This window comes from Gemmatimonadota bacterium (assembly GCA_040388535.1).
Lineage (GTDB): Bacteria > Gemmatimonadota > Gemmatimonadetes > Gemmatimonadales > GWC2-71-9 > Palsa-1233.
Genome location: JAZKBR010000001.1, coordinates 21,764 through 137,106 on the forward strand (window position 1 = coordinate 21,764; position 115,343 = coordinate 137,106).

100 protein-coding genes and 3 tRNA genes (1 of these 103 cut by a window edge) are annotated in these 115,343 nt (G+C 66.4%); 57 read left to right on the forward strand and 46 right to left on the reverse strand.

Annotated features, from left to right (window positions below; all coding sequences use genetic code 11):
- Positions 1 to 266: 266 nt before the first annotated feature.
- The 5 genes from V4558_00095 to thrS all read right to left on the reverse strand — a co-directional run bounded on the left by V4558_00095 (position 267) and on the right by thrS (position 6,753).
- Positions 267 to 1,334 carry a Glu/Leu/Phe/Val dehydrogenase gene (locus V4558_00095; GenBank protein ID MES2303875.1) on the reverse strand — a complete coding sequence of 356 codons (1,068 nt, stop codon included), beginning with the start codon at positions 1,332 to 1,334 and terminating at the stop codon, positions 267 to 269.
- On the reverse strand, positions 1,334 to 2,185 hold the full coding sequence (locus V4558_00100) for a 3-hydroxybutyryl-CoA dehydrogenase (protein MES2303876.1): 852 nt from the start codon (positions 2,183 to 2,185) through the stop codon (positions 1,334 to 1,336). The genes V4558_00095 and V4558_00100 overlap by 1 nt, the downstream gene beginning before the upstream one ends.
- A gap of 88 nt (positions 2,186 to 2,273) precedes the next feature.
- Positions 2,274 to 3,461, reverse strand: a complete 1,188-nt coding sequence (locus tag V4558_00105; protein ID MES2303877.1) for an acetyl-CoA C-acetyltransferase — start codon at positions 3,459 to 3,461, stop codon at positions 2,274 to 2,276.
- A 65-nt stretch (positions 3,462 to 3,526) separates the two neighbouring features.
- Positions 3,527 to 4,819 (reverse strand): APC family permease, encoded by a 1,293-nt coding sequence (locus V4558_00110; protein MES2303878.1) that lies wholly within the window; start codon positions 4,817 to 4,819, stop codon positions 3,527 to 3,529.
- Complete coding sequence (gene thrS / locus V4558_00115; GenBank protein ID MES2303879.1) at positions 4,816 to 6,753, reverse strand: threonine--tRNA ligase; 1,938 nt, start codon at positions 6,751 to 6,753, stop codon at positions 4,816 to 4,818. The genes V4558_00110 and thrS overlap by 4 nt, the downstream gene beginning before the upstream one ends.
- A gap of 84 nt (positions 6,754 to 6,837) precedes the next feature.
- Between thrS and V4558_00120 the strand changes: the two genes are divergently transcribed.
- From V4558_00120 to V4558_00155, 8 genes are all read left to right on the forward strand, one after another.
- Entirely contained in the window at positions 6,838 to 7,278 is a 441-nt protein-coding gene (locus tag V4558_00120; GenBank protein MES2303880.1) for a hypothetical protein, read from the forward strand.
- Positions 7,275 to 9,944: a valine--tRNA ligase gene (locus V4558_00125; GenBank protein ID MES2303881.1), complete on the forward strand. Its 2,670-nt coding sequence runs from the start codon at positions 7,275 to 7,277 to the stop codon at positions 9,942 to 9,944. Before V4558_00120 ends, V4558_00125 begins: the two co-directional genes overlap by 4 nt.
- Positions 9,932 to 11,272, forward strand: coding sequence for an Ig-like domain-containing protein (locus V4558_00130; protein MES2303882.1), 1,341 nt, complete (start codon positions 9,932 to 9,934; stop codon positions 11,270 to 11,272). Before V4558_00125 ends, V4558_00130 begins: the two co-directional genes overlap by 13 nt.
- On the forward strand, positions 11,269 to 11,820 hold the full coding sequence (locus V4558_00135) for an HAD family hydrolase (GenBank protein ID MES2303883.1): 552 nt from the start codon (positions 11,269 to 11,271) through the stop codon (positions 11,818 to 11,820). Before V4558_00130 ends, V4558_00135 begins: the two co-directional genes overlap by 4 nt.
- A 3-nt stretch (positions 11,821 to 11,823) precedes the next feature.
- Positions 11,824 to 12,474, forward strand: coding sequence for a hypothetical protein (locus tag V4558_00140; GenBank protein ID MES2303884.1), 651 nt, complete (start codon positions 11,824 to 11,826; stop codon positions 12,472 to 12,474).
- Entirely contained in the window at positions 12,471 to 13,130 is a 660-nt protein-coding gene (locus tag V4558_00145; protein ID MES2303885.1) for a hypothetical protein, read from the forward strand. The genes V4558_00140 and V4558_00145 overlap by 4 nt, the downstream gene beginning before the upstream one ends.
- 92 nt (positions 13,131 to 13,222) lie before the next feature.
- Positions 13,223 to 13,924 carry a sensor histidine kinase gene (locus tag V4558_00150; protein ID MES2303886.1) on the forward strand — a complete coding sequence of 234 codons (702 nt, stop codon included), beginning with the start codon at positions 13,223 to 13,225 and terminating at the stop codon, positions 13,922 to 13,924.
- Entirely contained in the window at positions 13,924 to 14,559 is a 636-nt protein-coding gene (locus V4558_00155) for a response regulator transcription factor (protein ID MES2303887.1), read from the forward strand. The genes V4558_00150 and V4558_00155 overlap by 1 nt, the downstream gene beginning before the upstream one ends.
- Positions 14,560 to 14,572: 13 nt before the next feature.
- Here V4558_00155 and V4558_00160 read toward each other — a convergent pair whose 3' ends face one another.
- Complete coding sequence (locus V4558_00160; GenBank protein ID MES2303888.1) at positions 14,573 to 15,376, reverse strand: hypothetical protein; 804 nt, start codon at positions 15,374 to 15,376, stop codon at positions 14,573 to 14,575.
- Positions 15,377 to 15,425: 49 nt separating this feature from the next.
- Here V4558_00160 and V4558_00165 point away from each other — a divergent pair, with 49 nt between their 5' ends.
- From V4558_00165 to V4558_00180, 4 genes are read left to right on the forward strand one after another with little or no spacing between them, the layout of a single operon-like run.
- A complete protein-coding gene (locus V4558_00165; protein ID MES2303889.1) occupies positions 15,426 to 16,022 on the forward strand; it encodes a phosphoribosylglycinamide formyltransferase in 597 nt (198 codons plus the stop codon).
- A gap of 30 nt (positions 16,023 to 16,052) precedes the next feature.
- A complete protein-coding gene (gene purH / locus V4558_00170; GenBank protein MES2303890.1) occupies positions 16,053 to 17,582 on the forward strand; it encodes a bifunctional phosphoribosylaminoimidazolecarboxamide formyltransferase/IMP cyclohydrolase in 1,530 nt (509 codons plus the stop codon).
- Positions 17,583 to 17,611: 29 nt separating this feature from the next.
- Positions 17,612 to 19,765 (forward strand): DUF2723 domain-containing protein, encoded by a 2,154-nt coding sequence (locus tag V4558_00175; protein ID MES2303891.1) that lies wholly within the window; start codon positions 17,612 to 17,614, stop codon positions 19,763 to 19,765.
- An 11-nt stretch (positions 19,766 to 19,776) separates the two neighbouring features.
- Positions 19,777 to 20,817 carry a hypothetical protein gene (locus tag V4558_00180; protein MES2303892.1) on the forward strand — a complete coding sequence of 347 codons (1,041 nt, stop codon included), beginning with the start codon at positions 19,777 to 19,779 and terminating at the stop codon, positions 20,815 to 20,817.
- On the opposite strand, the gene V4558_00185 is transcribed toward V4558_00180, so the two are convergent.
- Genes V4558_00185 through V4558_00205 form a run of 5 tightly spaced genes read right to left on the reverse strand, consistent with a single transcriptional unit; the run spans position 20,814 to position 25,570 of the window.
- On the reverse strand, positions 20,814 to 21,653 hold the full coding sequence (locus tag V4558_00185; protein MES2303893.1) for a 2,3,4,5-tetrahydropyridine-2,6-dicarboxylate N-succinyltransferase: 840 nt from the start codon (positions 21,651 to 21,653) through the stop codon (positions 20,814 to 20,816). The two genes, V4558_00180 and V4558_00185, sit on opposite strands and share 4 nt — an antisense overlap.
- Complete coding sequence (dapA, locus tag V4558_00190) at positions 21,646 to 22,530, reverse strand: 4-hydroxy-tetrahydrodipicolinate synthase (protein MES2303894.1); 885 nt, start codon at positions 22,528 to 22,530, stop codon at positions 21,646 to 21,648. The genes V4558_00185 and dapA overlap by 8 nt, the downstream gene beginning before the upstream one ends.
- 3 nt (positions 22,531 to 22,533) lie before the next feature.
- Complete coding sequence (locus tag V4558_00195; protein ID MES2303895.1) at positions 22,534 to 23,226, reverse strand: dihydrodipicolinate reductase C-terminal domain-containing protein; 693 nt, start codon at positions 23,224 to 23,226, stop codon at positions 22,534 to 22,536.
- A complete protein-coding gene (gene lysC, locus V4558_00200; protein ID MES2303896.1) occupies positions 23,223 to 24,560 on the reverse strand; it encodes a lysine-sensitive aspartokinase 3 in 1,338 nt (445 codons plus the stop codon). Before lysC ends, V4558_00195 begins: the two co-directional genes overlap by 4 nt.
- 5 nt (positions 24,561 to 24,565) lie before the next feature.
- Entirely contained in the window at positions 24,566 to 25,570 is a 1,005-nt protein-coding gene (locus V4558_00205) for a M20/M25/M40 family metallo-hydrolase (protein MES2303897.1), read from the reverse strand.
- Between the two features lie 254 nt (positions 25,571 to 25,824).
- Between V4558_00205 and V4558_00210 the strand changes: the two genes are divergently transcribed.
- The 5 genes from V4558_00210 (at position 25,825) to gltX (ending at position 29,174) form a co-directional block, all read left to right on the forward strand.
- Positions 25,825 to 25,911 (forward strand) — tRNA-Ser (locus V4558_00210).
- Positions 25,887 to 26,657, forward strand: a complete 771-nt coding sequence (locus V4558_00215) for a DUF4412 domain-containing protein (protein MES2303898.1) — start codon at positions 25,887 to 25,889, stop codon at positions 26,655 to 26,657. The genes V4558_00210 and V4558_00215 overlap by 25 nt, the downstream gene beginning before the upstream one ends.
- Positions 26,654 to 27,547, forward strand: coding sequence for a helical backbone metal receptor (locus V4558_00220; protein MES2303899.1), 894 nt, complete (start codon positions 26,654 to 26,656; stop codon positions 27,545 to 27,547). Before V4558_00215 ends, V4558_00220 begins: the two co-directional genes overlap by 4 nt.
- A 41-nt stretch (positions 27,548 to 27,588) precedes the next feature.
- Positions 27,589 to 27,679, forward strand: a tRNA-Ser gene (locus V4558_00225).
- Between the two features lie 85 nt (positions 27,680 to 27,764).
- On the forward strand, positions 27,765 to 29,174 hold the full coding sequence (gltX, locus tag V4558_00230; protein MES2303900.1) for a glutamate--tRNA ligase: 1,410 nt from the start codon (positions 27,765 to 27,767) through the stop codon (positions 29,172 to 29,174).
- On the opposite strand, the gene V4558_00235 is transcribed toward gltX, so the two are convergent.
- From V4558_00235 to trxA, 12 genes are all read right to left on the reverse strand, one after another.
- Positions 29,158 to 30,894, reverse strand: a complete 1,737-nt coding sequence (locus V4558_00235; GenBank protein MES2303901.1) for a M28 family peptidase — start codon at positions 30,892 to 30,894, stop codon at positions 29,158 to 29,160. The genes gltX and V4558_00235 overlap by 17 nt on opposite strands.
- 20 nt (positions 30,895 to 30,914) lie before the next feature.
- Positions 30,915 to 31,358 (reverse strand): hypothetical protein, encoded by a 444-nt coding sequence (locus V4558_00240; protein MES2303902.1) that lies wholly within the window; start codon positions 31,356 to 31,358, stop codon positions 30,915 to 30,917.
- A complete protein-coding gene (locus tag V4558_00245) occupies positions 31,355 to 32,239 on the reverse strand; it encodes a hypothetical protein (protein ID MES2303903.1) in 885 nt (294 codons plus the stop codon). The genes V4558_00240 and V4558_00245 overlap by 4 nt, the downstream gene beginning before the upstream one ends.
- Positions 32,223 to 33,419, reverse strand: a complete 1,197-nt coding sequence (locus tag V4558_00250) for an aminotransferase class I/II-fold pyridoxal phosphate-dependent enzyme (GenBank protein ID MES2303904.1) — start codon at positions 33,417 to 33,419, stop codon at positions 32,223 to 32,225. Before V4558_00250 ends, V4558_00245 begins: the two co-directional genes overlap by 17 nt.
- Positions 33,416 to 34,042: a fumarylacetoacetate hydrolase family protein gene (locus tag V4558_00255; GenBank protein ID MES2303905.1), complete on the reverse strand. Its 627-nt coding sequence runs from the start codon at positions 34,040 to 34,042 to the stop codon at positions 33,416 to 33,418. The genes V4558_00250 and V4558_00255 overlap by 4 nt, the downstream gene beginning before the upstream one ends.
- Entirely contained in the window at positions 34,039 to 36,432 is a 2,394-nt protein-coding gene (locus V4558_00260) for a helicase C-terminal domain-containing protein (GenBank protein MES2303906.1), read from the reverse strand. Before V4558_00260 ends, V4558_00255 begins: the two co-directional genes overlap by 4 nt.
- 110 nt (positions 36,433 to 36,542) lie before the next feature.
- Positions 36,543 to 37,832 carry an asparagine synthetase B gene (locus tag V4558_00265; GenBank protein ID MES2303907.1) on the reverse strand — a complete coding sequence of 430 codons (1,290 nt, stop codon included), beginning with the start codon at positions 37,830 to 37,832 and terminating at the stop codon, positions 36,543 to 36,545.
- Positions 37,832 to 39,583 carry a hypothetical protein gene (locus V4558_00270; GenBank protein MES2303908.1) on the reverse strand — a complete coding sequence of 584 codons (1,752 nt, stop codon included), beginning with the start codon at positions 39,581 to 39,583 and terminating at the stop codon, positions 37,832 to 37,834. The genes V4558_00265 and V4558_00270 overlap by 1 nt, the downstream gene beginning before the upstream one ends.
- Positions 39,580 to 42,831 carry a hypothetical protein gene (locus tag V4558_00275; GenBank protein ID MES2303909.1) on the reverse strand — a complete coding sequence of 1,084 codons (3,252 nt, stop codon included), beginning with the start codon at positions 42,829 to 42,831 and terminating at the stop codon, positions 39,580 to 39,582. Before V4558_00275 ends, V4558_00270 begins: the two co-directional genes overlap by 4 nt.
- Positions 42,828 to 43,505 (reverse strand): DUF4159 domain-containing protein, encoded by a 678-nt coding sequence (locus tag V4558_00280; GenBank protein MES2303910.1) that lies wholly within the window; start codon positions 43,503 to 43,505, stop codon positions 42,828 to 42,830. Before V4558_00280 ends, V4558_00275 begins: the two co-directional genes overlap by 4 nt.
- Complete coding sequence (rsmI, locus tag V4558_00285) at positions 43,502 to 44,344, reverse strand: 16S rRNA (cytidine(1402)-2'-O)-methyltransferase (protein ID MES2303911.1); 843 nt, start codon at positions 44,342 to 44,344, stop codon at positions 43,502 to 43,504. Before rsmI ends, V4558_00280 begins: the two co-directional genes overlap by 4 nt.
- A gap of 61 nt (positions 44,345 to 44,405) precedes the next feature.
- Entirely contained in the window at positions 44,406 to 44,738 is a 333-nt protein-coding gene (gene trxA / locus V4558_00290) for a thioredoxin (protein MES2303912.1), read from the reverse strand.
- Between the two features lie 41 nt (positions 44,739 to 44,779).
- On the opposite strand from trxA, the gene mce reads away from it, so the two are divergent.
- A complete protein-coding gene (gene mce, locus V4558_00295) occupies positions 44,780 to 45,169 on the forward strand; it encodes a methylmalonyl-CoA epimerase (GenBank protein MES2303913.1) in 390 nt (129 codons plus the stop codon).
- A 9-nt stretch (positions 45,170 to 45,178) separates the two neighbouring features.
- Here the strand turns inward: mce and V4558_00300 are convergent, their stop codons facing one another.
- Positions 45,179 to 45,637 (reverse strand): hypothetical protein, encoded by a 459-nt coding sequence (locus V4558_00300; protein MES2303914.1) that lies wholly within the window; start codon positions 45,635 to 45,637, stop codon positions 45,179 to 45,181.
- Positions 45,638 to 45,690: 53 nt separating this feature from the next.
- On the opposite strand from V4558_00300, the gene V4558_00305 reads away from it, so the two are divergent.
- The 27 genes from V4558_00305 to V4558_00435 all read left to right on the forward strand — a co-directional run bounded on the left by V4558_00305 (position 45,691) and on the right by V4558_00435 (position 80,061).
- Positions 45,691 to 46,416 carry a pyridoxine 5'-phosphate synthase gene (locus tag V4558_00305; protein ID MES2303915.1) on the forward strand — a complete coding sequence of 242 codons (726 nt, stop codon included), beginning with the start codon at positions 45,691 to 45,693 and terminating at the stop codon, positions 46,414 to 46,416.
- Positions 46,413 to 48,290 (forward strand): hypothetical protein, encoded by a 1,878-nt coding sequence (locus tag V4558_00310; protein ID MES2303916.1) that lies wholly within the window; start codon positions 46,413 to 46,415, stop codon positions 48,288 to 48,290. The genes V4558_00305 and V4558_00310 overlap by 4 nt, the downstream gene beginning before the upstream one ends.
- Positions 48,277 to 49,296 (forward strand): lysylphosphatidylglycerol synthase transmembrane domain-containing protein, encoded by a 1,020-nt coding sequence (locus V4558_00315; GenBank protein ID MES2303917.1) that lies wholly within the window; start codon positions 48,277 to 48,279, stop codon positions 49,294 to 49,296. Before V4558_00310 ends, V4558_00315 begins: the two co-directional genes overlap by 14 nt.
- On the forward strand, positions 49,293 to 50,150 hold the full coding sequence (gene ispE, locus V4558_00320; GenBank protein ID MES2303918.1) for a 4-(cytidine 5'-diphospho)-2-C-methyl-D-erythritol kinase: 858 nt from the start codon (positions 49,293 to 49,295) through the stop codon (positions 50,148 to 50,150). Before V4558_00315 ends, ispE begins: the two co-directional genes overlap by 4 nt.
- Before the next feature lie 66 nt (positions 50,151 to 50,216).
- Positions 50,217 to 50,287: transfer RNA gene (locus V4558_00325), tRNA-Gln, on the forward strand.
- Positions 50,288 to 50,483: 196 nt separating this feature from the next.
- A complete protein-coding gene (locus tag V4558_00330; GenBank protein ID MES2303919.1) occupies positions 50,484 to 51,437 on the forward strand; it encodes a ribose-phosphate pyrophosphokinase in 954 nt (317 codons plus the stop codon).
- A gap of 16 nt (positions 51,438 to 51,453) precedes the next feature.
- Positions 51,454 to 52,104, forward strand: a complete 651-nt coding sequence (locus V4558_00335) for a 50S ribosomal protein L25 (GenBank protein ID MES2303920.1) — start codon at positions 51,454 to 51,456, stop codon at positions 52,102 to 52,104.
- Positions 52,105 to 52,677 carry an aminoacyl-tRNA hydrolase gene (pth, locus tag V4558_00340; GenBank protein ID MES2303921.1) on the forward strand — a complete coding sequence of 191 codons (573 nt, stop codon included), beginning with the start codon at positions 52,105 to 52,107 and terminating at the stop codon, positions 52,675 to 52,677. It abuts the gene before it with no gap.
- Positions 52,678 to 52,693: 16 nt separating this feature from the next.
- The gene (locus V4558_00345; protein MES2303922.1) at positions 52,694 to 54,757 is read left to right on the forward strand and encodes a sodium-translocating pyrophosphatase; all 2,064 of its coding nucleotides are present in this window, start codon (positions 52,694 to 52,696) and stop codon (positions 54,755 to 54,757) included.
- Between the two features lie 3 nt (positions 54,758 to 54,760).
- Complete coding sequence (gene ychF, locus V4558_00350) at positions 54,761 to 55,858, forward strand: redox-regulated ATPase YchF (protein ID MES2303923.1); 1,098 nt, start codon at positions 54,761 to 54,763, stop codon at positions 55,856 to 55,858.
- A 41-nt stretch (positions 55,859 to 55,899) separates the two neighbouring features.
- A complete protein-coding gene (locus V4558_00355) occupies positions 55,900 to 57,042 on the forward strand; it encodes a hypothetical protein (GenBank protein MES2303924.1) in 1,143 nt (380 codons plus the stop codon).
- Positions 57,039 to 57,788, forward strand: a complete 750-nt coding sequence (locus V4558_00360) for a phosphatase PAP2 family protein (GenBank protein MES2303925.1) — start codon at positions 57,039 to 57,041, stop codon at positions 57,786 to 57,788. Before V4558_00355 ends, V4558_00360 begins: the two co-directional genes overlap by 4 nt.
- A 198-nt stretch (positions 57,789 to 57,986) precedes the next feature.
- On the forward strand, positions 57,987 to 60,329 hold the full coding sequence (locus tag V4558_00365; protein MES2303926.1) for a hypothetical protein: 2,343 nt from the start codon (positions 57,987 to 57,989) through the stop codon (positions 60,327 to 60,329).
- Between the two features lie 211 nt (positions 60,330 to 60,540).
- Complete coding sequence (locus V4558_00370) at positions 60,541 to 62,874, forward strand: hypothetical protein (GenBank protein MES2303927.1); 2,334 nt, start codon at positions 60,541 to 60,543, stop codon at positions 62,872 to 62,874.
- A 22-nt stretch (positions 62,875 to 62,896) separates the two neighbouring features.
- Positions 62,897 to 65,329: a hypothetical protein gene (locus V4558_00375; GenBank protein ID MES2303928.1), complete on the forward strand. Its 2,433-nt coding sequence runs from the start codon at positions 62,897 to 62,899 to the stop codon at positions 65,327 to 65,329.
- Positions 65,326 to 65,727: a hypothetical protein gene (locus tag V4558_00380; protein ID MES2303929.1), complete on the forward strand. Its 402-nt coding sequence runs from the start codon at positions 65,326 to 65,328 to the stop codon at positions 65,725 to 65,727. The genes V4558_00375 and V4558_00380 overlap by 4 nt, the downstream gene beginning before the upstream one ends.
- A gap of 183 nt (positions 65,728 to 65,910) precedes the next feature.
- A complete protein-coding gene (rpsF, locus tag V4558_00385; protein MES2303930.1) occupies positions 65,911 to 66,249 on the forward strand; it encodes a 30S ribosomal protein S6 in 339 nt (112 codons plus the stop codon).
- Entirely contained in the window at positions 66,249 to 66,470 is a 222-nt protein-coding gene (rpsR, locus tag V4558_00390; GenBank protein ID MES2303931.1) for a 30S ribosomal protein S18, read from the forward strand. Before rpsF ends, rpsR begins: the two co-directional genes overlap by 1 nt.
- Positions 66,471 to 66,523: 53 nt before the next feature.
- Positions 66,524 to 67,429, forward strand: coding sequence for a DUF2232 domain-containing protein (locus V4558_00395; GenBank protein ID MES2303932.1), 906 nt, complete (start codon positions 66,524 to 66,526; stop codon positions 67,427 to 67,429).
- Positions 67,426 to 67,875: a 50S ribosomal protein L9 gene (gene rplI / locus V4558_00400; protein MES2303933.1), complete on the forward strand. Its 450-nt coding sequence runs from the start codon at positions 67,426 to 67,428 to the stop codon at positions 67,873 to 67,875. Before V4558_00395 ends, rplI begins: the two co-directional genes overlap by 4 nt.
- Before the next feature lie 6 nt (positions 67,876 to 67,881).
- Positions 67,882 to 69,708 carry a DegV family protein gene (locus tag V4558_00405; GenBank protein ID MES2303934.1) on the forward strand — a complete coding sequence of 609 codons (1,827 nt, stop codon included), beginning with the start codon at positions 67,882 to 67,884 and terminating at the stop codon, positions 69,706 to 69,708.
- Between the two features lie 10 nt (positions 69,709 to 69,718).
- Positions 69,719 to 70,063: a ribosome silencing factor gene (rsfS, locus tag V4558_00410; protein MES2303935.1), complete on the forward strand. Its 345-nt coding sequence runs from the start codon at positions 69,719 to 69,721 to the stop codon at positions 70,061 to 70,063.
- Between the two features lie 26 nt (positions 70,064 to 70,089).
- Positions 70,090 to 73,299: a DPP IV N-terminal domain-containing protein gene (locus tag V4558_00415; protein ID MES2303936.1), complete on the forward strand. Its 3,210-nt coding sequence runs from the start codon at positions 70,090 to 70,092 to the stop codon at positions 73,297 to 73,299.
- 80 nt (positions 73,300 to 73,379) lie between these two features.
- Positions 73,380 to 74,759 (forward strand): SPOR domain-containing protein, encoded by a 1,380-nt coding sequence (locus V4558_00420; GenBank protein ID MES2303937.1) that lies wholly within the window; start codon positions 73,380 to 73,382, stop codon positions 74,757 to 74,759.
- A 109-nt stretch (positions 74,760 to 74,868) separates the two neighbouring features.
- Positions 74,869 to 78,345 carry a chromosome segregation protein SMC gene (gene smc, locus V4558_00425; protein ID MES2303938.1) on the forward strand — a complete coding sequence of 1,159 codons (3,477 nt, stop codon included), beginning with the start codon at positions 74,869 to 74,871 and terminating at the stop codon, positions 78,343 to 78,345.
- Positions 78,346 to 78,367: 22 nt separating this feature from the next.
- The gene (gene aroF / locus V4558_00430) at positions 78,368 to 79,408 is read left to right on the forward strand and encodes a 3-deoxy-7-phosphoheptulonate synthase (GenBank protein ID MES2303939.1); all 1,041 of its coding nucleotides are present in this window, start codon (positions 78,368 to 78,370) and stop codon (positions 79,406 to 79,408) included.
- Entirely contained in the window at positions 79,405 to 80,061 is a 657-nt protein-coding gene (locus V4558_00435; protein ID MES2303940.1) for an outer membrane lipoprotein carrier protein LolA, read from the forward strand. The genes aroF and V4558_00435 overlap by 4 nt, the downstream gene beginning before the upstream one ends.
- An 83-nt stretch (positions 80,062 to 80,144) precedes the next feature.
- On the opposite strand, the gene V4558_00440 is transcribed toward V4558_00435, so the two are convergent.
- Genes V4558_00440 through rpmE form a run of 7 tightly spaced genes read right to left on the reverse strand, consistent with a single transcriptional unit; the run spans position 80,145 to position 85,747 of the window.
- Positions 80,145 to 81,008 (reverse strand): Rossmann-like and DUF2520 domain-containing protein, encoded by an 864-nt coding sequence (locus V4558_00440; GenBank protein MES2303941.1) that lies wholly within the window; start codon positions 81,006 to 81,008, stop codon positions 80,145 to 80,147.
- A complete protein-coding gene (locus tag V4558_00445; GenBank protein MES2303942.1) occupies positions 81,005 to 82,591 on the reverse strand; it encodes a S41 family peptidase in 1,587 nt (528 codons plus the stop codon). The genes V4558_00440 and V4558_00445 overlap by 4 nt, the downstream gene beginning before the upstream one ends.
- A gap of 45 nt (positions 82,592 to 82,636) precedes the next feature.
- The gene (gene tmk / locus V4558_00450) at positions 82,637 to 83,275 is read right to left on the reverse strand and encodes a dTMP kinase (protein MES2303943.1); all 639 of its coding nucleotides are present in this window, start codon (positions 83,273 to 83,275) and stop codon (positions 82,637 to 82,639) included.
- A complete protein-coding gene (locus tag V4558_00455) occupies positions 83,275 to 83,625 on the reverse strand; it encodes a YlbF family regulator (protein MES2303944.1) in 351 nt (116 codons plus the stop codon). Before V4558_00455 ends, tmk begins: the two co-directional genes overlap by 1 nt.
- Before the next feature lie 6 nt (positions 83,626 to 83,631).
- Positions 83,632 to 84,477 carry a peptide chain release factor N(5)-glutamine methyltransferase gene (gene prmC / locus V4558_00460; protein MES2303945.1) on the reverse strand — a complete coding sequence of 282 codons (846 nt, stop codon included), beginning with the start codon at positions 84,475 to 84,477 and terminating at the stop codon, positions 83,632 to 83,634.
- Positions 84,470 to 85,528, reverse strand: a complete 1,059-nt coding sequence (prfA, locus tag V4558_00465; GenBank protein MES2303946.1) for a peptide chain release factor 1 — start codon at positions 85,526 to 85,528, stop codon at positions 84,470 to 84,472. Before prfA ends, prmC begins: the two co-directional genes overlap by 8 nt.
- A gap of 3 nt (positions 85,529 to 85,531) precedes the next feature.
- Positions 85,532 to 85,747, reverse strand: coding sequence for a 50S ribosomal protein L31 (gene rpmE, locus V4558_00470; protein MES2303947.1), 216 nt, complete (start codon positions 85,745 to 85,747; stop codon positions 85,532 to 85,534).
- Positions 85,748 to 85,892: 145 nt separating this feature from the next.
- Between rpmE and V4558_00475 the strand changes: the two genes are divergently transcribed.
- Positions 85,893 to 86,555, forward strand: a complete 663-nt coding sequence (locus V4558_00475) for a hypothetical protein (protein ID MES2303948.1) — start codon at positions 85,893 to 85,895, stop codon at positions 86,553 to 86,555.
- On the opposite strand, the gene V4558_00480 is transcribed toward V4558_00475, so the two are convergent.
- Genes V4558_00480 through V4558_00495 form a run of 4 tightly spaced genes read right to left on the reverse strand, consistent with a single transcriptional unit; the run spans position 86,515 to position 90,541 of the window.
- On the reverse strand, positions 86,515 to 87,762 hold the full coding sequence (locus tag V4558_00480) for a DUF4105 domain-containing protein (GenBank protein MES2303949.1): 1,248 nt from the start codon (positions 87,760 to 87,762) through the stop codon (positions 86,515 to 86,517). The two genes, V4558_00475 and V4558_00480, sit on opposite strands and share 41 nt — an antisense overlap.
- The gene (locus tag V4558_00485) at positions 87,762 to 88,772 is read right to left on the reverse strand and encodes a Gfo/Idh/MocA family oxidoreductase (protein MES2303950.1); all 1,011 of its coding nucleotides are present in this window, start codon (positions 88,770 to 88,772) and stop codon (positions 87,762 to 87,764) included. The genes V4558_00480 and V4558_00485 overlap by 1 nt, the downstream gene beginning before the upstream one ends.
- A gap of 27 nt (positions 88,773 to 88,799) precedes the next feature.
- Entirely contained in the window at positions 88,800 to 90,041 is a 1,242-nt protein-coding gene (locus V4558_00490; protein MES2303951.1) for a SpoIID/LytB domain-containing protein, read from the reverse strand.
- On the reverse strand, positions 90,038 to 90,541 hold the full coding sequence (locus V4558_00495; GenBank protein ID MES2303952.1) for a YajQ family cyclic di-GMP-binding protein: 504 nt from the start codon (positions 90,539 to 90,541) through the stop codon (positions 90,038 to 90,040). The genes V4558_00490 and V4558_00495 overlap by 4 nt, the downstream gene beginning before the upstream one ends.
- A 213-nt stretch (positions 90,542 to 90,754) precedes the next feature.
- Between V4558_00495 and V4558_00500 the strand changes: the two genes are divergently transcribed.
- Positions 90,755 to 91,591 carry a hypothetical protein gene (locus V4558_00500; GenBank protein ID MES2303953.1) on the forward strand — a complete coding sequence of 279 codons (837 nt, stop codon included), beginning with the start codon at positions 90,755 to 90,757 and terminating at the stop codon, positions 91,589 to 91,591.
- On the opposite strand, the gene V4558_00505 is transcribed toward V4558_00500, so the two are convergent.
- The 5 genes from V4558_00505 to V4558_00525 all read right to left on the reverse strand — a co-directional run bounded on the left by V4558_00505 (position 91,521) and on the right by V4558_00525 (position 96,600).
- The gene (locus tag V4558_00505) at positions 91,521 to 92,390 is read right to left on the reverse strand and encodes an RNA polymerase sigma factor RpoD/SigA (protein MES2303954.1); all 870 of its coding nucleotides are present in this window, start codon (positions 92,388 to 92,390) and stop codon (positions 91,521 to 91,523) included. The genes V4558_00500 and V4558_00505 overlap by 71 nt on opposite strands.
- Positions 92,391 to 92,623: 233 nt before the next feature.
- Entirely contained in the window at positions 92,624 to 94,114 is a 1,491-nt protein-coding gene (locus V4558_00510) for an aldehyde dehydrogenase family protein (GenBank protein ID MES2303955.1), read from the reverse strand.
- Between the two features lie 7 nt (positions 94,115 to 94,121).
- A complete protein-coding gene (locus V4558_00515) occupies positions 94,122 to 94,586 on the reverse strand; it encodes a hypothetical protein (GenBank protein MES2303956.1) in 465 nt (154 codons plus the stop codon).
- Positions 94,583 to 95,971: a sigma-54 dependent transcriptional regulator gene (locus tag V4558_00520; protein ID MES2303957.1), complete on the reverse strand. Its 1,389-nt coding sequence runs from the start codon at positions 95,969 to 95,971 to the stop codon at positions 94,583 to 94,585. Before V4558_00520 ends, V4558_00515 begins: the two co-directional genes overlap by 4 nt.
- Complete coding sequence (locus V4558_00525) at positions 95,968 to 96,600, reverse strand: hypothetical protein (GenBank protein ID MES2303958.1); 633 nt, start codon at positions 96,598 to 96,600, stop codon at positions 95,968 to 95,970. The genes V4558_00520 and V4558_00525 overlap by 4 nt, the downstream gene beginning before the upstream one ends.
- Before the next feature lie 62 nt (positions 96,601 to 96,662).
- Here V4558_00525 and arfB point away from each other — a divergent pair, with 62 nt between their 5' ends.
- Complete coding sequence (gene arfB, locus V4558_00530) at positions 96,663 to 97,097, forward strand: alternative ribosome rescue aminoacyl-tRNA hydrolase ArfB (protein MES2303959.1); 435 nt, start codon at positions 96,663 to 96,665, stop codon at positions 97,095 to 97,097.
- Here arfB and V4558_00535 read toward each other — a convergent pair.
- Complete coding sequence (locus V4558_00535; protein MES2303960.1) at positions 97,094 to 99,841, reverse strand: hypothetical protein; 2,748 nt, start codon at positions 99,839 to 99,841, stop codon at positions 97,094 to 97,096. The genes arfB and V4558_00535 overlap by 4 nt on opposite strands.
- Positions 99,842 to 99,974: 133 nt before the next feature.
- On the opposite strand from V4558_00535, the gene V4558_00540 reads away from it, so the two are divergent.
- From V4558_00540 to V4558_00550, 3 genes are all read left to right on the forward strand, one after another.
- Complete coding sequence (locus V4558_00540; protein ID MES2303961.1) at positions 99,975 to 101,912, forward strand: hypothetical protein; 1,938 nt, start codon at positions 99,975 to 99,977, stop codon at positions 101,910 to 101,912.
- 117 nt (positions 101,913 to 102,029) lie between these two features.
- A complete protein-coding gene (locus V4558_00545; protein MES2303962.1) occupies positions 102,030 to 103,142 on the forward strand; it encodes an alanine racemase in 1,113 nt (370 codons plus the stop codon).
- A gap of 7 nt (positions 103,143 to 103,149) precedes the next feature.
- A complete protein-coding gene (locus V4558_00550; protein ID MES2303963.1) occupies positions 103,150 to 103,569 on the forward strand; it encodes a hypothetical protein in 420 nt (139 codons plus the stop codon).
- On the opposite strand, the gene V4558_00555 is transcribed toward V4558_00550, so the two are convergent.
- From V4558_00555 to V4558_00575, 5 genes are all read right to left on the reverse strand, one after another.
- On the reverse strand, positions 103,566 to 104,690 hold the full coding sequence (locus tag V4558_00555) for a 6-bladed beta-propeller (protein ID MES2303964.1): 1,125 nt from the start codon (positions 104,688 to 104,690) through the stop codon (positions 103,566 to 103,568). The two genes, V4558_00550 and V4558_00555, sit on opposite strands and share 4 nt — an antisense overlap.
- Positions 104,691 to 104,780: 90 nt before the next feature.
- Positions 104,781 to 105,686 (reverse strand): hypothetical protein, encoded by a 906-nt coding sequence (locus V4558_00560; GenBank protein MES2303965.1) that lies wholly within the window; start codon positions 105,684 to 105,686, stop codon positions 104,781 to 104,783.
- A complete protein-coding gene (locus tag V4558_00565; GenBank protein MES2303966.1) occupies positions 105,683 to 106,456 on the reverse strand; it encodes a hypothetical protein in 774 nt (257 codons plus the stop codon). The genes V4558_00560 and V4558_00565 overlap by 4 nt, the downstream gene beginning before the upstream one ends.
- A gap of 128 nt (positions 106,457 to 106,584) precedes the next feature.
- Complete coding sequence (locus tag V4558_00570; GenBank protein MES2303967.1) at positions 106,585 to 108,798, reverse strand: TonB-dependent receptor; 2,214 nt, start codon at positions 108,796 to 108,798, stop codon at positions 106,585 to 106,587.
- 145 nt (positions 108,799 to 108,943) lie between these two features.
- A complete protein-coding gene (locus V4558_00575) occupies positions 108,944 to 109,366 on the reverse strand; it encodes a hypothetical protein (protein ID MES2303968.1) in 423 nt (140 codons plus the stop codon).
- Between the two features lie 106 nt (positions 109,367 to 109,472).
- On the opposite strand from V4558_00575, the gene V4558_00580 reads away from it, so the two are divergent.
- The 6 genes from V4558_00580 to V4558_00605 form a co-directional block, all read left to right on the forward strand.
- On the forward strand, positions 109,473 to 110,519 hold the full coding sequence (locus tag V4558_00580) for an NHL repeat-containing protein (protein MES2303969.1): 1,047 nt from the start codon (positions 109,473 to 109,475) through the stop codon (positions 110,517 to 110,519).
- Complete coding sequence (locus tag V4558_00585) at positions 110,519 to 111,817, forward strand: dicarboxylate/amino acid:cation symporter (GenBank protein MES2303970.1); 1,299 nt, start codon at positions 110,519 to 110,521, stop codon at positions 111,815 to 111,817. Before V4558_00580 ends, V4558_00585 begins: the two co-directional genes overlap by 1 nt.
- A complete protein-coding gene (locus V4558_00590; protein ID MES2303971.1) occupies positions 111,814 to 112,365 on the forward strand; it encodes a GNAT family N-acetyltransferase in 552 nt (183 codons plus the stop codon). The genes V4558_00585 and V4558_00590 overlap by 4 nt, the downstream gene beginning before the upstream one ends.
- Before the next feature lie 98 nt (positions 112,366 to 112,463).
- Positions 112,464 to 112,946, forward strand: a complete 483-nt coding sequence (locus V4558_00595) for a DinB family protein (protein MES2303972.1) — start codon at positions 112,464 to 112,466, stop codon at positions 112,944 to 112,946.
- Positions 112,947 to 113,137: 191 nt separating this feature from the next.
- Positions 113,138 to 113,500, forward strand: coding sequence for a PadR family transcriptional regulator (locus V4558_00600; protein MES2303973.1), 363 nt, complete (start codon positions 113,138 to 113,140; stop codon positions 113,498 to 113,500).
- A gap of 92 nt (positions 113,501 to 113,592) precedes the next feature.
- Positions 113,593 to 115,343 carry the 5' portion of an ABC transporter permease gene (locus tag V4558_00605; GenBank protein ID MES2303974.1) on the forward strand. 901 nt of this gene lie beyond the right edge of the window, so only the first 1,751 of its 2,652 coding nucleotides appear in the window; its start codon is at positions 113,593 to 113,595; its stop codon lies off the right edge, out of view.

Sequence of the window (115,343 nt, forward strand, 5' to 3'; positions counted from 1 at the left end):
CTCCGTTCCAGTACGAAGTATCGCCCCCTCGCTACGCTCAGGGTGACAATCCAGCAGCTCTCTTCGGTTGTGTCGCCCTGAACGAAGTGAGGGGGCAAGGCTCCGTCTCACCACGAAGTATCGCCCCCTCGCTGCGCTCAGGGTGACAATCCAGCAGCTCTCTTCAGTTGTGTCGCCCTGAACGAAGTGAGGGGGCAAGGCTCCGTTCCAGTACGAAGTATCGCCCCCTCGCTACGCTCAGGGTGACAATCCAGCGGCTCGCTAGTCTACCTGTCTCCCGCCACCCACATCTGCTTCAGCGCCGCCACCGACTTGATCCGCTCCTCGGCGAGGCGATCGGCAGCCTCGTAGGTCGGCACCTTCTCGCGATCGGCGATGGCGAAGACGCGGAGCATCGTGTCGTAGATCTCCTGCGCCTTCCGCTTCGCCCGCTCCATCGTCCAGCCCTGGAGTTCGCCGTAGACGTTGATGACGCCGCCGCCGTTGATGACGTAGTCGGGGGCGTAGAGCATCCCCTTCTTCTCGAGTTCAACGCCGTGACGCTCTTCGCCGAGCTGGTTGTTCGCGCCACCAGCGATGATCTCGACCTTGAGCCGCGGCAGCGTGTCATCGTTGATGATGCCGCCCAAGGCACAGGGCGCGAAGATGTCGGCCTTCTGGTCGTAGATCGCCTCGGGGGCCACCGCGGTCGCGCCGAGTTCGTCGACGACGCGCTGGACCTTTTCCTGATCGATATCGGTGACGATCAGCTTGGCGCCTTCCTGCTTGAGGTGCGTCATCAGGTAATAGGCGACCTTGCCGCACCCCTGCACCGCGATCGTCTTGCCGGCGAGGGAGTCCTTCCCCCAGCGCGCCTTGGCCGACGCCTTCATCCCCATGTACACGCCGTACGACGTAACCGGCGACGGATCGCCCGAGAGATTCAGCAGGCCGGCCACGTGCTTCGTCTCGCGCTTGATGAACTCCATGTCGGTCGGCGAGGTGCCGACGTCTTCCGCAGTGATGTAGCGGCCGCCCAGCGTCTCGACGAAGCGTCCATGCGCCCGGAAAATCGACTCGCGATCGCCGCGCTTCGGATCGGCGATGATCACGGCCTTGCCGCCACCGAGATTGAGCCCGGCCACGGCCGACTTGTAGGTCATCCCGCGCGACAGCCGCAGGGCGTCCTTGATCGCCGCTTCATTGTTGGCATACTGCCAGACACGGGTGCCGCCGAGGGCAGGGCCCAGGGTGGTGTCGTGGATGGCAATGATGCCGAAGTAGCCGCACGAGGGTTCGTGGGAGAACACCAGCTGCTCGTGTCCCCACTTCTTCATTTCGTCGAAGACGTCCATCAGGCCTTCCCGTAGTCGTAGAAGCCGCGGCCGCTCTTGCGACCGAGATATCCTGCCGCCACCATCTTCTTCAGCAGCGGACAGGGACGATACTTGTCATCGCCCAACCCAGCGTGCAGCACATTCAGGATCGCCAGACAGACATCGAGGCCGATGAAGTCGGCCAGTTGCAGCGGGCCCATCGGGTGCGCCATCCCCAGCTTCATCACCGTGTCGATTGCTTCCGGAGTGGCAACTCCTTCCATCACGCAGAAGATCGCCTCGTTAATCATCGGCATCAGGACGCGATTGCTGACAAAGCCGGGGTAGTCGTTGACTTCCACTGGCGTCTTGCCGAGGGCCGCCGACAACTCCACCACCGTCTTCGTGGTCGCATCGCTCGTCGCGTGACCCCGGATCACTTCCACCAGCTGCATCACCGGCACCGGATTCATGAAATGCATCCCGATGACCTGCGCGGGGCGCTTGGTCTTCGCGGCGATTTCGGTGATCGAGATGGAGGAGGTGTTGCTGGCGAGGATGGTGTCGGGACCGCAGATGCCGTCGAGTTTCGCGAAGAGGTCGAACTTGATGGCGGGATTCTCGCTCGCCGCCTCGACCACCAGCGCCGCATCCTTCGCGGCGTTGAGGTCGCTGCTGGTGCGAATCCTCCCTACCACCTCCGCGACCGCCTCCGGTGCGAGCGTGCCCTTCTTGACCTGCCGCTCGAGGTTGGCCGTGACCGTGGCGACGGCCTTCGCCAGCGCCGGCTCGCTCACATCAATCAGCGCCACCTCGTGGCCGTGCTGCGCGAAGACGTGGGCGATGCCGTTGCCCATGGTGCCAGATCCGATGACTGCGACTTTTTGCATGAGATCTCAGGTTTACGAAGTTCAGTGTTGGGATGATGGATGATGGATAATGGATCTCTTCATCAATGATCCATCATCCATCATCCTTTCAGATGCTCTCAACGCTAAGCGCAACCGCATTCCCGCCACCAAGACACAACGTCGCCAGACCCGTCTTCGCTCCGCGATCCTTCATGGCATAGAGCAGCGTCGCGAGGACCCGTGCGCCCGAGGCGCCGATGGGGTGGCCCAGCGCGATCGCGCCGCCATTCACGTTGACCCGGTTCTCGTCCCAGCCGAGGCCGCGGCCGTCGGCGATGGCCTGCACCGCGAACGCCTCGTTGGCTTCGATCAGGTCGTAGTCATTGATCGTGGTGCCGTTCTTCTTCATCAGGTTCTGCACCGCGAGGATCGGCGCGAAGAAGAGATCCTTCGGCTCGCCGCCACTGGTCGCGTAGCCGGTGATCCGGCCGAGCGGCGCGATGTTGTGATGCTTTGCGAACGCGAGCGAGGCGACCACCAGCGCGGCGCCGCCATCGTTGAGCCCCGGCGCGTTGCCGGCGGTGACCGTGCCGTCCTTGCGGAAGACCGGCTTCAGCTTGGCGAGGGTCTCGAGCGTCGTGTCGGCGCGGGGCGACTCATCGGCGCTCACCGTGATCGGCCCCTTCCGGTCGGCAATCTCGACCGACACCATCTCGTGGGCGAATTTCCCCGCCGCCTGCGCCGCGACGGCGCGCTGATGCGACCGGAACGCGAAGGCATCCTGATCGGCACGACTCACACCTGCCTTCTCGGCGGTGTACTCGGCGTACTCACCCATGTGATTGTTGCCGAACGAGTCCCAGAGGCCGTCGTGGATCATCCCGTCGACCATGGTCTGGTTGCCGGCCTTGATGCCGTTGCGATAGCCGTAGACGTAGTGCACGGCGTTCGACATCGACTCCATGCCACCAGCCACAACGCAGGCCGCATCGCCCGCCTTGATCGCCTGGGCCGCGAGCATCACTGCCTTGAGGCCAGAGCCGCAGACCTTGTTGATCGTGAGCGCGGGGATCGTCCCCGGAAGGCCGGCGTGGATCATCGCCTGGCGCGCCGGCGCCTGACCGGCACCGCCCTGTACCACGTGACCCATGATCACGTCATCAATCAGTGTGGGGTCGATCCCGGTGCGGCGGACCGCTTCGGCAATGGCGATGGATCCGAGACGAGTGGCTGGCAGAGAAGAAAGAGCGCCGAGGTACTTGCCGATGGGCGTCCGGCAGGCGCTGAGGATGACTGGCGTGTTCTGGTCGGACACTTGGCCGTTCCTGGGTAGTTAAACCGCGAGAAAGATAGACGCGTCCACCCGCTGACGGGATCGGTTCAACTACCGAGCCGCTGCCTGCGGATGAAGTAGGGGATGGCGCAGGCCGCAGCAACTGCCCCAATGGCAAGGAGTTCGCCACTGGTGAGCGAGATCAGCAGGGCGACGATTGCCACCCCGGCTAGTACGGGAATCACCGGCCCGCCGGGCAGCACGAACGGCTCCTCCTCGGCCCGGATCCCCTTCCGCCGGAGCGGGATCACGCCCAGTGCGCAGACCAGGTAAATCATCAGCGTGCCCGACGCCGAGACGAGGGCGAGCACCGAGAAGGTCCCCGAAAGCGCCAGGGCGAGCGAAAGGAGGGCGTAGCAGATGATCGCGTTTGCGGGCGTCCGGCGGACGGGGTCGATCCTGCCCATCGCGGCGGGGAGCAGACCGTCTTCGCCCAGGGCTACCATGACTCGCGGCTGCGAGAGGATGTCAGCGAAGATGAAGGCGCCGGTCGCCAGGGCGATCGCTGCCAGCACCAGCGTTCCGCCGATACCGCCAATCATCGCGGTGGCGGTATCGGCAAGCGGCGAGCCCGTCGACGTAGCGAGCGCCGGACCGAGCACACCCTGCGCGACGAACTGCAAGCCGAGATAGAGCAGGGTCACACCGCCGATGCCGAAGAAGATCCCGCGCGGAATCGTGCGGGAGGGGCGAACCACCTCGCCCGCGACATTGAGCGCTCCCTCGATTCCGACGAAGGCGAAGATGAGCAGCACCGATGTCCGCCCCACGGCAACGATGCCCGGCACGGACGTCCAATGCAGATTCTCGCCCTTCACGTGAAAGAGGCCGAGTGCCACGAGGGCCACGAGCGGCAGCAGCTTGATCGCCGTGCTGATCTGGACGGCCGCAACCCCGTTGCGGACACCGCGCACATTGAGCGCCGTCGCGGCGAAGTAGACCAGCAGCAGCAATCCGATCCGCGGCACGGTGCCGGCGAAGAACGGGAAGAGCTGCGCCATCGTATCGGCGAAGAGGGCGCCTACTGCCGCGTCGGCAAACGCCCCGTTCGCAGTGAAGAGGAGCATGCCCACGAACGCTCCGGCGAAGCGGCCGAAGGCAGCGTCGGCGATGGCGTAGAGGCCACCGGTGTGCGGCACCCTGCTCCCAGCCTCGGCGAGCGAGAGCCCCACGAGTGCCATCACCAGCGCGCAGACGAGGTACGCGAGGACCGCGGCGGCGCCAAGCTCCTTCGCAGCAAGAGCCGGCAATCCGAAGATGCCGGCTCCCACCGTCACGCTTACCAGCATCAGGGCGAGAGCCCGAACGCCGATGAGACGTTCGAGCTTCGGGCCGCTCACGGAACCAACGACCGGCTCCGTACCTGTTCGGCCAGGCGCGCCGCAAAGTCGTCGAGCGAGACGACCTCCTGCTTGTTCCCTGCCCCGCGCACCCGCACGGCGAGACTCGCGCTGTCGGCTTCGCGCTGTCCGATCACGGCCATATAGGGCACCTTGGCGAGCTCCCCTTCACGAATGCGGTAGTTGAGTGTCTCGTGGCGATCATCAAGGTGCGCCCTGATTCCCATATCGCGCAAGCGTGCCGTGGCCGCCTCGGCCGCTGCCTGCTGCGTGTCGCTGATGGGGATGATGCGCACCTGCTCCGGCGCGAGCCAGAGCGGGAAGGCGCCGGCGAAGTGCTCGATCAGGATCGCAATGAACCGCTCGAACGAGCCATTCACCGCGCGATGGATGATCACCGGCCGATGCTCGGAGTTGTCGTCGCCGACGTAATTGAGATCGAAGCGCTCTGGCGCGGCGTAGTCGAGCTGAATGGTGCCGAGCTGCCACTTCCGGCCGATGGCATCTTCAACATCGAAGTCGATCTTCGGGCCGTAGAAGGCGCCGTCGCCCGGCTTCATCTCGTACGCCATCCCGGTGGCCTCGAGCGCGTGCCGCAGGGCACGCTCGGCCTCGTCCCACATCTGGTCGCTGCCGATCCGCTGCTCCGGACGGGTCGCGAACTTCAGCGTCGCCTTGAGCCCGAACGTCTCATAGTACTTCATGATGAACTGCACCAGGCGGTGTACCTCGGCCTGGATGTGCCGTTCCATCAGGAAGATATGGCAGTCATCCTGCTGGAACTGGCGCACCCGCGTCAGCCCCGAGAGTGCACCGGAGACCTCGTTTCGGTGCAACACGTCGTAGGTCGTGTAGCGCAGCGGCAGGTCGCGATACGAGTGCTTCTTCGCCTGGTAGAGCAGGTAGTGCGACGGGCAGTTCATCGGCTTGAGCGAGAAATCGTGCTCGCCAGTCTCGTTGTCGAGGACCAGGAACATGTTCTCCTTGTACTTCCCCCAATGCCCCGACATCTCCCAGAGCGCCTTGTTGAAGAGGAGTGGCGTGCGCACTTCCTGGTAGCCATCGCGCTGCAGCTCGCGCATGAACTTGATCAGCTCGTTCATCAGTGCGCTGCCGCGATCGGTCCAGAAGGCCGCACCCGGCGCGAACGGATGGAACATGAAGAGGTCCATCTGCTTGCCGAGCACTCGATGGTCGCGCTTCTTCGCCTCGTCGAGTCGGGTGAGGTGCTGCGCCAGCTCGTCCTTCTTGAAGAAGGCGGTGCCATAGATCCGCTGCAGCATCTGGCGGTTGGAGTCGCCCCGCCAATAGGCGCCGGCACCCGTGAGCAGCTTGAAGTGCTTGAGCTTCGCCGTGCTCGGGATGTGCGGGCCGCGGCAGAGGTCGACAAATGGCCCGTCGGTGTAGACGGTGATGGTCTCGTCGGGACCGAGTTCGGAGATACGCTCGAGCTTGAGGGGATCGTCGGCGAAGCGCTTGTTCGCTTCGTCGCGCGACACCACTTCGCGGGTAAAGGGATAGTCGGCCTCGACCACCGCGCTCATCCGCTGCTCGATTGCCTCGAGGTCTTCGGGCGTGAACGGCCGCGGCACGGCGAAGTCGTAATAGAAGCCCTCCTCGATGGAAGGGCCGAAGCCGATCCCGGCCTCGGGAAAGAGCTCCCGGACCGCCGTCGCGAGGATGTGGGCCGCCGAGTGCCGCAGCACCGGCAGCGACTCGGCATCGCGCTCGGTGAGGATCGCCACCGTGGCACCGTCAACGAGCGGACGACCCAGATCCTGGATCTCGCCGTTGACCCGGATCGCCACGGACGCGCGGGCGAGGCCGGCGCCGATCTGGGCGGCGAGTTCCATCCCGGTAGTCCCGGTCGCCAGCTCGCGAACGGATCCATCAGGAAGGGTGACTCGAATCTGGCCGTCCGTGGTGGTCGCCATGGCTCTGTCCTGCCTCGCAATCGGGGTCTGAAGAGGTCTGCCGCAGGCATAGGCCGGGCCGACCGAGTCTTGTAGTTTATCACCATGCCACGTCTTGCTCTACGACATCGTCGCCCAGCACCCTCCACCCCGGCCACGCTCGGGGCCGTCACCCTCGGGCTGGCGGCCGGCGCGGCGGTGGGATTCCTCCTCAGCGAGTTCTTCGCCGGCACCGCCAAGCGCCTGCTCCAGGAGGTGGCCTCACCGGCGCCCGAACAGGGGTCGGTTGCCGAACTGGTGCACGACGCGCTCGCGGCCCTCGAGAATGACCTGCAGCTCCGCGAATGCCATCTCGACGTGGTGCCGGTCCGCCGCTTCGCGATCGAAATCCACGGCTGGGTCCCCGACCGCCCCTCGCGGCTCCGCGCCCAGCGTCTCGTCGCGGCCGCCGTGGCGCCGGCCGACGTGATCAACTGCGTCCTGGTGCGGGGCGAGGACGATCTCGCTTTCGACCTGATCGACGATAGCGACGCGTTGCACGCATGACCGAGCCGCTCGCCCCCCAGTACGATCCGTCGGAGATCGAGGCGCCGCTCTATGCCTGGTGGCAAGAGCGGGGCTTCTATCACGTCGATGCCCACGGCACCGGCGAACCGTACGTGATCCAGATCCCGCCGCCGAACGTGACTGCAGTGCTGCACGCCGGTCACGGACTCAACAACACGATTCAGGACGTACTGATTCGCTTCGAGCGGATGCGTGGTCGTCGCGCGCTCTGGGTGCCTGGCACCGACCACGCCGGCATTGCGACGCAAAACGTGGTGGAGAAGATCCTCGCGAAGGAAGGTCTCACGCGCTTCGATGTGGGCCGCGAAGAGTTCGTGAAGCGAGTCTGGTCCTTCGTGCATGAGACGGGTGGTCAGATCCTCGACCAGCTGAAGGCGCTCGGCGCGAGCTGCGACTGGTCGCGGACCTACTTCACACTCGACGAAGATCTCTCGCGGGCAGTGCGCGAAGTCTTCGTGCGCTTGCACGAGCAGGGGCTGATCTATCGCGGCAAGTACATCATCAACTGGTGTCCGCGATGCCTGACCGCGCTCTCGAACGAAGAAGCCGAGAAAGAAGAGACCGACGGCCGGATCTGGCACCTCCGCTATCCGCTCGCCGATGGCAGCGGCTCGCTGGTGGTCGCCACGACGCGCCCCGAGACAATGCTCGGCGACTCCGCTGTGGCGGTACACCCCGACGATCCGCGCTACGCCCTGCTGATCGGCAAGCACATCCGGCTGCCGCTGGTCGACCGGATGATTCCGATTGTGGGCGATGACGCCGTCGACCCCGCGTTCGGCTCCGGTGCCGTGAAGATCACGCCGGCGCACGACCAGACTGACTTCGAAATCGGCAAGCGGCACGATCTCGAGCAAATCAACGTGATGACGCCTGATGCGCACATCAACGAGAATGCGCCGGAGCGTTTCCGCGGCCTCGAGCGGTATGCCGCGCGCAAGGCCGTCGTCGCGGAGTTCGAGGCGGCCGGCCTGCTGGTGAAGGTCGAGCAGCATCGCCACGCCGTGGGCCATTGCTATCGCTGTGGCACCGTGGTGGAACCGCGTCTCTCCGATCAGTGGTTCGTCAAGATGCAGCCGCTGGCCGAGCCGGCGCTTGCGGCATTTCGCGATGGCCGCATCAGCTTCATCCCGGAGCGGCAGGGCGACAACTACGCCAACTGGATGGAGAACATCCGCGACTGGTGCATCTCGCGCCAGCTCTGGTGGGGGCACCGCATTCCGGTGTGGTACTGCGAGTCGCCTGAGTGCAGCACCACGATCGTCTCACGGGAAACGCCGACGCGCTGCACCGCGTGCGGCGGCAGCGTGCGCCAGGACGAAGATGTGCTCGACACCTGGTTCTCCTCGTGGCTGGTGCCGTTGTCATCGCTCGGCTGGCCTGACCACACCGACGACCTCGCGGCGTTCTACCCCGGCACCACGCTCGTCACCGCCCCGGAGATCCTCTTCTTCTGGGTCGCGCGGATGATCATGGCCGGGCTCGAGTTCAAGGGCGAGGTGCCGTTCAAGACGGTCTACCTCCACGGCACCGTACGCGACACCCAGCATCGCAAGATGTCGAAGTCGCTTGGCAACGGCATCGACCCGCTCGAGGTGATCGATCGCTTCGGCGCGGACGCCCTGCGCTACACGATGGTGAGCGGGATGGCGGTGGGTACCGACCTGATCCTCGATCCGGCCGATCTTGAGTCTTCGTTCGCCCCCGGGCGCAACTTTGCGAACAAGCTCTGGAACATCGGGCGCTTTCTGCTGGGGCATCTGGAAGCGGGTGCTGCGCCGATCAGCAGCGTACCGGAAAGTGAACTCACGCTCGCGGATCGCTGGATTCTTGCGCGCGCCCATGAAACCATCGGGACTGCGACGCAGCACTACGAGCGCTTCCGACTCAACGATGCGGCGGCCGCGGTTTATCACTTCCTCTGGAGTGATCTCGCCGACTGGTATCTCGAGCAGGTCAAGCCACGGCTCTACGGCACGCAGCCCGGTGGCGAGACGGCGCGGGCGGTGGCGGCGCATGTCTTCAACCTCGCGTTGCGGCTGCTGCATCCGGTGATGCCGTTCGTGACCGAGACCCTCTGGAAGCGGCTGCCAGGTTCTGCCGACAACGCTTCGATCAGTGTCGCGAAGTGGCCGGTGTTGAACGATGGCCGCGAAGATGCTGCCGCCCTCGTGGACTTCGGTGCACTGCAGGCGCTGATCACGGCAGTGCGCGTGTTGCGTGCCGACTACGCCGTGTCACCTGGTGCCACGGTGAAGGTGACGGTGGTTGATCCGAGCGAAGCGGTGCAACGCGCCATCGCTGCCGACAGTGACACGATTCGCCGGCTCGCCAAGGTGGAGCAGCTTACCGTAGGCCCGGCCCCTTCCGAGGCAGGCGGAACCCGGGTGCTCGATGACCGGACCACGATCGTGGTGCCACTGGGCGACCTCGTCGACCTCGACAAGGAGTGCGCCCGTCTGGGCAGCGAGGCCGCGAAGATGGAGCAACTGGTGCAGGCGCAGGAGAGCAAGCTTTCGAACGAGAATTTCGTGAGCCGCGCACCGGCCAACATCATCGAGAAGGAGCGGGAGAAGCTCGAGTCGTGGCGGGCACAAGCCGTCACCCTGCGAGAAAAGCGCCGGGCGCTCGGATGTGCCGACTGAGGTTTCGCGCTGCCGCCCTGCTTCTCCTCGCCGGCTGCGCGCGGATGGGCAATCCTCCCGGCGGCCCGCCTGACTTCCGGGCGCCGGTACTGCTCGCGACCTATCCGGAATCGACGGTGGTCCTCCCCGACTTCAAGGGCTGGGTCGATTTCAAGTTCGACGAGACCGTGAGCGAGGGCTCCCAGCCCAACTTCGGCCTCGGCAACGGCGACCTCGAACGACTGGTGTTGCTCTCGCCATCGAAGCCTGGCGAAGTGCCACGCGTCGAGTGGCACCGCAGCCGGATCAGCGTGCGCCCGCGCAACGGCTGGCGCCCCAACACCGTCTACCGGATCGAACTGGCACCTGGCATTCGCGACCTCACTACCAACAGCCGCACCAACGAGGTCAAGCTCTCGCACGTGATCACCTTCGCCACCGGCGGTGAGTTGCCGAAGCGCGCGATCGAAGGGCGGGCTGTGGATTGGGCAGCCCGTCGCTTCATCCCGCACGCGTTGGTCGAGGCGATGCTCCTCCCCGATTCGCTGGTGTATCGCTCCGTCGCCGACTCGAATGGCCGCTTCCGACTGGGCCCGCTCCCCGATGGCGAGATGCTGGTCTCGGTGACGGCCGACCAGAATCGCAATATGGTGCGCGAAGGAAAGGAAGCGTGGGACACGGTGCGGATCGCGGCCGGTGCGTCGCGAGTCGGCGAAGTGTGGGCCTTCCTCCGCGATACGGTGCCTCCCAAGGTCACTGGTGCGGCGAGCCGGACCGATTCCGTGAACATCACCCTCACGTTCCAGCAGCCGATCGATCCGCTGCTGGCAATCCCGGCCGACAGCATCCGCGTCCTGCTCCTTCCCGATACCACCAACAAGCTCACCGACTCGGTGTCGCTCGGACCGATCTCGGCGCTGCCCCGTGCGGCTCACGACTCGGCGTACCGTGCGTTGGACGCCGCAGCCCGCGCCATGGCTGCGGCGGCGGCCGCGAAACCGGACAGTAGCAAGCCTGACACCGCCAGGGTGCCGGTCGCCCTCGCGAACCCGGCCGCGATCGACGGCGGAAAGGCCGCCGCCGATACGACGACCAAGGACGAACCACTCCAGAATCGCCCGCCGCTCGGAAGTGAGCTGGTAATTCGCACGCGTGGTCCGACCCGGCCCGGCAGCACCTACCTCATCGAGATCCGCGGCGTGCGCTCGGCCAACGGTCAGGTCGGCACCGTCACGGCGCGACTTGCCGTGCCGAAGCCTGCGCCGCCACCGAAGGCGAAGAGCGCCGCCGATTCCGCGAAGTCTCGTGTCGATTCTGCTGCAACCAAACCGGCGCCGGTGCGCCCGTGAGCACACCGGCAGTCTTTCTCGATCGCGACGGCACCCTGATCGAGGATCCGGGGTATCTCAGTGATCCTGCCGGAGTGCAACTCCTTCACGGAGCTGGAGCAGCGCTCCGCGAACTTCGCGATGCGGGGTACGCGCTGGTGGTCATCACCAACCAGTCGGGGATCGGACGCGGCCTCTACGCCGCAAGCGACTTCGTCGCGGTGCAGCGTGAAGTCGAGCGACAGCTTGCCGCGGAAGGGGTCACCCTCGACCTGGTGCTGCATTGTCCGCACACCGCCGATGCGGGTTGCCAGTGTCGCAAACCGGGTACCGCACTGTATCGTCAGGCCATCGCCGCACTCGACCTCGATGCGACGAGCAGCTGGTTCATCGGCGATCGCCCCGGCGATGTGCTCCCCACCACGGTCCTCGGCGGCAGCGCCATTCTGGTACGCACGGGCGTCGGGAGCCGCCACACCGGCGAAGCGGAACGGATCGGCGCACACATCGCCACGGATCTCCCGGCAGCGGTCACGCACCTTCGATCGGTGGTACGCCTCCAGGGGTAACAGATGACATCAAGCCAGGTGTTTGGCTGGTTGTTGATCGGCGTGCATGCGCTCCTGGTGCTCTTTGGCCTGATGCGCTGGCGCCAGCTCGACACCGGCTGCCGCTACACCTGGGCCTGGGCGTTGTTCGGGTTGATCACCCGCTACCTCAACACCAGGCTCCACGCCCCAACTGACCGTTTGGTCGTAACCCACTTCTACTTGCCGGTGAGCGCGGTCCTCGCCACGCTGGCGCTGGCGCAGTATCAACGGACGCGTCGCGATGCCGATGCCGTGCGGCTCGCTGGCGCCGGCTATGTCGTGGCGTGGGCCATCATCACGCCGCTCTTCGAGAACATCCGGGCCTTCTCGCTATACACCGCGCCGCTGCGGGCGGCACTCGTTGCATTCATCGCGATTCGCACCATCAGCGGCGCGCGCGCCCGGGTCGGGCACCCGTGGCACGAGGACCGGGGCATCCTTGTCGCGGGGGCATTTGCGGTGCTCTACGCCGCAACGGGGATCGCATCGCCCTGGGCGGCGGCAAACCACACCTCGAATCTGGCACTCATTCGCCCACTACTGCTCTGGCGTGACGTGGTCGTGCTGATTGCGATGACCCCAATGCTCTGGGCCTTCCTCCTGCACGTGCCGCTTCCGGAGCGTGAACGGTGAGGTCGTTCCTCTTCATCGCCGACCTGCTCACGAACGTTGGCGAACTGGTGATCTTCCTGTACGGGCTGCAGCGCTGGGAGCTGCTCGATCGCTCGCGTCGGTTGTTGACCGCGTGGGCGGGGAGTGCCGTGCTGGCAGCGGCCGGCACGGCGATCCTCACGGGCACCGCCGGCTACGGCCACATCATGCTGCAGCTCTACCTCCCATTGAGCGCCCTCTTCGCGATGGGCTCGCTGGCAGCGTTGCAGACCTCGCGCCGTCGCCGTGACGCATTTCGGATCGCGGGGGCGCTATACGCGGTGGTCTGGGCAGTACTCACGCTGACCTATGAGGACCTCGGCGCGTACTCGGTGATCACCGGACCGATTCACCACGTGCTGATTACCGGCGGCGCCGCGTTCACGTTGCAGAGCGCCCTGCGGCGCGTGCAAGGGCCGCTGCTCGGCGACCCGGCCGCCGTGGTCGGCATGGGCTTCCTTGCGTTTGCGGCACCGACGGCGATGATTCACCCGGTGCTGACCATCTTCCGGAATGAACCGACGCTCGATCTGTTGCTGGTGACACGCGACGCCGTCGCCCTCCTGGGGTACGCCGCCATGATTCATGCCATCGCGCTGCCACGTTTCCGTCGTGCATTGCAGGAGATCGCCGCCTGAGCGTCGTCCTCGCCCTGGCAGTCATCGTCCAGGCCGCCTCGACCGCGCCCACCTCACCGACCACCGGGCAGGCACCGGTCGTGGCGCTGGTGGTGACCTTCGCGCTCGTCGGGATCATCCTGACAGCGGCGCTCATTGGCTCGACCATCCTGCAGCAGCGTCGCTTCCTCCGCGCGCGGGAGCAGTTCGCTGGGCGACTCCTCGCCGTGCAGGACGAAGAGCGCTCAGCCGTCGCGCGCGAGCTGCATGACGATGTGATCCAGCGCCTCATCTCGCTCTCGGCCGAATTGCGAACCGGCGAACCAGCACGGAGCGGCGCGGTTGCCGGCCGGATCGACCGCCTCGTCGACGACCTCCGCGGACTCGCGCGAGGAATGCACCCCTCGGTGGTGGACCACGTGGGATTGCACGAGGCGCTCCGCGAACTCGCGAGCTCGATGGAAGAACGGGAGACACTCACGATCGAGCTGACCGGCCCTATCGACGAGTCAGGGCTTGGGCCGAAGCGCCGCCTCGCGCTCTATCGCGTCGCACAGGAGGCGCTCAGCAACGCCGCGCGCCATTCGGGCGTGGAGCGGGTGTCGATGAGCCTGAGGCGAATCGACCAGGCGATCCGGCTCACCATCGAGGATGCGGGGCGCGGCTTCGATCCCGACGAGGCGGCTACCGGACCGGGAATCGGCGTCACGTCGATGCGCGAGCGCCTTGCGGCGTTCGGCGGCCTGGTGATCTTCGACGCCTCACCAGGGCGCGGCACCCGGGTCGTGGCCACCATGCCGACGGAGAAGCCCTGATGACCTCAAAACCGACGCTGATGATTGCCGATGACCACCCCGTAGTGGCCGAGGCACTGTCGACGTCACTCGAGCGGTGGTTCCGGATCATCGGCAGCGTGGTGACGCTGGAGCAGCTCGAGGACGCCCTGCGGCAACGCACACCCGACGTCGTCGTGCTCGACCTTTCCTTCGGCGAGGAGAGTTCGCTGCGGATACTGCCCACGCTCGTGAAGGGGTATCCCGACACCCGCTTCGTGATCCTCACGGCACACGTCGAGCCAGTGCTGGTCGACGCCGCGTTGCGGGCTGGGGCCACGGGATACGTGGTGAAGCAGTCCGCCCCATCGGAGCTGCGCGTGGCGATCGAGGAATCCCTCCTCGGCCGGACCTACGTGACTCCAATCATCCGGCATCAGGCGCCTGAGCCGGGCGCCGACCCTGCCCTTCCCGGTCCCGACGCGATCCAGGTCTCGGAGCGGCAGCTCCGGATCCTTCGCCTGCTCCGTGCCGGCCACACCTACCGTCAGATCGCCGACGAGCTCGGCATCGCGACAAAGACCGTGGAATACCACATCAATGTGTTGCGCATCCGGCTCGGCGTGCCACGCACGAGTCAGCTGTTGCGCTGGGCCGAGACCGCGATCATCGACTGATTGCCGGCACGCCTCAGGCCGCCTCGACCAGGGCATCCCCGCCCGAGCGCAATGCGCCAGGCGATGCCACCACAATCGGCGCATCGAGTCGCAGGGCCAATTCATCAATCATCGCGAAGACCATCGTGTCACCCAGCCAGGCACGATGTTCCTGCCGCTGGATCTCGAGGTAGAGCTCCCGGGCAGAGATCGGCATGGCCGCGGCGGCCACGATGCGTCGTTCGGTGAGCCCCAGTCCATCGAGATGAATCGCCTCCTCGCCGAGACGCGTCAGTGCGTCGGCGAGGAACGGGAGCGCGAGGGTTTGCTGACCGAGGTCGCGACACGCCAGCGCACCACTGCGGAGCGCGTCCCAGGCACGAATCAGCGACTCCTTTTCGGCCGCTGAAATCGCGGTTCGGGTCACGAAGCAGTCGGCGAGCTGGCCGGCCGTGAGCTGGTTCAGCCCCCAGAAGTTCGCCACCTCGGGGTGAGCATCGAGCAGCACCAGCTCGAGCCGTGCGTCGGGCTCGGCCGCCAGCACGAACGCGGTCGCGGCTGCGAGGTCGGCGAGGTCGTAGGGGTCGGCCTCGCACCAGAAGACCAGGCTCTCGCCATCGCGGACGGCCCGGAGCAGGGCGGCGTCCTGCTCGATCAGGCCGCGCTCGACGGCTTCCCGGTCGGCACCACCCCGACTGGCCAGCCAGGCCGCCCGGCCCTCCCGTGCCTCGGGCCAGCCCCCAAGCGGGCCCTGACAGGCCGCAATGGTCCACTTCAATGGAGTGCCAGGAATCCCGGAAGCACGGAGCTTGGGGAGCAGATCATCGCCACACCGCACGTGTCGCAGGGGAGGCCTCCGGACCGCGAGAGGATTAGATTTCAGGGCTGTGACTTACCGTGTCGCCGTCGCCCTATCGGGTCGTGGGAGCAACCTTCTCGCCCTGGTGGACGCCCTGGCCGCCGACCCGGTGGCCGAGGTGGTACTGGTGCTCAGCGACCGGGCAGCGGGGGCGATCCCGATGGCCGAATCGCAAGGCATTCGGACCCATCGGTTCCACGACCATCGCGACCCCGGCGAATGGCTGACACAACTCGATACCTATGGTATCGACCTGTTGGTGCTCGCAGGATACCTGAGGCTGGTGCCACCCGAGGTCGTCAAGGCGATGTCGGGGCGGATCATCAATATCCACCCTGCCCTGCTCCCACGGTATGGTGGCCCGGGAATGTACGGTCACCGCGTGCACCAGGCCGTGCTCGCCGCCGGCGAACGCACCAGTGGTGCTACGGTGCATCTGGTCGATGAAGTGTATGACCGGGGAGAAATCCTGGCGCAGGCACGGGTGCCCGTGGAGCCCGGAGATACACCCGACACTCTGGCCGCACGCGTGCTCGCGACCGAGCACAGATTGCTGCCGCTGGTCGTGAAGGCGGCTGCGAAGGCGGGCCGCCCGGTACCAGCGATGGCCGACAAACTTGACTGACAGCTCCCCCGCTGTCTGGAGAATGGTGTAATGCCCCGTGCGTTGATCTCCGTCAGTGACAAACGCGGTATTGTCGCGTTCGCGGAGGAGCTGGTCCGTCTCGGCTGGGAAGTCGTATCGACCGGCGGCACCGCCGCATTGATGCGTGAGGCCGGCGTGGCCGTGACCACGGTCGACCAGGTCACCGGTTTTCCCGAGATTCTCGACGGACGGGTCAAGACGCTGCACCCGGCCGTGCACGCGGGCTTGCTGGCGCGCCCCGATCGGCCAGTGCACGCACGGCAGATGGCAGAGCACGCCTTGCACCACTTCGAGCTGGTCGCCGTGAACCTCTATCCGTTTCGTGCGACGATTGCCGATCCGAATGTGAAGTTCGACGACGCCATCGAGAATATCGACATTGGCGGGCCATCGATGCTGCGCTCCGCCGCGAAGAACTTCGAGTTCGTGTTGCCAGTCGTTGATCCGCGCGACTATCCCCGCGTGATCGAACTGCTGCGGGCCGGCCCGGTACCGAGCGAGGTGCGACGCGAGTTCGCTGCCAAGGTGTTCGGGCACACCGCAGAGTACGACAACGCCATCGCCGGCTACCTGACCCTGCACGAAGAATCGCTCCCGAGCCGGATCTCGCTCTCCATGGAGCGCCAGCAGGTGCTTCGCTATGGCGAAAACCCGCAGCAGCGTGCCGCGCTCTACGTCACCGAGGAGCCACGCGGCATCGGCGACCTGACCCAGCGGCAGGGGAAGGAACTCTCCTTCAACAACCTGCTCGACATCGATGCCGCCACGCTGGCCGTCAGCGCCTGGAGCAACGCGATTGCCTGTGCGGTGATCAAGCATACCACGCCTTGCGGCCTCGCCCTCGGGCGCTCGGTTGCCGAAGCGTTCGAGCGGGCGCGCGCCACCGACCCCTTGTCAGCTTTCGGCTCCGTCGTGGCATTCAATACGGTGGTCGATCGTGCCACGGCCGACGCAATGGCGGACCTCTTCGTCGAGGTGGTGGTTGCGCCGGCGTTCCACGCTGATGCATTGGCGAAGTTCGCCGAGAAGAAGAACCTCCGGGTGGTCGAACTGCCGGTGACCCGGGGGAGTGGGGCGCTCGACTGGAAGAAGATCCGCGGCGGCTTCCTGCTGCAGGATCAGTTCACCTTTGATCGTTCCGAGGATGCCTGGACCATCCCGACCGCCCGCGAGCCGACCCACACCGAGCGGAATGACCTGCGCTTTGCCTGGGCCGCCGTGAGCAGTGTGAAGTCGAACGCCATCGTACTGGCGCGGGACGAGCAGGTTCTGGGGATCGGCGCGGGTCAGATGAGCCGCGTGGATGCCGCCTTCCTCGCGGTGCACAAGGCCGGGACGGCGGGGCATCCGCTCGACGGCGCTGTGCTCGCCTCAGATGGCTTCTTTCCGTTTGCGGATGGTGTCGAGGAAGCGGCCGGGGCCGGGATCAAGGCGATCATTCAGCCCGGCGGCTCGGTCCGCGACCCCGAAGTGATTGATGCGGCAAACCGGCTCGGGATCGCGATGATCCTGACTGGCGCACGGATGTTCAGGCACTAACCTCTCTCGACTCGACCCCGGAGCACGGTTTGCAGGACGACATCGATACACAGCGCCCGCCCTACCTCGGCGCCCTCGCCACCTTCGTCGTGATCTTCGCGATCTATTTCGTGACGCTCTCGCCGACGACGGCCTTCTGGGACACCTCCGAGTACATCGCGGCGGCCTATACGCTGGGCATCCCGCACCCGCCGGGCAACCCGCTCTTCACGCTGATGGCGCACGTCTGGGGGATGATCCCGCTCGCGGCCGACTACGCCCAGCGGATCAACCTCTTCGCGGCCTTCACCAGTGCGGCCGGCGCAGCGCTCTGGTTCCTCATCGCCGAGCGGTGGACGCGCAGCATCCTTCCGGCGCGCGGTCCGCGGATGGCGGCAGCGTTTGCCGGCGTGCTCGCGAGTGCCACGGCGTGGACGGTGTGGAACCAGTCGACTGTCAACGAGAAGGTGTACACGGTTTCGCTGCTCTCGATCGCGCTGGTGGTCTGGTTCACGTTGCGCTGGGCCGACGAAGCCCCGGGTGAGCGCCGCGATCGCTGGCTCATCGCCTCGGTGTACGTGCTCGCGCTGTCGTCGACGAACCACATGATGGGCGTGCTGGCGGCACCGGTGCTGGGCATCTATGTGCTGATGACCGATTGGCGCGTGATCCTGCGCCCGAAGGTGATCGCCTCGGTCGTGATCGTCGCCATCGTCGGCCTCTCGCTCAACTACATCTACCTGCCGATCCGTGCCGGGCAGTATCCGCCGATCAACGAGGGCGAACCGATTGGTTTCTTCTCGAAGGCGCTGAGTGACGTGCTCGGGCGCGTCCAGTACCAGAAGCCCCCGGTCAGCCAGCGGATGTCGCCATTGAGCGCGCAGCTCGCGATGTACTGGGAATACTGGAGCTGGCAGTGGGCGCGGGACTTCTCCTCCGTCTCGGCACTGATCACGGGCTTCTTCACCGCGCTCGGGCTCGGTGGCCTCATCGCCCTCTTCCGGCGGAACCTGCGCGCGGGACTCTCGGCCGCGGCGCTGCTGGGCACGCTGACGCTGATGCTGATCTACTACCTCAATTTCAAATACTCACCCTCGTACCACACGAGCGATGTATCGATCATCCAGGATGCGCGCGAGGTCCGTGAGCGCGACTACTTCTTCATCGCCTCGTTTGCCTTCGTCGGCGTGCTCTTCGCGGCGGGCTTCGCGGCCGCGATCAAGGCAGTCCACGACTGGCTGGGCGAGAAGGGCACCAACACCACCCGCTGGCTTGCGAGCAGCCCGATCCTGGCCCTCGGCCTGATCCCGCTCCTCGGCAATCATACCTCGGCCTCGCGCGCCCACGAGACGCTCGCGCGCGATTTCGCGATCGACATCCTCGAAAGCGTCGAGCCGTACGGCATCCTGATCACGGCCGGTGACAATGACACCTTCCCGCTCTGGTTCGCGCAGGAAGTGCTCGGTGTGCGGCGCGACGTGACGCTCGCCAATCTTTCGCTGATGAACACCGACTGGCACCTGCGCCAGATCAAGCGCCGCGAGATTCCCGCGTTCGATCCGGCCACCGCGGCGAAGATCTGGCGCCCCAACACCGACCGCGACTCGCTCAACCTGGGTGGCGTGCCGAAGGGCGGCTGGGTCCAGCCCAAGGCACCGGTCTTCACGATGTCGCTCGATTCCCTGAGCACGCTCCCCGAAGTCTCCGCGGCGCCGAAGGGGAGTATCGCGTTCGATTCCGTGATCGTGACCTTCTCGCAGCAGTACATCACCCGCAGCGATCTCGCGGCGCTCTTCCTCATCCGCGACAACATCGGCAAGCGGCCGATCTACTTCTCGTGGAGCGATGGCAATTACCCGAGCACGCTCGGCCTCGATCCGTACCTCGTGTCACACGGGATGGTCCGGAAGCTGATGCCGAACGTGGTCAAGGAAGGCGGGGCCATCCACAGCGGCGAGTATCTCGGCATGGTCGATGTCGAGCGCACCCGCGCGCTGCTCTTCGGCACCTACCACCCCGATGCCGCGGCGCGGTCACGGCCGTTCGGCTGGGTCGATCCGCCGTCGGCCTCGATTCTCCAGCTCTACGGCATCGCCTACGGCGGCTTCGCGCCGGTGCTGCGGGCGATGGGTGATTCGGCGAGTGCACTGAAGGCCGAACTGATCACGCGTGGCGTCGTCAACGCCATCAACGGGCGGAACTGAGGAGCATCACGATGCGATTCACCCCTGCCCTGTTCCTGATGATCTTGGCGGTATCGGCACTCTCGTCGCAGTCGCCGCGGGTGACCGAGCAGCAGAGTGGTACCACGCAACTGTTGCAGGCGGTGAGCGCCGTTAACGACAAGGTCGTCTGGGTCAGTGGCCACGGCGGCGCCGTTGCCCGAACGCTCGACGGCGGTGAGCACTGGACCATTCGCCCGGTCCCGGGTGCAGAGAAGCTGGAGTTCCGCGACATCCACGCGGTCAGCGCCGAGGTCGCCTGGGCGATGAGTGCGGGACCCGGGCCACAGTCGCGGATCTACCGCACCACGGATGGTGGCGCGACCTGGGGGATGCAATTCACCAACGCCGACACTGCCGCGTTCTTCGACTGCATCACCTTCTTCGACAAGAAGACCGGGGTCGCCTTCAGCGATGCGGTCGGTGATCGGACGATGATCCTCCGCACGACCGACGCGGGCGAGCACTGGAACCTCATTCCCGCAACGGCAGCGCCCAAGGCGCTCAAGGGTGAGGGTGGCTTCGCGGCGAGCGGTGGCTGCCTGGTGAGTTCGGGCTCGAAGCGGGGCTGGATCGCGACGGGAAGCCCCGAGGCACGGATCCTCCGCACCGACGACGCGGGCAAGAGCTGGCACACGTTCGCCACGCCGTTCGTCCGCAGCGCTGACGGTGCTGGCATGACGGCGACCTCGTGGCTCGACACCAGGCGCGGTATTGGCGTCGCGGCCCGCATCAGTGCCCGCGGCACGACCGACACCGCCTCGGCCGTCGTGGGGATCAGTGATGATGGTGGCGCGACCTGGACGCTAGGCAGCCGTCCGACACTTCCCGGCGGGATCTATGGCGTGACGTGGGTGCCAGGCGCCGGTCGCAACAGTGCCGTCGCCGCCGCGCTCAGCGGACTGCAGGTCACCACCGATGCTGGCAAGAGCTGGACAGCGGCGACGACATTTCCGTATTGGAGCGTGGGGGCTGCCGGCAAGCGCGCCTGGGGTGTCGGTCCACGCGGCCGGATCACCCGACTCGACTTCTAGCGCAACAATTCCTCGAGCGTCACCGCGGCGTCGGTCTTCGCGTCGCGGTACTTCACGATCACGGGAGCATAGAGCGCGATCCCGCGCGCGACTCCCGACCCCGATGTCACCGGCCGCGTCCCGGGCACGACCACCGCACCCGCCGGAATTTCGAGTGGCGTGTCGCCTTCGCGTCGAATCACCCGGTCGTGGACCAGATCGAAGACGGCGGTTCCGCCTGAGAGAATGACTCCCGGCGCCAGCACGGCGCGCTCCCGTACCACGGTGCCTTCGTACACGCCACAGTTGCCCCCCACCAGCACGTCGTCTTCGATGATCACCGGCAACGCACCCGCGGGCTCGAGCACGCCCCCAAGCTGGGCGGCCGCGGAGAGGTGCACTCGCTTCCCGACCTGGGCACAGGAGCCGACGAGCGCGTGGGAGTCGATCATCGTCCCTTCGTCGACATAGGCGCCGACATTTACGTAGCTGGGCGGCATCGCAATCACGCCACGCGCGAGGTAGGCACCCTCACGCACCGCCGTGCCGCCGGGGACGATCCGGATTCCCTCGTCCGAGCGAGTCGGTCGGAGGCCGTAGGTGTCCTTGTCGAAGAAGGTCATCGGGCCGGCAACACCCGCCGCGCGCAACACTCCGATCCGGAACCCCAGCAGGATCCCCTGCTTCACCCAGCGGTTCACACGCCAGACCCCGCTGGCATCTCGTTCTGCCGCGCGGACCCGGCCGTCCTGGAGTGCCTGCTTCAGCACCGCGAAGATCTCGCGCGCTTCGTCCTGCCTGCCATCCGGTGCGCCATCCAGAAAGGGCGCCAGCTGCGCCTCGAGGCCATCAGACACTGACACCTTCCAGCTGGTCGAGGTGGAGCCGCAGCCGCTCGCGGAGTGCCGGTGTGCACGGCACCAGTGGCAGCCGGACGGTATCAGTGCACTTGCCCAGCAGCGACAGGGCAGCCTTGATGGGGATCGGGTTGGATTCGGCAAAGAGCGCATCGATGAACGGCAGCAGGCGCTGTTGCTCGGCGAGTGCCTGCCCCTGCTGGCCCTGCATCGCCGCGCTGACGAGATCGGCAATCCGGTGCGGTATGGCGTTGCCCGCCACCGAGATGAGGCCGTGTGCGCCCGCAGCAATGGCGGGGACCACGACGTCATCGTCACCGCAGAGGACCACGAAGTCGCTGGGCACGCGTGCCGTCAGGTCGAGCATTCGTCGCACGCTGCCGCTCGCCTCCTTGATGCCACGGATGTTCGTGTGCCACGCGAGCGTGGTGACGGTTTCCGGCTTGAGGTCGACCCCGGTCCGGCCCGGCACGTTATAAAGCAGCAGCGGGACCTTGATCGCATCGGCGATCGCCTCGAAATGCGCGATCATCCCGGCCTGCGTCGGCTTGTTGTAATACGGGGTCGCGCTCATGATGCCCGCGACACCGAGTTCGCTCAGATGACGCGCCTCGGCGACGGCGCGCGAGGTGTCGTTGTCGGTCGCACCGGCGAGCACCGGGACCATGCCACCCACTGCCTGCACCACGGTGCGAACCACGAGTTCGCGCTCGTCCGGGGTGAGCGTCTGCGCTTCCCCGGTCGAGCCACAGGCAACGAGGAAGTTCATCCCTTCGGCGACCTGCCAGGCCGCCAGTCGCGCCAGCGCCTGGTAATCGACGGCACCATCGTCGGTGAACGGTGTGACCAGGGCGGTTCCCGCACCTATGGGGATCATGGCTCAGTCTCCTGCGAACATTGCATCGAGGGTGAAGGTACCGCGCCGGCCAGCAAGCCAGCGAGCGGCAGTGAGGGCACCAGCAGCAAATACGCGGCGATCCCGTGCGGAGTGTCGCAGGGTGATCGCTTCGAACGGACCGTCGAGTACGAGTTCGTGGTCGCCGGGGATCGACCCGGCTCGCACCGATGTGATCGGCCAGACTCGCCCTGGATCTGCCGCCCGAACGGTGCGCTGCAACTGCAGGCCCGTGCCAGACGGGGAATCGACCTTGGCGGCGTGGTGCCGTTCGTGGAGAAAACCGTCGAATTCAGGTCGACTCGCGGCGGCCAGGGCGAGCGCCTTCGCCGCGCGCAAGAAGAGCTGTACCCCGAGGGCGAAATTGCTGGCGATCAACAGCCCGCCCGGGCCCTTGCTCCAGTGCAGCTCGACGGCCTCGCGTTCGGCATCCCAGCCGGTTGTTCCGCAGACCACGGTCGCACCGATGGCCTGCAGCGCCTTCAGGTTGACCGGCGCGGCATCGGGAACCGTGAACTCGAAGACCACGTTGCAGTCGCCGAAACGTTCACTCGTGATTCCGGACCCTGCAGCATTCTGGGCCGCGCCCAGAATGGTGCCGACGATGTCGCCAGCAGCAGTTGCCTCGGCCGCGATTGCCTGAGCCATCCTGCCATCGCCCACGATGCCGATCTTCACGCGACCTCCGGAAAGAAGGTGCGATGCAGTGCGCGCACGACGGCGGGCCCGTCGGCTTCCTTCACGATGAATGTCAGGTTGGATGCCGAGGCACCCTGCGAAATCATTTCGACGTTGACATCGGCGATCGCGGTGTAGACTCGCGCCGCAATGCCGGGCGTTTCGCGGATACCTCGCCCAACGACCGCAATCACGCCCCGCTCGCCACGTACTCCGACCTCGCCGACGAGCCGCAGGTCACGAACGACCGGCTCGAGCCGGGATACGTCGTCGACCGTGAGGGATACCGACACCTCGCTAGTGGCGAGGACATCGACCACCACTTCGTGCTGCTCGAACACTTCGAAGATACGTCGCAGGAAGCCATACGCGCCGAGCATCCGGGGTGCCCGGACTTGCACCACCGTCACGCCGGGCTTGAACGAAATGGAGCGGACTGGCAGAGCGTCTTCGGCGTTGTCATCGGCGCGGATCCAGGTACCCGGGCGAGCCGGTGCAAAGGTGTTGCGAATGACAATGGGGATTCCGGCCTCGACCAGCGGCAGCTGCGTCGCCGGATGGAGCACCTTGGCGCCAAAGGCGGCAAGCTCAGCGGCCTCGTCGTAGGTAGCGGTCGCCAGCAACCGCGCCTCGGGCACCAGCCGCGGGTCGGCACTCATCAAACCGTCGACATCGGTCCAGATCTCGACACGCTCTGCGCCGAGCGCCGCTCCAAAGAGGGCCGCCGAGAAATCTGAGCCGCCGCGGCCAAGCGTTGTGGGAGCACCATCGGGGGTTGCGCCGATGAACCCCTGCGTCACCGCAATCATTTCGGCAAGGAGGGGCGCGAGTTGCGAACGTGCGTTCTCGTGAATGCGGTTCTCGTCGGGGATCGCCGATCCGAAATGATCATCGGTGATGATCACCCTGCGAGCGTTGAACCAGCTGGCCGGACCCCCGGCGGCGCTGAAGGCTCCGACCACGAGCTGGGAGCTGAGCAGCTCGCCAAAACCGGCAATGAGGTCACGGCGCCGCGGCGAACTCGGCTGGCCCGCCTCCGAAGTCGCGATGCTCCGTAGCGAGACGAACAACGGGGCAAGCGCACCGCGGTCCGACGCGGTGATCCCGAGGGCATCGGCCGCGGAGAAATGACGCTCCTCCAACTGGCGGATTCCTGCCTCGACAATTGCGGGGTGGCCCGAGGCGATGGCCGCATCGAGCGCGACGAGCGCGTTGGTCACCTTCGACATGGCGGAGACCACCACGAGGGGACGCTCGTGCGACGCCGCAAGCACAATATCCACGAGTCGTCGGATCGCGTCGGCATCACCAACAGAGGTGCCCCCGAACTTCATCACGATCACGCGACGGCTCCGGCGAGCAGGATCCGGGCGACTTCGACGTACTGGGTCACTGCATCGACCAATTCCTGCTTGCCGATATTCTCGTGATCGGTATGCGCGAGATGGATCGTGCCGGGTCCGAGCTGATAGCCGGTTCCCCACGCAGTGTAAAATGGCAAGTCCGATCCGTAGGCTACGGTGATCGCCGGGAAACCAGGGAGCACCGGGGCGCGGAGTACCGGGATCTCCAGCGGGAACTCCACCTTCACGCGGTCGGTAACCGCTGCGGTGATCGCATCCCGCACGGGCGCGGCATCGCCGACAAGCCGCACCATCAACTCCGCGCGAGCGCTCGGGGCGATAACGTTCGGAGCAGCGCCTCCTTCGATCCGGCCAATGTTGAGTGTGCTCTTCCCGAGCACCGGATCGCTCGGCAGGGGAATGCTCCGGATCGCGGCCAAGGCATCGAGGAGGCGATCGACCGCCGAATCACCGAGTTCGGGATAGCCCGAATGCGCGGCGACGCCGCTCGCCTCGAGTGTCACGCGTAGAACACCCTTCTGGCCGGTCACGACGTGGTTCTCGGTCGGCTCCCCATTGATGATGAAGCGGCCCTTCGGCTCCAGCAGAAAGGCGACCCTGGCGCCATCGGAACCGTTCTCCTCGCCGACCACGAAGAGGAGCCCGACCCGCGTTTCCCCGCTCGCTACCAGCTGCTCGGCCGCCACGACCATCGCGGCCGCGATTCCCTTGGCGTCGCAGGCGCCGCGGCCGTGAATGTGGGTCGTCGTTTCGCTGAACGGCACATCGGGTGGCACCGTGTCGAGATGGGTCGAGAACACCAGCTCGGGCGCTCCGCGATGAGCATAGATATTCTCGCGACCGTCCCGCACCGGTTGCCGTTCTACGTGCCAGCCGGCCGACCCAAGAAAGTCGGCCAGCCAGGCCGTGACCGCGTGCTCCCGTCCAGTTGGCGAAGGAATGGCGAGCAGTGCGCGGGTCAGTTCCAGCACATCGGTCATATACACAAAACCCCGCCCGACGATGGTCGGGCGGGGCTCCACGGTGAAAGTCGTGGGTGAACTGCTAAGCCAGTGCCGACCAAGTCGAGACCCTCGGTTCCGCGCGCTTCGAGGCGCAGAACAGAGGGGACTTCTTGGCAACCCGCTTGAGCAGAAGAGGACGCATTGGACACAACGCTAATTGCGACGCCAAGGGGAGGACAAGGGGGGCTGACCTAGAGTGGAGGCGGCGCCGCTGCTACTTTCCCTGCCGTGGCGCGGTGGCAGAGCGGTTGAATGCACCGGTCTTGAAAACCGGCGGGCCCGTAAGGGTCTCGTGAGTTCGAATCTCACCCGCGCCGTTGCAGCAGCACTTCCCAATTCTGTGAGTGTCTCGATGCGACCGTTCATCCTGCTTGGCAGCTCCCTGCTTGCACTCCTGTCGAGTCCCGAACATCCGCAGTTCGAAGGGACCCTCGTCGTGCGCGTTGGCGGGCCAGGCGGCACCGGTGCGATGGTAATGACACTTACCGCCAAGGGGCAGAAGGTGCTGACGGTGATGGCGCTGCCAGGCGACAAGCAGGAGTACCGGTCGATCACCGACAACAAGACGCACACCACGACGAACTTCGTGCCCTTCCCGCCGGGGATGGCGAAACCACCGGGCGTCGCCAACGCCAAGGGCGTGATCACGGTCGTCAAGAATCCGGTTCTCGCCCTGCCGACGCCGAAGCCTGGCGAGAAGTCGGACATTCGCGCCCTGGGGACTTCGCAGTCGATCGCCGGGTATCGCTGCGAAGACTACGAGTTCACTGCTGCCGCCGGCGCAGTGACGCGGATGTGCCTCTCGAAACAACTCGGCGCCGTGTTCCCCGGTATGATGGGTGGCAAGAGCGTCAGCGGCCAGCCGGCACCGTGGGCGGCCGCGCTCGGCAGCACACCAATGACACCGCTCAAGGTGTGGCACCCTGGTGGTGAGATCGTGCTCGAGGTCATCGAGGTCAAGCGTCAGCTTGTCTCGCCGCGGGTATTCGATGCGCCACCCGGCTACATCGACATTGCCACGGCGATGAAAAACCGGACGACGGCCCCGCAAGCCAGGCCGTGAAACGGGTCGCGACCGCGCTGCTGCTGCTCTCCGCCTGTGCTGGCGGCACGGGCGGCCGCACCACGACGCTGCAGGATGTCGAAGGACATCCCGTCACCATCAAGCACCTGCCGGTGCAGCGGATCGTTTCGACGAATCAGGCGATGACCGAATGGCTGATGCTGCTCGGGGCCGGCAGCACACTGGTATCGCGTACCGACTACGATCGGCAACCCGAACTGGCCAAGCTGCCGTCGATCGGTGGCGGGATGAATCCGTCGGCCGAAGGAATCATGGCGCTCTCTCCCGAAGTCGTCATCGGCTGGCATGATCGCTCGTCGCTCGACCTCGCCCACGCCATCGCCCCCTTCAAGATTCCGGTGCTGTCGTTCGAGACGACCGACACGGCCGATGCCCTCCGCAATCTCAAGTTGCTGGGGACGCTTGTGGGCCGGGAAGCGAAGGCGGACTCCCTCGCCGCCGTACTCCGAGAAGGGCTGGCCGAGGTTCGGCGAACGGCCTGTGACTCGGGCGCAGGAACTCCGCCCTCGGTCTTCCTGGTCCTCTGGGACGACCCACCGCAGACCGCGGGTGGGGGAACCTGGATGACCACGCTGCTCGAGACGGCTTGCCTCAGAAATGTCTTCGCCGACCTGACCGTGCCGTGGGGGCAGGTCTCGATGGAGGCGATCACCGCCCGGCAGCCCGACTGGATCCTCACATCCAACGGAAAGAGCCCCGGCCAGCGCCTCGCCGAGTTCAGGGCCAAAGCGGGGTGGCGGGAGCTCAAGGCGGTCCAGGCAGGCCGGATCATCGAGATCCCGGGTGACCTCTTCGCCCGGGCCGGTCCGACGATGCCCGCCGCCGCCCGGGCGATTGTGGCCGAGCGGCGGCGGATTGCCGGGAAGTGACAGGCAGGGCGGTTGCGGGTTATCTTGACCCCGCGCCGGAAGGAGCGATGGCCGAGTGGCTGAAGGCGGCGGTTTGCTAAACCGTTTTAGTGGGGTAACCTGCTAACGAGGGTTCGAATCCCTCTCGCTCCGCTGCAGTACACGAGGTCGCGAAGTCTGCCCCAGTCCGGGACAGGCGACGCGACCTTCGACTTGTCGCCCTTGAGGCCGTGCCCGAATGACCCAGCCCCGCGTTCGCTTCGCACCCTCGCCCACGGGCTACCTGCACGTCGGTGGCGCCCGCACGGCGCTCTTCAACTGGCTCTTTGCCAAGCGTCACGGCGGCGTCTTCGTGCTCCGGATCGAGGACACTGACAAGCAGCGCAGCACGGACGAGCATACGCAGGTGATTCTCGACGGGATGACCTGGCTCGGCATCACCTGGGATGAGGGCCCCTACTTCCAGGGCGAATATGCGGCACGCCACAAGGCGGACGCCGAGCGCCTGCTTGCGGCCGGCAAGGCCTACAAGGACTTCCTCACGGCCGAGGAGCTGGATGCGGCCCGCGCCCGCATCGAGTCGAGCGGCGGCACCTTCCGCTACGACCGCGCCACGCTGGCACTCCCGGCCGATGAAGTCGCGCGCCGCGAAGCTGCCGGCGCGCCGTATGCCATTCGCTTCGAGGTGCCGCAGGAAGAGATCGCCTGGGACGACGCGGTGCACCAGCGGATTTCGTGGCAGGGGAAGGACATCGACGACTTCATCATCCTCCGTTCGGATGGCTCAGCGATCTACAATCTCGCCGTCGTCTCCGACGACATCGCGATGAAGATCACCCACGTGATCCGTGGCGACGACCATATCTCGAATACGCCCAAGCAGATCGCGCTCTATCAGGCGCTGGGCGCGGCCCAGCCGATCTTCGCGCACGTCCCGATGATTCTCGGCACCGACGGCAAGAAGCTCTCGAAGCGCCGCAGCGCGGCGGCGGTTGGTGATTATCAGGATCTCGGCATCCTGCCCTCGGCAATGCGCAATTTCCTGGCATTGCTGGGCTGGTCGCCGGGCCAGGAAGAGATCGTGCCGGAGCAGGAGATGATCGCGCGCTTCGCGCTGGAAGACATCCAGAAGAAGGCGGCGGTGTTTGACACCACCAAGCTCGAGTGGATGAACGGTCAGTTCCTCTCGATGCTGCCGGCCGAGGAGCTGCTCGCCCCCGTCACCCGCCAGCTCGACATTCTGGGCGTCTCCTATGCGGGGCACGACCTGCTGGCAGTGATCGGCGCTGCAAAGGCGCGGGCGCGCACTATCACCCATCTCGCCGAGCAGGTGGCAGTACGGCTCGATGGTAGCCGGGTCGTGCGCGATGAGAAGGGTGCGGCGCTGGTAGCGAAGATGGGCGAGCGGTTCGCGGCCAATCTGCGACTCGCCGGCGATGCCCTGCAGGAGGTCGAGTGGAATGCACCGGCGATCGAGGCGGCGCTGAAGGCGCTCGCCGAGCGTGACGGACTCAAGCTCGGCGACGTGATGCAGCCGATTCGGGTAGCGCTCACCGGCGGAACAGTGAGCGAACCGGTGCACGAACTGCTGGCCGTGATCGAGCAGGGCGAGGCGCTCAGGCGCCTCGCAGCTACCGCAGCGAGCTGATCCCCTTGTTGCCGGCGGCCTTGATCCGCGCCTGACCCGCCGCGATCGCCGCCGTCAGATTCACCTTGCTCGCCGCTATCTCCGGAATCTTCGCGGTGGCGGCGATGTAGTAATCGCGCCACGTCTCGAGGGTCAGCGTTTCCTTCGCGAGCGTGGCGGCGCCTGGTGTCGCCACCAGAGCGGCGCGCGAGAGCGCCGCTTCTGTCGCGAGCCGCTTCTCGGCAATTCCCACAAATTCTGTCAGCGCAGCTTTCGTCGTCGCAGGGGTTCCCCCGGCGAGCAGCAGCCCCGTCGTCAACGCGCAATTGCCGACGTTCTCGAGTGTCGACGCGCTCACCATCTCGATCCGGTCGCGATCGGTGTGGTAATACTGATCGGTGAAATGCCACATCAGGACTGCGGGAATCTTTGCGTTGAGGAACGGCGTGTGATCGCTGCCGCCCTCGAAGGGGTTTGCCTTCACCACCCACTTGGTGGTGGCCGCGCGATCGAGGCACCGCTGCTTCACGAAATCGTTGAGCCAGTAGGCCCAGATATCGCTGGCCTTGATCGGGGAGCCACCCCATTCGGTGTGCGGCTCGTCGCCGCGGACCCAGACAGCTGACGGATCCTTCATCTTCTCGATCAGGAAGGTGCCGCCGGTGAGCGCGGTGTTCTCCCCGACCATGTCGAGCGACATTCCCCACTTCACCCCGCTACGACGCGTCGAGTCTTCGGCCAAGAAGCGCGCTGTCGAGGTGATCTCGTCACCCCAGAGAAAGGTGATGGTGCGCGCCGGGTCGACCTTTTTTCCCTTCACCAGCACGGCCGCAACCTGCGCCATCTCGGCCAGTGCACCGACGCCGGTGGCGTTGTCGTTGGCTCCGGGCTCCTGCACGTGTGCGGAATAGACAAAGCGCTCGGCGGGGAGCTTGCTGCCACGAATTTCGGCGACCACCGTGCGCTCCGGCTTCTGCTCGATGATGGTGTTGACCACCACCTTTGCGCGGACCGGTCCGGCCTTCAGCGCCTGCTGCAGCGTCTCCTTCGCCGCGGTCGACAGGAAGATTGCGAATCCGCGGTTGAGCGTGTCGAGACCGACGGCGCTGAACTCGATCGCCGTGCGATTCACTTCGGGCTTCTTGTACGAGGCGAGCTTCTGTGGTGCCAGGACGCCGAGCGCGCCACGCTTCATCGCCCGTGAGTAGAGGTTGCGCGCCGAGGTCTCGCCGGTCACGATCTTGCCCTTGACATCGAGACGATCGAAATCTGCCTCGGCCCCTGGGCCGACATCGACGACTTCCGCCTCGACGCCATCTGCTGGCGTCGACCACGAGTTGATCGCGAGCATGTTGTGATTGGTAGCCCACTTGAGCAGCGGCTGCGACTGCCCCACCAGGGTGACCGATCCGTCGATCGGCGACCACGCCGGTCCGCGCATTGGCCGCGACTCAACCCGGTACGTCAGTCGATCTGAGGGCGTGGCCTTCGACTGCTCCACGTACCCCGCCTTCGCGAGAAGCTTTGCGACCGTATCAATGGACGCGTCGAAGCCCCGATTGCCGGGCAGCCGGAAGAACTGCTCGACGAAGGCGACCGTGGCGAGCGCACGCTTTCCCGAGAGTTCTGCGGCGACCGACCTCGCGACCTTGGCAAATGGAGAAGGCCCCGACCGCTGCTGGGCTGCGAGTGGAGCAACCAGAAGCGACGAGCAGGTCAGCAGGAACGCAGTGCGGGACATCATCGGCACGTTGGGCTCACTCAGGCAAAGGCGCCGGCACGGAAGCGCCAGCAGCGGTCCAGGAATTCGTCGAGCCAGCCGCGAGCGATGAACGTCTCGACGGCGGCGGTGGTTGCGGCGGCATCCATGCCCCAGAGGGTCGCGCGGGGAGCGCCGTGGATGTAATCGGCCTGGATGATGATCCGATCATCCTGCGTCCAGACCGTCGGGATCTCGCTGCCAAGGCGGCCCGACACGCTGTTCACGCCGGGGCCTCCCACGGCGATGGTCGGCGCGACATGAAAGAGATCGGTCTCCTGCCAGGCGAAGTCACTGACGACCACGGCACGGCGGTACGGATGCCCTGCCCCGCGTCGATTGACCTCGGCCTGAAGCCGTGCCGCTGCCTCGCGGTCGGGGGCCGCATCCTCGAGCTCGGCCGCGATCACCACGATCACGGTTTCCGATTGATCGATGAGCTTCATCGGGAGCTGTCCGGCGCGGTCCGCTGGTTCTTCTCGAACTCTTTCTGTCGCTGCTTTTCCTGACGCAATTCCTTCACCGCCTTCTTGAACTCCGCGAGATTGTCGGCGCGTCGCGCCGCATCGAACAGGTCCTGCCGCATTACCGACAACTTGCGATTGAAGTCAGCCTGCGTCGGATTCCCCTGCAAGTTGATGGGGAGCAGCCCGAGCAGCATCGTCGGGATCTTGAGCGGCCCAAGATAAATCCATTTGGCATCGAGGCCGACGAGCTGCCCGGCGACCTTGGTGGTCCAGCTGGGCGGCGCGTTCTTCTGGCCGGCCTCTTCCTTCGCCATCGCCTCGAGGTAATCCTGCACCATCACGGCGACGGCGCTATCGGCAAGCTGGGCCGGCGTCTTCCCGGTCAGCGCGGATGCGATCTGCTTCGGGGTTTCCGGTAGCGGTCGTACCCAGACGCGGCCCTCAGCGTACTTGGGCCCGATCCGGCCGTCGCGCGCGACTGGCGGCGTATCGACTTTCGGAATGATCGCGAGCGCAAGAGGCGAAGGCGTCGTGCTCGATGTAGTGACCTTCGGCACCAGCAGCGGCGCTGGTGCAGCTGTCGGTGCTTCGTCGCGCACCGTGACCGGCGTGGTCGGCGCCGGAGCGGCATGCCGCGGCGGCGAGCCATGATAGACCATCGTGACCTGACGCACTTCCGACCCCAGCGCGATGGGGATCAAGTCCCGCCAGGGCGATTTCGCGGCCGGGTCGTACCCGTGTGGATGCGTCGCCCAGAGCACGGCGAAGGCCGCATGCGCAGCGATGGCCAGCCCCCACGCCCACGTGGGTGCCCGGCGCTCCGGTGGGAGGGTAAACTGCCGTTCAGGTTGCGTCGGCACTCACCAGGCTACGGCAGGCCGCCAGCGTCTGGCCCAGCCGCGTCACCGCTTCGCGAATGCGGGGCGAGGGCACCGTGAGTGCGATGCGGAAGAAGCCCTCGCCGCCCGGGCCGAAGCCGCTTCCCGACATCACCACCACGCCCTGCTCCTCGAGAGCACGCGTCGCGAAGTCGGCCGACGCGATACCGTGGGGGAGCGGCACCCAGATGTACATCGCGGCCTGCGGCACTTCCACGTCGAGGCCGATTTCGCGGAGCGCGCTCACGGCCGCGTCGCGCCGGATCTGTAATTCGGCGCGGATCGGGGCGACCAGCTCTTCGGCGTGATCGAGGGTCCAGGCGCCGGCCTTCTGCAGCGCGAGGAACGGGCCGGTATCGACGTAGCTCTTTACCTTGGTGAGCGCGCCGATCAGGTCGGAATTGGCGACGGCAAATCCAAGGCGCCACCCCGTCATCTGGAACGACTTCGACAGCGAGAAGAATTCGATCGCGACATCGCGCGCGCCCGGAATCTCGAAGATGCTCGGCGCGACATAGCCATCGAAGGTGATGTCGCAGTAGGCGTTGTCGTAGGCGAGCACGATGCCGTACTGCCGACAGGTCGCCACGAGGCGCTCGAGGTATTCACGCGGCGCGATTGCGGCCGTCGGATTGTTGGGATAGTTGACATACACCAGCTTGGTGCGCCGCAAGGTGGCTTCGTCGAGATCGGTCAACTCTACGAGGAACTGCTTCTCGGGACGGAGCGGCATCACCAGTGGCTGCGACCCCGACAGCAGCGCACCGCCGATGTATGCCTGGTAACCGGGCTCGGGAATCACCACGATGTCGCCAGGATTGCAGACGGCGAGCGGCAAGTGCGACAGCCCTTCCTTGGAGCCGATAAGCGGCAACATCTCGGTCGTCGCGTCGAACTTCTGTCCGAAGCGACGCTCGACCCAGCGCACGGCCGCTTCACGGAAGGCCGGCAGTCCCTGCTGGAAGCCGTACTTGTGGAACGCAGTGGTATCGAGCGCTTCCTTGAGTGCATCGACCACGGGCTTCGGCGGCGGGCCGTCGGCATCACCGGCACCGAGATCGATCACATCGACGCCGGACTCGATGAGTCGGCGCTTGATTGCTGGAATCTTCGCGAGTGGATAGCCCGGAAGCCGTCCCACCCGATCGCTGATGGTGATCATGCAGACTCCGCTCCACGGACAGGGTTACTCAGGATGCCGACGCCGGGGATCTCGACCTCGACCAGATCGCCGGGGGCGAGCGGGCCGACCCCCTCGGGCGTCCCGGTCAGGATCAGGTCGCCGGGTTCCAGGGTCATGATATGGCTGATGTATTCGATCAATACCGGGATCGAGAAGATCATGTCGCTCGACTTCGCCCGCTGCCGTTCGACACCGTTCACTCGCCCGATGATCTCGAGCTGTTGCCAGTCGAGGTCCTTCGCGACGACCGGGCCCACCGGGCAGAAGGTGTCGAACCCTTTCGCGCGGCCCCACTGGCCATCGGGCTTCTGCAGATCACGGCAGGTGACATCGTTGGCGCAGGTGAAGCCGCGAACGAACTGCATTGCATCGTCGGCCGATACTCGCCGTGCCTGCCGACCGATCACCACTCCGATCTCGGCCTCGTACTCCACTTGGTTCGACACCGCCGGCAGGACGATCGCATCGCCTGGGCCGATGAGCGCGGACGACGGCTTGAAGAAGAGCATGGGATTCTTCGGGACTTCGTTGCCGAGCTCACGGGCGTGGGCGGCATAGTTCCGACCAACGCAGACGATCTTGCTCGGTTGGACCACCATCATGTTGCCGCTCCAATGCCGTGACGGGCGAAGAAGTCTTCGCACTTGGTGCGCACCTGCTGCCAGCTGCCGACCACGCGCTCGGCGGGGGGAAGGCCCTCGAGCAGCATCGCACCATACCGTTTGGTGATGACGCGGCGGTCGAGGAGTATTACGACGCCGACGTCGCTGCCGTTGCGAATCAGGCGGCCGAACCCCTGCTTCAGCTTGAGTGCGGCGTGCGGCAGCAGGTAGCCGAAGAAGCCGTCCTCCCCCTGCTCCGACAGCCGTTCAAGCCGAGCGGCGGTCAGGGGCTCGGAGGGGACCTTGAAAGGTAGCTTGGCCAGCACGAGCCCTCTCAGGGCGCGGCCGGGCACGTCGACCCCCTCCCAGAAGGAGTCGGTCCCCAGGAGAATGGCGTTGCCGGCCTCGCGGAAGCGCCGAATCAGTTGGTCGCGCTGCCCCTCGCCCTGCACCAGAATGGGAAAGCGGGAGCCGAGCCCGGCGCGCAGGGTGGCGGCTGCCCGGCGCAGCGCGGCATGCGAGGTGAAGAGCACGAAGATTCCGCCATCACTGGCCCAGGCCAGGTCGGTCACGACGTGGGCAATGGCGGCGTCGTGACCCGCCTCATCCTCGCGCGGATCGGGGATGTCGTCGGGGAGCCCCAGGAGACACTGCTCGGCGTAATCGAAGGGCGACGGAAAGATCTCCTGCACCGTCACTGGCGAGTCGCTGCCCGCGAGACCGATCCGGGAGGCGAGGAAGCCGAATTCACCGCCGGTAGCGAGGGTCGCGCTGGTCAACGCGACGGTCTTGGTCCGGTCGAAGAGGAGATCGCGGAGCATCGGCGCGAGATCGAGCGGAACGGCCGCCAACTGGAGCGCCTGACCCTTGGGGCCGGTGCGTTCGATCCAGCGCACCTCGGGTGGTCGCCCCGCCGACGGACGCAGGGTGGCGTTGAGGCCGTCAGCGAAGGTGGCCAGACGTCGCAGCACACCTTTGCACTCCATCAGCAACTGACTGCGGCGCTCGGTCATCTCGACTTGCGCGAGGCGATCGGCGATCGTTTCGACCTGCTCCGACACCGACTGGAACGCGCGCACCGTGGCATCGAGCTCACGCGTGAGTCCTTCCGGCCAGACGGCGTGCTTGCCGAAATCATCATCGAGACGAATCTGCCCCGCACCGACGCTTTCGACGTACCCGAAGAGGCGCAGGAAGAGACTCTCCGCCGCGAGGCGGGATTCGGCGACCGCGGGAATCAGGCGTTCACGCAGCAGATCGAGCGAGGCGCGGCTCAGCAGGTCGTCGGCGGTTGCGAGGTCACGCTGGAGCGAAGGCACCAGCCCCTTGCCGCTCCGTTCGAGCCGATTGAGCAGGCGCCGGACCCCGCGACTGCCGACCTGCACGCCGAGGTGATTGGCGGCCACGTCCTCGAGGTGATGCGCCTCGTCGAGGATCAGCCGCTGATATGCCGGCAGCACGGCCGCTTCTTCCCAGTTGTCCGAGGCCTGCCGCACCGCGAGATCGGCCGCGAGCAGATGGTGATTGACCACCACCACATCGGCCTGCGCCGCACGGCGCCGCGCCTGGAAGACAAAGCAGCGATCGAAGTGCGAGCACTTGAGTCGTGGACAGAGGTCGGACTCCGCGGCTACTTCGTCCCAGACTTCGCTCGATGGCGGCGCCGGCAGGTCGGCGAGCGTTCCATCCGCGGTATGGCTTGCCCAGGCGACGATGTCGACGAGCTCCTGCAGCTTGTCGCCTTCGAGCAGTGACTGCTGCGAGGCGGTCGCGGTGTCGAGTCGGGCCCGACAGAGGTAGTTGCGCCATCCCTTGAGCAGCGCGAAGGTCGGCTCGTAGTCGCCGCTCGTGAGGGCGCGCCGCAGCAGCGGCAAGTCCTTGCCGACCAGCTGCTCCTGCAGATTGATCGTGTTGGTCGAGATAATCGTGCGCTCACCGTTGGCGCGCGCCCATGCCAGCGCCGGGATCAGATAGGCGAAGGATTTGCCGACGCCGGTACCGGCCTCGAGCAGCAGGATGCCGCCATCGTTGTAGGCATCGGCGAGATGGGCGGCGAGATCGCGCTGGCTCTGGCGATCCTCGTATCCGCCCAGTTCGCGCGCCACCGGGCCTTTCTCGCCGAGCAGATCGATCACATCGAAGGGATCGAGTCTGGTCTCCGGCCTCGCGCGCGGCACTTCGACCACCACGTACAGGCGGCTGCCGGAGTTGTCGACGATCCCGAAACCGATCCCGTCGTCGTGCGCGCGCGCCGCGATCGAGAGATCCGCCATCGAGGGTTCGAGCCGGCCACCGGGATGGTTGTGGAGCAGCATCTCGCCCTTGCGCGCTACGCCCGGGAGGGCGAGCACCATATCGGCCGTTCCACGCGCCACGGCCCGGGCAGACACGACCAGCCCTGCCTCGTTGACCGTGGCGACAAAGCAGACTTCGTTGCCTCCCGCGGCCGCGATCTCGTGGCGCAGCGTCTCGCGGACAACAGGTGCCAGGCGGTCCGAGCTCAGGTCTTCAATTCCTTCTTCTTCGCCGCAGGGAAAAGGACGTTGTTGAGAATCAGGCGATACCCCGGCGAATGCGGATGGAGCGAAAGATCAGTCGGTGCGTCGCCGATGGCGTGCTGCGGATCTTCCGGATCGTGGCCCCCGAAAAAGGTCCAGGTGCCCTTGCCACGCTCCCCGTGAATGTACTTGACCCAGGGTGCTCCCAGCTCATCCCCGAGAACCGTGACCCCCGGCTTGAGTACCGCGCGCCGGAATGAGGTGGTGAGCCCAAAGAAGTCGGGGATCACTTGCCGGTGATCCTGCACCAGCATCGTGGCCACCGGATCGATCTTGGCCGAGAAGTTGAACAGGGTGAATGCGCCAAGTGGCTGACGATCGACGCCGTTGACCTGGTGCCCATCGATATCGCTGAAGACCGCGAGGGATGGTGACAGTTCCAGGTTCGCGTTCTGGAATGCGAGCGCCTTCTCCCAGTGCATTCGCGAGGAGGCGAGCGGATCCATCGGCGTGCCGTCGGCGTAGGCGGCAGCGATATCCACACCGTCGCTGGCGAGTGCGAGATCGAGGGTCTCGGTGGCAGTGCACATCGCAAAGAGAAAGCCGCCGCGCTCCACGAAGCCGGCGATCCGCTGGGCCACCGCGCGCTTGGCGGCAGGCACCGTGGCGAAGCCGAGTTGCTGCGAAGTCTCGCGATTGCGGGTCATCATGGTCTGCAGCCACGGGGCGCCGGCATAATTCACGACGAACTTCGAGTACTGCCCGGTGAAATCCTCGTGGTGCAGATGCAGCCAGTCGAACGCGACCAGCTTGTCGCCGATGACTTCCGGATCCCAGATCCGGTCGTACTTGATGCCGGCATACTGCAACACCATCGTCACCGCGTCGTCCCACGGGGCAGCGTCTGGGGGCGAATAGACGGCCACCTTGGGGACCTTCTCCAGGGGCACCGCGTCCATGTTACTGCCCTGCACTTCACCACGAATGAGCGTGACGGCGACATCATCGGCCCGCTCGAGCGAAACGCCGTTGAGCGCGGCATCGCGCTGCACCGCTTCGGACGCTGGCATCAGGAACGAACCACCACGGTAGTTCAGCAACCACTCTCCGCGTTCGCCACGCTCGAGGGCCCGGAACGCCAGGCCGTAGGCCTTCAGGTGATCATCCTGCGCATCGTCCATCGGCACGAGGAACATCGCGGCGCGACCGAGCCCGGCTCCGACCCAGCGCGGCGGAGCTGAAAGCGTAGTCCCGAATGCGGCCGCCCCGGCGAGGAATTCACGCCGACGCATCAGCTCGGACCACCGGGCAAGGCCCCGCGCATCACATCGCGCAGACGGCGGGCTTCTGGAATCACGGCACTCTCGGGAAAGTCGAGGATCAGTTTTTCGAGGATCCGGCCCGCATCGTCGGTGCGGCCAGCGAGCAGCGCGAGGCGGACAAGGTCGAGCCGGGCAGCGGCCGCTGTGGCCGGCGCTTCGGGAACATCGGCGGCACGAAGCAGCACGCCCGCCGTCGCGGTGTCACGACGCGCGACCGCAATCCGCCCCGCGAGCAGACGAGCTTCGGCGGCGCCGCCCGGAGCCAGGCGCGTCGCAACCGCCGAGAGCCCCGCAATCGCCGCTACGGAGTCGCCGCGCTCGAGCGCGAGGAGGGCCGTGCCGAGGCCGGGCATCGAATCCTTGCCACTCGCCTGCAACAGCACCAGCAGGGTGACCCGCGCAACGGCTGTCTCGCGCTCCTCGTCATAAGGTCCGGCGGCCTGCAACAGTGCTCCTGCGCCAGCCAGGTCCCCGGCAAAGAGTCGTAGCCGGCCCCGCAGATCGAATCCTGCGATGCTCGAATCGGCCACGACGAGCCGCTCGGCCCGGGCGAGATCGCCAAGACGCGCCCAGGCCATCGCGATCTTCCGGGTCTGGCGCTCGCGATCATCGGCATCGAGTGCGGCCCCGAGTTGAGAGAGTACGCGTTCCGCTTCGGCCGGCTTTCCCTCCGCGATCAATACACCGAGCAGGGTACTCGACGCCGTGGTCGCCATGCCGGAAGGCGCTGCGGAATCGGCGGCGACCTGCGCGAGCAGTCGGCGAGCATCGCGCTCGGCGCCGGCGTCGGCGTATGCACGCGCCGCGTCCATCCGGGTCCGGACACCATCGCGGCCGTTCTGGCGTTCGGCAACTGCTTCCAGCACAGTCGCGCGGGCGAGCACCGCATTGCGATCCTCGCGGCCTCGCAGTTCGTCGAGCAACACACGCAGCAGGGTGAGCGCGTCTTCCTTTCCGGGTGGCAAGGCACTCCGGACCGCCGCGGTACCCTCGATCGTCTCACCCCAGTGCACCTGCAGCAAGCCGAGCAGGCGGCGTGCTTCGATCGAAGCATCCTTCTGCAGCGCGTCGCGCAACGCCGGGCGTTGCGCCAGGGACGCCTGCCCCAGCAGCATCAGAGCACCGCTGCGCGCGCCAGGTTCTTCGCGAATGGCGCTGACCCACTCGTGCGCGGCGCCGGCGAGGTCGCTCTCCTGCTGCAGCACCTGGGCGTACTCCTGTGCGAGCGCCGTCGGCCGCTGCAACCGCTTCCGCGCCACATCAACGGCGCCCTTGGCCTGGGCGATATCGCGTGCATCAGTGGCCGCCATCACCCACTCGCGCCAGGGGATGTCGTCACCTGGAGTGCGTGCTGCCCACCGCTCGGTGTACTTCCGCGCCGAGTCGGCCTGGCCGAGACTCGCGAAGGTGCGCACGGCGATCCCGAGGATGCCGATGTTGGTCGAATCCACCTTGAGCGCGCGGAAGACCACCGGCACCATCTCCGGCTTGCGATTCAGCGCGGGCAGAACCCGGTCGAGCGCCATCAGGGCCCCGAGGTCGGCCGGACGTTGCGCGAGAGTCGCGTTGAACAGGCGGGCCGCCTCGGCATAGTTGCCGCGACGCTCTGCCAGCAACCCCTTGGAGAGCGAATCAGTCGGCGGGGTCGTGACCTGCTGCGCTGCCAGGGGCGACGTCAGTAGTACACCGACACAGCAGAGCCGAGCAAACCGGAAGCTCACAGCGTGCCACCGGCGAGCCGCCGGAAATAGTCGATGACCCGGCGCCGCTCCTCAGGCGACAGGCGCTGCAGCTCTTCCCACCCCGGCAAGCGCAGATCGCCGTCGCCGCGGCGCAGGCGCGGATCGAGTGGATCCGGCGCCTTCGCGGCTCCATCCTTGGCGCTCGTGCTCTGGCGCTCCTTGGTCTCGTCCTTCTCTTCGCCCTGGAGTGAGCGCCCGGCGTCGAGCATCTTCTTGAAGAGGCGCTCCTGCCGGTCGGCGGTCTCGCGGTTGAGTCGACCTGCCTCAAGGGAGCGGGCGAGATCCTTTGCCTCCCGCGCCATATCCCCGGCACCGGGCACCTGACCGCCAGCGCGCATTCGTTCCATCTGCTGCGCCACCGCACGCTGCTGCATCGCCATCTGCATCATCTGCTGTGCGCCGCCCTGACCCTGCTGCATCATCCCCTGTGACTGCTCACTGAGTTTGCCCTGCTTGCCGGCCATCTGTTGCATCTCTTCCATTGCTTCCTTCACGCCACTTCCCGACTCGGAGCCCCCAACCTTCTCCTTGGCGCGGAGCAGATTGAAGGCGGCCACGGCGAGGGCATCGACGGCCTCCCCGGCCTGATCGGCGGCGTCGCGAAGATTCGGCGACGCACTTGATACAGCATCCACGGCGGCCCGCATCGAGTTGCGCGCGGCAGCGAGCGCCACGCCGGCCTGCGGCGGGATCAGCGCGTTCTTCGCAGCCAGCGCGGTGACCTGCTGCATCAGCTTCCCCGCTCCTTCCTCGACCGTCCCCTGATCGATGCGCGACTGCGACACCAGGGCACCGCGACGGAACGCCTCCGCCAGCGCGACTTGTCGCTGCGCGAGCCGCGACGTTTCGGCCAGCGTGCGCTCGAGGGCATCGAGGACATCCTTTCGCATCTCCTGCTGCATCTTCTGGCGCTCTTCGCTGATCTGCTCTTCGACCGGCTCCATCTCGGACTCGGCCTCCTTCCCCTGCTGCGCCGCGTCCTTCGGCTTGCCCTGCTGCGCCGACTTTGCGGCCTGCTGCATCTTGCCGGCGGCCTTCTGCGCCTTGTTGCTCGCCTGGCGCAGCCCGTCCTTGGTCGCTTCGCTGGGCACCTTCTCCGCAGCACGCACCAGCGCGGCAGCGAGTGAGTCGGCGCGAGCAGCGAGCGACTGCTCCTCCGCCGCGGCCGACTTTCCGCTGTCGGAACGCGCGAGTTTTTCCGTGGTCTTCGCCTGCTCCTGCGTCAGCTGCTTCGCTTCCTGCGCGAGATTCGCGAGGTCGGTCTCCAGGGCCGCGCGCTTGAACAACTCGCGCGCCTGTTCCAGGGCATCCTTGAGTTCCGCCTGCTTCTTCGCGAGCTCCTGCAACGCATCGCGGGTGCGATCCGCATCGAGATCCTTGGCGGCGTCGCGCAACGCCGCGAGCTTCTCGCGCAACTCCGGGGTCATCGCCTTGTCGAGCAGTTTCTGGATTTCACCAAGTTGCCGGGCGAGCGCGGTGTCGGCCAACCCTTCGCGCTCGGCCGCCTGGCGAAGCTCTTCGACCTGTCGGGCGAGCTGCTTGGTTTGCTCAAGCACCTTCTCCTGGGCCTGCGCCGCCGCTTCCGCCTTGCGGGCCGCCTCGAGCGACATCGGTTGCCGCTCACCATCCCCGGTGCCTTTCCCGTCGGCGCGCTGCCGCTCGCGCGCAAGATCCTCCGTCTGGCGCTGCGCGCGCTTCGCCGCATTGGCCACCGAGTCGAGTCCGGCGCTGGCTTCACTGGTTGCATCAGTGCGTGCCTCGCGCTGCTCGCGTTCGGTCGGAATGCGCACGAGAAACTCGCGTGAACGACCCAGATGCGCCGCCGGCGAATTGTCGGTGGCTACCGCGACGTAGCGAACCGTGTCGCCGGGCTTGGCGCCCAGCGCGGCGAGATCAATCGTGCTTGATGCAAGGGCGCGGTCGGAGCCGTCGGTGGCGAGGGATTGCCGGGTGATGGCGCCTGCTGCACCACGACGCAGTTCGAGCTGCAGTGCCCGGAGGCCGTGGTCGTCTCGCGCGGAAACCACCACCGGCAGCGAGAGCGAAGGCGGCGCCACGGTATCGCCACCGGGGAGCGGGATCTCGACCAGCGGAGCGGAATCGGGGAGGACCCGGATCGCCAGCGTCGGCGCTTCGCCTTCAAGGGCTCCGCCATTCGCGAGTTGCAACTGCAGGCGCCACGTGCCGACGCCAACGGGAATCATCTCACCCTGGAATGCGTCGCCGGTCACGGTGAGTGCGTGGGACGCGGAAGCGCCAGCGATTGCCGCTGCGGCGAGTGGTGTCGTGACGCGGCCCGCCAGCGTCAGGCGTGTTCCTTCAGGGACAACCAGCGTGTCCCCGCCAACCGGGAGCGCTTCATCTTCCAGTCTGAGATAAGCGGGATAGTGCGCCTTGACGGTAAACGCTCCGAGGAACGCCGGGAGGCGCACCACAATGCGCACTTCCGCCGACTGCCGCCCGCCCGCCTCGAGCCGGGCCACCAGCTCGGCCGAAAGCGGCGCGGTCTTGAGGCTCGCCCGACCGTCGGCATCGAGCATCACAACTTCGTTGCGCCACTCTTCGCCAGGTGCGCGCGTTCGCAGCGTCGCACGGCGCTGACCATAGGCGACCAGGTCGAGCGTGGCAGACTCTCCGCGCGCCACCGATGGGGTCGGCGTGGTGAGCTGGACCGGTGCCACGATCGCACGGAAGGCACCGACCGGATTCCAGATCCGCGCGGTGACTCCGCTCAGCGGCCCCGCGGCGAACAACACCACCAGGGCGCCGGCGGCGACCGCGGCACCAATGCGTGTCCGGTGGGCCTGCACCGCGACCGCAGGCCGCAGGGCCTGAGCGGCATGCGCATCCACTTCGTCGGCGCGCGCAACTGCTGCCGCTGCGTGGAGCGCCGGCGACGTGCCGGCTGCCAGCGGATCGAGCACGGTAGTGAGCGCCCCGCGACGCCAGGCACCAACTCCCTCGAGTTGCTCGGCAATATGCCAGGGACCGAGATCGCGAATCGATCGACGCGCGGTGAAGAGCCCCGCCGCGAGCAGTACGGCAACCGCCACCCACGCCGCAAGAATCCAGGCCGCACCACCCCATTCGGCGCGCAACAACCAGGCGGTCGCGGCGAACACGACGAGTGCCCCGGCGACACCGGCCACGAGTCGGGAGAGTCCACTCAGGCCACGGAGCGGGCGGCCAGCGTTGTCGAGGGCGCGATCGAGCGGATCGTCCATCATCCGCCCCACCCTACTGCGTAGGCGAAGAGGTTGACGCCCATGCGCAGCGCGGCCTCGTGCTTCTCGGGTGGATCGTGATGGACGTCGGGATCTTCCCAGCCATCGCCGAGGTCGGACTGATACGAGTAGTACACGGCGAGCCGACCCGCGATGAAGACGCCGAATCCCTGCGCGGGCTTGCCATCGTGTTCGTGAATCTTGGGGATGCCCGCCGGCAAGTCATATACGAGGTGGTACACCGGGTGATCGAGTGGTACCTCGACGAGTGGCCGGTCGGGGAAGAGCCGGGCGATCTCCTTCCGGAAAGACGCATCGAGTCCGTAGTTGTCGTCGACGTGGAGGAAGCCGCCCTGCACCACCCAGCGACGAAGCGTGGCAAGATCCTCATCGCTCCAGTGCAGGTTGCCGTGCCCAGTGATGTAGAGGTAGGGCACGTCCCACAGCTCCGGATCGCTGAGTCGGACCATCACTTCCTTGGGTGCGGTGCGCAGCGTCGTGCGCTCGCGGACCGCCGTGAGCAGATTCGGAAGCGACGAAGGATTGGCGTACCAGTCGCCGCCGCCGTCGTAATGGAGGCGGCCGATCGTGAGCGTGGTGCGCGCCGCCGGCGCCTGCGCAGGAAGCGTCGCAGCCAGCAGCAGCATCGGAAGGCACCAGCGGAAGCGATCGGTCACGAGTCGTCCATCACCAGTCGGTAGGCGTCGTTGCGCGGGAGGTTGAAGCGTGCCGCGACCATACGAACAATGTCCTTGCGGGATTCGCCCGCGGCGAGTCGCTCGCGCACCAGCGCGCCGACTTCCGCCAGATCCACTTCGACCGGTGCGTCGGGAACTTCGCCACGCCCGGCAAGCACCACCGTGACCTCGCCCCGCGGCGGCGTGCTCTCGTAGTGGGCGGCCAGTTCAGCAAGCGTTCCACTCCGAAGCTCCTCGTGGAGCTTGGTCAGCTCGCGGGCGACGACCGCACGACGTTCGCCGCCGCAGAGCAGCGCGAGGTCCGCCAGGAGTTCGCCGGTTCGCGGCGGCGCCTCGAAGAAGACGACGGTCCACTGCTCCACCGCGGCACGCTCGAGGAGTTGCCGGCGTTCCTTCCCTTTCCGCGGCACAAAGCCAAGAAAGAGATACCGATCGCCTGGCATCCCGGCCGCGCTGAGCGCCGTGGCCACGGCCGACGGGCCGGGAATTGGCACCACCCGGACACCGGCCTCACGTGCCGCCGCGACCAATTCCACGCCCGGGTCGCTGATCGCCGGAGTGCCGGCATCGGTCACCAGCGCTACATCGCGACCATCCGCCAGCAGCGCAAGCAGGGCATCGGCCCGCCGCTCCGTGCTGTGGGCGTGGTAGGACATCAATCGGGGATGGGCGTCAATGGCTGCCAGAAGCCCCTGGGTCCGGCGGGTGTCCTCTGCGGCGACGGTATCGACCGTGCGTAACGTCTCGGCCGCCCGGGGAGAGAGGTCGCCCATATGACCCAGCGGGGTCGCCACGACGTAGAGGGTTCCAGGAGGCATCACGGAAAATAGACCGGCCGCCCTTGCGGGGCGGCCGATCGGGATCGCGAGGTCTCGGGGCTCAGGCCGCGAGGTGCGTCTTGATCTTCGCCTCGATGGCAGCGCGCGGAAGCGCTCCCACCACCGTGTCGACGTGCTTCCCGTCCTTGAAGAAGAGGATCGACGGAATCGAACGCACGTTGAATTTCATTGACGTGCCCTGATTGGAGTCGACATCAAGCTTGGTGATCTTGACCTGACCGGCGTATTCCGTCGCCAGCGCTTCAAGCGTCGGCGCGATCGCGCGGCACGGCCCACACCACTCGGCCCAGAAGTCCACCAGCACGAGTCCCTTGGCCTGCGAGACTTCGCCGTCGAACGTCCCATCGGTGACTGCTACCGTCTGTCCACTCATCGTTCCACCACTCCTCAGCCTGAGGTATTAGGTTCCCATTCATGAAGCCGACCATAGCTCATATCGGCATTGCGGTGCCGAGCGTGGAGGCCGCCCAGCGCTTCTATCGCGACGTACTCGGCGTCGCCTCACGCGGCCCCGAAGAAGCGGATGGCGCGCGCATCGTGCACTTGCATTTCGGCGAGTCCGAAGTCGAACTGCTCGAGCCAGTGGACCCAGCATCCCCGATCGCCACCTTTCTCGAACGGCGCGGTCCGGGGATCCACCACATCTGCTATCGTGTCGCCAACCTCGATGCCGCACTCGATGCGTGTCGTGAGCAGGGCTATCGGCTGGTGGACGAGGTCCCTCGCCTGGGAGCCGGAGGATGCCGGATTGCCTTTGTCCATCCCAAGGCGACCGACGGCATCCTGATCGAACTCACCGAGTAGAACGCTCGATTAGCGCCCCGGGTTCCCTGCGGTGCGGGTGTTTTCGCAGGGCTTGTTGGCCTGCGCCGCCTGGCTCAGATCGAAGTTCTTCACGATCCAGCCGCTCTTGGTCTTGACGGTGGTCACCGGGATGGTCACGCGACACTGGCCGTGCGAGATCTCGGTGGTCACGATCCGCTCGTTCGAGCTGCTGGCATCCACCTCGGAGAGGGCTCGCGCCGAGACTCCCTTGAGGTAGGCATTCATGATCGCGACGCGCTTCTGGTAATCTTTCGGGAATCCGGTCACCCGGGCCGACCCCTTGGCCGAGCCCCAGAGTTCGGACATCCGGGTCAGGTTGCTGTCCGACGTGGCGCGCATGAACTCCTCGACCACGGCCGACGGCGTCCGTTCCGACCGCTGGGCCGAGAGCGGGGCGGCGAGGGCGACAGCAGCGACGGCAGTGAGCATATTCAGGACGAGCTTCACGACGGACTCCTTGGCTGACTTGGCGAGCGAAACGTATACCCCGGCACTACTGAATGCGACCGCAACGACTCTATATCAACGTGGATCACGTGGCGACGGTCCGCGAGGCCCGCAAGACGGATGAGCCGAGTCCGCTCCAGGCGGCCCTCGAATCCGAGGCGCATGGTGCCGATGGGATCACCATCCACCTGAGAGAGGATCGGCGGCACATCCAGGATCGTGATGCCCGGGAGATCGCCGCCGGCATCGCGACAGTGTGCAATCTGGAACTCGCGGTGCGTGATGACATCATCGCGATCGCCTGCGAGCTGAAGCCTTTCCAAGCGACTATCGTGCCCGAGCGACGCGAAGAGGTCACCACCGAAGGCGGACTTGACGTCTCTCGCCGCGACCCGGCGCTTCGCTCGGCGATCCGTCGGCTCGAGGAGGCGGGGATCCACGTATCCTTGTTCATTGATCCCACCGAAGCGGCGATCGACGCGTCCAAGGACCTTGGCGTGCCGGCCATCGAACTGCACACAGGTCGCTATGCCCACCACTGGCGCCGCGACCAGACCGCTCTGGACGAGTTGCGGCACGCGGCTGAGCACGCCGCCGGTATGGGACTCGCCGTGCACGCAGGCCACGGCCTGACCTACCTGAACGTCGGCCCGGTGGCCGCCATCCCCGAGATCGAGGAGCTCAACATCGGACACTCGATCGTCAGCCGCGCGCTCCTCACCGGGATCGGCCCCGCCGTCCGCGAGATGCGGCGATTGATGCACGAGGCCCGCGGGTGAGCACCGCCGCCCGCCGGGCGGAGTTCTTCGCGCTCGAGGCCGGCGAGTACCTTGCCGACCTGGGGCCGGTGGCCGCTGCCCGCGATGTACCCGACGCCGAACGCTTGGTCCGCGGAGCGCGGGCACTCCGGGGCGCCGCGCTGATGGCGGGCCTCGGCACCTTCGCGCGGGCTGCCGCCGGGCTCGAGGGGATCGCCCGGCAGGTCCGGGACAACGCGCTCGCGTGGGATCCCGACGCCCGGGAAGCGTGGAATGAGGGGCTCGGGACCCTGCGTGGCCTGGTTCCCCGCGCGACGACCTGGGAAGCCAATGATGACCGGCAGGCCCTGGCGCTGGTCGATCGGCTCGAGCGAGTTTCTGGCGGGATGTCGGCTCGACCGGTCGCACCCACCACGCCGCGCACCTCGCTCAGCGCCGGCGTCCGCGCCTTCATTGCGCGCGAGTCCGCCCTGATTGCCGGTTCGTTCGCCCAGGCCGCGCGAGCGCTGGCACCGACCCCGCCACCTGCCGCACTCACCGCGGTGCTCGAGCGGATGCAGTCGTTGCGGGGCCTCGGCGCATCGGCCGAATTGTCGCCGCTGCCCGAATTGCTCGACGCAATGGAACTCGCAACGCGAACGCTGCTGGGAGAATCCCCTGCACCGCCCGACGTGGCGAACATCTTCGCCGATGCCGCACACGCGATGAGTGCGATTGCGAAGGCGCTCGCCGATGGTGGTCAGATCACCTTGCCTCCGACGCTCGAACGGGTGGCGGCACGCCTGCTCGACACCTATGCCGCCGAGAGCGACGTAGTGCCGATTGCGATGCTGGCGCCGACCGGCGAAGAGCCGATTGTGCAGCACGGTATCGCGCCGGGCCCGGTGGGTGATCTCTCGCCGATTGCGGTCGAACTCGTGAGTGTGGGCGATCACCTGCTCGCCGCCGCCGATGCGCTCATCAAGCCGACCTCGCCGATTGCGCGCGACCTCCGGCTTTTCGTGCTGCACCGGACCCTCTCGACGATGCCGCCGCGGAGCGCGACCGGCCGCTTCCTCGCGCCGATCGCCGAGGCGATCACCGCCGCGATCGGCCATGGTGTCGCAGCGCGCAAGCCGGAGGCATTCGTCGCGATGCTGCGTGACTGCGGCCGCTTCCTCGTGGAATCAGGCAGCGAATCCGATCGGGTGGCGCTCACCCGGCAACGCGATCGGATCGCGGCGGCCATCGTGCGTTCGGATGCGCCGGCACTGATGCCCTGGATCCCGGAACCGCTCGAGGAAGAGATCGCGGTGGCACCTGCCGTTGCGACGGCACCGCCGTCGGCGCCAATTGCAGCGCCAGTTGCAGCGCCAGTTCCGGAGCAAGTTGCAGCGACAGCACCAGCACCGACCGCCGCAGATGACCTGGCCGACGCACCGATTGTCGACATCGCCGGACTGGCACCCGATCCGCTTCCCGCCGACGATGACATCGTGTCGATCGAATCGCTCGCGCCCGCGGAAGATGCGAGCGACATCGTCTCGATCGAATCGCTGGCCCCTGAAGACGATGACATGCCGATCGTGTCCATTGAATCGCTGGCGCCGATCGCCACCGGCCCGGGCCTGCTCGAGCGCGCCTACATTCGGCGCGGCGCGCTGCTCCTCGAACCGCGCCCGACCCAGGCCTCGCTCGAGGGCCTCACCGGGCGCAGCGTGGCCGCGGCCGACGACGCCATGATCCTCCCCGTCGCCGACATCCTCTATCGCGGGGTCGCGGCCCTCGACCGTGCCGAAGAAGTGCGGGCCGAGATCAACGCCATCCTAGCCGAACCGACGGTCTCACTCGAGGCCCTCCGACCCTGGATCAACGAATTGCTCGATCTTGTCCCGTTGGCGCGTGACGCGGCCTGACCGCGGCAGCGCGCGTGCGCTGCAACTCGTTGTCGGGCTGGTGGTCTCGGCAGTTCTGATCTACTTCGCCTTTCGAGGAACCAAGTGGCCGCTGCTCTGGGAAAGCATCCGGAACATGCACGTGCTGCCGATGCTCTTCGCGGTCGTGGTCAGTACCCTGCCTTTCCCGCTCCGCGTTCCGCGCTGGAAGTTGCTCCTGCGACACGACGACGACAGCGCACTTCCGAATGCGTCGCTATGGCACGCGATCGCGATCGGATTCGCCGCCAACAACACGTTGCCCTTCCGTGCCGGTGAAGTCTTGCGAGTGGCTGCGGTCAGTCGCCTCGGCAAGGTGTCGTTCGCAACGGCGCTCTCGTCACTGGCCGTCGAACGAGTCCTCGATGCCCTCACTGTGGTGGCAATGCTCGGCATCGGGCTGGTGCTCGCGAACTTTCCCGCGAGTGCCGGTGCTCCCGACCCATCGACGGCCTCGAAAATTGGCGTCATCTGTATCGCCGTGCTCATCGTGGCGATCATCGCGGCGTGGAAACGTGAGTTGGCGCTCGGTCTGATCCGGAAGGTGGTAGGTCACGGATCGATCGGGGAGCATATCCATCACTTTGCCGACCGGCTGCTTGCCGGCCTGAACGCGCTGCGTGACCCGCGTCGCGCAATTCCGGTCGTGGCGTGGACCATCGTGATCTGGCTGGTGAATGCCGCCGCGTTCTACTTCGCGTTCTCGGCGTTCGACATCCAGGTGCCCTTCTCAGGTGCGTTGGTGCTCCAGGGGTTGCTGATGATCGGCATCGCAGTCCCTCAGGGACCGGGCTATCCCGGTGGCTTCGAGGCGCCCATCGTCCTTGTGCTTGGTTTCTACTCGGTAGACCCGAACCTCGCGCTCGCCTACGCAGTCAGCTACCACCTCCTCACCTTCGTCCCGATCACCCTCCTCGGCGCGTGGTCGGCGGTGCGCAGCGGCGTGACGCTCAAGAGTGCCAAGGCCGTGGAGGAAGCGGCGACGTGAGCGAGACGCTCACGCGTGAATGTCCCGCCAAGGTGAACCTCCTCCTCCGCGTCCTGGCGCGTGAAGAGAATGGCTACCACGGCATTGAAAGCGTCTTCTGTCGGGTCGGCCTCAGTGACACCCTCGAGGTGTCCCGCGCCGCGAGCGGCATCACCCTCGACGTGCAGGGTGCCGATGTCGGTCCGGTCGAGAAGAACCTCGCGTATCGTGCGGCCGATGCCGTGATGGCGGCGACCGGGCGCCGATTCGGGGTCGCGATGACGCTCACCAAGCGGATTCCGGCCGGCGGCGGTCTGGGCGGTGGCTCGAGCGATGCGGCACAGGCGCTCCACGCCGTGAACCAGCTCGCGGGCAACGCGGTGCCGCAGAGCGAGCTGCTGCAGATCGGTTACCGGATCGGTGCCGACGTGCCGTTCTTCGTGAGCGGTGCCCCGCTTGCCCTGGGATGGGGCCACGGCCAGCGACTCCTCTCGCTGCCGCCGCTGCCACCAGCCCCGGCACTCCTTCTCTTCCCGGGGATTCCGGTGCCAACCGGGGAGGCCTACGGCTGGGTCGACGAAATCCGGTCGGGATCGACCCCTCGCGGCAGTGTCACCCTCGATCTCTCAGTGCTGAGCAACTGGAGCGACCTCGCCCGGGTCGGCGGCAACGACTTCGAGGCGGCGGTCTTCGGGAAGTACCCCGCCATCAAGGGGGCCTTTGAGGCACTGGCACTCACCTGCCCCTTCCTCTGCCGGATGAGCGGCTCGGGAAGCACCTTGTTCGCGGTCTACCGCACCCCGGCCGACCGCGACGACGCCCGGATGCAGCTCGGGAGCAAGCACGGCCAGCTGGTCGCCACGACCCTGGGCTAGGCGCCAGCCGCTGGGGCGGGACTCCCGCCGGCGCCCGCTGTTCGCTTTCTTTGCATCGCCATTCCTTCCCTGGTCGTCCAATGGCAGGACAGCGGCCTTTGGAGCCGCGAATCGTGGTTCGAGTCCACGCCGGGGAACTGGAACTGCCGGATGACAGGTGACAGATGACGGATGACAGATCAGGCATCTTGTCCCTCCCTCTGCCCCTCTTCCGGGCCCGCGCGGGCCTCGCCCCCCCACCAGCTGTCATCTGTCATCGGTCATCCATCATCCGCCTGCTGACGCCCCGGTTGCCCGTATCTCACGGCTCCGTTATCTTTTCGGGCTGTCTTTATGGCGGAACTGCCCCTGCTTTCGAAGCCCATGCTCCTGCTGAGCGGGTCGGCCAACCGACCCCTCGCTGAGGAGATCGCCCAGCAGCTGGATACCCAGCTTTGCAAGGTGACGCTCAAGCGCTTCGCAGACGGGGAGATCTTCGTCCGGATTGATGAGAACGTTCGCGGTCGCGACGTCTATGTCATCAATTCGACGAATCCGCCGGCCGAGAACATGATGGAGCTGTTGATCCTCATGGATGCGGCCCGACGAGCAAGCGCGGCCCGGATTACGGCAGTGATTCCGTACTTCGGCTATGCCCGGCAGGACCGCAAGGACCAGCCGCGCGTGGCGATCTCGGCCAAGCTGATGGCTAACATGGTGTCGGTGGCAGGCGCCGATCGAGTCCTCTCGATCGACTTCCACCAGCACCAGTTGCAGGGGTTCTTCGACCTGCCGGTCGATCACCTCTATGCGGCGCCGATTTTCGTGAATCACTATCGGCAGAAGAACTTGCAGGATCTGGTGGTGGTGGCGCCCGATGTCGGCTCCGCCAAGATGGCACGAGGGTTTGCCAAGCGGCTCAACGGCACGCTGGCGATCATCGACAAGCGCCGCACCGGGCCGAACGTGGCCGAGGTCCTGAATGTGGTTGGCGATGTTGCCGGGAAGAATTGCATTCTCTCCGACGACATGATCGATACAGGTGGCACGATGGCCGAGGCCGTCCACGCGCTCAAGGCGCTGGGAGCCAAGGACATCTTCATCTGCGCGACACACGCTCTGCTGTCAGGCCCGGCGGTGCAGCGGTTGTCGGAATCACCAGTGACGGAAATCGCCGTCACGAATACGATCAACCTGCCGCCCGAGCGGCACTTTCCGCAGTTGAAAGTGCTCTCGATCGCAGGTCTTCTGGCGAAGGCGATCGGCTACACGCACAGCGACCAGTCGGTCAGCGCGCTGTTCGACTGATGGACGGAGGCAGGACATGGCGCAGGTGAGTCTCGCGGCAGCATCGCGAACGGAATCGGGAAAGGGAGCGGCACGGTCGCTCCGTCGTGAGGGACGCGTTCCCGCCACGATGTACGGCCACGGCATCGCGGCACGCTCGCTGTCGGTCGATCACAAGCTGCTCGGCAAGCTCCTCGACGTGATCGGTGGCGAAGCCGCCCTCGTCGACGTGAGCATCGATGGCGCATCGCCGGTGAAGGCCCTGGTGCGTGAAGTCCAGCGCAACCCGGTCCGTCGCGCCGACGTGATCCACCTCGACCTCTACGCCGTGGTCGCGACCGAAGCGATCACCGTCGAAGTCCCGGTCCACATCGTCGGCACCTCCGATGGCGTCCGCAATCACGGTGGCGTGCTCGACCACCACCTCCATCGCCTCACGGTGAAGGTGCTCCCGGCCGACATCCCCGAGCACATCGACGTCGACGTGACGCACCTCGGCGTGGGTCACGCGGTTCACGTGCGTGACATCACGATCGCCAAGGGCGAGATCATGAACGACGCCGACGTCTCGATCGTCTCGGTGATCCAGGCCCGTGCCGAGATCGTCGCAGCGCCGGTCGATGCGACCACGTCGCCGGAAGTCATCAAGAAGGGCAAGGCCGACGAGGCCGAGGCCGCTGGCGAGTAAGTGGCAAAGGCGATCGTGGGGCTCGGCAATCCCGGGCCGGAATACGAGCGCACTCGCCACAACGCCGGCTTCCTTCTCGTCGATCATCTGGTCACGCGGTGGGGCCTCGGGCCCCTCCGCAAGGCCGACGAGGCCGTGGCGACATCGGGGACGCTGCATGGCGTCCCCGTTCGTTTAGTGAAGCCCATGACTTACATGAACCGGAGTGGCGACGCGTTGCGTGCCCTCCGGTCGCCCACCTGGGATCCCGCCAGCGATCTGCTGGTGCTCGTGGACGATGTGGCGCTCCCTCCGGGACGCTTCCGGCTGCGGGGCGCGGGCACTCCGGGGGGACACAACGGACTCAAGAGCATCGAGGCTGGGCTCCGGCGCCAGGATTATCCCCGGCTGCGGATCGGCGTCGGCGCCAAGCCGCCAGAGTATGATGATCTGGCCGACTGGGTCCTCGGCAAGCTGACCCCGGCCGAACGCACCGCGCTCGACGGGATGATGACGACGATGGCAGAGGCAGTAGAATGCTGGGTGGCGTACGGGATCGAACGCGCCATGAATGACTTCAATCGCTTGACCTAATCACCAGGACCATCACGTGACTCTGTACGATCTTGCCCCGCTGACACCGATCTTTGGTGGCGCCGGCCTCATCGCCGCCCTGGTGCTCTACCTCTACCTGAAGCGTCAGCCCGATGGCACGCCGCGGATGCAGGAAATCGCGGGATTGATCCAGCGGGGTGCGATGGCCTTCCTGCGCCGCCAGTATCTGGTCCTTCTCCCGGTGATCTGCCTCGTTGCCGCTGCGCTCGCAGGCATGGTGCAGTGGCGCGTCGGTGCTGCCTTCGTCTTCGGCGGACTCTGCTCTGCCCTCGCCGGATTCGCCGGGATGCGCGCGGCGACCAAGACCAACGTGCGCACCACCGAAGCGGCCCGTACTCACGGCCTCGCCCGGGCACTCGAGATCGCCTTCGACGGCGGCGCCGTCATGGGTCTCGCGGTTGCCTCGCTCGGCCTCCTCGGTCTCGGTGTCGTGGTCAACATGACGCTGCCCACCGGCGATGCCAGCGCGATGGCGGCGGGCTTCCCGATGTTCGCCGAGATCATGTCGGGCTTCGCGATGGGCGCGTCTTCGATCGCGCTCTTCGCCCGCATCGGTGGCGGCATCTACACCAAGGCAGCCGACGTCGGCGCTGACCTGGTCGGCAAGGTCGAGAAGGGCATTCCCGAAGACGATCCGCGCAACCCGGCGACTATCGCCGACAACGTGGGCGACAACGTCGGTGATGTGGCCGGCATGGGCGCCGACATCTTCGAGAGCTATGTCGACGCTGTTGTCGCCGCCGTTGCCATCGGCGCGACGGCAATCGTGATCCCGGCCGAAATGCGCATCAGCGCTGTCGGCCTCCCGATCGCGCTGGCCACTGCCGGCCTGGGTGCGTCGGTCATCGGCATCGCCTCGATGAAGGTCTTCAAGAATTCTGCGCCAGAGTGGGCGCTCCGTTACGTCCAGCTGCTCTCGGCGATGATCTTCCTCGGGGCGGCGTGGTGGCTCACCACGGTGTTCCAGGTGTCGATCCCCGGCACCGGTGGCAAGCCGTTCACCGCGATTCTTGTCGGCTCGCTTGCCGGTCTCGCGATCGGTCTCGTGACCGAGTACTACACTGCTGCCGGCCCGATCCGCCGGATCGCCGAAGCATCGAAGACCGGCCCCGGCACCAACATCATCGCCGGCCTCGCCGTCGGGATGCAGTCGGTCGCGGCGCCGATCCTCATTCTCTGCCTCACCGTCTATCTCGCGAATCAGGCCACCGGCCTCTACGGCATTGCACTCGCCGCCGTCGGCATGCTCGGCACGGTTGGTGTCACGATGACGGTCGACGCTTATGGCCCGATCGCCGACAACGCGGGCGGCATCTCCGAAATGAGTCACCTCGGCCCCGAGGTGCGCAGCATCACCGACCGCCTCGACTCGCTGGGCAATACCACGGCGGCAATCGGCAAGGGCTTCGCGATCGGTTCCGCCGTGCTTACTGCGCTGGCGCTCTTCTCGGCATATGCCTCGGCGATCACGGCACGGACCGGCGTCGCCTTCTCCCTCGACATCCTGAACCCCACCGTCGTGATCGGGCTCTTCCTCGGCGCCATCCTGCCCTTCATGGTGGGCTCACTCACCATGACGGCGGTGGGCCGCGCCGCAGGCGCCGTGGTAGAAGAAGTCCGCCGCCAGTTCCGCGAGATCAAGGGACTGATGGAAGGCACCGCACAGGCCGATTCCGAGCGCTGCATCGACATCGCGACCAAGGCGGCGTTGCGCGAGATGGTGGTTCCGGGACTGCTCGCGGTCATCGCGCCGGTTGCGGTGGGCGGCCTGCTCGGCGTTCACGCGCTGGGCGGACTTCTCGCGGGCACTACGGTGAGCGGGGCGCTGCTGGCGCTCTTCATGGCGAACGCTGGCGGGGCGTGGGACAACGCCAAGAAGTTCATCGAGGCTGGCAATCACGGCGGCAAGGGATCGGACACGCACAAGGCCGCTGTGGTCGGCGACACCGTGGGCGACCCGTTCAAGGATACGTCGGGCCCCGGCATCTCGATCCTGATCAAGGTGACCTGCGTCGTGGCGCTGGTGTTCGCGCCGTGGTTCGCTTCACTCGGGAAGTAACCTGTGCTCGCACTTGGAATTGTCGGGCTCCCGAATGTCGGCAAGTCGACGCTCTTCAATGCGCTGACGTCGGCCGGTGCGCTGGTGGCGAACTATCCCTTCGCCACCATCGAGCCGAACACTGGTGTCGTCGAGGTGCCGGATGAGCGGCTGGCCGAAATTGCCAAGCTGATCAATCCTGAGCGGGTCGTGCCGGCCACGGTGCAGTTCCTCGACATCGCCGGCCTGGTCAAGGGCGCCTCGCAGGGCGAAGGCCTCGGCAACCAGTTCCTCGCCAACATTCGTGAAGTCGACGCGATCGTGCACGTGGTGCGCTGTTTCATCGACGACGACATCCAGCACGTGATGGTGGGCGTTGATCCCGCGCGCGATCGTGAAATCATCAATACCGAGCTCGCACTCGCGGACCTCGCCACCGTCGAGAAGCGTCTCGACAAGGCGACCCGCGCGGCGCGCACCGGTGATGCCCAGTCCAAGCTCGAGAAGGGCTTGCTCGAGCGGCTCAACGAAGCCCTGGCCGCCGGCAGGATGGCACGCACGGTGGTCCCGACCGAGGAAGAGCGCGCGACCTACAAGTCATTTGCACTCCTCACCGCCAAACCTGTGCTGTACGCCGCCAACGTGCGGGAGGATGAGCTCGCCTCCGGCAACGAGCAGGTCGAGGCCCTCCGCCAGGCCGTCGCCGCCGATAACGAGGCCGCTGACATCGTGATCTTCTCGGCCAAGGTCGAAGCAGAGCTCGCGGAGCTCCCGCTCGAAGATCGGGCGGCGTTTCTCGAGGAGCTCGGTGTGCACGAGTCCGGGCTCGATCGGCTCGCGCGCGCGGCGTATCACGTCCTCGGCCTGCAGAGCTATTTCACGGCGGGCGAGAAGGAAGTTCGCGCCTGGACGATCCGGAAAGGCGCCAAGGGCCCCGAGGCCGCTGGCGCGATTCATTCCGATTTCGAGAAGGGCTTCATCCGGGCCGAGACGGTGGCCTATGCCGAGTTCGTGCGGGTGGGTGGCTGGAAGCCCGCCCGGGAGCAGGGGCTCGCCCGCGCCGAGGGCAAGGAATACGTCGTGCAAGACGGCGACTTGATGCTCTTCCGCTTCAGCAGCTAATCTCCATCGGCAGTACCCAACCCATTCCATCCGGTCCACCGATGATTCGTCGTCGTACTCACCTCCCCGCCCTGACCGTCGCCCTTTTCCTCGCGGCCTGCGGTAGCGCTGCCAAGGACGCCCCGGTCGACGGCGTCACCACGACCGTCACTCAGGCGACCCTCGACGCACTCCCGCTCGTGACCCTGACCGAGGGTGGCCGCGTCTGCATCGGCGACGGGAAAGCGCACTGCCCACTCCAGGCCGCCCTCGCGAACTGGGTCGCGGCGGATCGTTTCGCCGTGTGGGAACCGGGGCGCCAGGTCGCAGCCTACCGCGTGGGTGACACCACCGGCGTCGCAGTGGGCGGCTTCGGCGAAGGGCCCGGGCTCTACACCAATCCGGCCGCGGTCGCCGGCACAGCCAGTGGCGAGTTGCTGGTGATTGACGCCGACAGCACGCGCCTCCTGCGCTACGACACGCAAGGCAAGTTCATCGACGCGAAGCCGTTGCCACCGCTCACCAACGGGATGTTCGCCTGGGGATTCGGCGGCAACCTGCCGGTGCTGCAGATCATCTCGGCCGTGAACGACACCATGCCGGCCGTGTTGCAGCTCAAGGTGCTGAAGGCCCCAGGAGACTCGGCGGGCCGTGTCGCCCTGCGTCACCCGCTTCCCTGGCTGCATCTCAATGGGGACGTCGTGAGCAGTGCGCTGCCGCTCTTCCCGACGCAGCCGGTCTATGCCTTCGGTGAGGACGGCGCCCTCCTCTGGAGCAGCGCGGAGCGCTTCTGGTTCCAGCGCATCGATCCCGCTGGCAAGGTCGAATGGACGCTCTCCAGCAACATCACCGGACCCACGATCGATACGGCTACGATCAACGCGCGGCGCAAGACGATTGCGGGAGCAGGAGTTCCCGCCATCGATATCGACTCGATGGTCGCACGGACGCCAGCCACCTATTCGGCCGTCAGTGGCGTCCTCCTGAGCCGCGATGGTCGTTCGGTTGTTGCCCAGGCGATGGTGCCATTGAGCGATTCGATCCGCTTCGTGGCGCTCTCGAAGGGCGGCGTGCCCACCGCGCGCTTCACGCTCTGGAAGCAAGTACACCCACTGCTGCTGAGCGGAGACTCGTTGCTGGTGCAGCGGCCGGGCGAAGGTGAGCCGCTCGAAGTTCGCTGGCTGATTCTTTCCAAGGTGAAATGAGACTGCGACCGCACCTCCTCGCTTTCCTCGTCCTGTCCGGCCTTGCTCAGCGCATCGTCGGACAGGACGTTCGGCATTCGTCGATTCCCGACCTGAAGTGGCAGCCGGTGGCGATTGGTGCGGGGGTCGTCGGACTCGCGATGCTCTTCGACGCACAGATTGCGCGGGACGTCGCGCGTCAGAGCACGGCCGGGTCGCGCGAGAGCGCCCGGACGCTCAGCAAGTTTGGTGAGGTGGTGGTGATTGGCCCGGTGGTGGGCGGGCTGGCCGCGGTCGGGCTGCTCTCCGGACAGCCCCGGATTACCCGGACGGCGGGACGAGTCGCCGCCTCGATCATCGTCGCGGATCTCCTGACCCAGCCGATGAAATACCTGACTGGTCGGCGGCGACCCTATCAGGACAACAATCTCGACGCCACCGATTTCTCGCCGTTCAGCGGCCACACCTCTTTCCCATCAGGGCATAGCACCGCGGCCTTCGCGCTGGCCACAACCCTCGGCGACGCGACCGGGAATACACTGGCGCGGGTCGGGCTCTATGCGCTGGCCACGGGCACGGCGTGGGGGCGGGTTGCCGAGGCTGACCATTGGGTCAGCGATGTCCTGGCGGGAGCGGGGATCGGGATTCTCTCGGCCAAGTTTGCTTCCGGAAAGATCCGTGTCCTTGGCCTCCAAGCCCCGCGGTTCCTGATCGGCCCCCACGGGAATGGCCTCGTGATGACAGCATTTCTGCCTCGGATTCGATAGGCTCACGCGGCGGCTGCGAACCACCCTGACTCGTGGTGCCGCAGCCTGTTCGGACCTGGTCAGGGGCAATCTTGCTGACATTTCGCTAACCTCGGTTGGTGGTAGTCTTCCTCTCTCGCGCGATTCTCGCAACTCGCTTCCGCGACCGTCCGCACGCGTTCAGGACCTACCCGCGTTCAAAAGAAGAGAACACCGACCATGACGACACGACACTCTTTTGGTGCGCTCTCGCTCCTGGTGCTCCTGTCGAGCGCCGCCCCCATCAAGGCACAGACCCGGGATCAACGCCTGGCACTGGCTCGCTGGGGCGACTCGCTCACGCACGCCCAGGATGCTGCGGCGCTTGCCGCGTTTGGACCGGTGGTCGGGGCCGGCGACAAGGCCGTGCGACAGGTGCGACGTGCATTGTACAACGCGCGCCGCGGCGAGGTCAGCCACGACCGAGGCGCTCTCGAAAAAGCCCTGTTCGATTTCGATCAGGCGAGCGCACGGCATCGTGACTGGCCCTGGCCGGATTATGGGCTGGCACTGGTATTCAAGACATTGCATTTCGAAGATTTCCCAGCGATCGGATCAAGCGGGCAGTATCCCGGGGAGGCGCATTCCGAGGCGACCTGGCGTCATCTCCGCGACGCCATCAAGCGTGATCCTGCAATGCCGGAGGCACGCCACCTCGCACTGAGCCTGATGATCGCCGCGGGCGATCGGGAACTCCCGGCGACCCAGGAGGATCTGTTCAACCGCATGTTGGGCACACCTTCACCCGAGGCAGACCTTCAGCTGGTCTTCGGGCGCGTGCTGCGAGCCCGCAAGCAATTCGACAGTTCGCTGATGGCCTTCGACCGCGCCCTGGGTGTCGGAGGCGACCGGGCCCAGCTGCAGCTGGAGCGCGCCCGGTCACTGCGAAGCCTGGGCGATTCTACTGCGGCGGTGGCGGCCTACTGGGACGGCGCGGCACACCCGAGCGAGATCGGCCGACGGGCATACCGCACCGACCTGGCATGGATCCTTTCGCCGGACTCGCTTGGAGGATTTGACGCGCAGAGCAGCGACTCGCTGCTGCCCTGGCTCACGCGGTTCTGGGCGGAGCGGGACATGTGGTCCGCCAAGACCACGAACGGACGACTTGCCGAGCATTTGCGGAGGTGGGCCGTGGCCTTCGCCAACTTCCGGGTCAGCACGCCCTGGCGACGGACGATGTACACACGGGTCGAGTTCGGGTATGAAGGACTCAGTTCGTGCATCAGCAGCTACAGCAGTTTCTATCGGCAACTCTCGCGGATGCCGCCGGAGGATCCGGCGGATATCCGCAGTCGCGAACCACTGCTCGATCACCGGGGCCTGGTCTACCTGCGGCACGGAGATCCGGTCGGACGCACCGCATTGGTCTCGGTCACCGGACCGACTGACGTGGGCTCGGTCGGCTCGCCCGTGTTGACATACAACGGGTCCCCATCGTACGGCATGAGCGTGGACATCGCCGCCACGCGCGCTTCGACTGCCTCCTGGCTCTACTGGATTGAAGGCGCCTGGCGCGTGCTCTTCTTTCGCGGCAGCAAGGCCCTCGGCACCAATGCTCCGACGACGCTCACGAGCTTTCTCCCGCTCGACTGGATTCAGGAATGGCTCACGGTAGCGAAGATGGCACCGGAGTACGCCCCTGCCGCATCGAAGTTGGCGACATATACCGGCATGCAGCCGGTGTCCTGCTTGTCCGAGGTGAAGAAGGCCGTCCAGAAGAGTCGGCGCGACGGCACGGTCGGCATTTCGACGGACAGCGATTCACCGCCGATCACGCATCCCTGGAACGGGGTCCTGGAGATATTCGGTGTCGGTGGAAGTCCCGGAAATGACGGGCGCGCGCTGATTACCTTCGCCTTGCCCACGACCCGGTTGCAGACCACCCCGCGCGACAGTGGTCGGGTCGGGATCGATGTGCGCTTCCGCCTCTCGGCATACAATCGCGCCACCGGGGCAATCGTCCAGATCGACACGGTTCGCCATTTCGCAGCGACGACTGCTGCACAGGCCAATCAGTTTCTTTCCGGCCTCTTCGAGGTACCTCTGACGCCGGGTGCATGGGACGTTTCCGTGCTCGCGCGCCAGGAAACGGATTCCAGTGGAGCCTACGCCCTCAGTCGTGCACGGCCGATCGCGATCGGCGCGTCGCTTGCGCTCAGTGACGTGGTGACTGGAACCGGCAACGGCCGCATTCTCTGGCCCACCGCTCAGGGGGCGTTTCCGCTCAACCCGCTTAGCGCCTGGACGCCCAAGGCTTCGCTGGAGATCTACTACGAGATTTACGGGCTCGCCGACGGTACCAGCTACCGGGCCACGCTCGAACTGCGGCCGGCGGATGGTCAGAAGACCAAGAGTGTCATCATCGGGACCACTGGCCAGTCGGCGGGGCTGACTACGCACGTGCGTCGCACGGTCGGCCTGACGCAGCTCAAGCCCGGCGGATACCGTCTCATAGTTACTGTAACGCACGGCGCCGAATCGGCGACAAGTGAGCGCCCCATCCAGATCGTGAAGCCGTAGTGATCTCCAGCGGTGTGAGGTTGATGTTCTCGTGCCATCGGCCAATTCCACGTCTGGCGTAGGTGGTCGATGGAATGCGCCCGGGGCGAAGCCAGGAGACCCGGCCAAGCTTACGGGAGGCGAACGCGAGCGGCCTACGTCCGGCAACGGTACGGGCCATAGACAACAGGACTGCCGAGGGGGCCGCTTTCCGACGACTGGTGGGAAGAGCATGAGTCGTCGGATTCTGCTCGTGGCAGTCGTACTCCTGGGGCAGCCGCTGGCGGCACAGAGCCCGGCGCAGCGGCTCGCCCTCGCCGGGTGGCGCGACTCACTCACGCGCTCCGGCGATGTGACCGCAGTCGCGGCGCTCGGCGAACTCGCTGGCTCGGGCGACAAGGCGTTGCGGCCACTGCGACGCGCGTTCTACAACGCCCGACGTGGCGAACTTGCACATGACCGGGGCGCGCTCGAGAAGGCGCTCCTCGATTTCGACCAGGCAAGCGCGCGGCATCGCGACTGGCCCTGGCCGGAGTACGGCTCGGCGCTGGTGTTCCGGGCCCTGCACTTCGGGGAATTCATCTCGACCGCCTCGCCCGGACAGATGGAAGGTGAGTCCGACGCTGCCGCCGTGTGGCGTCATCTCCGCAATGCCTTGAAACGCGACCCGGACGCGTTACCCGCACGGCAGTTGGCGATCGAACTCCTCGTCCGAAGCGGCGATCGTGAACTGCCCAGCGTCCAGCAGCAGCTGCTTGATGGGCTCCTGCGCTCGGCGACCCCCGAGGCCGATGCGCTACTCGTCCTGGGCCGGACCTTGCGCGGACGCGAACACTATGACAGCGCGCTGCAAGCATTCGTCCGTTCCGGGATGCGCGGGGGCGATGGCTCGCGACTCGCACTCGAACGGGCCCGGACCCTGCGAGCCATGGGAGACAGTGTTGGCGCGGCTGCCGCCTACTGGAGTGGGCTTGCTCCCCTCTCCTTCACAGGACGGGTCGCCTATCGAACCGACCTCGCCTGGATCGTCGGCTCGGATTCGCTTGCGGCATTCGACACAATGCCGACCGACTCGATCCGGCCCTGGCTGGAACGGTTCTGGGCCCGGCGCGACATCCAGTCCGCCACTGGCCGTGATGGTCGCCTGATGGAGCACTTGAGGCGCTGGGCGTTCGCCTTCGCCCACTTCAAGGTGGCCCTCCCATGGCGCCGGACGATGTTCGCTCGCGTCGAGATCGACTTCGAGAACCATGACGCGTGTGTGGCGAGCAATACGGCGTTCTACGAGCGGCTGGCACGGGTACCACCGGTCGACTCGCTCGATATCCGGGCGCGTGAGCCGCTGCTCGACCATCGTGGTCTCGTCTACCTCCGGCACGGTATGCCGCTCAGCCGTCAGGTGCTTGCCACGGCGACCGGTTTGACGCCGATCCGTGCCGTCGGGATCGCCGGGGACCCTTTCAGCGATGACCTCACGCCCTCGCAGACTGCCCAAGGTGCGCTCACGGACTCGCACGGCGCAACGGAACTCTGGCTTTACTGGATGGAAGGGGACTGGCGCGTCCTCTTCTTCCGTGGCAGCAAGGCGCTTGGTGACGGTGCGGGCACCACGCTGACGAGCTACATGCCGATCAGTTTCGCGAATGAGTGGTGGGTGGCGGCCCAGCTCGACTCCAAGTACGGCCCAGCTGCCGACCAGATCGAGTATTACCTCGGGATCCAACCGAAGAGCTGCCTCGGTCAGGTCACCAGTGCAATCGCAACCAGTCGGATGGACGCGTTGACCGCGATCACGACCGACAGCGATTCCCCGCCGCTGACGCATCCCTGGAACTCGGTACTCGACGTCTTCACTGTCGGCAGCGAGGCGAACAGCGATGGCCGGGCCATCATCACCTTCGCACTGCCGACCGCCGAGTTGCAGACCACCCCGCGCGACAGTGGTCGGGTCGGGATCGATGTGCGCTTCCGCCTCTCGGCATACAATCGCGCCACCGGGGCAATCGTCCAGATCGACACGGTTCGCCACTTCGGCGCCTCCGGTGCGGTGCAGGCGAACCAGTACCTGTCGGGCCTCTTCGAAGTGCCACTCACGCCCGGCATGTGGGACGTCTCGGTCCTCGCGAGGCAGGAGCGCGACTCCACCGGTGCATACGCCCTCAGCCGGGCTCGACCAGTTGCGATCGGGACATCCCTCGCGTTGAGCGATGTAGTGACCGGAACTGCAAATGGGCGTATACTCTGGCGCACCCCGGAGAGCATGTTTCCACTGAACCCGCTCGGGGCCTGGACACCGAACGCCTCCCTTGAGATCTATTACGAGATCTACGGACTCCCCGCCGGGACCGGCTACCGTGGTACTCTGGAACTGCGGCCCGCGGAAGGCCAGAAGGCCAAGAGCGTCATCATCGGAACCACCGGACAGTCGACCGGGCTGCGGACGGTAGTCCGACGCAGTGTCGGGCTGACCCAGCTCAAGCCCGGCCAATACCGGTTGATCATTACCATTCACCAAGGCGCCGATTCGGTGGTGACCGAGCGGCCGCTGCTGATCACCGCACCGTGAGCCCCCCACTCCGGAGTTGTAGATGTTTCGGTGTCATCGCGCAGTTCCCCTGCTGCCGCTGCTCTTGCTCGTCGCCTTGCCACTTTCGGCGCAGACTCCCGCCGAGCGGGTCGCACTCGGGGCTTGGGAAGATTCGTTGCAGCGGGTCACCACCGTGGCCGACCTCGCGGCGCTCGAGGGGCCGTCGAAGTCCGGCGGTGGCGCCGCCACGGCGCAGGTCAGACGGGCTGCCTACGTCTTGCGCCGAGGCGAGCTGAAGAACGACGTCGGCGATCTGGATGCCGCGCTGTTCGACTTCGCTCAGGCCGCCTCGCGCCACGGCGACTGGCCGTGGCCTCGGTATGACATCGCGCGCGGACTCTTCGCGCAGGAGCAGCGCAACTACTCGCCCAAAGCAACCGGTGGACTCAACGACGGCGAGAGCCACGCCACGGGCATCTGGCGGGCGCTTCGCGAATCGGCAGACCGCGACGTGGAATTCGATCGCACGCGCGAAACCTTCCTCCACCTCGCACTTGCGACCGAGGACCGGCTCGCTGCGAGCGACTTCATTGCTGGCGTTCGACGTTACGCGCGCGGTGCCCACCCCGACCCGCGCGCCGTCCTCGTGCTCGGTCGCATCGCCCGGAGTGACAAGGATTACCGCACCGCGCTCGCCATGTTTGACAGTTCCCTCACGCTGGGGGGCGATGCTGCGCTGATCCAGCTCGAGCGCGCTCGCACCCTTCAGGCGCTCGGCCGAAGCAGCGAAGCCGTTGATGCGTACTACGCCGGCCTGCGACGCCCGACTGCCATCGGTCGGGCAGCCTACCTGCTCGATTTCCGCTGGATTGTCAGCAAGGACAGCGTGGCCCTCCTGCAGGCGACCCCGGATTCCGCCCTCGTTCGCTGGGTCGAGCGATTCTGGGCCGGTCGTGATGCCGAGGCTGTGCGGGAATCGGGAGAACGTCTGGTCGAGCACCTCCGCCGCTGGAATTACGTGCGCGAAAATTTTCGCGTGGTCTCGGCCGGACGTCGCAGCCAGATGAAGCGCGCCGAGTTCGATGTCGCCGTGCAGGGGCTCTGCATCGGCTCGGGAAGCTGGTCGCTCGATGACATCATCGCTGAAGAGCCGGCAGATTCCGAGGACATCCGCCGCGATGAGCGCTTCCTCGATCATCGCGGCGTGGTCTACCTCCGCCATGGCGAGCCCAGGAGCCGGCGGCGCGGCGGCAATACGCCGAACGACCTCGAGGCGCTGGTCACCGATGCGATCGCTTCTCAGGATGCCACTGCAGGACTCCTCCCGGAGGGATATCTCCAGTCCAAGCAGTTTCGTCAAACCGCGGACGAGATCATCAGCTACATGCGAAACCCCCGCGCCGAACTCGCGATGGAGGAACGAATCCGGTCGAACGAATCGTGGCTCTACTGGATCAACGGCAGCTGGCGGGTCTTGCACTTCACCGGCAGCGATGCACTCGGCCTCTCGGCGCCGACCACGCTGGTCACCATCCTGCCGCTTCGCCCGGAGCTCTATCTCTCACGGGCCTCGCTCGCCCCAGCGTATGTCCGCATTGCGCAATTGCTGATTGCTCCGCCGGCGCGCGCCAAGCCAGTCACCTGCGACCCGATCGTGGCTGCAGTGCTTCAGGCTGGGCGCGAGGATGTTGCCAACGCAGGTAACCACGACTCGTATACCCAGACGTACTCGCACCCGTTCCTGCTCGCGGCGCAATTCTTCGGGCTCGGCAGTGCCGCGGACAATTCAGCGCGGATCCTCACGACCTTCGCCGTCCCCGGCGACCATCTGCATCCGGCCGGCCGCACGGCGGACGGTCGCCTCATCTACCCGATGCAGTTCCGCCTGACGCTCTGGGATGGCGCGACCGGCACGTCGCGCACCATCGACACCACAAGAAATTTCGTGTCCCCCGACACCCTTCGTGCCGGCAGCTCGCTCAACGGAGTATTCGAGACGCCGTTGCCACCGGGCTCCTGGCAGGTCGGCGTGACTGCGCGACAGGATGCCGACTCATCGGGCGGGATGGTGCTCGCGCGTGGCGTACGGGTCGACGCCGGCGGCACGCTCTCGCTCGGAGATGTGCTGGTCGGCCGGGAAGGATCGCGCCCCGGCTACGCCCTCGGCGGACAGCCGTTCCCGCTCAACCCCGGTAATGCCTGGGCTACCGAAGCATCAGTCGAGCTCGGCTTCGAAGTGCGTGGTCTCGCCGCTGGCGCGGACTATCGCACCGTCCTCGAGGTCACCCCGCTCGACCCTGCAAAGAAGCACTCGGTCCGCATCGAGACCGGTGATCGCGCTTCGGGCGCGGTCACCACGGTGCGTAAATCGCTGGCACTTCAGCGACTCGACCCGGGCAACTACCGGCTGACGGTGACCGTCACCGCCGATGGCAAGAGTGCACAACGTGAGCGAGGGATTACCGTAATTGCCGCTGCGAAGGAGAAGAAGTGATTCATCTCGCACTCCTCCTCGCTGCCGCGGCCCCGCGTCCTGCTACTGCAGCAGATTCCCTGCTGCACGCCAACGCGATTGTGCGCGTCCGCGTCCCGGCAATGCAGGGCAAGTGGTTTCGCGGCCGGGTTGTGCGCTCGACCAGCGCCCTCGGCTGTCTGGCGGTGATGATCGAAATGGAGCAGCCCGATCAGCCCCAACGGTTCGTCTTCCTCCGCGGGGTCGACTCGCTGATGGTCGACCGGCGAACCAACACCGGGGTGCTGGCCCTGCAACTGGGACCCGCAGTTGATGAGGACTGGCAGACGCTCAGCCCGGCAGAATTGGGAACAGCCAATGATGGCTGTCGCGGGGCGCGGCGGCCGCCGGCGAATACCCGGCCCACGAAGCCTACCTAACACGTTTATCCGCAATGACTTAGCGTCACGCGATGGCGGCACCATTGCTCCGGTGCTCGCCTCGTTCGAGGACCGACGGTAGCGTCAGCAGGCTGCTCCCGGCTATTTTGGTGGGCTGTTCACAACTCATCCTCCTCGGGCGCCGCACCAGCCCCGGGGCGACCACGACCGAAGGAAGGTGCTATGACCCGCTCGTACGAGGCGGTTTACATCTTCGACTCCACGCTCGAAGAACCCGCCATCACCGAGAAGCTCGACCGCTTCCACGCCCTCATCCCGCAGGCCGAAGGCTTGGCCATTGACGTCAATCACTGGGGCAAGCGCACGCTCGCCTTCCCGATTTCGGGCCGTGAGACGGGCTACTACGTCATTGCCAAGTTCGATGCTGCCCCGACGATGCTGCCTGAGTTCGAGCGCGCGCTCAAGCTCGACGAGTCGGTGCTGCGTCACCTGATCGTACTCAACGAGGGAGCCCAGATGGCTCCGACGCCGTCGGCCAAGGACGGGGAGGACGACGAATAATGGCCCGCCCACAGAAGACCTGCGCCATCTGCGAGTCCGGCGTTCGCATCGTCGACTTCAAGGATGAACGGCTGCTGACCCGCTTCCTCACGGAACGGGGCAAGATCCTTCCGAGCCGCCTGTCTGGCACCTGCGCCCGGCATCAGCGTCAGCTCAGCACGGCGATCAAGCGGGCACGTCAGCTCGCCCTGATCCCTTACATCAAGGGATTCGCCGGCTGACCACGCCTCCGACGGCGCCCGGCAACCCCGGGCGCCGTTCGCTGTTCCCTACCCTGGTCTTGCTGGCCGGGTATCTCGTGCTCGCCCCATCGATCTTCTTTCTCGGCCCTCTGGCACTGCTACTGCTGGTCTCTCGACCAGCCAGCGGCCGGGAATGGCTCTGGCTCTTCATCTCGCTCCTCGGAGTTGCGGCGTCGGTCCAGGGCGAACACGCGCTCGTCGATCAAACCATTCGCGCCTACGGTGCCTTCTTCGCTGGGACGTTCGTCGTGCTCGCGCTCGTCGGTGTCTCATCGCTGGTCCAGCGTGCCCTGCTCAGCGCGGTCATCGCCGCGAGTGCCGTGGCGACCTGGTATCTCAAGCTGCATTTGCGGTTCGTCGACTTCCGGGCCGACCTCTCGAGCCACACCTGGGACGCCTACCGCCGGATCTTCACCGATCTTCCGGCAACCCCGCCGACGACCGGGGCAGAAGTGGTGGGTAGCGCGGGCGTTTCCGAGTTTGCCAGGAATCTGGCCGACGGCCTCGCCAGCGCGAGCAAGGTCACTCCCGGATTCCTGACACTGCTGCTGCTCCTCGGCGCCTGGCTGGCCTGGGGCTGGTATCATCGGGTGAGCCGGCGCCCTATCGGCCCACCGGCGAAGGCATTTGTCGAGTTCCGGTTCAACGACCAGTTGATCTGGGCACTGCTGCTGGCATCCGCGGTCGGGCTGGTGGCGCCGGAAGGGGCCCTCAACACGTTCGCGGCCAATCTCTTCGTAGTCCTTGCAGGGCTGTATGCCGCCCGCGGATTGGCGGTGGTGCAGTGCGCGATCCGGCGGGTCTCCGCCCTCTTCGCCCTGGTGCTGTACCTGCTGGCCTTCCCCGTATTACCCTTTGCCTTGTTCGCGATCGGCGTCGCCGACACGTGGCTCGACCTGCGGCGCCGAATCGCGCCGCCTCAAGGAGCAACACCATGATGGAACTCATTCTTCGCGAGGCCGTGCCCTCGCTCGGCAAGGCCGGTGACCTGGTGCGGGTGAAGCCGGGTTATGCCCGTAATTTCCTGCTCCCGCGTGGGCTCGCCTTCGAGGCGACCGCAGGTAACAAAAAGCGGATCGACGCCGAGTCGAAGGCCAAGGCCGCGCACGCCGCCGCCGAACGCGCCGAGGCCGAGGCGTTCGCGGCCAGGCTGGGCGCGCTGACTCTCACCTTCACCGCGAAGGCCGGAGATGATGGTCGACTCTTTGGCTCGATCACGTCCGGCGACATCGCCGAACAGATTGCCGCGCAGGGTCACACCGTCGACAAGCGCAAGCTCGACCTCGAGCATCCGATCAAGCACCTCGGGTTCCACTCGGTCGGCGTCAAGCTGCACCACGACGTCCACGCCGAAGTGAAGGTCAACGTCGTCGCGCAAGGCTGAGACGGCATGACCGTCGGCATCGGGTATCTCGATGGCCCGCGGCTCGCACGCGGCTTCTACGCTGCCTCGGACTGGGTCACGGCAGGACGGGAAGAGCTCAACCGCATCAATGTCTTTCCGGTCCCTGATGGTGACACCGGCACCAACTTTTCGCTGACGCTTCGCGCCGTCGCCGACGCCCTCCGGGCGCTCGGCGACGCGCCGCTTCCGGAGACGGCCACGACCGCGGCGCGGGCGGCGCTGTTGGGCGCCCGCGGCAATTCGGGCATGATGCTGGCCCACTTCCTCATTGGTTTCGCCGACGGACTGGGCCAGCGCGCGACCGCCGGGGCCCCCGACGTCGCGCGGGCCGTGCGCGCTGGTGCCGATGCCCTTGAGGCCGCCCTCGACGAACCGCGGGAAGGCACCATCCTCACGGTCGTACGCGACGGCGCTCGCGCCGCCGAGCGGGCGGGTGAGGAATCCGCTGACATCGGCCATTTCCTCCGTCGGCTGCACTCGGAATCCGACCGAGTGCTCGAGCACACGCCCGAGCTGATGGCGGTGCTGAAAGAGGCCGGCGTCGTCGATGCGGGCGGTAAGGGATTCGTCAGGATGGTCGAGGGATTCGTCCGTTTCATCAACGGCGACCCCATTCTTCCTGCAGCGGCGCCGCTGGAGACGGATTCGGCGATCCCCGCCGCGCTGATCGCGATCGCCGCGGAACGTGACTTCCAGTTTTGTACCGAGGTCCTCGTGCGGGGAACGCCACTCCCGCCCGCCAACGATGTCCGCGCGGCGATGCACAGCTTCGGCGGATCGGTGGTGGTCGCGGTGGCCGGGGACATCCTCAAGATCCATGTGCACACCGACACCCCGGAAGCCGTCTTCACGTACGCCGAGCAGTGGGGCACGGTCGCGACACGGAAGGCCGAGGACATGCGGGCGCAGCATCGTCGCCTGGGGCACGTCGAGCAGCGGAAAGTGGCGATCGTTGTCGACTCCTCCAACGACCTTCCGGATCCGATCCTCGACAAGCACCGTATCATCGTTGTCCCGCTGCAGGTGATGTTCGGCACCGAGACATTCCGGGACCGGATCGATCTCAAGCCCGCCGAGTTCTACCGTCGGCTGCGGTCCGCCCGGGAGCTGCCCACCACCTCGCAGCCTGCGCCGGCCGAATTTGTCCGGGCCTTCCGGGCCGCGCGGGAAGAGGCGCCTGAAGTTGTCGGCATTTTCGTCGCCGGGATGTTGTCGGGAACGCTCGCGTCGGCTCGGGCCGCGATCAACGCGGCGGGGATCGACAAGGTGCACCTGGTGGATTCGCGAGCCGCGTCGCTCGGCCTGGGGATGCTGGCGCTGCGGGCGGCCGAGCTGATCGATGACGGGTGGGGAGCAGCGGCCGTGGCGACCGAACTGGATCGGGTCCGATCGCAGTCCGGTATGTTCATCACCGTGGACACGTACGACAACCTGATCCGGTCCGGCCGGGTCTCTCGCGGGAAAGCGTGGATTGGAGGATTGCTGGACATCAAGCCGATCATCGAAGTCGACACGACCGGACGACTGCAGCCGATCGACCGCGTCCGTGGCAGCGATCAGGTGGTACCCCGGGTGCTCGCATTGCTGGAGAAGCGGCTGACGCCCCGCCCGAAGCAGGTCCGCTTCGGCGTGGCGCACGCCGAGGCACCCGAAGCGGCAGAACGGGTCCGGAACGCGCTGATGGCCGCGTATCGTCCGAAGGAAGTGATCGTCGCCCCAGTGACCGGAGTCCTGGGGACCCACGTCGGGACGGGTGCGTGGGCGGTGTTCTATCAGGTCGAAGACGGCACGCCGGAACCTGCTCATGGTTGAAGCGCGTGGCGTGAAGTTGCCCAAGGCCGTTCGGACCGTAGTGAACGCGATTGATGACCGTAAAGGGGTGCGGATCCAGGTGCTCGACCTGCGGCACCTCAGCAATGCGGCCGATTATTTCATCATCGCGAGCGGCACATCCGATGCCCACGTCCGTGGACTGGCCGACGGGGTGATGCGGGCGATGCTCGCCGACGGGAATCACACCCACGGCGTCGAGGGTCTGCAGACCGGCCGCTGGGTATTGCTCGACTTTGTTGATGTTGTAGTACATCTGTTTCACCCGGAGACCCGGGCGTTCTATCAACTCGAACGCTTGTGGCAGGATGCTCCGGCGCTCCTATCCGGACCGTGAGGTCCGCAGGACGAGAGGGACTCCCGATGCGACGCCTCGCGTGGCTGCTGCTCGCCGCCCCAGTGGCTGTACCGGCCGCACTCTCTGCCCAGTATTTCGGGCAGAACAAGGTTCAGTACACCAACTTCGACTTCCACGTGCTCGAGACCGAGCACTTCGACGTGTATTACTACCCCGTCGAACGCGAAGCGGCCCTTGATGTCTCACGGATGGCAGAGCGCTCCTACGCGCGCCTGTCCACCGTGCTGCGACACAAGTTTCGCGAGCGGAAGCCGATTATCCTCTACGCCTCGCACTCCGACTTCTCGCAGACCAACCTCGCGGATGGTGACGTCGGCGAGGGGACGGGCGGCTTCACCGACTTCCTGAAGCACCGGAACGTCCTCCCGCTCACCGGCGCCTACAGCGACGTGGATCACGTGCTGCAGCACGAAATGACCCACCAGTTCCAGTATGACGTCTGGTCGGGTGGCAAAGCCGGCGCGGGCATCCAGACCCTGATCAACGTGAATCCGCCGGGCTGGTTCGTCGAGGGCATGGCGGAGTACATGTCGATCGGCGGCGTCGATCCCAATACCTCGATGTGGATCCGCGATGCAGCGGCCGAAGGGAAGCTGCCCACGATCAAGCAGCTCGAAAACGATCCGCGAATCTTCCCGTACCGCTTCGGCCAGTCGATCCTGACCTATATCGGCCAGCGCTGGGGCGATGAGGCGATCGGGGCGATTCTCTCGGCCTCCCGCGCCGGTTCGCTGGAAGGCGCCTTCCGTCGCGTGATCGGGCTCGACTTCCGTCAGCTCGGCGATCAGTGGCGCGACGCGATGCAGAAGCAGTATCTCCCCGAGCTGGCCGTGCGGAACAAGGCCGACGCGATTTCGCAGCCGACGCTCACGAAGGCGAAGAGCGAGGGCACCTATCACCTCGCGCCGGCGCTGTCGCCCGACGGCACCCAGGTCGCGTATTTCTCGGAGAAGGACTTCTTCTTCGTCGATATGTGGCTGGCCAAGGTGTCGGATGGCGTCGCGACCCGCCGGCTCTTCAAGTCGACGTGGAGTTCCAACTACGAGACCTTCCGCTTCATCAACTCGGCCGCCAGCTGGTCTCCCGACGGGAAGTACCTCGCCTTCGCTGCCAAGCGCGGCCCGAAGGACGATATCGTGGTACTTGATGTCGCCAAGAACGATGAGATTGCACGTATCACGGTCGACATCAGCGGTGTCACCACCCCTTCGTGGAGTCCGGATGGCAAGAAGCTGGTCTTCACCGGCTATGACGGCGGCCTTTCCGACCTCTTCGTCGTCGATGCCGACGGCAAGAATCTGTCGCGCCTGACTCACGATCGGTACGCCGATCTGCACCCGGTCTGGTCCCCCGACGGAAAGACCATCGCCTTCACCACCGACCGTGGCCCGGGCACCGATTTCGACCAGCTGCGTTACGGCAACTTCCGGCTCGCGCTCTATCATCTCGACAACAGCAAGATCGAGACGTTGTCTGGAATGGACGCGGGGCGGAACGTCAATCCGCAATGGTCGCCCGACGGCCAGTCGCTCGCGTATGTCTCCGACCGCACCGGTGTCGCGAACATCTTCCTGTACGAACTCGCCAACGGCGAGTCGTACCAGCTCACCGATTTCTACACCGGCGCGCAGGGCATCACGCCGCTGTCACCGATTCTGTCGTGGGCTCGGCAGGCCGACAAGCTGGCGTATGTGTACTACGAGGACAGCGACTACGATGTCTATGTGATGTCGAATCCGCGCAGCCGCAAGCAGCAGCCGTGGCGCCCGGGAACTTCACTGGCACTCTCCGATCCGGTGCGTGCCGCCGCGATCGCGGCAGCCGCCGCGAAGGCCAACCCGGCCGACACTGCCGCCGTGAAGACGCCGTCGGCAGGCGGGAGTGCGCTCTATCGTTCGTCTGGTGGCCTGCGCCGCGCCGACTCGGTGGCGGCGACACCGGATTCCCTGCGCCCGGCCGATCCGATCTCGATGGCCGTCCTGATGGATTCCTCGCGCCTCGGCCTCCCGGACACGAGCACCTTTACCGAGCGCAAGTACAAGACGGGCTTCACCGCCGATTATGTGGCACGCCCGAGCATCGGGTACGTGCGCGACAACTTTGGCCGCGGCTTCTTCGGTGGCACGACGGTCTCGCTCTCCGACATGCTCGGCAACAAGCAGCTCGTGTTCAGCGGGTACATCAATGGGCGGATCGAGGAAGCCCAGGTACTGGCAGCGTATGCCAACATCGCGCATCGAGTGAACTGGGCCGTGGGATTGCAGCAGGAGCCGTATTTCTGGTATTACGGCAGTGCCATCACCGATGGGCCGACCCCCGGGGAGAACACCTACATCACCCAGTACCGCCGCGTGGTGCTGCGGTCAGCGTTCCTGCAGTCCGCCTATCCGCTCTCACGCTTCCGTCGCATCGAAGCCGGCCTGCGTGCCACGAACGTGGATGACGCCATCCTGCAGATCAACGAACCGTTCGATCCGATCTCGGGGATCCAGACCCAGGACCCGACGATCACCAAGACGTCGCTGAGCTCGGTCGGAATGGTGCAGCCCTCGCTCGCGCTGGTCTTCGACAATTCGCTCAGCGGGTATGTCGGCCCCTTTATCGGGCGTCGTTCGCGCTTCGAGATCACCCAGGCCATCGGCGGCTGGAAATACACCCAGGCGACCGCCGACTACCGCCGGTACGACAAGCTCTTCGGCCCGTTCACCTTCGCCACCCGGGCGATGTACTTCGGGCGTTCGGGGCGCGACGCCAATCGCTTCACGATCTTCCTCGGCTATCCCGATCAGCTGCGCGGCTATACGTCGGGCTCGTTCACCCGTAACGAGTGCCTCAATTCGCAGACCGATCCCAACAGCATCACCGGCTGCTCGGCACTCGACCAGCTGGTGGGAACGTCCATTGCCGTCGGCAATGCCGAACTCCGCTTCCCGATCCTGAACGCATCCCTCGGCGTCGTCCCCAAGATGTTCCCACCGATCGAGGGCGCGCTGTTCTACGATGTCGGGGTCGCGTGGGATGGCAACTCGTCGGTGCGCTGGTCGCGCCCTGCCGGCGCTTCTCCGTCGGCCATCAGGACACCGCTGCGGTCGATGGGCGCATCGATCCGGACCAACATTTTCGGGATCGTGATCCTGCGCTTCGATTACACCAAGCCGCAGTCGCGCCCGGGGACGAAGGCCTTCTGGACCATCTCGATCGGGCCGACGTTCTGACGACCACCCGGCATCGGTACCTCGCCGCCGCGCTCCTGCTGGCGGCGTGCGGCGGTGGCTCACCTGCGACCGCCCGGCACGTGCCGAACGGCCTGCCGGCAGATGTTTCGTTGTTGCAGCTGCCCCGCAACGGCGGCGTCGCACAGCTGCTGCGCGCCGACTCGCTCACCACGATCGACTGGCGCACCAGCGGCGTCCCGCCGATCGTGCGCGCCCTCGGTACCGATCGCGAAGAGAAGATGGTCTACGCGGTTGACACGGCCGGTCGCCTGATCGGACTCGATCTCCGTGCCCAGCGTTGGCGTCCCTACCTCCAGGCCGCACATCAACTCACCGGCACCGCCGATGGCGTCGTGCTCGGACTCGACTCCGCGCGGCGCCCACTCCGGCTCGCGAGCCGCGCCCTGACGACCTATCGCTCGCCGATCGAACGGGGTCCCGTCCAGTTGCTCGGTGCCTCTGGGGCGCAGATCGTGGCGGTCTCCGCCAGTCAGCGGGTGGCACAGGTCGTCGACGAAGATGGCGAGACCCGCCGCGTCACCCTCCCCGCCGGGGAGCTGAGCGGCACCTGGGCCGGCGATCTGCTGGCGGTGACCACCGACTCCGGTGTGGTCCTCGCCGAACCGAGCGGGAAGAAGCTCGAGGCCGAGTTCATCAGCGTGCGCGGCAACCCGACGGCCTCGGTGTTCTCGCCCTCAGGGCATCGGCTGTACATCGCTCGCCGCAAGAACGACATCGAAGTCCTCGACCGATTCAGTCGGGAGAAGGTCCGGACCTTCCCACTTCCGGGCACAGCCACCGCGCTGCGAGTCGACCGTACCGGCCGCTGGCTCCTGGCGCGCCCCGACAAGGGCGACTCCGTCTGGGTGGTCGACCTCGTGCGCTGGGAAATTGCCACGACGCTCCACACCCGCTGGGCAGAGGATCTTCCTCTCGTCGCCTCGGGACGCACCCTGATTGCTCGTGACGGCAACGATGTGGTCGCGTTCGACATCACCGCGGCAACGCCCAAGGAGCGCAGCCGCCTGGTCGGGGCCGCCGGCGATGTCTTCCTGGCGGTCCCGTGGGCCCCGGCAGGCGCCGCGCCCGAGGCCGCATTGGCAGCCAATCCCGCTGCGGCGGCCACCGACAGTACGCCCGCAGCGACTGACTCATCGACCTCGCCGCCGCCAGCCGTGGCGCCGACCACCGTGGACCCGATCCCGACCGCGCCTACCGGTTCGGGCGCCTCATCGGTTTATCTGCAGGTCGCCTCGTCCCAGAACCAGGACTGGGCCGGGGCGTTCGCGCAGCAGCTCAAGGAGGGCGGCTTCCCTGCCCGGGTGCTCTCTCCCAAGGCCGCTGGAGACCCCTTCCGGGTCGTCATCGGACCGTATGCCACCCGCGATGAGGCCGATGCCGTGGGCCGACGTCTCGGTCGACCGTACTTCCTCCTGACCCCGGGTGCCGGCGACACCTGATCGGCCCTGCAGCGCCCCCCCGTTTCGGCTATCTTTGCGCCTTCCGGTACGCTCCCCTCGCGGGGGCGATGTGTGCCGTCGGCGCCCACCCCACTCCAAGATTGCCCCGATGAAGCTGACCAAGCTGGAGCTCTCCGGCTTCAAGTCGTTTGCCGACACCGTCACGCTCACCTTTGACCAGGGAGTGACGGCAATCGTCGGTCCCAACGGGTGTGGCAAGTCCAACGTCTCCGACGCCGTACGCTGGGTACTTGGCGAGCAATCCGCTCGGCTCCTCCGCGGTGGCAAGATGGAGGACGTGATCTTCCAGGGTGCGGCGACCCGCCGCCCTGTGAACGTCGTCGAAGTCTCGCTCTACCTCGATAACAGCGAGGGCGAGCTCCCGACCCCGTACACGGAAGTGGTGATCACCCGGCGGCTTTCGCGCTCGGGACAGAGCGAATACCTGCTCAACAACTCGCCAGCTCGCCTGCGGGACATCCAGGATCTGCTGCGCGGCACCGGTCTCGGCAGCGACGCCGGCGTGGTCATCGAAGCCAAGATGATCGACCTGCTGCTCTCCGATCGAGCCGACGAACGGCGCTCCCTCTTCGAGGAAGCCGCCGGTGTCGGGCTCTATCGTGATCGTCGCCACACCACCGCGCGCCGTCTCGAGGAGACCGCAGGCGACCTGCAGCGCCTCGAGGACCTCATCGCGGAGGTCCAGTCGCAGCTGCGCTCGCTGGCGCGTCAGAAGGGCAAGGCCGAGCGACACGTCTCGCTGACCGAAGAGAAGTTTGCGGTCACGTTGACGCTCGCGCGGCAGCGGCTCGATCAACTCACGGCCGACACCGAAAGCTTCCAGCGCCGGCACGCTGAACTCACGCAGGTGCTGCCCGAGGCGCGCGAGCGACTCGCTGCGGTCGAGCTGTCACGCGAAGCGGCGGCACAGTCTCGGCACGCTGCCGAACGTCACCGGACCACCGTCGTCGAGGACCTCGGCGTCGCACGGCTCGCCCTCGGCAAACTCGAGGGCGATCTCGCCGTCGCGTCCGAGCGGTTGCAGAACGCCGCGCAGCGGCGTGAGCGCGCCGCCACCGAGCGCGGTGACTTCGAGGTGCGGCTTCAGCAGGCCCGCCTCGAGCTCGAACGGGCTCGCGAAGAGGCAACTGCCGCCGAAGCCGAGCATGCCCGAATCGAGGGCGAACTGGGCGGACGCACCGAAGCCGAGCAGGCCGCGCGGCAGCGCCTCTCGGCCCACCGCGATGTGGTGCGCCGCATGGAGACCGAACTCCAGCAGCACGCGCAGCAACTCCGCTCGCTCGAAGGCGAGCGCACGGCACTCGAGGGCGAGATCACCTCGCTGCGTGAGCGGATTGCCCAGGAAGAGTCGCATCGCGGCCACCTTGCGCAAGAACGCCAATCGCACGGCGAACGGCTCACCGAAGCCACCGCAGTCGCGGATCGTCACGCTGAAGAGGCGCGTCACGGTGCAGCCGCGGCTGAACAGGCGCGCCTCCGCTTGCGCGAAATCCGCGAGCGCGAAGTGCGCGAACTCGCCGAGCGACGCTCCCTCGAGGAAGATGTTGCCAAGCTCGTCGCGCGACGCTCGGCACTTGAAGCGCTCGAGCGCGACCGCGTCGGGCTCGCGCCGGCAGCCGCGTCACTGCTCGCCGCCCGTGAGCGTTTCGGTGATCGCATCCTCGGCCCGCTGGCCGATTTCATTTCATCGGAAGGCGATCAGGCCGAACTCGCCGAGCAGCTGATCGGCGACTTCGTCCACGCCGTGCTGGTGCGCGACGAAGCAGTCATTCCCGAAATTCAGGCGTGGCACCAGCAGGAGCAGCCGGGGACGCTGATCCTCCTGCCGCTGAACCCCGGCCCCCGCACCACTACCGGGACGCTCGACGCGCGGCTGCGTGTGGACGCACAGGCGGCACCTTGGGTCGCCGCGCTGACCGGCGGCGCCGAGGTGCTCGATGCATCCGGGCGCGCACTTCGCCGGGCCAATGGCGCGGTCTACCTCACGGGCCCGACCGCCGCCACCGGGCCGATTCGCCGTCGGGCCGAACTCAAGTCGCTCGTCCGCGAGATCGACACGACGTCGGCGACCCTCGCCACGGTGGATGCCCGCCGGCAGCGCACCACGCAGGAGCTTGCCGATCAGGAAGCGGCGGCGACCGAGACGCAGAGCAGCGCCGAGCGCCTGCGCGAAGTCGAGCGACTCGCCATTGCGGCGCGCGAGGACCTCGCACGCAAGGTCGGCAATCTCGATCGCGAACTGGCCGAAGCCGAGACTCAGGTTGCCCGCCTCGGCGAGCGGCTCACCCGCGGTGAGCAGCGCCGGGGTGAGGTCGATGTCGCCCTCACCGACGGGACGGCAGCACGCGCGCGTCTCGACGAATCGCTGGTGACCACCCGCGCGCAGCTTGCCGAATTCGAGGCCGAGCAGGAACAGGCGCGTGAGGCGCGGTCGCAGTGGCAGGTGCAGGAAGCGCACATTGCAGCCCGGTTGCGTGCCGCAGGCGAGTCGATAGCGCGGACCGAGCGTGTAATCAGCGAAGCCGAAAGCTCCGGGCGCGCCCGCACCGAAGAAATCGCACGCCTCGATGCCGACGCGGCCGAACTCGAGGCGCAGCGCGCCCTCTGGCAGGGCGGGCGCGACGAGCGCTCGGTCCAGCTGGTGGCGCTCGAAACCGCAGCTGGCGAGGCGGAAGGTGCCTTGCAGGCGGCGGACACCCGGCTTGCCACCGAGGAAGCCGACCTGAACGAGGCGCGGCGCACCGTGGAATCGTCGAGCGAGGAGCACCATCGCCTCGAACTGGGCGTTGCCGATGCCAGCGCACAACGGAAGCGGATCATCGAGCGAGTCGAAACCGAGTGGAAGCGTCCGTTTGATGCGCTGATGGAATCGGCCACGATGCTCGAACTCGACCTCGAGACGCTCGAGACCGAAGCAGAGCGGATCGCCTCGGCGCTCGAGGCGATCGGCCCCGTGAACGCACTCGCGGTCGAGGAGCACGCTGAAGAAAGCAAGCGGCTCACCTTCTTGCAGGCCCAGCGCGATGACCTCGTGGCGGCCCGCCAGGCGCTCTTGCAGGCCATCAAGGAGATCGACGGCACGGCGCGCACCCTCTTCACCGAGACGTTCAACGCCATCCGCGGCAACTTCAACACCGTGTTCCAGACGTTGTTCGGCGGCGGCGAGTGCGACCTCCGGCTCTCCGACGAGCACGACCCGCTCGAGGCCGAAATCGAGATTCACGCCTCGCCGCGTGGCAAGAAGACGCAGCGGATCCACCTGCTCTCCTCCGGTGAGCGCACCCTGGTCGCGACCTCGCTTCTCTTCGCGATCTACCTCACCAAGCCGAGTCCGTTCTGCCTCATGGACGAAGTCGACGCGCCCCTCGACGACTCGAACGTCGGGCGCTTCCTGCGACTGCTCGACGAGTTCAAGAGCCAGACGCAGTTCCTGGTGATCACCCACAACCCGCGGACGATGCAGGCCGCCGACAGTGTCTATGGCGTGACGATGCAGGAGCCCGGCGTCTCCACCATTGTGGGCGTCCGCATCAGCGATCACGACGCCGCCACTGCAGCGACCTGACCCGAACGGAATTGACGATATCATGTTGATCGTGATGAAGCAGGACGCCACCCCGGAACAGATTGCCGGCGTGGTGGAGATCATCGAAGCAATGGGCTACGAGGCCCGGCCGATGCCGGGTCGTCAGCGCACCACCGTCGGCCTCGTCGGCAACGATGGCCGAGTCGACGCTTCGCGCGTCGAGGCGATGGGTGGCGTGGCCGAAGTGATCCACGTGTCGAAGCCCTACAAGCAGGTCTCGCGTGAATGGAAGCCCGAGCCGACGCGCGTTCCGCTGCCCGATGGCTCGATGGTGGGCGGCCGCGAAGTGATCATCATGGCGGGGCCGTGCTCGGTCGAGAGCGAAGCCGGGATCCTCGAAGCGGCGCGCGCCGTCAAGGCTGCCGGAGCAACCGTGTTGCGCGCTGGTGCCTTCAAGCCGCGCTCCTCGCCCTACTCGTTTCAGGGACTCGGCAAGCTCGGACTCGAACTGCTGGCGCAGGCACGTGCGGAAACCGGTCTGTTGATCGTCACCGAGGCCATGGACGCTGCCGGACTTGCGCTCGTCTCCGAATACGCCGACATCGTGCAGATCGGCGCGCGGAACATGCAGAACTATTCGCTCCTCAAGGAGTGCGGCCGGCAGCGGAAGCCGGTGCTGCTCAAGCGCGGCCTCTCGGCGACGATTCCCGAGCTGCTGCTCTCGGCCGAGTACATCCTCTCGGAAGGGAATCCCAACGTGATTCTCTGCGAGCGCGGCATCCGGTCATTCGACAGCACCACGCGCAACGTCTTCGACCTGTCCGCGATTGCGGTAGTGCACGGACTCTCGCACCTGCCGATCGTGGCCGACCCGAGCCACGCGACCGGACACCGCGACATGGTACCGGCGATGGCGCGCGCGGCGATCGCAGCCGGGGCCGATGGCCTCCTCGTTGAAGTCCATCCGAATCCCGAACGTGCCCTGAGCGACGGAGCACAATCGATGTTCCCGGAGCAGTTCGAGCGGATGATGCGCGAAGTCTCCGCCATCGCCGAGGTGATCGGCCGGTCGGTCGCGTCGCCCGTCGGGAGCCACGCGTGAAGCGCCTCGGGGCCCTGCTGCTGCTCCTGCCCGCCGCGCTCGCGGCCCAGTCGCCCTCGCCGGCGGAAACGGCGACACAGGTGGTCTCCCGGGCATCCCGGGTATTCAAGCAGCTCAGTGGTCTCGAGGCAGATTTTCGGCAGCACATCGAGGACCCGATGGTCGGCAACCTCGACAGCAAGGGGAAGCTCAGCCAGACGGGCAAGAACCGCTTCGTGATGCGCTTCAGTGACCCCGCCAACGAAGTCCTTCTCGTCGACGGCACTCATCTCTGGGTGTATACGCCGAGCACGTCGCCGGGCCAGGTCACCCGGCGCCCGATTTCGACCTCGTCAGTCTACGGCGTGAACCTGATCGGCTGGTTCATGGACAATCCGCTCGATCGTTATCGCCTGACGTACGTCACCACCGAACTTGTCAACGGGAAGCGCGCCGACGCGGTCCTGCTCGAACCGACCACCCGGGACCTCCCGTTCCGCCGGGCGACGCTCTGGTTCGATCGCGAAGACGGCTTGCCGCATCGCTTCGAGATCAGCGAAGGCCAGGGCCAGAAGCGCACTGTGCTGCTTTCCAATGTCCGGCTGAACGCCTCGATTCCACCGAGCGTATTTGTGTTCAAGGTCCCCGATGGCGTGCGGGTGATCGACCAGTAGCGCCCCTCGCCGACCTGATGCTTCAAGCCCTCCCCTTCGTGGTCCGAAGGGGAGGGCTTCTGTCTCACCGGTGACCAGAAGCCTCAGTCGCTTGTCGTCGACGCCGCGCTGAGGAGCTCCGCGAGCGCGATGGCGGCCGGCTCGGCGAGCCCTCCAACGCGCGCAATGGCGAGTGCTTCCCGACCGAGCGCGATATAGACCGCGCGATCGTTGTCTCGTAGGACCGCGAGATGCGCCGCGACGGTCCCGACGTCGCCACGGCGGACCGGTCCAGTGAGCGCGGCGACAGTTCCTTGTGCGGCAATGTTCGCGAGCGTCTGCTGCATGATCGGCTGGAAGAGTTGATCCGCTCCCTCACCCGCCCCGCCGGCGCGCGCCAGCCGCTCCGCGAGTTCCACCAGTACCACAAGGTAGTTCGACGCGATCACGGCAGCCGCGTGATAGCTCACCTTGCCGGCTGCGGTCAGTTCGATGACCGGTGACATCCCGAACAACTCCGCGAGCGAACGCGCGACGACGACGGCGCGATCATGCCCTTCGACAATCGCCGGTGTCCCGCGCAGAATCGCCGGATCCACCTGGCCATGCGAAATCGCCTGCAACGGATGCAGCGAGCCGAGCGCCGCACCGCTCTCTCGCAACGCGGCCATCGACTCGGCACCGTGCAATCCCGACGTATGCAACACCACGTGGCTGGAAGTGATGGCCTCACTGGCGGCGAGCTGCTCCGCCACGGCACCGATCGCATCGTCCGGCACCGCAAGGACGACCACCCGCGACGCAGCGAGTGCCGGCCGCCAGTCGGTCTCGACGTCCGGCAGCCCCGCCGGTACCTTGCGCGACGATCGGGCGAGGAGGCGAACCTCCTGCCCGGAAAGCCCGAGGGCGCGTACGAGCGTTAGCCCGACGCGCCCCGTGCCCACGACGGCGACCGCCGCGGGAGTCACTTCCGCGTGATCTCCGCCATCAGCGCCTTCGGCGTTGCGGCGCTCCGCAGCATCTCGACACCGGCCCGCACCTGCGGATCATCGAGTCCACGACGCCGCAGCTCGGCGGCACGTCCGAAGACGTAGCGCGCAACTTCGTAGCTGAGCTGATCGTCGAGGAGGGCGCGCCCCTGCGCCGTCTGCTCGGCCGACAGGATGATCCCCTTGGCCTTGAGTCGGGCGAGCACCGCCTGGCGCATCGCATCCGAAACCTGGAACGTTTCCGACGTCACTTCCTTCTTCTCCTTGACCTCGAGCGCGGTGGTGACCAGTGCATCACGGTAGCCCGCGACATTCCCGCCGATCGCCTTCGCGAATTCGCGCTCGGCATCGGTGAGCGTGTCGACGCGCACGATCCGGTCGGGCACAATTCCACCACCACCCTTCACGAGGCGACCGCTGATGGTCTTGAAGGTCGGCAGCTCCTTGGCCGCGGTGTCCTTGCCAGATGCCTGCAGAGTGGCCTGCCGGATCTGTTCGTCCTGGCTTTTCGCGGTCCGCTGAATCGTGCGACCGCTCGGCGTATACCAGCGACCGGTCGTGAGCTTCAGCGCCTGACCGGGGCGAAGCGGGAAGAGCGACTGCACCAGTCCCTTGCCGAAGGTGGCCGTGCCGACGACGACCGCGCGGTCATTGTCCTGCAGCGCGCCGGCGATGATTTCCGCCGCACTGGCCGACCATTCGTTGACGAGCACCACCACCGGCAAGTTCGCCCACTGCTGCGGGGCGCGGTCGGCGTAGGAGGCATTCATATCCTGTAGCCGGCCGCGCGTCTCGACAATCTTCTGTCCCGGATCCAGGAAGAGATCCGACACGGCGACGCCCTGATTCAGCAGCCCGCCCGGGTTGCCGCGCATATCGAGGATCAGCCCCTTCATCCCGAGCTTGAGGAGCGCGCTCACCTCTTCGCGGATCTCCTGTGCCGAGGCTTCACTGACGGTGCTCAGCTGGACGAAGCCGATCCCGCCGTCGAAGAGGACGCCGGGGGAGACTGAACGGTTGTGGATCATCTCGCGCACGAGCGCGAAACTCATCTGTTGCGGCACACCGGCACGACGGACCTTGAGCACCACCTTGCTCCCGGCCGTGCCACGCAGCGTCTTGATGGCCTCTTCCTGCTTCAGGCCCTGCGTGCTCTTGCCGTCGACGTCGATGATCAGGTCACCCGCTTCGATGCCGGCGCGTTCGGCAGGCGTCTGCGGCAGCGGCGCGACCACGGTAATCCAGCCATCGCGGACATCGATCTGCATCCCGAGACCACCGTAGTTGCCGGTCGTCGTCTCGGTGAGCTGACGGTAGTCGTCATTCTCTTCGAGCGTGGTATAGGGATCGTTCAGCTCGTCGAGCAGCCCGGTCGTTGCCTTGTGATAGAGCGAGTCCGTGGAAAGGGAGTCGACATAGTAGAGCCGGACCCGCTCGAACACTTCCTGCAGGAGCTGCGGACCGCTCGGTGCGGGCCGCGCAGAGGCGCCCTGCAGCAACCAGCCGCCGGAGAAGAATGAGAGTGCGGCCACAACTGCGACCAAGCCCCAGCGCTGCTTCATCGGACCCTCTTTGGACGATTCCGGATTGACCATGATGTCCTCTTCCTACTCCGCCCGGGGGCGGAACGTTTCGGGATGCAGCCTTGCGAGCACAGCCCAGGCCTGCGCCAGGACTCGCTCGGGTGACGCACCCGCTTGCAAATGATGCACCCCCTGCCCCGTCGCGGCCAGGTATTCGGCGGCCACGCGATCGTGGAATGCGATGTCTTCACGCTCGAGTCGATCGGCGCCCTTGCCGGCGCTCCGCTGCCGATCGCGACCCACCGCGGGATCGAGGTCGAGCACTAGCGTGATATCGGGTGCAAGGCCGCCAGTCGCCGCGCGGTTGACCCACTCGACGTGTTCCCGCGGCAAGCCGCGCCCGGCACCCTGATAGGCCATCGTCGAGAGGTCGTATCGATCGGACAGTACGACCTGGCCGTGCTCGAGCGCGGGCCCGATCACCTTGCGCACCAGATCGGCGCGCGCGGTCGTCATATAGAGCAACTCCGCGGCCGCGGTCCAGCCACCGTGACTGTCGAGCAACTCGCTCCGCAGCGCCTCCGCCACCGGCGTGCCACCGGGTTCACGCACCGTAACCAGGTCGACACCATCGGCACGCATCCGCGCCGCCAGCGCGGCCGCCAGCGTGGTCTTCCCCGCACCCTCCGGTCCTTCCAGGACGACGAAGAGACCGCGTGACATCAGAGCGTGATGATCCCGCTGGTCGCGCCGCGCTCGATGCCATCGGCGATGCGCTGGTTGACCCGCTGCATCAGCTTGTCGACGTTGGCGCGCGCCACGAGGTACGTCTGCCCCGACGGCGACAACTCGAACTCGCGCAGGGTGGTCTCGTATTCCTGCGCCTGCGCTTCTTCGGGCGCCTGACCCTGCGCCATCAGCGCGTCGAACTCCCGGGTCAGCCGCGAGATCACCTCGAGCTTTCCTTGCGCCTCCTTGTCATCACGCAGCGACTGCTCCGCGCGGCGCAACGCCTGATACTCCGTGGACTGGCCGAGCAGCCGGCCGAGTTCCTGCGCCTTGTCGTCGATCATCTGGTTCTACCCCTGCCGCGCCAGCACGTATCGCGCGCGACCGAACAAGTCATCCAGCATGGTCACTTCACGCCAGCCGAACCCTTCGGCGAGCGCTGCCGTCGCAGCTGCGCGGCGACAATCCACTTCCAACGCAATCCATCCGGCCGGTGCCATCACGGCGCGCCCTTCGTCGAGGAGGCGGCGGGTGGCGACGAGACCATCTGCTCCCGAGGGTAACGCGAGCTTCGGCTCGTAATCTCGCACCGAGAGGTCCAGCGTGTCATACTCGGCGTCGGTCAGATAGGGTGGATTCGAGATCAGCAAATCCAGGACTTCACCTGCCAGAGGTGCGAGCAGGTCCCCCTCGCGCCAGTCGACGGCACACCCGAGCCGTTCCCCATTGCTGCGGGCCAGCGCGAGCGCGTCCACCGACAGGTCGACCCCCAGCACTCGATCGAATTCACCCTCGTCTGCCAACGCCAGGGCGATCGCCCCGGTTCCGGTGCCGATGTCGGCCGCGGTGCCGTGCCGAACGCGCGCCAGCGCCACTTCCACCAGCCCCTCGGTCTCCGGGCGGGGAATCAGGGCGCGCGAGTCGGTCGCGAGGATTAGCCGCCGGAAACCGGTCCAGCCAGTGACATACGCCAGGGGCTCGCCGGCTGCATGCCGACCGACGGCCGCGAGGTAGGCAATTGCGCGATCGCCGTCGATTGGCTCGTGGCGGTCCAGGTGGGCGGAGGCGGCGCTGGTGCGCCCCAGATCGCTCCAGAGCCTGATCGCCTCGCGGCGTGACTCCGGATAGCCAGCGGCCTCCAGCAACTGCCCGGCGCTTTCCAGGAGCCCCTGCAGCGTCTGGATTGCCTCAGGCACCAGCATCCTCTTCGCGAGCGGCACGACGCAGGGCGACCACGAGCTCGTCGAGCTTGCCATCGAGCACGTCGCTGAGATTGTGCACCGAGAGGTTGATCCGGTGATCGGTGATCCGGCTCTGCGGATAGTTGTACGTCCGGATCTTGCCGGAGCGGTCTCCAGTGCCGACCATCAGCTTCCGTTCGGCCGCGCGGGCGCCCTCGATTTCGGCAATCCGGCGATCGAGGATCCGAGCGCGCAGGACCTCCATCCCCTTGAGCTTGTTCTGCAGCTGGGACTTCTGGTCCTGCTGACTCACCACGATGCCCGTCGGGATGTGGGTGATACGAACGGCGGAATCTGTGGTGTTGACGCTCTGGCCGCCCGGGCCCGACGAACGAAAGACATCGATGCGGAGGTCGTTCGGGTCGATCTTGACGTCGACCTCTTCGGCTTCCGGCAACACGGCCACCGTGGCGGCAGAAGTGTGAATCCGACCCTGGGTTTCGGTAGCGGGCACGCGCTGCACGCGGTGGACGCCCGACTCGCGGCGCAGCAGCCCGAACGCTTCGCTTCCGCGCACCGCGATCACCGCATCCTTGATGCCGCCGACGTTGCCTTCGTGAATCTCGATCGGCTCGAACTTCAGATTGCGCCGCTCGGCGAAGCGGGTATACATGCGCAACAGATCGGCGGCGAAGAGCGCCGCCTCGTCCCCGCCGGTGCCGGCGCGGATTTCGAGGATGGCGTCGCGGTCGTCGTGCGGATCACGCGGCACGATGAGATCGGCGATCTCCCCTTCGAGCTCGGTGATCAGCGCGGGCAAGGTGGCGAGATCGTCGGCGGCGAGTTCGGCGAGGTCCGGATCACCCGAGGCGGCCGCTTCCTGGGCACCAGCGAGATCGCGCTGGTACTTGAAAAGCTTGTCGGCCGCGCGCACGATCGGAGTTAACCGAGCGTGCTCGCGACCGAGGGCCTGCAATCGAGCGGGGTCCGATGAAACGGCTGGGTCGGAAAGACCCTGGCCGACCTCCTCCGCCCGCGCGAGCGCCTGGCGGAGACGGTCATCCATGGATCAGGACTTCGCGGCGGGTTCCGACGCGTACTTCCGGCGGAAACGATCGATCCGGCCGGCGGTATCCATGATGCGCTGCTTGCCAGTAAAATACGGGTGGCAGACTGCGCAGACTTCGACGCTCAGCGACTTCGACGTGCTGCGAGTCTCGAAGGTGTTGCCGCACTGGCAATGCGCGGTGATGGTCTCGTAGACCGGATGCATATTCGGCTTCATTGGGTCGCTCTCCTTACTTTAGCCGTAGTTCCCTTGCGGAACCACGATAGCCGTCAAATATAGGCGACACCCTGCACCCGGTACAAGCCGGAGCGGGCCGCTCGTCTCCTTGAGCAGTAGCGGTTGGTCCCTTTCAGGAGTCAGTATGCTGAGCCGAGCCCAAGTCCTTGGTGCAATTGCACTTACCCTGAGCATTCCCGCCACCGCCCTGTCGGCGCAAGCGAGCGGCAAGGTGTCGGTCGCAGGCTTCGAGACCGATGGATCGGTGGGCCTGACCAGGGACGAGTACGATGCCCTGGGTCGGGCGTTGAGCGGGTTGCTGTCGGCTCAGGTCGGAGGGCCCACGACCCTCGTGGTCAAGCCGGTCGCCGGCGGCGTGCGTTCGGGTCGGGTCGACGTCGGCGCCGCCCGCGCGGCAGCCGCCAAGGCCGGAGCCAAGGTCCTGGTAGTGGGCACCCTGCTGGACCAGTACGGCGACATCCACGTCGAGGCCCGGGTACTGGATGCGACCACCGGCGCCCCGATCGCCGTGGTCCGTGGCAATCCGGCGCTGGCGAAGCGGGAACAGCTCGCCGAGGCGATCGCGGACCTCGCCGACCGGATCGCGGCGCAGCCTGCTGTAGGCGGCGCGGCGGGCGGGGGTAGCCGTGGCGGTGTGCCCGTGGCGGCCCTGGTGCTGTATGGCAGGGGACTTCGCTTCGAGGATGTCGGCGACAACGCCAAGGCAGCGGAGGCGTATCGCGCTGCCGTTCGCGCGGCGCCGGGATTTACGGAAGCTGGCTCGGCGCTGAAGCGGGTCGGGGGTTGAGCCGGATCGCCAGCCACGCCGCTGCAACCGAAGGCAACACCGTCAGCTGGGCAATCTGCAGATTCCACTGACCGCCGATTGACGGAAAGGCAGCGAGCACACTGCCCAGGACCACCGAGCCGAGCACGAACCACGCGGCCCGCGGAGCCCACGCTCCCGGGCCGCGTCGCTTGGCGCTCAGGACACCGGGAATCACCAGCAGCGCCACGGGGCTCAAGAGCAGGAGATTGCGATTCCCCGCCGCCGCCACGTGATCGGTCACCAGCCACATCAGCAGGAGTACCACACCGCCGACGCCAGTGAGCAGCAACCAGAGTGCGCCGATCACTCGACCCGGCGCACCCAGGCCGCCGGCGATCAAGCCAGAGAGGATGGCGAGCATCAGCGCGAGTGCCACCACGGAGAACATCATTCCCCAGTGGGGCGGCTCCGGCTCGACCTTGTACCGGTTGACATCGATCAACCGCGACTCGGCCTTCACCAGCGGGACACTGCGACCATCGGCGTCGGTGATGCGGAGTTCTCGCAGCCGCTCCTGCAACTTCTGCGGCAGGAACATCTCGCCCCACTGATCGAGCGGCCGATCCACCATCGGGCCGAGCGCCGCGAGAATTCCGACATACATCAGCTTGTCGTTGGTCAGCGAACGGTGGGTGTGCCAGCGCAGTGTCCCTTCCGCGCTCTTCCCCTTGGTTGCCAGCCCCAATGCGCCCCCGAGGACGCCGTCGAGAAGATCGCGCACCCGGGTACTGCAGTTGTCGCGGTAGTAGTCGTAGACGTAGTTCCGCTGATCGAGGCGCGCGTTCTCGGCGAGACGGAGCGCGATCTCGGCGCGCTGCATCGGCGGCAGATTCAGCTCCTGGACGTCGACGGAGCGTTCGCGCGCCGCGTAGGTTCGCATCGTCCCGTCGAGATCGTCGACCCCGAGCCAGTATACCGGTCGGCCCATCGCGAAGTGGGGCACCAGATCGGGATCGCGAAAGTCGAACATGCCGTAGTTGTACACCAGGTCGCGCTTCTGCACCGTGTCGCGAACCCAGATCGCGTTGTGGCCGAAGCGCTCCCACACCTCCGCACCCGGCCCCATGGTCATCACGAAGATCTGGAGATTGCTGCCCGGCGGCGCCTCGGTGACTTGAGCGGCGGCGGGTCGGGCGAGCGCCATCACAACAAGGAGTGCAGTGTAGATGCGCGGAAAGAGTCGCATCAAAGCGCCACGTCCCGCCCGGACTCTGCCGACTGGTAGATCGCTTCCATCACCCGCAGCACGGTGATCTGCTCGGTCATCGATGGCGGCGGCGAATCGCCGCGAATCGCCGCGACGAAGTGGGCCCACTGCGCCCGCACCGCGAGCGCGAACGGCGTCTCGCGCGAGTGGGCGCCCGAGGGTGCGACGTCCTGCGCCACGCCGTGGAAGTCCTTCCAGATGGCGAGTGGATTGATGCGGGCAGACCCACGCGTGGCCCGCACCGCCATTCCGAAGCGCTCACCGGGCCCCACGAAACGCCACGAAGTATCGAGGTGGATCGCGGTGCCCCCCTCGAGGGCAATCATCGCGGTCCCCGACTGCTCCAGCGACTTCTCTCGCCCCTTCTCCGGGAACACGGCCGAAACCCGCTGTGGCGCCAGGAAGCCGGACATCCAGAGTGAGAGGTCGAGCAGTCCGAGCCCGAGATCGAGCATCGCACCACCGCCGGCCTGATCACGCTTCTGTCGCCAGCCGAGTGACGCACGCCCTGCCCGCGCGAGGAACCACCAGGCGCGGATCGATTCGAGATCGCCGAGTTCGCCGTTCTTCACGAACGAGCGGATCTGCTGGACGTCGGGGCGATAGCGGTGATTGGCCCCGACCATCACGATCCGGCTGTGCTTGGTGGCGGCCTTCGCCAGCTTCTGCGCGCCAGCAGCGGTGAGCGCGAGCGGGCGCTCGACGAAGATGTGCAACCCGGAAGCGATCGCGGCCTGGATCTGCGATTCGTGGAGATGGTTAGGCGTGCAGATGAGTACCGCGTCGAGCGCGTCGTACTCGACCAGTTCCTCGATGTCGCCGTAGGCGTCGGGAATCCCGAAGCGATCGGCGAGGGCTCGTGCCTTGGGAAGGTCGTTGTCGCAGATGCCGACGACGTCGATCTCCTTGACCCGCTTGAGCACCGGGAGATGTCCTACCTGCGCAATGGCACCAGCACCGACGATGCCGAGCCGCAACCGATCGCCCATCCCCGACCTTCCTTCAGGTAAGCAGGTTCAGTAGTTCCGGCGGAGTTCCGTGCCCGGAAAATAGCTCATCAGGATCGCGTCGTAGTGATGTCCCGCGCGGGCGCGACCCACCGCGCCCCACTGACACATTCCCACCCCGTGTCCATTGCCCCGGCCCTCGATGACGACCGATTCGATCCGGCTGCCCTGCCGGGAGAGCCGGACCGTGAAATCGGTGCTGCGGAGCCAGCCGCCGGCCGGCGGCGAGAGGACACGCCGGATCGCCTGGCCGCTCACCGTGGTGCGTCCACCCGCACCCGAGAGCTCGAGGGTCGCAATCCGCCCGCTGCCGGTCCGCGAGAGGACCCGCATTTCGCGCAGATCGCTGGCGCGCGCGGTAGAGAGCCGCTCGGTTGCGAGTGTCTTGCGGAGTGACGCCGTGAAGGCCCGCCCCTCCCACTGCTCACGCCACTGGTAGCGTGGGGAGATGGCGCACCAGGCTGTGCCGTTCTCGTCCACGTCAGCGAAGCTCTTGAGGTACGGCTCGTCGGCCCCACCGAATGCCGCGGAGCCATCTTCAGTGCGGCCCCCGCACGTCGAGGAATAGAATGCCTCGATCGGTTCGCCGTTGTAGGTGAGAATCAGGCCCCGCGTGGCTTCGACGGCTGCGGTCGCCATGGGATTCTCGTTGAGCAGACCGGCGTAGGCCTGGGCCGACACATCGGCCATCAGGTCGAACCCCTGCGCGAGCCACCGCCCCTTGTTCCGTAACGCGTAGGTGCGCGAGACCACTGCCTGCGCCTTCAGCGCTTCTTCCTCCCCCGGAGCGCGCCGACCCATCTCGGCGCCGACGACGCCCTCGAGATATTGCTCGAGCCCGATGCGATTGATCACTGTGAGCCCGGACTCACTGCGTCGGAGCTCGACGCGGCCCCGGTATTCGCGACCGTCAATGCGGATGGTACCGTTGCTGTCTTGCGGTTCGAGCACCAGCGTCCGCCGCACGACCGGTGTCGTGGTCCCGCGCACGACGACGTCGCTGCCACGGGTGCTGGCCTCGAGCGAGACATCGGGATCGACTTCCTCGACGATCCCTTCGTCGAGATCGATAACCCGCAGGCCGGTGAACGCCCCGAAGGTCACCTTGCTGGCATTGATCCGTACGCCGATCCGGAACTCGGGATCGGGGGCCAGCTGCGGCACCGGCTCAGGCTCCGGCTCATTGAGGAGGCAGGAGCCCAGACTGGCGAGCGCCAGGACCAGATACAGTCCCGCGCGCGGCTTCGTCACCCGCGGTAATTGCCGAACTGCAATTCCACCCCGAAGTCTTCCGTGCGAAGGAAGGCCATCACGGCCTGCAACTCATCCCGCGACGGCGACGTCACCCGCAGCTCCTCGCCCTGGATGCTCGCCTGCACCTTCTTGAAGCCACCGTCCTTGATGGCCCGCTGGATTTTCTTGGCGGCGTCGGTCGGGATTCCCTGCGCAAGCGTGAGAACCCGGCGCACCGACATACCGGTGGCCGGGATGATGTCGCCGATGGTGAGATTCTTGGTGGGGACGTTGCGCTTGATCAGCCGTCCGCGTACCACGTCGAGCAGCGCTTCCATCTTGAACTCGTCATCGGCGAAAAGCGCGATGGTCGCCTTTTCGCGGTCGAGTTCGATGGTGCAGTGCGTGCCCTTGAAGTCGTAGCGTCCAGCGATCTCCTTGACCGCCTGGTTGACGGCGTTATCGACTTCCTGGAGATCCACACCGGTCGAGATATCGAACGAAGGATTGGTTGCCATTGGGGCACGATATCGGCGCGGCGCCGCGCCCGCAACCACCGGCAGCGTCGGCTACCCTTGACGGCGGCCAAAGCGCCTCGCTACTCTAGGACACCGGCGGTCGATTTATTCGGCAACTTGCACCCGCCCGGCGCGTCCGCGCCAAACCAAAGTGCTAAAGCGCCCGAGGTCGGTATTCCGCCTCCGCGCTCCTGAGCCCGGAGGCGTTGCTGTATGCGCCTCCCCCAAGGAGGCACCGTGATTGTCATCAAGCTCGGCGGCGATGCCGTCGCCACCCCCGAACACATCGCCGCCGCCGCGCGGCGCATCGCCCGCGAACGGGCCACCAGGGAAGTTGTCGTGGTGGTCAGTGCCCGGCGCGGAGTCACTGACCAGCTGCTGGCACTGGTCGCTGCTGTCGGCCGACACACGGCCGGACCCGGCGCACCCAACGCCGCAGTGGCCGATCGCGCCGTCGCCTCGGGCGAGATCGTCGCCGCCTCCCTGGTAGCGCTGGCGCTCGAGCATCTTGGTCTCCCCGCGCGCGCGCTCGATGCCCGCGAGGCGGGACTCGAGGGCGACGGCCGGAGCGGTGGCTCGCGGATCACCCGGATTCGCACCGGGCGGCTTCGGGCACTCCTGCGGCGCAACCTGATCCCGGTGGTCGCCGGCTTCCAGACCCACCACAACGGCGAACTCGCTCTCCTCGGTCGCGGCGGGTCGGATGTCACCGCCGTCGCCATTGCTGCAGCGCTCGGCGCCGAGGCATGCGTGTTGCTCAAGCGCGCGGGGCTGCGTGACGCCGACCCCGTGCGCCATCCACACGCGCGTCACGTTGGCGTGGCTGGATTTGATGTGCTGGATGCCTTGCTTCAGGAGGGCAGCCGAGTGCTCGCCGTTGATGCCGCGAGACTGGCCCGCAGGTGCGGCGTGCCGTTGACCTTCGTCCCCTTTCCGGAAGAGGGTCCCGTGAGCCGGATACTTCCCGGGTCGAGCAGCCTCAGACCAGGAACGACTCGAGGGCCTGCGCCTGGCCCGCGTGCCGAAGCCGGAGTAGGGCCTTCTCCTTGATCTGCCGGACGCGTTCGCGGGTGATGCCGAGCAGCGCACCGATCTCCTCGAGCGTCAGCGGCTCCGGACCGTCAAGCCCGAAGTAGAGCCGAAGGATTTTGGCCTCCCGGTCACGGAGATTCTTGAAGACCGTCTCGATGCTCTCGGTGAGCGCGTGGTCCATGGTGTCTGCGTCGGCGTCGCGACCGTGGACATCGGCGAGATAGTCGAGCAGGCGATTGTCCTCGCCGGGGGTCATCGGGGCGTCGAGCGAAAGATGGGTCTGCGAAATCGCCATGGTCCGCTCGACTTCGGCGACCTCGATATCGAGCCCCTCCGCGATCTCGCCGGCGGTGGGGTCCCGACCCAGCTCCTGCTGCAACGCCGAGGAGCGGCGGCCGATCCGGTGGAGCGCTCCGGCGCGGTTGAGGGGCACCCGCACGATCCGCGACTGCTCGGCGAGGGCCTGGAGGATCGCTTGCCGGATCCACCAGACGGCGTAGGAGATGAACTTGATCCCCTTGGTCTCGTCGAATTTGTGGGCGGCGCGAATCAGGCCGAGGTTGCCCTCGTTGATCAGGTCGCTGAGGGAGACGCCCTGATTCTGGTACTTCTTGGCGACGGAGACGACGAAGCGAAGGTTGCTGCGGACCAGCGTGTCGAGCGCTTCCTGATCACCGGCGTGGATCCGCTGCGCGAGCGCAACTTCGATCGCCTGGGTGATCAAGGGGTAGCGCGAAATCTCTCGGAGATAGACGTCGAGCGAGCCCTCATCGGACCCACTTCCCCGGCTTCCGGTACCGACCCGCAATGGTCGCATGGCACGAACCTCGTGCGTGTGTTGCCGACCTGCTGAACTTCAACTGTATGGGAGACGGGTGAAGCGTACCCAGACTCCGATGGGAAGCGCAACTCCCACGAGCGGAGAAGCGAGAAGGGAGAAGGGAGAAGGGAGAACCTACCCCGGCCAGCCGATCACATCATTCGCGCCCGCCCCTTCTCCCTTCTCCCTTCTCCCTTCTCCCTTCTCCCTTCTCCCTTCTCCCTTCTCTTCTAGATGTCGTACGTATCCATCTGCGCCCGCTGCAACGTCCCGGAGAAATCCACGTAGCACACCTTGGTTTCCGAGTAGAACTCGAACACTTCCCAGCCACCTTCACGATGACCATTGCCGGTTTGTTTCACGCCACCAAACGGCAGGTGCGCCTCGGCCCCGATCGTCGGCGCGTTGACGTAGGTGATACCGTTCTGCAGATCTTCCAGCGCCCGGAAGGAGCGATTCACATCGCGGGTATAGATCGAACTTGAGAGGCCGTACTTCACCTCGTTGTTGACACGCACGGCATCTTCATACGAGCCGACCTTGATGACGCTGAGCACCGGCCCGAAGATTTCTTCCATCGCCAGGCGCGACCCCGCGCGGACATTGGTGAAGATCGTCGGCTTGTAGAAGAAACCGTTGGCAAGGCGCGGCGAGCGGGGCCGGGCGCCGCCGGTCGCGAGCTCGGCCTTCTGCGCCAACCCGATCTCCACGTAACGCTCCACCTTGTCACGCGAATCCGCGTGGATGAGGGGCCCCACCTGAGTCTTCGCCTGCCGGCCATCACCGAGGACGAGCTTTTCGGCCGCCTCGACCACCATGCCGACGAACTTGTCGTGGACCTTGCGATGCACGATCAGGCGCGAGGTCGCGGTGCAACGCTGTCCGGTGGTGCCGAAGGCGCCCCAGAGCACCCCTTCGAGCGCGAGGTCGAGGTCGGCATCCTCCATTACGATCATGGCGTTCTTGCCACCCATCTCGAGCGAGAGCCGCTTGTGCATCCGGCCGCAAGTTTCGCCGATCCTTGAACCAGTATCGGTCGAACCGGTGAAGGAGATCACCGAAATTTCCGGATGATCGACCATCGCCTTCCCGGCATCGCCGGCACCGTGCACCAACTGAATCACCTCGGGCGGCAATCCGGCCTCGAGGAGGATTTCCACCAGCAGATGCGCCGTGTGCGGGACATCCTCGGAGGGCTTCAGGATCACGGCATTGCCACAGAGCAGTGCCGGGAAAGCCTTCCACGTGGGAATCGCCATCGGGAAGTTGAACGGCGTGATCAGCCCGGCCACCCCGATGGGACGGCGAACGCTCATCGCCCACTTCGAGCGCAGCTCCGAGGGAACCGTGTGGCCAAAGAGTCGACGCCCTTCGGTCGCGGCGTAGTAGGCGGTATCGATCCCTTCCTGGACGTCACCGCGGGTTTCGGCGAGGACTTTCCCCATCTCACGCGTCATCGCATCGGCGATCTCTTCCTTCCGCGCCGTGAGAAGGTCACCGACGCGACGCAGCACGTCACCCCGGAGTGGCGCCGGGGTCCGTGACCAACGCTCGAATCCCGCCTTGGCCGACTTGACCGCGGCCGCGACATCGGTGGCGTCGGAATCCGGAAAGCGACCGATCAGGTCGGTCGTGTCGGCAGGATTGCGATTCTGGAAATAGCGCTCGGTCGAAGGAGCAACCCACTTGCCGGCGATGAAATTCTTGAAGGTCTTGGCCATTTCTCGGTCAGGAACAGGTCCACGATTGCGCCACCGTGGTGTAACCCACGCGCGGCAGGATCTCGGCAGCGGCGAGCCCGCAGCCGAGGAGGAACACCAGCAGCCCCACAATGTGCGCCCAGCCACGGCGATGGGTCCAGGCACCCTTCATCGCCCAGAGACCGGCGCTCGCGACGGCCAGGACACCCAGCAGATAGAGATAGAGCGAGGGGCCACAGCTCTTACCGTAAGGCCAGTAGAGCAGCGCCGCACCGCCGAGCGCACCGAGCAGCACCTTGAGCCACACCCCGAGGGCATCGCGCGGCCGACTCACCGTGCCGGAGGGGCGCACGGTGGGAGCAGTGGCAGGCGGACTCGCACCCTTCACCACCGCCCCGCCACTCGGCGCGGCGCTCGGCGGCAGTGGTTTGTCGGAGGCCAGCAGCCGATCGATGTCGGCCATCTCCTTGTCCCAGTCACGCGGTCCGGTCATAGCAGCTCCCGGTTGATCTCGTACTTCTCGATCTTGACGTAGAGGTTCGATCGCGGCATGCCGAGCGCCCGGGCTGTCTCGGCCACGTTCCAGCTATGCTCGCGCAGTCGGGCGATGAGGAAGGCGCGCTCGGCATCGAGCTTGAACTCCTGCAGCGTCCGATCGCCCGAGCGTGCGGCGAGCTCATCCGGCGCCACGAGCGTGCCAATCTCGGGCGGAAGCACCAGATCGACATCTTCCTCGGTGACTTCCGCGCCCGCCGCCAGAATGAGCAGTCGCTCCACGGCGTTGCGCAGCTCGCGGACATTGCCGGCCCACCGGCGCCGTTGCAAGCGGCGCAACGCGGCCCCGCTGAAGGGCTTGGGCGACATCCCCGGCCCGCTACCGAGTACAGCAACGAAATGTGATACCAGCGCCGGGATGTCTTCGAGCCGATCCCGAAGGGGCGGCACGTGAATCGGCATCACGTTGAGTCGGAAGTAGAGGTCCTCGCGGAACCGCCCCTGGCTGATCTCGCCGGCGAGGTCGCGGTTGGTCGCTGCGATCACCCGCACATCGACCGGAATCGCGCGCGAATCGCCGACCCGCACGATGACCCCCTCCTGCAGCGCGCGGAGGATCTTGGCCTGCGCGGTGAGGGCCAGGTCGCCGATTTCGTCGAGGAAGAGGGTGCCGCCGTCGGCCGCCTCGAACTTCCCCGCCGCATCGGAAGTGGCCCCAGTGAAGCTCCCCTTGGTGTGACCGAAGAGTTCACTCTCGACCAGCTCGCTCGGGATCGCCGCGCAGTTGACTTCCACAAACGGCCCGCGCTTGCGTAGCGAACCATCGTGAATGGCGCGCGCGACCAGCTCCTTGCCACTGCCGTTGTCGCCGGTGATCAGGATTCGGGCATTCGTCGGCGCCACTCGCGCAACGAGTTCGCGGATCCGTTCGAGCGCCTCGCTGTCTCCCACCATAGCAAAGCGCGAGTCGGTGGCCTTGGCGAGGCCTTCACGCAGTCGGGCATTTTCTCCGACCAGTTGCCGATGTTCCAGCGCCCGCTGGACGGTGACCAGGAGCCGATCGCTGTCGAGCGGCTTTTCGAGGAAGTCGAACGCCCCGTGCTTCACGGCGTGCACGGCATTCGCGATCGAGGCGTGACCCGAGATCATCACCACCCGCGCGTCGGGATCCTGCAGTCGCAACTGTTCGAGGGTGTCGAGGCCGTCGATCCCCTGCATCTTGACGTCGAGCAGGATCAGGTCAAACGGCCTGGTGCGGTGCATCGTGAGTGCTTCGCCGCCCGATGCTGCCGCGGCCACTTCGTAACCCTCGTAGCCGAGGACCTGCACCAGCACTTCGCGGATGGAACGTTCATCATCGACGACCAGGATCCGCCCCTTCATCGACCCTTCCCGTTGCGATAGATCGCCACACCTTCGGGGCGCACCCGGAATCCGGTGATGCCCTTGGGCATGGCGATTTCGAGGCGGCCATCGCTTTCGCGGCCCGTCACCTTGCCGATCACGCGCGCCACCAGGTCACTTGGTACCGGAAGTCCGCGCACGAGGACCCGATCGAGCTTCCACTCGGCCACGCCTTCCCGCGCCGGCGTGAGCGTCCCCTCGGCAATCACTTCTTCATATCCGTGCGGCGTGATCGGCAGCAGGTTGAGCACCCGCTCAGGGAGCTTGCTGCTGTTCACCATCGTGCGCATCCGGATGGTGCGATCGCCGAGCTCGACGGAGATGGAGTCGAGCGGTGCCTGCGGGACGAACGATGCGCCGCGCGCGACAAGAGAAGCCATCTCGTCGGCGTTGAGCAGGATCGAATCGGGACTGTTGCGAATCAGGGAATCGACCTTCCAGGTCGCCGAGGTCATCGCCGTGGTCGAGGGATGACCGACTCGGCGCGCGGCACTCATCGGGTCGACGATGCTGCGGACCCAACGCGTCAGTTCGGCGCGATAGAGCCAGCCCGCGGCGAGGAGCAGGAGGAGGAGAACGGCGAGGACGATCCGGCCGAGGCAGCGCATCCGGGAAACGTAATCCGGGGCGCCCTCTATCGCCGTGCGGGGGCGGCGATTAGCGTGCGGGCATGGCCGATACCGACCCGATCCGACTCAGCGCACACCTGGCGATTCCCCGGGACGAGCTGCTACTCAAGGCCACGCGGAGCGGCGGCCCCGGGGGGCAGCACGTCAACACGTCCAGCACGCGGATCGAACTGGTCTGGGATCTGGCAGGATCGCCGTCGCTCGATGAGCCGACGCGCACGCACCTGCTCACCCGACTTGCATCCCGGCTCGATGGCCAGGGGCGCCTGCGGCTGGTGGCGCAGAGCGAACGGAGTCAGTATCGCAATCGGGCAGAGGTCATCGAGCGCTTCGCCGAAATCCTGAGCCGGGCGCTGATCATCCCCAAGACGCGCAAGGCCACCAAACCGACGAAAGCCTCGCGGACTCGCCGGCTCGACGCCAAGAAGCGACGCGGCGCCATCAAGCGCGACAGGAAGCCGCCGTCCGACGACTAGCGCCGCGGCAGGATCCGTCGCAGCGCCGCGAGCCGGCCAAGCACCAGCGGCGTCCCCGCAATATCCTCGATCGCGGCATCATGCCACCCCCAGGCCTCGCGCGGGCGGTGCAACTCCGCCAGCAATTCTGCGCGCTCGACCCGTGCGAGCAACACGGTGTGATTCCACGCCCAGCGCACCATCAGTGCCCGGCGCGGCGCCGGCCAGCTCGCCTCGAGTAACTGGAGGGCCTCGGCAGGCCGCCCGGCGTGACGCGCTTCGAGCGCTCGGAGAAAACCGGCGGCGTGCCTGGCATAGGCGGCGGTATCCGTCGAACCCGCGCCGGCCGCGTCAAGTTTGCCTAGCGCAGTCGTCACCGACGTGCTGTCGCCGAGCCGCTCGTACAATGCACCGAGATAGAACACTTCACGCAACTGCGAATATGGCCGCAGGTCGGGGTCGGTCCGCGCTTCGAAACGACTCGACGGCGCCGCGTGCAACGCGTCGAGCGCCCGACGAGTGCGCGCCGAATCCGCGCGGTCGGCCACGGCAAGCACGGCGAGCGCGCGGGCCTGGGCCGCTCGGAGTGGATCGACGCGTGCCAGCTTCGCGAGCAACGAATCACTCTGCGCCCAGCGGTTGAGGCCCGCAGCGAGGTGCGCGCCGATCTCGAGCCCGGCACGACGTGGAAATTCCGCGACCCCATCACTGGTAAGTGGCAGATCGTACTCCAGGGCGGTCACGCGATCGCCCGTGAAGGCCGCCATCCGATCGACGGCCATCGCGCGCGCGGTCACATCGACGGCATCCAGCGCGTGCCGGCCCACCGCGACTCGCGCACTGTCGCGCCGCAGCCCGACTTGCAGCAATCGCAGCTCCGCCAGCCGCGAGTGACCAGGTTCAGCGGCGCCCAACTCGTTCGCCAGCGAATCGACCAGTGCCTTGTTGCGCTGCAACGCGGCGAGCCGAGCTAGATGCACCATGGCGGTGGCGTGACCGGGCACGAGCGCGAGCACGCGTCGGAACGCCGGCTCGCTCTCGACCATTGAACGCCCCATCCACGGGCCAGCATGGAAGAGCACCTCACCGTATTCGAGCCAGGCCTCGACCGAGTGCGGCCGGACGGCGACGAGCTGGCGATACGTGCGCTCGGCCTCTGCGGCGTCCCCAAGCCAGAACTGCATGCGTGCCTCGACCAGCATCCGGTCCTTGGACTCGAGTCGGCCTCGGAAGCTGGCGGCGCGGGCGATTGCTGCCCGCGCGTCGGCGGGCTTGCCGAGCCAGTCCGCCGCGCTGCTCAGGCGATAGAACGCGAGCGCAAAAGTGGTATCGAGCCGTGTCGCCGACTGGAAATCATCGAACGCCGTGGCGAAATCGCCGCCGCGCATCGCGCGCTCGCCGTCGAGATAGGCCCGTAGCGCCGGGAGCGAGTTTGTGGTCTGCGCGGCGATCCGTTCGACTTCTGCCTCAGGCCGATTGAGCCGGCCCACCAGCAAGCCGCGCACAAGGTTGTCGACCAGAGCGAACAGCGAGTCCCGCGATGCCAGCCCGTCGGCACGAGCCAGTTCACGGCCTGAGCTCGCGTAGAGTCGCGCGGTCACCTGCAGCTGGGTCCCCGATTCGACGACTGAGCCAAGAATGAACGACGCTCCGCCAAACTGCTCTGACATCCTTTGCCCGAGCAGGAGATCGGCGCCCGCGTTCGCCTCGCGCCCGAGCCGCGCGTGCAACGCCTGGGGGTCGACGGTGCGGAATCCCGTCGCGCCATCGAGTCGCGAGCCCAGAAGGTCAACCATCCCGTCGCGGAGGTAGGCAAGATCGGCCGCGCCGCGAATGTTGAAGGGCAGCACGAGCAGATCATCGGACGCATCCGGCACGCGAGGTCGACCGCGCAGGATTGCTGCCCCCGCGACCAGCACCAGCAGCAGCGCGACCGGAACCCGCCATCGGGACCGTGTCGGCCGCACAACGGTCGCGACACTCTCTGGGGGAGTACCCACGCTGGGTCGCTGCGCCAGGGGCGGAAGTGCCGGCACCAACGGTGGCTCGCTCGCGCGCAGGGCGGCCAGCCACTGGTCCCAATCGGCACCCGGCGCACTCTCGAGATCCGCCCGATAGCGCACTTCGAAACGCTCGGCTTCGCTGACCGCACGGCCGCGTTCACCAGCGAGCAGCAGGAGTTCAGAGAGGCGACGGGCCGCGGCGACTTCGAGCGGCTCCAGTTCCATCAGGCGACGCGCCCAGCCGAGCGCGCCTGGCAGGTCTCCGGCTACGGCAGCACGCTCACGCAGCTCGCGCGCGGCGTCGCCCGCGCGCCGAGCGAACCAGGCCCGCTCTTCGTCAAGCCAGCGCTCGAACTCCGGCAAGTCGGCAACGTGAAACGCCGGGAGCAATTCACCGCGATAAGCTGCGAGCGCTACCTCGAGTTCCCCCGCCTCGATGGCCCGGTCGAACCGGAGCACATCCGCCTCGAGCAATGTCAGGTCGAGGCTGAGTTCTTCGATGCCACGAGAGATCACGACTCCCTGACCCAGGGCGCGTCGCAGAAAATGCACCGACGCGCGAAGGGCGCCGCGAGCACGCTCCTGGTCCAGCTCGGGCCAGAAGATCGCGACGAGTCGATCTCGCCGATGATGGCCGCGCGGGCGCGCGAGCGTGAGATACGCCAGGAGCGCCAGCCGCTTCGGCTGCGCCAACACTGCACGTACTTCATCACCATTGGTCGAGCGGAGGTCGAGGCCACCGAGGAGTTGCAGCGAAATCATCAGGCGGGAGGTGCTCTCCAGTGCCGTTTTCAGGCGCGAAACGGTTCAGGTCACGGGCAGGAAACGCTCAGGGAACTGCGGTGGACTAGGCTGAGGCAAGATAGACCACTCCACCGACATTCAGGAGCACCTGTTGCACTCCTCCAACACACTCCGGGCCCACCAGGGCCGGCTCGCTTTCGTATTCGCGCTGCTCACGGCTGCCACCGCGGGCTGCGGCAAGAGCGCCACGGGCAACGATCCCGATCCCGTGGTTCCGACCATGGCCATCTCCCTTGTGAGTGCGAACCTCTCGGTAGCACAGAGCGGGAATGGCAACGTGACCGTGAACGTGACTCGCGGCGGCGGCTTTACCGGCAGTGTGACACTTGCCGTTGAAGGCCTCCCCGCTGGCGTCTCGGCTCCCAATGTCGTGGTGGCATCCGGCGCAACCAGCGCCCTCGTCACCTTCACCGCCACCGCAGGCGCGACCACCGGCGCATCGTCGCCGATCATCCGCGCGACCGCCACCGGGGTCTCGGCACAGACAGCCACCGTGTCGCTGACGGTGACGCAGACGGTCGTCGATCAGCCCGGCTTCACCTTCGCCGTGAATCCGGCCGCGGTCACCATCATCGCCGGCCAGGCGGGTGCGGCCACGGTAGACCTGACCCGTTCCGGAGGCTTTGCCGGTGCCGTGACCATCACCAGCACCGTACCAGCCGGCATCACCGTCACGCCGACGCCGGCGTCCGTCACCACGAATCAGGGATCGCTCGCCATCGCCGTGGCCGGCGGCACCGCCGCCGGGAACTACACCGTCACCGTGCGCGGCAACGCCACCGGCCAGACCGAGCGGACTGCAGCACTTGCAGTGACGGTGACGGCCGCACCCGCAGGTGGAGCCGGCAACACGACCTGGACCTTCTGCCCGACGTTTGGTGTCCCGCTCTGGGTCGCAGTGCAGGACGGCGCTGGCGCCTGGACTCGCGTCACCGGGGCCGGCAACGCCTACTCCTTTGATATCAACGCGGCCAAGGGTGGCATTGCCTACCTGTTGACGGAGGCGCCCGGGACCGGCCTCTACCTCTTCTATGGCACCAAGGCCGAACTGCAGGCTCGTGGCGGACAACTCTGTCCGGCCGGCACCGGCGCGACGCGCACCGTCAACGCGACCCTCGCAGGAATGCCCACGCTGTCGCAGGCGTTGCTCGGGCTCGGGAACGCGGTGGCAACGGTGACGGCGCCGACCACGGCGGCGCAGTGGCTCAAGGTGCAGCCGGGCAACGTCGATCTCATCGCCGGTCTCTCGACCCTGACGATTGGCGGCGCGGGCGCCACCTTCACGCCGAGCCGGATGCTGACGCGTCGAGGCATCAACCCGGCCGACAACGCCTCACTGGGCACCCTCGATTTCAACGGTGCGGAATCGTTCGTGCCGACCACCGCCACGGTCACGCTCAATAACAGTGGCGGTGAATTCACGGCGATTGTGGAGTCGTACGCGACGGCGAACAACTCCTTCGCGACCTACTTCATCGACGCTGGCGCCGTCGGCACCGTCCGCACCATCTCCGGAGTCCCCGGCGCGAAGCAGATTGCCGGCGACCTGCATTTCATCAACGTCTCGGCGGTGCCCTCGCTCGATCCGAACAACACGGCCACCCGCAACGTCGGCCTGCTCTTCAACACGATGGCGAACAAGACGATGACGTTCGGGCCGGCGCTCACGATTCCCACGGTGACAGTGCTCGCGGCAGCACCGACGGCGCGGCTGCAGGCGAGTTATCCGGTGCAGGCAGAGTACAATCGCTACTTCACAGCCGACTTCCAGCAGACGACGAACAATCGTCGGGCCCAGGTGCAGATGACGTCGGGCTGGCTCGCCGGCGCCGGGACTGCCATCCTGGGTGCCCCGGACCTGAGCGCCGTCGCCGGGTGGAACAACGCCTGGGGCCTTGTGGCAGGGAACGCCGTGCACTGGACGGTGGCGGCAACGGGATGGGTGCAGGCAGGCGGGATCATCTCGACCCCGTTCGTTGAAGGAGCGGTGTACACGTCAGCCACGAAGCAGGGCGATATCACTCCCTGAGTTCGCTTTGCATGCCGGGCGAGGGCACGCGTTCTCCGGAGCGCGTGCCCTCGTGCGTTTCACACCGGCGCGATGGCGCTATTCTTGGGAGCGATGTCGCGACACCCGGATCGACCCGTGAGCGCAATCCTGCCTGAGCTCGAAACTCCTGCCCTGCTGGTCGATCTCGACCGGATGACGGCAAACATCGATCGCACGGCGGCGTATGCGGCGGCGCACGGCCTCCGCTACCGCCCCCACGTGAAGACGCACAAGTCATCGTGGGTCGGCGGCCAGCAACTCGCCGCTGGCGCCACCGGCCTGACCTGCGCGACGCCGCGTGAAGCGGAGGTGATGCGCGCGGTCACCCCCGACCTGATGCTCGCCTACCCAGCGATCGGCGAAGCGAGAATTCGTCGGGTCGCGGCACTCGCGTCAGGGAGTCAGTTGCGGGTGATGGTCGATTCCGCCGACGCCATCGCGGCCTTGGCGCAGGCGGCCGCACTCGCTGGTTCCGAAATTGGCGTGCTCGTAGAACTCGATGCCGGGATGCACCGCACCGGGGCGGCCACGCCGGCCGACGTGGTGTCGCTCGCACGGAGGACCGCGGACACGGTCGGCCTGACCTGGCTCGGCATCGGTTGTTACCCCGGCCATATCCGCAGTGCCACCGACACGGCAGCCCTGGAGCGTTTCGGCGCCCTGCTGGCGGAAACCACCGATGCGCTCACACGCGCCGGGCTCCCGCCTGCGGTGGTGAGCGCGGGCTCGACGCCGACGCTCTGGGAATCGCATCGCATCGAGGGCCTCACCGAAATCCGCCCCGGCACCTCGGTGTACAACGATCGCACCACGGCGGAGATCGGGGCCTGCACCTTCGACGATTGCGCCCTCACCGTGCTTGCGACCGTGATCAGCACCGCCGTCCGTGGTCAGGTCGTCATCGATGCGGGAACCAAGGCACTCGGCCGTGAGCCGATTCGCGGCGCCGAGGCGCCGGGGTTCGGTGTCCTGCTAGGGCATCCCGAGGCAGTCGTGACGGCGATGTCGGAAGAGCACGGCATGATCGACGTTAGTGGCATCGCGTGGCGTCCGAAGAGCGGTGATCGTGTCCGGGTGATCCCGAATCACGTCTGTATCGTGGTCCACCTTGCGGATGTCGTGTACGGAGTGCGCGGCGAGGCGATCGAGCGGCACTGGGCCGTCGAGGCCCGCGGTCGCGAGCCAACCCTGCCGATCCCGGCGCCGTAACACCAGCATGAGAATCCTGGCCGGTGCAGTACTGCTGTTGTTGTCCTCGCTGACGCTCGCCTCACCCGCCGCGGCGCAACGCGACACGCTGCTGAGTGGCCGCTGGCGCGGGGAGATCGCCCCGATGGGAGATACGCCGTATCGCGTGGCGTGGGTCGTGACGAATGACAGGAAGGGATCGCATATCGAGCTGCGGATCCTCAACGCCCCCGCCACGATCATGGGAGGGGTACGGCTGAAGCGGAGCCAGCTCACTTTCACCTGGGCGGCCGGAGGAGCGCGGCCCTTCTTCTGCACTCTGTACCGCGACGGCGACGGTTCGTTCACGGGGACCTGTGACGATCCGGTCATCGGCGATACCGGCGAGCACATCAGCGCCGATGTCACGATGTGGCCGCCGGGGATGCGGCCGCCGCGGGCGCCTTAGAGCGAGTCTCTCGGTGGCGGGACGATGCCGCCGGTTTGCTGCCAGTCGCAGCCGGCCGTATTGATAGTCAGGGCATAGACCGTGTTTTTCATCCCTGCAACGCCCACCGTTCGAGAAAAGAGGAAGAGTGTATCACCGGCAAAGAATGGCATCGCCGGTGCGTCGCTCGTCACCGGCAGCAACCCATCGACACAAACGCGCTGGAAATCGCTGGAGAAGACGCTGGCGTAAAAGCGGAGATCCCGACTCCGGGTCACGTCGCCGACCCGCTTTAAATCGACGTCCAAATGGACGAGCAGCCATGAACCGGATGACATGCGGTGCAAGCCCGCAGCCAGCGAGGCCACAAGTTTGCCGCGTTCGGATTTGGAGAGCGCTTTCTGACGGGCCCTGATATCGGCCGGCTCGCCGACTCGGCGCGCCGTCGGAATGGACACGAAGCCGGTCGCTTGCCCGGCGCGATCGAGGAGGAAGAGTCCCGGCTGCCCGGGGTAGAGCACCACGAAACCCGAGTCCGTTGCTACCACTCGCGTCTGGCCGAATTGGAGGCCAACAAGGCGAGTCCGTTGCGGAGTCGTCCCCCGCGTGGAGATCACGTTCCCCTTCCACGGCCACACCGCAATCGGAGCTCGGCTCGCTGTGAGCCCGAAGGTCACCGTGTCGCCACGGCGGGACCAGTACTGATCGGCCAGAGCAAATTCTGGCAGTGCGGCTTCCCGTCGAACAACCCCGTCAGTAGCGCCGAAGACCACTAACCGCGAACGGTTCGGATCCACGACGGCCAGCAAAGTGTCGCCAGGCAACAGCGCGATCATGAGAGGTGATCGCAATTCCCCTGGCCCCTCGCCTTCCCGTCCGATTACCCCAGCGAGCTTCCCTGTCCTGTCGAAGCGCAGCACCTTGTGCACCCCAGGGTCGAGCACGAACAACTCTCCGTTGCTCCGACGCGCCACCGGCCAGGCATAGTTACCAAGCGGCAACGAGTCTGGTTCCGCGATGGCAACCGAGTCGACGACCGTGACCGTCGGTCCGCGGGTCGATGCCGGAAGGCGCCGCTGTTCACTGTTGTTCGGGGATGTACAGGCAGGAAGTATCACGAGCAGTGCGAGGGCCAGACGCATCAGGGGGCTCCGATGAAGGCCCCCTACGATCGCACCGGGGAGTGAACCCGGCGTGGCGATCGGATGACAGTACGATGACAGCGGCCCGGGCTAGTGCGTCCCCGCCACCACCACGCTCACCGGTACCCGCCAGAAACTCGAGTAATCCCTGGTGAAGTGCAGATAGCAGCCATCGGCCGAGAACCAGAGGAAGTTCGGCGCGCCCTCGCCGAGCCCGCCGCCAGCCGGCACCAGGGGACTCCAGCCAGCGCCGGTCCGCCGTGAGACAAAGAAGATCGCAGGCAGCCGCCGTCGACCCGACACCTTCGATACCTGCACCAGTGCGCTGCTATCAGGCATCACTCTCGCGCGCCACACAAACGCGGTGTCGCCCAGCTGCCCACGCCAGTAGTCGGTGACCGGGTCAGGGACTACTTCCGGCTCCGTGGCGTAGCTCGTACCCAGCCAGTGCAGACGCAGCGTTTCACCACGACTGAAGTCGGGCGGTGCTCGCTCGTAGGTGAGATTTCCCTCGGCGTCCTGGCGCAATCCGGAGTGGTAGTACCCCAGCCGCGAGGCAGCAAGAAGTTGTGGCGCGGCCCAGCCGTCGCCTTCGCGCATCGTCATCCAGAGATGCGCGTTGGGATGACTGCTGGTGTCACCCGCCACCGGCCGATACGACGAGAAGACCATGCGCCGGCCATCGGGAGAAAACGACGGGTACAGATCCGACCACTCGCCCCCGAGGTCGACACGCTGCTCCGGTCCCCAGGTATCGCCTCGCCGGACCGAGCGGAAGATCCGGTAATCCTCGCTGCGCAGCGCGCCGACCTTGCGGAAGAAGTAGAACGCGCTGCCGTCAGGCGTCATCACCGAGGCGTAGATCCGGCCGGTATCGGCCAGCGCCATCACCGGCCCGAATGGCACGGCGGCACCGGTGGCATTCGTACAGGCGCCTTGCGCGCGCAATGCACCGGGCACCAGCAACGCGACGAGCAGAAGGCCACTCTGCCTCACCGCAGGAACCAGGCAACCGCAGCGGTGGCAGTCGCGGCCCGCACGGTGTGAGGCCCATCGAACGGCTCGAAGGTCACGGTATAACCGCGCCCCTGAAGGGTGGGGACAATCCCACTCGCGGTGTTGTCGTACGAAAGCACCTGATCCTGCCGTCCATGCGAAATGAAGAACAGCGGCTTGCCCGTCGGCGGTGTATCCGACGACGGCACGAACCCGGGCGAAAACGCGATGACCTTCGAGAAGAGATCGCCGTTGGTGAGGCCGAGCGTGAGGGTATACGAGGCGCCGTCGGAGAAGCCGGCGACACCGATGTGATTCGACTGCACGTTGTATCGATCGAAGGCGAACTGCAGCGCGCGATTGATGTAGCTGACGTCGGGACCGAACGAGCCGCGAATCCCGTCCCACGTCGCATCACGCGAATCCACCGCCAGCAGCAGGAATCCGTTCTGCTCGGCCTGCCCCTGAAGCAGGCCCAGCATTTCGGATGCCGCCTGCCCGGCGCCGTGCAGGGCGAGCAAGAGTGGCATCGCCACACCGGTATAGCTCGACGGCACGAAGAGCGTGCCATCGCGACCGCTCGCGAGTCCGAGCGGAATGCTGCCGGTCGCGGTCGCGGTTCCGCCAACGACCTCACGTGCCGAGAGGCGAGACGAGCCGCCACCGGTCTCGTAACTCTCGGCCGGTGCGGGACAGCCAGCAGCGCCGAGCGAGCCGGCGGCAAGGGCGAACGCGGTCAGGGCAGCGCGGAGGCGGTGAAATGTCGTCATCGGGGAAAGATGCGTGCCGCTGCCCGCCCCGCGGAAGTCGGGAAAGCGAAGAGGTACGATAGAATTGTTCCAGCAGGGTGGTCCAGTGCAGAGCGCCGGGACAATCGCCCCGGCACCCTGCCAGCGTATCAGAACTTCACTCGCAGCCCGGTCGTGATGGCACGCGGCAGACCGAGCGTCTTGCCTGCAGCGCTGGTCGTGGCGTTGTCGGTGTACACCTCATCACCGAGGTTGACCGCCGAGCCGTAGAGCGAGATCGCGTTCGAGACCTTGTATGACGTGCTCAGGTTGAAGAGCGCGAAGTGCTTCTGCAGGATCGTGCGATTCACGTCGAGGAACATCGATCCCGTGTTGCGGAGCGACGCGTAGATGTCCCAGCGAGACGTCGGCTCGACATCGACGCCCACCGTGATGATGTCGCGCGGAATCCCGCCGAGCTGCACCTTGATCGGGTCGCCGGTGGTGGTCTTCTCGTAGTGGCTGTCGGTATAGGTGTAGGTGCCATCGAGCGTGACGGTCCGGAAGGGCTGCCAGGTCGCCACGAACTCGAGTCCGCGCGACACGGCGTCCTGGCCATTGGTATTCAGGTTGACGGTGGCCGGGCAGTTCGCCAGAGTCGGACCGCAGACAGCGATCACCTCGGGGGGCGCCGTCGCGGCGCTGGCAATCCGGTACGACGCGATCAGTGCCTTGGTGTTGTACTGGAACAGGGTCGCGCCAAGCGTGAGGCGGCTGCCGTGGAGGTCGAGGCCCGCTTCCCCACCGGTGAGCGTCTCGGGTTGCAGGGAGGCGTTCGCGATCGTGATCGAGGTGGTCGACGAGAACGACCGGTACAGGTTGTTGAGTCCCGGCGCCCGGAAAGCGCGATACGCCGCCGCGCGAATGGCGACCTTGTCCGAGAACTGGAAGCGCGCCGTGATGCTGGGGTTGAACGACCCCTTGCTGCCATCCTCGACATCGCCGCCGAGCGGGGCCGCCGGGACACCATTGTTGTACTTGGTGAGACGCGCGACACCGTCGGTGTTGGTCCAATGGTCATACCGTACCGCGACGGTCGCCTGCAGCTTCGACGTCGGGTAGACCGAGAACTGCGTGAACCCACCGAGGAATTGCTGGGTACCCTGGCCGTAGTTCGTCCGGTTGATCGTCGCGCTCGCCTTCGACGTCGTCGTCGGCCGGTTGTAGGTCGTCGCGCTGTCTTCACCAGATATGCGCCGGAAGTCGGCACCGAACTGGATGTTGGCCGGGAATCCGCTGAAGATGCTCGAGACCATCGCCGACGCGCCGAGTTCCCGATACGGATTGACGTCTTCCGAGTTGGCGTACTGCACCAGCGGGGAAGTGGTCGCCGCGGTATTGCAGGTGCCGGCGTTGAGCAGGTAGCACCCGGCACCATTCTGCTTGTTGAACGAGACGCGCTGCGCCCACACCTTCACGTCAGCGCGATTTGTCCCGCCAAAGCGCTTGGTGAAGCCCGCGGCGCCGTCAGGGCCCTTCTGCAGGTTCCGGCCAAACTCGTAGCCGCCCACATCCTGATCCTGCCGGTGGTAGCCGAAACGGAAGAAGGCATCGAATTCCGAATTCGGAGTGTAGTACCCGGCCAGACGAAGATTGCTGTTGGTGGCCGAGGAGGCCCCCTTCCCGGGCACCGTGCTGAGGAATTCGCCAGGGGTGGTCTGATAACCATCGGTATCGAGCACGTCGCCGGAGAAGCGCATCGAGAGCCCGTGGCCGAGCACGAAGTTCTTCGACAGCGCCGCATTCACGGTGTTCATCGACTGGTACGAGAGGTCCACCAGTCCGCTGTTATCAGTCGGCTTGCGGGTGATGATGTTGATGACGCCCGCAACGGCGAGGTTGCCCCAGGTGCTCGATGCACCGCCACGGATGACCTCGAGCCGCTCGATCGAGGAGAGCGGCACCTTGAACCACTGCGTTGTGGTAAAGAACGGGTCGTGGATCGGGACGCCATCGAGCAGCATCAGCACCTTGCTGTTCGACACACCGCGCAGCTTCGTCTGATGGCCTGTCGGATCGGTGGCATAGAACGGGGCGCCCGGCAGGTTCATTCCCGGCACGGTGCGGAGCAATTGATCGACCGTCTGGGCAGGCGATTTCGCCAGCTCGGCGCGCGAAATGATGGTAGCGTGCAGCGCCATCTCGTTGAGCGTGGTCTGCGAACGTGTGGCCGACACGACCAGTTCACCCAGCTTGCGAGCGGTGGTATCCGAACGCGGAAACTCGCGCTCCTGGGCATTGGCCGCCGCGGCGCCGGTGAACAGCATCAACGCTACGATCGCCAGCTGGCGTCGCATCAGCCCGACAGGAAACAGCAACTGCATGGAGGAACTCCCCGGAATCAGGTTGGTCGCGCCTGTCTGGCCAGAATGCGCGTCCCCGCAATCGGGACCGACAACTGGCGTGCAGCAGGTGAGCTCGCGCTCCAGCGGTCGTGGTGCGACGCACCACGCCCGGAGGCGATGAGGCTCAGCTCAGCGAACCAACCGGTGGGGCAGTAGCGAAGGGGAGGAGGAAGTCCGCCGGCACCGCCAGCGAGGGCGCGGCGCGAAATAGTGGTGCCGTGGTCCTGAAGTACTGTGCGTGGAATTCGACTGGGGCGGCGGGAAGGCCGCCGACCGGCGTGGCGCACCCGCTCCCGGGACAACTACAGCGGTGCGATTGGTGCCCGGGCTCGGCATCGTGTCCGGTGCCGTCAGACCCTGTGGCGGCACCGTCCGACCCTGGCGCCATCGCCATCCCGGCCATTGTCCCTGCACCGCCACCCTGCTCCGCTGCCCGCTCCGCCATCTGGTGCATCGGGCACGGCGCCAACGAGCCCTCGAGCCCCACCAGCGAAAGCCAGAGGGCGAGGAAGGTGGCAGCAAACCGATGGGTCCAGGAGCGGGCCATGGGGACAATCTCGGTCCGGATTGTCGTTTGGCGCAAGGAAGCCGCGTGTCGGCCCGCACTTCGTTCCGGCGCAGATAGGGATAACACTCACTGGAGTTACCCCCTGATGCACCGCAACACTCGTCGCTTTGCCGCCCTGCTGCTGCTCACGCTGTCGGCCGCATGTGGTTCGGATGGTTACCAGCCAATCACCATGCAGCCGCCGCCACCGCCACCACCGCCCTCTGCCCGCGACGGCTTGTGGACCGTCAGCGGCGCCCCATCCGGCATCCTGCAGTTCGCCCCGGAACTCCTGACCGTCGCGGGCAACCACGAGCCGACCAATTCGCTGCGAACCACCAGCGCGAACCTGTTGGTCTCGATGGGCATCGCCTTCGACGAGACCGGCTCGCTCTGGATCTCGAGCCAGGACGACGCGAAACTCCTCAGACTCTCACCGGAACGCCTCGGACAGAATACGAACAGCGCCGCGTCGGTCATCATTTCGGCGAACCAGGGCTCACTGAATCAGCCCGCCGGGATCGCTTTCGATGCGACGCATCACCTCTGGGTGGCGAACCGTGGCAACGGGACGCTGGTGCGCTACGACCAGGGCCAGCTCGACGGCAGCGGAACGCCGGTCCCGACGGTCACCATCTCGGGCGTCGGTCGCCCCACCGGGCTCGCCTTCGACGCCGCTGGTGCGCTCTGGGTGAGTGACAATCAGGCGAATACGCTTGTGAAGTATGCCCCGGCCCAGCTGCGGGCGACCGGGACGCCGGAACCCGAGGTCGTCGTCAATGACCTCGCCAACCGTCTGGTGAATCCTGCGGGGCTGGCGTTCGATGCGGCCGGCAACCTCTGGGTGGCCAACACCGGGAATCAACGGGTACTCCGGTTCACACCGACGCAGCTGGCACCAGGGGCCCAGCCGACGGCCGGGGTTGCCCTGCGCAGCGATGATGCATCGCTCCCGGACCCGATCGGCCTCGCCGTCGACAAGAACGGCGCGCTGTGGGTCATGAATGTCAGCGGCGCCCTCGAGCAGTTCGCCCCCGCGCAACTCAGCCGTGCGGCCGCGCCAACGCCCACGACCACGATTCACCTGCCGGGCTTCAATCTCCTGCTCGGTCTCGCGTTCTGGCCGCTCCCTGCCGGGCTGCCGCTCCGCTGATGACCACCGATCACGTCGGAGCGGCTCCAGCAGCACCGTCCAGTGAGACCGGACGCGCCGGCTCACTGCGCTGGGTCGCCATCGCGATCCTGATTGGAGTCGCTCTCGGCGTGGTCTTCCCGGACGGTGGCACCGCCGGCTTTCACGCGAGTGACTTGCAGGTACTGTCGAATCTCTTTCTGCGATTGATCAAGTCGCTGGTAGCGCCCCTGCTGTTCGCGACACTCGTGGTCGGCATCGCCGGCCACGGCGAGGAGATGGCGCAGGTCGGGCGACTCGCCATCCGGTCGCTCTGCTATTTCGAAGTCGTCACCACGCTCGCGATGCTGGTGGGGTTGCTCGCCGTAAATCTCGTCAAGCCCGGCGTGGGTGTGGATCTGTGTACCGCAACGATGGAAGCAGGCAGCAACCTCGCGCAGGCGAGGCCCACGCTCGCCTCGACCCTCGAGCATGCCGTTCCGCAGAGCATCGTGGATGCTGCCGCGCGCAATGACGTACTCCAGATCGTCTGCTTCGCGGTGATTTTCGGTATCGCGCTCTCCCAGGTGCGTGGCCCGGCGCAGGAGTTCATGCTCTCACTCTGCAGCAGCCTCAGCGCCGTGATGTTCCGTTTCGTCGGGATCGTGATGCGGTTCGCCCCGGTCGGCATCGGGGCGGCGATGGCGGTCACGGTCGGCCATAGCGGCATCGGAGTGCTTCGCAACCTTGGCTCGCTGGTGCTCACGCTCTACGCATCACTCATCGCATTCGCCTTGCTCGTCCTGCTTCCGGTTGCCCTCGCGTTCAGGGTGCCGCTGCGGGCGTTCTGGCGCGCGACCCAGGCGCCCTGGCTGGTCGCCTTCAGCACCTCTTCGTCAGAGGCCGCGCTCCCGTTGGCGTTCCGCAACATGGAAGCACTCGGTGTCCCGCGGCGCATTGTCGCCTTCGTGCTGCCGACAGGCTACTCGTTCAACATGGACGGCACGGCGCTCTATCTCTCGCTCGCCTCGGTGTTTGTGGCGCAGGCGGCCGGAATCAACATGCCGTTGTCCCGGCAGTTGCTGATGGTTGGCACTCTGATGCTCACCAGCAAAGGCGTTGCGGCCGTCCCGCGTACATCGCTGGTGGTGCTCGCCGGGACGCTTGCGCAGTTCGACCTGCCGTTGCAGGGGATTGCGGTGATTCTCGGGGTCGATGCGCTGATGGACATGGCGCGCACCTCGCTCAACCTCCTCGGCAACTGTCTCGCCACCGTCGTGATGGCGCGCTGGGAGGGAACCTTCGCTCCCCAGACCACTCCAGCCCCGGCAGTTCCGTGACCAGCACCCTGCTTGATCGCGCGGCGCAACATACCCTGCGCCAGCTCGCCGCCGTCGACATCCCGGTCTACCTGCCGGCCCTCGCCGAGTTGCTGCGGGAGTCCGTGAACGCCGGTGCATCGCTCGGCTTCCTGCCGCCGCTCGCGGCTGTGGACGCGCGGCAGTACTGGCTCTCGCTGCGGCAGGAGCTGCACGACGGCTCCCGGATCCTCATCGCGGCGTTCGTGGGAGGTCGCCTCATCGGTTCCGGTCAACTCGCGCTGCCGGACTGGCGGAATGGCAAGCATCGCGCTGAATTGCAGAAGCTCATGGTGGCCTCCGCGCTGCACGGCCGCGGCATCGGCAGCTCCCTGGTGCGGGCGCTGCACACGACGGCGCAACGTCACGGACGCACCCTGCTCGTGCTGCATACTCGCCACGGGGAGCCACCCGAGGAGTTCTACCGCCGCCTCGGATACCACACGGTGGGGATCGTGCCCGGATATACCACGGGACCGGCCGGCGAAACGTTCGACTCCGCGCTGATGTGCGCGCGCCTCGAGCGCTGACCTGCCGATCATGCCGGCGAATGTCGCGTTCGGAGAAACCTGTGCGCATCTGTTCATGAAAGCGCAATACCACCACGACCCCAGAGGAGCAGCCCAGGATGAACACGACCGCTAACAACCTCGCCGAACGGCTCGAACAGGGCGCCCGCGCGCTGATCGCCTTTGCGGCCAAGCTGACCGACGCCCAGTGGAACACGCGGATTCCGAATGATGGCCGCACCGTCGGTGTCGTCGTCCATCATGTCGCGAGCGTGTACCCGATCGAGATCCAGCTCGCGCAGACCATTGCCGACGGCAAGGCGATCGCCGGCGTCACGATGGCCGACGTACATGCCATGAATGCCGGACACGCGAAGGACAACGCCGATGTCACGCGAGATGTGGCGATCGACCTGCTGCGCAGCAACAGCACCGCTGCGGCAGGCGCCATCCGTGCCCTGACCGATGATCAGCTCCGCCTCGCGGCGCCCGCGTCGCTCTACGCCGGTGCCCCGGTCACCGCGCAGTTCGTGCTCGAGGACCACGCGGTGCGCCACAGCTATCACCACCTCACGGCGATCAAGGCAGCGCTCCAGCAGTAGCCGGTCGTACCACGCACTGAATCGCCCCGGTTGCCCCCTGCCGGGGCCGATTCAGTAGCGGCAGCGCTTCACCGCGCTCCGCTCCCTGCCACTCCACTAACCGCGTCACGCAACGTCGCAGCGCTGAAACGTGCTTGCGCACTGGCTTCCACCGCCTATGATCATATTGATCATATTGCTCCGGAGCGCCCGTGACATCGCCCAGCACCATCGCCGCGCTGCTGCCACTGAAGCCGGTCGAACTCGAGATCCTGCTCGCGCTCGCGACGGAAGAGCGGCATGGTTACGGCCTGGTCCAGGCGATCGCCGAGCGTACCGACGGACTGGTGCAACTCGAGCCGGGTAACCTCTATCGCGTGATCAAGCGGCTCCTCGCCGATGGCATCGTCGCAGAGTCGGATCGTCGCCCGGTGACCGAGGGGAGTGAGCGCCGCCGCTATTACCGGTTGACGGCGCTGGGCGCCCGGGTGGTGCGCGCCGACCTCCACCGGATGCGAACCCTCCTTGCCTCCGCTCCGGCCCGCGCGCTGATCCGCCGGTTCGGCACCACGTGACCCCTCACCCGGTTCCCTCGCCCTCCGAGCGCTGCTATACGGCGCTCCTCCGACTCTACCCGGCGCCCTTCCGACGCCAGTTCGGTCAGGACATGCGCGAGCTTTTTCGTGATCGCTGGCGGGACGCACGGCGATTGCGGGGCACGCGCGGCGTGGCAGGACTCTGGTCCGGTGTCCTTCCCGACCTGGTCGGCAGCGCCGTTCGTGAACACGGCAGCCGGCTCCACGAATGGTTCAACGGGCAGCTGATTCCCCAGCCAACGACTCGGTCGGTGGCAACCTCCGGAGACTCGATGTTCGAGACCCTGCGCTACGACCTGCGTCATACCTTCCGGATGCTCCGGAAGAGCCCGACCTTCACCGTGGTGGCGGTGCTCGTCATCGCGCTCGGGAGTGGCGCCGTCACGACCATCTTCAGCGCTGCGAACGCCTTGATCCTGCGCCCGCTGCCGCAGGTCGCCGAACCTGCTCGGCTCGTGGACATCACGCGCACCGAGGAACATGGCAGCGGGTCGATGTCGCCATCGTACCCGTTCTATACCCATGTCCGGGAGGAAGCGCGCACCTTCGACGGCATCGCCGCGTGGGCCATGGTACAGCTCACGGTGAGCACGGGTGGTCAGGGGACGGCGACCTTCGCCAACGTCGTTTCCGCCAACTACTTCACGGTCCTTGGAATCCGGCCTCAACTCGGGCGCTTCTTCGTCGCAGACGAGGACCGCACGCCGGGGGCGCACCCCGTGATCGTCCTCAGCGACGGCTTCTGGCGCCGCCGTTTTGGTGCCGACCAACACGTCGTCGGTCGATCCGTGATGGTAAACGGTAGCCCATATACGGTGGTTGGCGTGGCGCCCCGAGCCTTCAGCGGTGTCTATCCCGTGATCCGGACCGATGCCTGGCTGCCATTGATGATGGCGCCACAGCTTGGCCGCGGTCGGGAGGCACTGACCAGTGCCGGCTCTGGCTGGCTGACGCTCTTCGGGCGGCTGAAGCCGGACGTGTCGGTTGCTCAGGCGCGTGCCGATCTGGTGACCATCACCAAGGGTCATCTCGAGGAGGAGCCGAAGGACTTCCAGCAGATCGCCAGCGTCTCGCTCTCGCGACTGACCGGGTTTCCAGCCGATGCGAGTGGCGCCATCTTCGGTTTCATCGCGCTGCTGCTGGCGATCTCCGCGCTTGTCCTCGCAATTGCCAGCGTCAATGTCGCGGGGATGCTGCTTGCACGCGCCACCACACGGAAACGCGAGATGGCGGTCCGAGTCGCCCTGGGCGCGGGGCGGCGGCGCCTCGTCGGCCAACTCCTCACCGAAAGCGTCGTGCTCTTCCTGGCAGGAGGAGTCGGCGGCGTTCTGATCGCGCTCTGGACCACCAGTCTCTTCAGCCGCATCCCGCTTCCGGCCGAAGTGCCGCTCGTGGCCGACCTCGCCCCCGACCTGCGGGTGCTTGCATTTGCGCTCGGTACCTCCCTGATCACCGGGCTCCTCTTCGGGATCGCACCGGCGCTGCAATCGACGCGGCAGGATCCCGCGGCGGCAATGCGCAATGACACGGCCGGCGCTGGCTCACGCCATTCGTGGCTCAGGAACGGCCTGGTCGTCGGCCAGATTGCGGTCGCGTTGCTGCTGCTGATGTCGGCGGGCCTCTTCGTCCGCGCGCTCGATCGCGGGCAACGAGTCTCGACCGGCTTCGAGACGGCCCACGTGGCGACGACGCCGCTCGATGTGGAGACCTCGGGGTACGACGAAGCACGCGCGAGGGCCTTCTACGACGAACTGAAGCTGCGGTTGCTCGCCATGCCGGGTGTCACGGCCGTGTCGTACAGCCGCTGGGCCCCCCTCACCGG

Excerpts from the sequence above, each read along its gene's own strand:
- V4558_00095 (MES2303875.1), bottom strand. The coding sequence starts at position 1,334 with ATGGACGTCTTCGACGAAATGAAGAAGTGGGGACACGAGCAGCTGGTG.
- V4558_00100 (MES2303876.1), bottom strand. The coding sequence starts at position 2,185 with ATGCAAAAAGTCGCAGTCATCGGATCTGGCACCATGGGCAACGGCATC.
- thrS (MES2303879.1), bottom strand. The coding sequence starts at position 6,753 with ATGGCGACCACCACGGACGGCCAGATTCGAGTCACCCTTCCTGATGGA.
- V4558_00120 (MES2303880.1), top strand. The coding sequence starts at position 6,838 with ATGCCACGTCTTGCTCTACGACATCGTCGCCCAGCACCCTCCACCCCG.
- V4558_00125 (MES2303881.1), top strand. The coding sequence starts at position 7,275 with ATGACCGAGCCGCTCGCCCCCCAGTACGATCCGTCGGAGATCGAGGCG.
- V4558_00130 (MES2303882.1), top strand. The coding sequence starts at position 9,932 with ATGTGCCGACTGAGGTTTCGCGCTGCCGCCCTGCTTCTCCTCGCCGGC.
- V4558_00140 (MES2303884.1), top strand. The coding sequence starts at position 11,824 with ATGACATCAAGCCAGGTGTTTGGCTGGTTGTTGATCGGCGTGCATGCG.
- V4558_00155 (MES2303887.1), top strand. The coding sequence starts at position 13,924 with ATGACCTCAAAACCGACGCTGATGATTGCCGATGACCACCCCGTAGTG.
- purH (MES2303890.1), top strand. The coding sequence starts at position 16,053 with ATGCCCCGTGCGTTGATCTCCGTCAGTGACAAACGCGGTATTGTCGCG.
- V4558_00180 (MES2303892.1), top strand. The coding sequence starts at position 19,777 with ATGCGATTCACCCCTGCCCTGTTCCTGATGATCTTGGCGGTATCGGCA.
- dapA (MES2303894.1), bottom strand. The coding sequence starts at position 22,530 with ATGATCCCCATAGGTGCGGGAACCGCCCTGGTCACACCGTTCACCGAC.
- lysC (MES2303896.1), bottom strand. The coding sequence starts at position 24,560 with ATGAAGTTCGGGGGCACCTCTGTTGGTGATGCCGACGCGATCCGACGA.
- V4558_00205 (MES2303897.1), bottom strand. The coding sequence starts at position 25,570 with ATGACCGATGTGCTGGAACTGACCCGCGCACTGCTCGCCATTCCTTCG.
- gltX (MES2303900.1), top strand. The coding sequence starts at position 27,765 with ATGACCCAGCCCCGCGTTCGCTTCGCACCCTCGCCCACGGGCTACCTG.
- V4558_00235 (MES2303901.1), bottom strand. The coding sequence starts at position 30,894 with ATGTCCCGCACTGCGTTCCTGCTGACCTGCTCGTCGCTTCTGGTTGCT.
- V4558_00240 (MES2303902.1), bottom strand. The coding sequence starts at position 31,358 with ATGAAGCTCATCGATCAATCGGAAACCGTGATCGTGGTGATCGCGGCC.
- V4558_00250 (MES2303904.1), bottom strand. The coding sequence starts at position 33,419 with ATGATCACCATCAGCGATCGGGTGGGACGGCTTCCGGGCTATCCACTC.
- V4558_00255 (MES2303905.1), bottom strand. The coding sequence starts at position 34,042 with ATGATGGTGGTCCAACCGAGCAAGATCGTCTGCGTTGGTCGGAACTAT.
- V4558_00265 (MES2303907.1), bottom strand. The coding sequence starts at position 37,832 with ATGCGTCGGCGTGAATTCCTCGCCGGGGCGGCCGCATTCGGGACTACG.
- V4558_00275 (MES2303909.1), bottom strand. The coding sequence starts at position 42,831 with ATGATGGACGATCCGCTCGATCGCGCCCTCGACAACGCTGGCCGCCCG.
- rsmI (MES2303911.1), bottom strand. The coding sequence starts at position 44,344 with ATGCCTCCTGGAACCCTCTACGTCGTGGCGACCCCGCTGGGTCATATG.
- trxA (MES2303912.1), bottom strand. The coding sequence starts at position 44,738 with ATGAGTGGACAGACGGTAGCAGTCACCGATGGGACGTTCGACGGCGAA.
- mce (MES2303913.1), top strand. The coding sequence starts at position 44,780 with ATGAAGCCGACCATAGCTCATATCGGCATTGCGGTGCCGAGCGTGGAG.
- V4558_00305 (MES2303915.1), top strand. The coding sequence starts at position 45,691 with ATGCGACCGCAACGACTCTATATCAACGTGGATCACGTGGCGACGGTC.
- V4558_00330 (MES2303919.1), top strand. The coding sequence starts at position 50,484 with ATGGCGGAACTGCCCCTGCTTTCGAAGCCCATGCTCCTGCTGAGCGGG.
- V4558_00335 (MES2303920.1), top strand. The coding sequence starts at position 51,454 with ATGGCGCAGGTGAGTCTCGCGGCAGCATCGCGAACGGAATCGGGAAAG.
- V4558_00355 (MES2303924.1), top strand. The coding sequence starts at position 55,900 with ATGATTCGTCGTCGTACTCACCTCCCCGCCCTGACCGTCGCCCTTTTC.
- V4558_00360 (MES2303925.1), top strand. The coding sequence starts at position 57,039 with ATGAGACTGCGACCGCACCTCCTCGCTTTCCTCGTCCTGTCCGGCCTT.
- V4558_00365 (MES2303926.1), top strand. The coding sequence starts at position 57,987 with ATGACGACACGACACTCTTTTGGTGCGCTCTCGCTCCTGGTGCTCCTG.
- V4558_00370 (MES2303927.1), top strand. The coding sequence starts at position 60,541 with ATGAGTCGTCGGATTCTGCTCGTGGCAGTCGTACTCCTGGGGCAGCCG.
- V4558_00375 (MES2303928.1), top strand. The coding sequence starts at position 62,897 with ATGTTTCGGTGTCATCGCGCAGTTCCCCTGCTGCCGCTGCTCTTGCTC.
- rpsF (MES2303930.1), top strand. The coding sequence starts at position 65,911 with ATGACCCGCTCGTACGAGGCGGTTTACATCTTCGACTCCACGCTCGAA.
- rpsR (MES2303931.1), top strand. The coding sequence starts at position 66,249 with ATGGCCCGCCCACAGAAGACCTGCGCCATCTGCGAGTCCGGCGTTCGC.
- rplI (MES2303933.1), top strand. The coding sequence starts at position 67,426 with ATGATGGAACTCATTCTTCGCGAGGCCGTGCCCTCGCTCGGCAAGGCC.
- V4558_00405 (MES2303934.1), top strand. The coding sequence starts at position 67,882 with ATGACCGTCGGCATCGGGTATCTCGATGGCCCGCGGCTCGCACGCGGC.
- V4558_00415 (MES2303936.1), top strand. The coding sequence starts at position 70,090 with ATGCGACGCCTCGCGTGGCTGCTGCTCGCCGCCCCAGTGGCTGTACCG.
- smc (MES2303938.1), top strand. The coding sequence starts at position 74,869 with ATGAAGCTGACCAAGCTGGAGCTCTCCGGCTTCAAGTCGTTTGCCGAC.
- aroF (MES2303939.1), top strand. The coding sequence starts at position 78,368 with ATGTTGATCGTGATGAAGCAGGACGCCACCCCGGAACAGATTGCCGGC.
- V4558_00445 (MES2303942.1), bottom strand. The coding sequence starts at position 82,591 with ATGAAGCAGCGCTGGGGCTTGGTCGCAGTTGTGGCCGCACTCTCATTC.
- tmk (MES2303943.1), bottom strand. The coding sequence starts at position 83,275 with ATGTCACGCGGTCTCTTCGTCGTCCTGGAAGGACCGGAGGGTGCGGGG.
- V4558_00455 (MES2303944.1), bottom strand. The coding sequence starts at position 83,625 with ATGATCGACGACAAGGCGCAGGAACTCGGCCGGCTGCTCGGCCAGTCC.
- prfA (MES2303946.1), bottom strand. The coding sequence starts at position 85,528 with ATGGATGACCGTCTCCGCCAGGCGCTCGCGCGGGCGGAGGAGGTCGGC.
- rpmE (MES2303947.1), bottom strand. The coding sequence starts at position 85,747 with ATGAAGCCGAATATGCATCCGGTCTACGAGACCATCACCGCGCATTGC.
- V4558_00475 (MES2303948.1), top strand. The coding sequence starts at position 85,893 with ATGCTGAGCCGAGCCCAAGTCCTTGGTGCAATTGCACTTACCCTGAGC.
- V4558_00480 (MES2303949.1), bottom strand. The coding sequence starts at position 87,762 with ATGCGACTCTTTCCGCGCATCTACACTGCACTCCTTGTTGTGATGGCG.
- V4558_00485 (MES2303950.1), bottom strand. The coding sequence starts at position 88,772 with ATGGGCGATCGGTTGCGGCTCGGCATCGTCGGTGCTGGTGCCATTGCG.
- V4558_00495 (MES2303952.1), bottom strand. The coding sequence starts at position 90,541 with ATGGCAACCAATCCTTCGTTCGATATCTCGACCGGTGTGGATCTCCAG.
- V4558_00500 (MES2303953.1), top strand. The coding sequence starts at position 90,755 with ATGCGCCTCCCCCAAGGAGGCACCGTGATTGTCATCAAGCTCGGCGGC.
- V4558_00505 (MES2303954.1), bottom strand. The coding sequence starts at position 92,390 with ATGCGACCATTGCGGGTCGGTACCGGAAGCCGGGGAAGTGGGTCCGAT.
- V4558_00510 (MES2303955.1), bottom strand. The coding sequence starts at position 94,114 with ATGGCCAAGACCTTCAAGAATTTCATCGCCGGCAAGTGGGTTGCTCCT.
- V4558_00515 (MES2303956.1), bottom strand. The coding sequence starts at position 94,586 with ATGACCGGACCGCGTGACTGGGACAAGGAGATGGCCGACATCGATCGG.
- V4558_00520 (MES2303957.1), bottom strand. The coding sequence starts at position 95,971 with ATGAAGGGGCGGATCCTGGTCGTCGATGATGAACGTTCCATCCGCGAA.
- V4558_00525 (MES2303958.1), bottom strand. The coding sequence starts at position 96,600 with ATGCGCTGCCTCGGCCGGATCGTCCTCGCCGTTCTCCTCCTCCTGCTC.
- arfB (MES2303959.1), top strand. The coding sequence starts at position 96,663 with ATGGCCGATACCGACCCGATCCGACTCAGCGCACACCTGGCGATTCCC.
- V4558_00535 (MES2303960.1), bottom strand. The coding sequence starts at position 99,841 with ATGATTTCGCTGCAACTCCTCGGTGGCCTCGACCTCCGCTCGACCAAT.
- V4558_00550 (MES2303963.1), top strand. The coding sequence starts at position 103,150 with ATGAGAATCCTGGCCGGTGCAGTACTGCTGTTGTTGTCCTCGCTGACG.
- V4558_00555 (MES2303964.1), bottom strand. The coding sequence starts at position 104,690 with ATGCGTCTGGCCCTCGCACTGCTCGTGATACTTCCTGCCTGTACATCC.
- V4558_00565 (MES2303966.1), bottom strand. The coding sequence starts at position 106,456 with ATGACGACATTTCACCGCCTCCGCGCTGCCCTGACCGCGTTCGCCCTT.
- V4558_00570 (MES2303967.1), bottom strand. The coding sequence starts at position 108,798 with ATGCAGTTGCTGTTTCCTGTCGGGCTGATGCGACGCCAGCTGGCGATC.
- V4558_00575 (MES2303968.1), bottom strand. The coding sequence starts at position 109,366 with ATGGCCCGCTCCTGGACCCATCGGTTTGCTGCCACCTTCCTCGCCCTC.
- V4558_00580 (MES2303969.1), top strand. The coding sequence starts at position 109,473 with ATGCACCGCAACACTCGTCGCTTTGCCGCCCTGCTGCTGCTCACGCTG.
- V4558_00585 (MES2303970.1), top strand. The coding sequence starts at position 110,519 with ATGACCACCGATCACGTCGGAGCGGCTCCAGCAGCACCGTCCAGTGAG.
- V4558_00595 (MES2303972.1), top strand. The coding sequence starts at position 112,464 with ATGAACACGACCGCTAACAACCTCGCCGAACGGCTCGAACAGGGCGCC.